Source organism: Portibacter marinus, assembly GCF_021533195.1.
In the GTDB taxonomy this organism is placed as follows: Bacteria; Bacteroidota; Bacteroidia; order Chitinophagales; family Saprospiraceae; genus Portibacter; species Portibacter marinus.
On the sequence record NZ_JAJNKB010000004.1, the window covers coordinates 173015 to 288357 of the forward strand.

79 protein-coding genes, 1 tRNA gene and 1 pseudogene (2 of these 81 running past the window's edge) are annotated in these 115343 nt (G+C 39.2%); 44 read left to right on the forward strand and 37 right to left on the reverse strand.

Annotation, left to right across the window (positions count from 1 at the left end; all coding sequences use genetic code 11):
- Positions 1-1196, reverse strand: partial view of an RNA polymerase factor sigma-54 gene (gene rpoN, locus L2567_RS11785; protein WP_235297977.1) — the 5' portion only. 283 nt of this gene lie to the left of the window's left edge; the window shows 1196 of its 1479 coding nt (coding positions 1-1196); it begins with the start codon at positions 1194-1196; its stop codon lies beyond the left edge, outside the window.
- Between the two features lie 220 nt (positions 1197-1416).
- On the opposite strand from rpoN, the gene L2567_RS11790 reads away from it, so the two are divergent.
- Both L2567_RS11790 and L2567_RS11795 read left to right on the forward strand, forming a co-directional pair.
- Positions 1417-3186, forward strand: a complete 1770-nt coding sequence (locus tag L2567_RS11790; RefSeq protein ID WP_235297978.1) for an aminopeptidase P family protein — start codon at positions 1417-1419, stop codon at positions 3184-3186.
- Positions 3187-3244: 58 nt separating this feature from the next.
- Positions 3245-3394: a hypothetical protein gene (locus L2567_RS11795; RefSeq protein WP_235297979.1), complete on the forward strand. Its 150-nt coding sequence runs from the start codon at positions 3245-3247 to the stop codon at positions 3392-3394.
- Between the two features lie 189 nt (positions 3395-3583).
- On the opposite strand, the gene L2567_RS11800 is transcribed toward L2567_RS11795, so the two are convergent.
- The 5 genes from L2567_RS11800 to L2567_RS11820 form a co-directional block, all read right to left on the reverse strand.
- Positions 3584-4711 carry an outer membrane beta-barrel protein gene (locus tag L2567_RS11800; protein ID WP_235297980.1) on the reverse strand — a complete coding sequence of 376 codons (1128 nt, stop codon included), beginning with the start codon at positions 4709-4711 and terminating at the stop codon, positions 3584-3586.
- 186 nt (positions 4712-4897) lie between these two features.
- Entirely contained in the window at positions 4898-6241 is a 1344-nt protein-coding gene (locus L2567_RS11805) for an MBL fold metallo-hydrolase (protein ID WP_235297981.1), read from the reverse strand.
- 251 nt (positions 6242-6492) lie between these two features.
- On the reverse strand, positions 6493-6960 hold the full coding sequence (locus L2567_RS11810; RefSeq protein WP_235297982.1) for a DinB family protein: 468 nt from the start codon (positions 6958-6960) through the stop codon (positions 6493-6495).
- Between the two features lie 109 nt (positions 6961-7069).
- The gene (locus L2567_RS11815) at positions 7070-7930 is read right to left on the reverse strand and encodes a DUF5694 domain-containing protein (RefSeq protein WP_235297983.1); all 861 of its coding nucleotides are present in this window, start codon (positions 7928-7930) and stop codon (positions 7070-7072) included.
- A complete protein-coding gene (locus L2567_RS11820; RefSeq protein ID WP_235297984.1) occupies positions 7917-8813 on the reverse strand; it encodes an alpha/beta hydrolase in 897 nt (298 codons plus the stop codon). Before L2567_RS11820 ends, L2567_RS11815 begins: the two co-directional genes overlap by 14 nt.
- 94 nt (positions 8814-8907) lie before the next feature.
- Between L2567_RS11820 and L2567_RS11825 the strand changes: the two genes are divergently transcribed.
- Positions 8908-9858, forward strand: a complete 951-nt coding sequence (locus L2567_RS11825) for a phytanoyl-CoA dioxygenase family protein (protein ID WP_235297985.1) — start codon at positions 8908-8910, stop codon at positions 9856-9858.
- Positions 9859-9869: 11 nt separating this feature from the next.
- On the opposite strand, the gene L2567_RS11830 is transcribed toward L2567_RS11825, so the two are convergent.
- The 10 genes from L2567_RS11830 to L2567_RS11875 form a co-directional block, all read right to left on the reverse strand.
- On the reverse strand, positions 9870-10784 hold the full coding sequence (locus L2567_RS11830) for a PfkB family carbohydrate kinase (RefSeq protein ID WP_235297986.1): 915 nt from the start codon (positions 10782-10784) through the stop codon (positions 9870-9872).
- Between the two features lie 415 nt (positions 10785-11199).
- Complete coding sequence (locus L2567_RS11835; RefSeq protein WP_235297987.1) at positions 11200-11943, reverse strand: GLPGLI family protein; 744 nt, start codon at positions 11941-11943, stop codon at positions 11200-11202.
- Between the two features lie 110 nt (positions 11944-12053).
- On the reverse strand, positions 12054-14882 hold the full coding sequence (locus L2567_RS11840; RefSeq protein ID WP_235297988.1) for an outer membrane beta-barrel protein: 2829 nt from the start codon (positions 14880-14882) through the stop codon (positions 12054-12056).
- Positions 14883-15096: 214 nt separating this feature from the next.
- On the reverse strand, positions 15097-15507 hold the full coding sequence (locus tag L2567_RS11845; protein ID WP_235297989.1) for a hypothetical protein: 411 nt from the start codon (positions 15505-15507) through the stop codon (positions 15097-15099).
- Positions 15504-18479: a VPS10 domain-containing protein gene (locus L2567_RS11850; RefSeq protein ID WP_235297990.1), complete on the reverse strand. Its 2976-nt coding sequence runs from the start codon at positions 18477-18479 to the stop codon at positions 15504-15506. Before L2567_RS11850 ends, L2567_RS11845 begins: the two co-directional genes overlap by 4 nt.
- A 42-nt stretch (positions 18480-18521) precedes the next feature.
- A complete protein-coding gene (gene tamL / locus L2567_RS11855; RefSeq protein ID WP_235297991.1) occupies positions 18522-20774 on the reverse strand; it encodes a translocation and assembly module lipoprotein TamL in 2253 nt (750 codons plus the stop codon).
- Positions 20771-25672: a translocation/assembly module TamB domain-containing protein gene (locus L2567_RS11860; protein WP_235297992.1), complete on the reverse strand. Its 4902-nt coding sequence runs from the start codon at positions 25670-25672 to the stop codon at positions 20771-20773. Before L2567_RS11860 ends, tamL begins: the two co-directional genes overlap by 4 nt.
- Positions 25673-25937: 265 nt before the next feature.
- Entirely contained in the window at positions 25938-26420 is a 483-nt protein-coding gene (locus tag L2567_RS11865; protein WP_235297993.1) for a hypothetical protein, read from the reverse strand.
- A 60-nt stretch (positions 26421-26480) separates the two neighbouring features.
- Positions 26481-27728 carry an RNA polymerase sigma factor gene (locus L2567_RS11870; RefSeq protein ID WP_235297994.1) on the reverse strand — a complete coding sequence of 416 codons (1248 nt, stop codon included), beginning with the start codon at positions 27726-27728 and terminating at the stop codon, positions 26481-26483.
- Positions 27725-28081, reverse strand: a complete 357-nt coding sequence (locus L2567_RS11875; RefSeq protein WP_235297995.1) for a YciI family protein — start codon at positions 28079-28081, stop codon at positions 27725-27727. The genes L2567_RS11870 and L2567_RS11875 overlap by 4 nt, the downstream gene beginning before the upstream one ends.
- Before the next feature lie 192 nt (positions 28082-28273).
- Between L2567_RS11875 and L2567_RS11880 the strand changes: the two genes are divergently transcribed.
- The 7 genes from L2567_RS11880 to L2567_RS21325 all read left to right on the forward strand — a co-directional run bounded on the left by L2567_RS11880 (position 28274) and on the right by L2567_RS21325 (position 43301).
- On the forward strand, positions 28274-30037 hold the full coding sequence (locus L2567_RS11880) for a TonB-dependent receptor (RefSeq protein WP_235297996.1): 1764 nt from the start codon (positions 28274-28276) through the stop codon (positions 30035-30037).
- Positions 30034-33348 (forward strand): hypothetical protein, encoded by a 3315-nt coding sequence (locus tag L2567_RS11885; RefSeq protein WP_235297997.1) that lies wholly within the window; start codon positions 30034-30036, stop codon positions 33346-33348. Before L2567_RS11880 ends, L2567_RS11885 begins: the two co-directional genes overlap by 4 nt.
- Position 33349: 1 nt before the next feature.
- Positions 33350-35353 carry a fibronectin type III domain-containing protein gene (locus tag L2567_RS11890; protein WP_235297998.1) on the forward strand — a complete coding sequence of 668 codons (2004 nt, stop codon included), beginning with the start codon at positions 33350-33352 and terminating at the stop codon, positions 35351-35353.
- Complete coding sequence (locus tag L2567_RS11895; protein ID WP_235297999.1) at positions 35346-41051, forward strand: hypothetical protein; 5706 nt, start codon at positions 35346-35348, stop codon at positions 41049-41051. The genes L2567_RS11890 and L2567_RS11895 overlap by 8 nt, the downstream gene beginning before the upstream one ends.
- Position 41052: 1 nt before the next feature.
- A complete protein-coding gene (locus L2567_RS11900) occupies positions 41053-41769 on the forward strand; it encodes a hypothetical protein (protein WP_235298000.1) in 717 nt (238 codons plus the stop codon).
- 400 nt (positions 41770-42169) lie between these two features.
- The gene (locus tag L2567_RS11905) at positions 42170-42730 is read left to right on the forward strand and encodes a type 1 periplasmic binding fold superfamily protein (RefSeq protein WP_235298001.1); all 561 of its coding nucleotides are present in this window, start codon (positions 42170-42172) and stop codon (positions 42728-42730) included.
- 139 nt (positions 42731-42869) lie between these two features.
- Positions 42870-43301: a Fur family transcriptional regulator gene (locus tag L2567_RS21325; RefSeq protein WP_406626686.1), complete on the forward strand. Its 432-nt coding sequence runs from the start codon at positions 42870-42872 to the stop codon at positions 43299-43301.
- Positions 43302-43311: 10 nt separating this feature from the next.
- On the opposite strand, the gene L2567_RS11915 is transcribed toward L2567_RS21325, so the two are convergent.
- Positions 43312-43821 carry a hypothetical protein gene (locus tag L2567_RS11915; protein ID WP_235298003.1) on the reverse strand — a complete coding sequence of 170 codons (510 nt, stop codon included), beginning with the start codon at positions 43819-43821 and terminating at the stop codon, positions 43312-43314.
- Between the two features lie 206 nt (positions 43822-44027).
- Here L2567_RS11915 and L2567_RS11920 point away from each other — a divergent pair, with 206 nt between their 5' ends.
- Positions 44028-45077 carry a VWA domain-containing protein gene (locus L2567_RS11920; RefSeq protein WP_235298004.1) on the forward strand — a complete coding sequence of 350 codons (1050 nt, stop codon included), beginning with the start codon at positions 44028-44030 and terminating at the stop codon, positions 45075-45077.
- 103 nt (positions 45078-45180) lie between these two features.
- Here L2567_RS11920 and L2567_RS11925 read toward each other — a convergent pair whose 3' ends face one another.
- A complete protein-coding gene (locus L2567_RS11925) occupies positions 45181-49596 on the reverse strand; it encodes a pre-peptidase C-terminal domain-containing protein (protein WP_235298005.1) in 4416 nt (1471 codons plus the stop codon).
- Between the two features lie 227 nt (positions 49597-49823).
- Between L2567_RS11925 and L2567_RS11930 the strand changes: the two genes are divergently transcribed.
- A complete protein-coding gene (locus L2567_RS11930; RefSeq protein ID WP_235298006.1) occupies positions 49824-51881 on the forward strand; it encodes a gluzincin family metallopeptidase in 2058 nt (685 codons plus the stop codon).
- Between the two features lie 12 nt (positions 51882-51893).
- Positions 51894-53414 (forward strand): ComEC/Rec2 family competence protein, encoded by a 1521-nt coding sequence (locus L2567_RS11935; protein WP_235298007.1) that lies wholly within the window; start codon positions 51894-51896, stop codon positions 53412-53414.
- A gap of 34 nt (positions 53415-53448) precedes the next feature.
- Here L2567_RS11935 and L2567_RS11940 read toward each other — a convergent pair whose 3' ends face one another.
- Positions 53449-54162, reverse strand: a complete 714-nt coding sequence (locus L2567_RS11940) for a head GIN domain-containing protein (protein WP_235298008.1) — start codon at positions 54160-54162, stop codon at positions 53449-53451.
- Positions 54163-54460: 298 nt separating this feature from the next.
- Here L2567_RS11940 and L2567_RS11945 point away from each other — a divergent pair, with 298 nt between their 5' ends.
- Positions 54461-55306 (forward strand): M57 family metalloprotease, encoded by an 846-nt coding sequence (locus tag L2567_RS11945; protein WP_235298009.1) that lies wholly within the window; start codon positions 54461-54463, stop codon positions 55304-55306.
- A 43-nt stretch (positions 55307-55349) separates the two neighbouring features.
- On the opposite strand, the gene L2567_RS11950 is transcribed toward L2567_RS11945, so the two are convergent.
- Together L2567_RS11950 and L2567_RS11955 are read right to left on the reverse strand one after the other, a co-directional pair.
- Positions 55350-56369, reverse strand: a complete 1020-nt coding sequence (locus L2567_RS11950) for a bestrophin family protein (protein ID WP_235298010.1) — start codon at positions 56367-56369, stop codon at positions 55350-55352.
- Positions 56370-56494: 125 nt separating this feature from the next.
- Positions 56495-59125, reverse strand: a complete 2631-nt coding sequence (locus tag L2567_RS11955) for an SdrD B-like domain-containing protein (protein ID WP_235298011.1) — start codon at positions 59123-59125, stop codon at positions 56495-56497.
- Positions 59126-59525: 400 nt separating this feature from the next.
- Between L2567_RS11955 and L2567_RS11960 the strand changes: the two genes are divergently transcribed.
- Positions 59526-59684, forward strand: a complete 159-nt coding sequence (locus L2567_RS11960; RefSeq protein WP_235298012.1) for a hypothetical protein — start codon at positions 59526-59528, stop codon at positions 59682-59684.
- A gap of 14 nt (positions 59685-59698) precedes the next feature.
- Positions 59699-61006: a DEAD/DEAH box helicase gene (locus L2567_RS11965; protein WP_235298013.1), complete on the forward strand. Its 1308-nt coding sequence runs from the start codon at positions 59699-59701 to the stop codon at positions 61004-61006.
- A gap of 24 nt (positions 61007-61030) precedes the next feature.
- Here the strand turns inward: L2567_RS11965 and L2567_RS11970 are convergent, their stop codons facing one another.
- Positions 61031-63202, reverse strand: a complete 2172-nt coding sequence (locus L2567_RS11970; protein ID WP_235298014.1) for a helix-turn-helix domain-containing protein — start codon at positions 63200-63202, stop codon at positions 61031-61033.
- A gap of 184 nt (positions 63203-63386) precedes the next feature.
- Here L2567_RS11970 and egtB point away from each other — a divergent pair, with 184 nt between their 5' ends.
- A complete protein-coding gene (egtB, locus tag L2567_RS11975; protein ID WP_235298015.1) occupies positions 63387-64535 on the forward strand; it encodes an ergothioneine biosynthesis protein EgtB in 1149 nt (382 codons plus the stop codon).
- A 3-nt stretch (positions 64536-64538) separates the two neighbouring features.
- On the forward strand, positions 64539-65510 hold the full coding sequence (gene egtD, locus L2567_RS11980) for an L-histidine N(alpha)-methyltransferase (protein WP_235298016.1): 972 nt from the start codon (positions 64539-64541) through the stop codon (positions 65508-65510).
- Here egtD and L2567_RS11985 read toward each other — a convergent pair.
- Positions 65507-66334, reverse strand: a complete 828-nt coding sequence (locus tag L2567_RS11985) for a mevalonate kinase family protein (protein ID WP_235298017.1) — start codon at positions 66332-66334, stop codon at positions 65507-65509. The two genes, egtD and L2567_RS11985, sit on opposite strands and share 4 nt — an antisense overlap.
- On the reverse strand, positions 66318-66953 hold the full coding sequence (locus tag L2567_RS11990; protein ID WP_235298018.1) for a Uma2 family endonuclease: 636 nt from the start codon (positions 66951-66953) through the stop codon (positions 66318-66320). Before L2567_RS11990 ends, L2567_RS11985 begins: the two co-directional genes overlap by 17 nt.
- Positions 66954-67017: 64 nt before the next feature.
- Between L2567_RS11990 and mfd the strand changes: the two genes are divergently transcribed.
- Positions 67018-70380, forward strand: a complete 3363-nt coding sequence (mfd, locus tag L2567_RS11995; RefSeq protein ID WP_235298019.1) for a transcription-repair coupling factor — start codon at positions 67018-67020, stop codon at positions 70378-70380.
- Positions 70381-70464: 84 nt separating this feature from the next.
- Here the strand turns inward: mfd and L2567_RS12000 are convergent, their stop codons facing one another.
- From L2567_RS12000 to L2567_RS12010, 3 genes are read right to left on the reverse strand one after another with little or no spacing between them, the layout of a single operon-like run.
- A complete protein-coding gene (locus L2567_RS12000) occupies positions 70465-70839 on the reverse strand; it encodes a response regulator (protein ID WP_235298020.1) in 375 nt (124 codons plus the stop codon).
- Positions 70840-70848: 9 nt separating this feature from the next.
- Positions 70849-72807, reverse strand: coding sequence for a sensor histidine kinase (locus tag L2567_RS12005; protein WP_235298021.1), 1959 nt, complete (start codon positions 72805-72807; stop codon positions 70849-70851).
- The gene (locus L2567_RS12010) at positions 72804-76385 is read right to left on the reverse strand and encodes an ATP-binding protein (protein WP_235298022.1); all 3582 of its coding nucleotides are present in this window, start codon (positions 76383-76385) and stop codon (positions 72804-72806) included. The genes L2567_RS12005 and L2567_RS12010 overlap by 4 nt, the downstream gene beginning before the upstream one ends.
- Positions 76386-76961: 576 nt before the next feature.
- On the opposite strand from L2567_RS12010, the gene L2567_RS12015 reads away from it, so the two are divergent.
- From L2567_RS12015 to L2567_RS12050, 8 genes are all read left to right on the forward strand, one after another.
- Entirely contained in the window at positions 76962-77396 is a 435-nt protein-coding gene (locus L2567_RS12015; protein WP_235298023.1) for an OmpA family protein, read from the forward strand.
- Between the two features lie 57 nt (positions 77397-77453).
- Entirely contained in the window at positions 77454-79262 is a 1809-nt protein-coding gene (locus L2567_RS12020) for an FAD-dependent oxidoreductase (protein ID WP_235298024.1), read from the forward strand.
- Entirely contained in the window at positions 79259-81100 is a 1842-nt protein-coding gene (locus tag L2567_RS12025) for a sodium:solute symporter family protein (protein WP_235298025.1), read from the forward strand. The genes L2567_RS12020 and L2567_RS12025 overlap by 4 nt, the downstream gene beginning before the upstream one ends.
- A 6-nt stretch (positions 81101-81106) precedes the next feature.
- Positions 81107-82036 (forward strand): DUF4434 domain-containing protein, encoded by a 930-nt coding sequence (locus L2567_RS12030; protein WP_235298026.1) that lies wholly within the window; start codon positions 81107-81109, stop codon positions 82034-82036.
- Positions 82014-83219: an AGE family epimerase/isomerase gene (locus tag L2567_RS12035; protein ID WP_235298027.1), complete on the forward strand. Its 1206-nt coding sequence runs from the start codon at positions 82014-82016 to the stop codon at positions 83217-83219. Before L2567_RS12030 ends, L2567_RS12035 begins: the two co-directional genes overlap by 23 nt.
- Position 83220: 1 nt before the next feature.
- Positions 83221-84336 carry a glycoside hydrolase family 10 protein gene (locus L2567_RS12040; RefSeq protein WP_235298028.1) on the forward strand — a complete coding sequence of 372 codons (1116 nt, stop codon included), beginning with the start codon at positions 83221-83223 and terminating at the stop codon, positions 84334-84336.
- A gap of 108 nt (positions 84337-84444) precedes the next feature.
- Positions 84445-86004 (forward strand): YifB family Mg chelatase-like AAA ATPase, encoded by a 1560-nt coding sequence (locus L2567_RS12045; protein WP_235298029.1) that lies wholly within the window; start codon positions 84445-84447, stop codon positions 86002-86004.
- Between the two features lie 163 nt (positions 86005-86167).
- Positions 86168-90223, forward strand: coding sequence for an ATP-binding protein (locus L2567_RS12050; RefSeq protein WP_235298030.1), 4056 nt, complete (start codon positions 86168-86170; stop codon positions 90221-90223).
- Between the two features lie 19 nt (positions 90224-90242).
- Here the strand turns inward: L2567_RS12050 and L2567_RS12055 are convergent, their stop codons facing one another.
- Positions 90243-91481, reverse strand: coding sequence for a hypothetical protein (locus L2567_RS12055; RefSeq protein WP_235298031.1), 1239 nt, complete (start codon positions 91479-91481; stop codon positions 90243-90245).
- A gap of 359 nt (positions 91482-91840) precedes the next feature.
- Here L2567_RS12055 and L2567_RS12060 point away from each other — a divergent pair.
- Positions 91841-92005: pseudogene (locus L2567_RS12060) on the forward strand (magnesium chelatase subunit ChlI family protein); the annotation flags it as partial.
- A gap of 18 nt (positions 92006-92023) precedes the next feature.
- Here L2567_RS12060 and L2567_RS12065 read toward each other — a convergent pair.
- Positions 92024-93160, reverse strand: coding sequence for a DUF2855 family protein (locus L2567_RS12065; protein WP_235298033.1), 1137 nt, complete (start codon positions 93158-93160; stop codon positions 92024-92026).
- A gap of 149 nt (positions 93161-93309) precedes the next feature.
- Here L2567_RS12065 and L2567_RS12070 point away from each other — a divergent pair, with 149 nt between their 5' ends.
- Entirely contained in the window at positions 93310-94566 is a 1257-nt protein-coding gene (locus tag L2567_RS12070) for an N-acetylmuramoyl-L-alanine amidase (protein ID WP_235298034.1), read from the forward strand.
- 233 nt (positions 94567-94799) lie between these two features.
- Here the strand turns inward: L2567_RS12070 and L2567_RS12075 are convergent, their stop codons facing one another.
- Positions 94800-96011, reverse strand: a complete 1212-nt coding sequence (locus tag L2567_RS12075) for an ADP-ribosylglycohydrolase family protein (RefSeq protein WP_235298035.1) — start codon at positions 96009-96011, stop codon at positions 94800-94802.
- A 132-nt stretch (positions 96012-96143) separates the two neighbouring features.
- On the opposite strand from L2567_RS12075, the gene rpsF reads away from it, so the two are divergent.
- The 7 genes from rpsF (at position 96144) to rny (ending at position 102482) form a co-directional block, all read left to right on the forward strand.
- Positions 96144-96641 (forward strand): 30S ribosomal protein S6, encoded by a 498-nt coding sequence (gene rpsF / locus L2567_RS12080; RefSeq protein WP_235298036.1) that lies wholly within the window; start codon positions 96144-96146, stop codon positions 96639-96641.
- A 29-nt stretch (positions 96642-96670) separates the two neighbouring features.
- Positions 96671-96937: a 30S ribosomal protein S18 gene (rpsR, locus tag L2567_RS12085; RefSeq protein ID WP_235298037.1), complete on the forward strand. Its 267-nt coding sequence runs from the start codon at positions 96671-96673 to the stop codon at positions 96935-96937.
- 27 nt (positions 96938-96964) lie between these two features.
- Positions 96965-97414, forward strand: a complete 450-nt coding sequence (rplI, locus tag L2567_RS12090) for a 50S ribosomal protein L9 (RefSeq protein WP_235298038.1) — start codon at positions 96965-96967, stop codon at positions 97412-97414.
- A 264-nt stretch (positions 97415-97678) separates the two neighbouring features.
- Complete coding sequence (gene pheT, locus L2567_RS12095; protein WP_235298039.1) at positions 97679-100117, forward strand: phenylalanine--tRNA ligase subunit beta; 2439 nt, start codon at positions 97679-97681, stop codon at positions 100115-100117.
- A 52-nt stretch (positions 100118-100169) separates the two neighbouring features.
- Positions 100170-100463: a hypothetical protein gene (locus L2567_RS12100; protein ID WP_235298040.1), complete on the forward strand. Its 294-nt coding sequence runs from the start codon at positions 100170-100172 to the stop codon at positions 100461-100463.
- Positions 100464-100465: 2 nt separating this feature from the next.
- Positions 100466-100744, forward strand: coding sequence for a cell division protein ZapA (locus L2567_RS12105; RefSeq protein WP_235298041.1), 279 nt, complete (start codon positions 100466-100468; stop codon positions 100742-100744).
- 79 nt (positions 100745-100823) lie between these two features.
- A complete protein-coding gene (rny, locus tag L2567_RS12110) occupies positions 100824-102482 on the forward strand; it encodes a ribonuclease Y (RefSeq protein ID WP_235298042.1) in 1659 nt (552 codons plus the stop codon).
- A gap of 170 nt (positions 102483-102652) precedes the next feature.
- Here rny and L2567_RS12115 read toward each other — a convergent pair whose 3' ends face one another.
- The gene (locus L2567_RS12115) at positions 102653-103087 is read right to left on the reverse strand and encodes an OsmC family protein (protein WP_235298043.1); all 435 of its coding nucleotides are present in this window, start codon (positions 103085-103087) and stop codon (positions 102653-102655) included.
- 273 nt (positions 103088-103360) lie between these two features.
- Between L2567_RS12115 and L2567_RS12120 the strand changes: the two genes are divergently transcribed.
- Positions 103361-103561 (forward strand): hypothetical protein, encoded by a 201-nt coding sequence (locus tag L2567_RS12120; RefSeq protein WP_235298044.1) that lies wholly within the window; start codon positions 103361-103363, stop codon positions 103559-103561.
- 33 nt (positions 103562-103594) lie between these two features.
- Here the strand turns inward: L2567_RS12120 and L2567_RS12125 are convergent, their stop codons facing one another.
- Positions 103595-104008, reverse strand: coding sequence for a YciI family protein (locus L2567_RS12125; RefSeq protein WP_235298045.1), 414 nt, complete (start codon positions 104006-104008; stop codon positions 103595-103597).
- 219 nt (positions 104009-104227) lie between these two features.
- Between L2567_RS12125 and L2567_RS12130 the strand changes: the two genes are divergently transcribed.
- Positions 104228-104301 (forward strand) — tRNA-Ile (locus tag L2567_RS12130).
- Positions 104302-105434: 1133 nt separating this feature from the next.
- On the opposite strand, the gene L2567_RS12135 is transcribed toward L2567_RS12130, so the two are convergent.
- On the reverse strand, positions 105435-106301 hold the full coding sequence (locus tag L2567_RS12135; protein ID WP_235298046.1) for a TolB family protein: 867 nt from the start codon (positions 106299-106301) through the stop codon (positions 105435-105437).
- A gap of 65 nt (positions 106302-106366) precedes the next feature.
- Here L2567_RS12135 and L2567_RS12140 point away from each other — a divergent pair, with 65 nt between their 5' ends.
- On the forward strand, positions 106367-106714 hold the full coding sequence (locus L2567_RS12140; protein WP_235298047.1) for a glyoxalase superfamily protein: 348 nt from the start codon (positions 106367-106369) through the stop codon (positions 106712-106714).
- Positions 106715-106716: 2 nt separating this feature from the next.
- On the opposite strand, the gene L2567_RS12145 is transcribed toward L2567_RS12140, so the two are convergent.
- Genes L2567_RS12145 through L2567_RS12160 form a run of 4 tightly spaced genes read right to left on the reverse strand, consistent with a single transcriptional unit; the run spans position 106717 to position 109216 of the window.
- Positions 106717-107649, reverse strand: a complete 933-nt coding sequence (locus L2567_RS12145) for a lytic transglycosylase domain-containing protein (protein WP_235298048.1) — start codon at positions 107647-107649, stop codon at positions 106717-106719.
- Between the two features lie 53 nt (positions 107650-107702).
- Positions 107703-108233, reverse strand: coding sequence for a DUF2480 family protein (locus L2567_RS12150; RefSeq protein WP_235298049.1), 531 nt, complete (start codon positions 108231-108233; stop codon positions 107703-107705).
- Positions 108230-108811: an SMC-Scp complex subunit ScpB gene (scpB, locus tag L2567_RS12155; protein WP_235298050.1), complete on the reverse strand. Its 582-nt coding sequence runs from the start codon at positions 108809-108811 to the stop codon at positions 108230-108232. The genes L2567_RS12150 and scpB overlap by 4 nt, the downstream gene beginning before the upstream one ends.
- 39 nt (positions 108812-108850) lie before the next feature.
- Positions 108851-109216, reverse strand: coding sequence for a hypothetical protein (locus L2567_RS12160; protein WP_235298051.1), 366 nt, complete (start codon positions 109214-109216; stop codon positions 108851-108853).
- Positions 109217-109316: 100 nt separating this feature from the next.
- Here L2567_RS12160 and L2567_RS12165 point away from each other — a divergent pair, with 100 nt between their 5' ends.
- The 5 genes from L2567_RS12165 to L2567_RS12185 all read left to right on the forward strand — a co-directional run.
- Positions 109317-109655, forward strand: a complete 339-nt coding sequence (locus L2567_RS12165; RefSeq protein ID WP_235298052.1) for a TraR/DksA family transcriptional regulator — start codon at positions 109317-109319, stop codon at positions 109653-109655.
- Positions 109656-110335: 680 nt separating this feature from the next.
- Positions 110336-111703: a DNA repair protein RadA gene (radA, locus tag L2567_RS12170; protein WP_235298053.1), complete on the forward strand. Its 1368-nt coding sequence runs from the start codon at positions 110336-110338 to the stop codon at positions 111701-111703.
- Positions 111687-112100 carry a thiol-disulfide oxidoreductase DCC family protein gene (locus L2567_RS12175; protein ID WP_235298054.1) on the forward strand — a complete coding sequence of 138 codons (414 nt, stop codon included), beginning with the start codon at positions 111687-111689 and terminating at the stop codon, positions 112098-112100. Before radA ends, L2567_RS12175 begins: the two co-directional genes overlap by 17 nt.
- 160 nt (positions 112101-112260) lie before the next feature.
- On the forward strand, positions 112261-114468 hold the full coding sequence (locus L2567_RS12180; RefSeq protein ID WP_235298055.1) for a VIT domain-containing protein: 2208 nt from the start codon (positions 112261-112263) through the stop codon (positions 114466-114468).
- A gap of 3 nt (positions 114469-114471) precedes the next feature.
- A protein-coding gene (locus L2567_RS12185) for a hypothetical protein (RefSeq protein WP_235298056.1) crosses the window boundary here: on the forward strand, positions 114472-115343 show its 5' portion. It continues 136 nt past the right edge of the window; only the first 872 of its 1008 coding nucleotides appear in the window; its start codon is at positions 114472-114474; its stop codon lies beyond the right edge, outside the window.

Sequence of the window (115343 nt, forward strand, 5' to 3'; positions counted from 1 at the left end):
CTTGAAATAGTGGAAATATCCAAATTGGTGATGTCCGCTATATCTTTAAGGATCATCGGTTTAATGCGACGTTCGTCTCCGGTCAGAAAATACTCTTTTTGATATTGCATGATGGAATACATGGTCTTAAATAAGGTATCCTGTCGCTGAAGAATGGCATCGATAAACCATTTGGCAGAATCTATCTTCTGTTTAATGAACATGATGGCTTCTTTCTCTTTCTTAGAACTTCTGCGTCCATCTGTGGCATGCTTATAAGACTTTAGCATTTCCAGATACTGATCATTGATTCTCAGGTCCGGAGCATTTTTATTGTTCAAGGTCAATTCTAACTCTCCATCTCTGTTGTGAATGATAAAGTCAGGAACGATGTAGTGCGTTGAATTTCTTCTGGCTGAGTCAATGGTCGCTGCAGGCTTCGGATTCAGTTTCAGAATCTCGTCAATCGCATCCTTCAGTTGACTTTCAGAAATAAATAAAGATCTTTGGAGCTTTTGGTAGTGCTTTTTCGTGAATTCTTCAAAATAGTCTTCAAGGATTTTGAGCGCAAGGTTTTTGGCCTCAATGTTATTTTCTTCACCCTTGTCTATTTTATCTTCCAATTGGATGAGCAGACACTCCTGAAGGTCTTTTGCTGCTACTCCCGGAGGATCAAATCTTTGAATTCTCTTGATCATCTTTTCTACTTCCTCGACCTCTGCGTCTATGTTCTGAGAAAACAGTAAGTCATCAATAATTGCAATCGGCTCTCTTCTCAGGTAACCATCGTCATCGATGCTACCAATGATTTGTTGTGCAATTTTCTGCATGCGTTCGTCCTGAAAATTGAGCAAACCCAACTGCCGCTCTAGCTCTTCATGAAAAGAACGTTCCACTGCATAAGGAATGTTGCGGTCCTCTTCGATCGATACACTGTTGTCTTTTAATTTGTAAGAAACAGGATCATCTTCTATGTATTCATTGATGTAATCGTCTAATTCAAAGTCGTCAGAATCCTGTTCGCCAGAATCCTCTTTCTCAAGATCAAAAACTTCCTGAAATTCTTCTTCTCCTTCTTCTAAAGCAGGGTTCGACTCTAATTCTTCTTTAATTCTCTGATCCAGAGAAGCGGTAGGTATTTGTAATAGTTTCATGACCTGAATCTGCTGTGGGGACAGCTTCTGGATCATTTTCTGACTTAATCTTTGCTTTAGCATCGGTATTGGATTTAGATTTACTAAAATTCCGCTTATATTAACATTTCCTTAAAAGGTAAAGTTCTACAAGCTACGTGTTTAAATTAACACTTTCAGTTGTGCAGGAAGGTATAACTAATAATGCAGAAGCAAATATAAAGCCAAATTTATCATATTAAAATATTTTGTAATATATTTTTAACTTATTATTAAATTAATACACTTATCAATTTTTTTACATATGTCAATTAGTAAGCGTGTCAGCAGTCTTAGAAATTTACTAAAAGAGCACCACATACAAGCATATATTATTCCTAGTAGTGATCCACATCAAGGAGAGTATGTCGCCAGTCACTGGGAGGCTCGCGCCTGGGTTTCAGGATTCACAGGATCTGCTGGAACAGCTGTAGTGACAGAGCACCTCGCAGGAGTCTGGACCGACTCCCGATATTTTATTCAGGGTGAACGCCAACTAAAGAATGGACCATTTGAACTACACAAAGTTTACAACCAGGGAAGTCCGCAATACATCGATTGGTTGCTGGAGCATTTAGAGGAAGGTGATTTAGTGGCTTGTGACGGTAGATTATTCTCTAAAAAACTGATCACTTCCTATCAGAAAAAATTAGCGGTTAAAAATATTGAATTGAAAACCAGCTTTGATTTGATCAGTGATATTTGGGAAGGAAGACCTCCACTTCCCGGTGATCCCATTTTTGAACATAAAATAGAATTTGCAGGAGAATCTAGAACATCAAAGATCAAACGCATTAGGGGAGAAATGAAGAAGGCCGGGGCTACTCACCATCTCATCAGTACCTTGGATGACATTGCATGGACATTCAATATTCGAGGGAGGGATGTGCAATTTAATCCTGTGGCCTACGCTTATGCGCTGATAACCCTGCATAAGGCCACATTATACGTTAAAAAAGGTAAGGTCGATCCTCTGTTAGAAGATTTGTTCATTCAAGAAAATATTGACATCCAACCCTACCATCAAATATGGAAAGATCTTAATTTAATGCAAAGCGAATCGGTCATTCTAATCGACGAAAATACCATCTCCTATTCACTTTATCAGTCAATCAATACACAATACAAAATAAATAATACACTACCCACTATAAAATTTAAGGCGATCAAAAACGAAGTTGAAATTCAACATTTCAGAAATGTTATGGTCAAGGACGGAGTAGCCTTGGTAAAATTTTATGGTTGGCTGGAAGAGCACGCAGGAAAGGGCATTACAGAATATGATCTTGTTCAAAAACTTGCTGAATATCGAGGTCAGCAAAAGGGTTACTTTTCGGAGAGCTTTAATGCAATTGTAGGTTTTAAAGGTAACGGGGCAATCGTGCACTACCGTCCTTCTGAAAAAGAGGCTTTAGAGATAAGGGGTGAAGGCATGCTTCTCGTGGATAGTGGGGGGCAGTATTTGGATGGCACCACTGATATCACGAGAACCACGTATTTTGGCGTCCCCACCGATCAGGAACGAGATGCATATACAAGGGTTTTAAAAGGAAATATTGAATTGGATAGAGCTGTTTTTCCGGAGGGCACCTTAGGAGTCCAACTGGACACTCTGGCAAGGCTACACCTTTGGCGAAACAAGATGGACTTTCTGCACGGTACAGGACATGGAATAGGTTCATTTTTAAATGTACATGAAGGGCCACAAGGGTTTTATCCCGGGATTGCCTCACGAAGCCGTGTTGCCATCGACGAATTTATGGTCACCACCAATGAACCAGGATATTATGAAGAAGATCAATTCGGAATAAGAATTGAAAACTGTCTGCTCACTGTGAAGGCTGGAAAAGGCTTTCTCAAATTTGAGACTTTGACACTTTTTCCGATAGAAACAGATTTAATTTTGATGCCTATGCTTTCTAGAGAGGAGGTTCAATGGTTAAATGAATATCATAGTCGGGTATATGAGCGACTTTCTCCGCATCTAAACCTAAAAGAAAAGGAGTGGCTTAAGTCTAAATGTGCTCATATATAAGGACGAATATTTTGCGAATCACCAATCTTTGTTTTTCTTTGCAATAAATTATCTAATAATGAGCGATTCAGGACACAATTACGGCAAGAAGGGAGTATGGTTTGGTAGAATTGCCATTCTATTTGCTCTATTCATTATCTTATTGATCTGGGTCTACCAGAAGAATTTCAAACTGACTTTCGATTTCATTCAGCCTTATTTAGGGTAAGACTTTTAGCATCTGTGCTACTGGTTTTGGGACTCAACAATTCATTGGTAAGGTCGAAGTGTTAAAAATTCATTGTCCTCATAGCTGGCCAATGGAATTTGCAAATCCCATGGCAATTCAAGGTAATCCAGGATTTTAGGTTCGATGATCGCTGGCAAATAGAATTTGCCAGTCCCATGGCAAGTGATCTTACTCTAATTTCCACACTTTTTCGAGCGCTATTCCTAAAGTGACTAAAAACTCTGTTCGTGTATTGCTATTTCGATCGTTCCTCATAAAAATTTCATGATCCGAAGCTGCAACTGTTTGCCTCAATTCAGCTCTCAAATAAGATTCTTCTGTGGGGCGATACTCTGTTCCAAAAGTAAATCCTTGCAACAAATACCCGGACACTCCACCATTTACTGCTCTAAATCCACCTATAAATCCATCCGGGTCATTGAAAATTTCATAACGCGCCGTCAAACTGCTTTTGGGTTCAAATTGATATCGAAAAGTGGCTACTCCGGCAAACATGATTGCAGTTTTTTCAGATTCTAAAAGCACACTGTGGGTCTGCGTCGCAAAGTCAAATCCAAGATCCATGAAAAATTTATCAGTTAAGGTCTGATTAAGATATATATTCTGATAAAACCTAAATTGTGCAGGTTCCCTATTATCTCTACTCTCACGACCATAAATGTTGGTATAAGTCAATGAAGTATTTTCACTGAAATTGTAGTTATACAGCAGACCAATTGACTTGCCGCTGTTTATATCAACATAAGTATTATAACCGTTTAAAACCCACAATTGAAATTCCCAGTTGTCAGCCTCTCTTGTCAACCTAGCTCCCGCCTGATAAAATGGTTCATTATACGTTTTAAAGGCAGTCGAACTTAGCCTGTTATTCTTAGGAAGAAAGCTTTCTGTGCCAATGTGGGTATGAAAAAATCCGGCATCAAACCAAACATTTGGAGCCAACCTGACGCCCGCATTGGCCTCCTGAACATTATTAAAATCTTCATCCCAGGTAGCCTTTGCTATATCACCATAATGCAGTGTAAGATTACCTCTAACGACTCCCTTCTTAAAATGCAGACCCAACTGTGCTACGTTAAGGCCAATCGTATTGTTTCGGGCTCCTACTGTTATTAATGGTTGCAATGTTCCTATCCTTTCGGAATTGCTATAAGCTGCATAATAACTGTCCACATAACCAGAAACAGCAATCATTGACTGATCACTTGAGTCAATTTGACATTGTAATGTTGTCATTTGCATAAAGAGGGGAAAAAATAATATGCCCTTTATCAGTAGCGATCTGAGATTTTTCATTGCATTGCATTTAAGATAAAGCTACAAACAATTTAAATATTTCACTAATATTTAAACCATTGTTTAACAATAAAATACCAAAAATGAAGCGTCTGTGTAGCTTTACAAACCACCACCACATATTCCTTTTTTACACTCTCTATAAGGAGAATATCCGTAATAACAAGTGCATAGAATTTTCATGTATTATTGAAATTGCTTAATATGATCACTTAAGTCCATAACTTCTACAATCTCTCCCAATGCTGCAAATACGATACTAGCTCCTGCTGCGGAACGGTACCCACTTGCGCAATGCACTATTATTGGACGATCTGAAGGCAATTCCTGCGCGCGCTCACGAAGCTCATGTAAAGGAATATTTACCGAATGGTCAAAAAATTTACCATTTTCAAATTCACTTTTATTCCTGATGTCTACAATGGTAAAATTTTTCGGCTTTTTTACCAGTTCATTTAAATTCAACTCGGGCATTTGTTTTAAATCATCCCTACCTTCAAATTCAAGTGCTCCAATAATATGCGACTCATACCCGATCTTTGCAGACTTGCCAAGAACCTCACTTAGCTCCTGCTTGCTTTTCGCAATGAGATAAAATCTTTCTTTGGGATCGACTATTGAACCCAACCAGGTCTCGAATTTTGCTCCGTTCATAATATTGACGGCACCTGGATAATGACCAGATCTGAAATCAGATGCGCTGCGTACGTCTATGATTAGTCCGTTGGTTAAAAGTAAACTTTGAGGACTCTGAAGATATTCTACTTTCTGAATACTTTCATTTAGGTTCGCAGCTCCCAACTTATTGACTTCTACGTCATATTTAAAATACTTTGGTATGAAGGGCTGACCTTCCAGTATATAATCCACAAACTCATCTTCTGTCATGGTTTGCAGGGCAGGATTCTCCCGAAGCTGTTGATCTAACGTACTGCTTAATTCATCGCTCATTCCTTTACCACAAAGACTACCAGGACCATGGGCAGGATAGACCATGATATCTGGATTTAATTTCATTAATACATCCCTGGTGGAATGGTACATTTGCTTGGCAAATCTTTTTCTCTTATTCCTTAAGTGGGCTGCATTTTCCCTCAGATCCGGCCTGCCTACGTCACCTATAAAGAGAGTATCTCCACTAAAAACCGCCTGCTGATTTCCATTTTCATCAAATACCAGGACGCTGATGCTATCCGGAGAATGTCCAGGTGTGTCTAATGCCTTCAATTTTATTTTTCCCAATTCTATTATGGCTCCATTACTAAATGGCTCATGGGGATATGCAGCCAATGTATTCTTGCTGGCGTAGATGACGGCATTCGTTGCTTCGTGTATTTCAAGGTGGCTGCTCACAAAGTCTGCATGTGGATGTGTCTCTATCACGCCCACAATATCCACATTCTGCTCTTTCGCTAGGTCAAAGTAAGGTTTAGGGTCTCTTGCAGGATCCACAACCATCATTTTATCTTGGGAAATTATAGCATATGAAGCATGAGCCAGACCTTCGTCGTATATTCTCTTGATTTGCATTTCTATATTTTTTTGTTGCAAATCTTACAACTTAGCTTATTCCTTTGTTTTGTAGGTTTTAAAAATCTCTGTAATGACCCTGCAAAAATCATTGTTGCTGATAAAAAAGAAATTTTCATCTGTTGCACAAAAGGAAATAATTCATGACCTGAAGCATTGAAAAGGAATTCCATATTTTTGAGCGGGTATCCAATCCTCTTTATGATCTTTAAAACTAATGTACAAATCACCTTGCCCCAGGTCGTCACGCCTTATTGAGTAACTCGCAAGTCCTCCAGTCTGGTTTTCGCCTGAAGCAAATGTCTCTGTTCATGCGCTACAATGATCTCAAACGCCTTTTCGAGCTTGTATACAATTTTATAATTGGCAGGAGAACAAATGACCTGATCTTTCTCCAGCAAATTCTCGGCTCCTTCAATCATTACTTTCAACTCCTCCTGATGTTTCGCGAATTTTTCCAGGATGTTTCCAGGCAAATTACTTGTAGATGGTTCCCAGATGGGAAAGGTGGTGATCTTCTTCTGCGTGTCAGGAAGTACCGATTTCAAAACGACATTTCCCATCAAATTGGTAATAAATCCTATTCTACCGAACCAAGGCACTTTGTAATTACCTTCTTTGACCTTGGCGAGGATCGGAAAGAAACTCTCATTGATGGTCATAATATGATCCAGAATCTGAGCAATACTCCAGGCTTTGGAATCGGGTTTCCAATTCAATTCTTACTCGTCCAAATCCTAAAATGCTCTATCAAAACTCTGTGCAATTTCATCAATGCGCTTAGTCCAACTTCTAACTTTGTTCATTCTTTTTATGTCAGTGCCTGGTTTAAATATCACTCAATTCTACTATTTTCCAGCTTGGATTATATTGAATAAAGTTTGCCAAGACTGCTGCATGTCCAGCACCCAGCAGTATCATTATTTTATCATCTGAAGCTTCTACATATTTTTGGATATAGGAATACATATGAAGATTCCTACGAATCCATTCAGAAGCTAAGATAGAGCCAATGGTATTTTCTAACTTACCAGTTTTATTAGCTTCATTCAAATACCATCCAAAATTGTTGCGCCTACTTTCAGCACTGTTCAAATAATCAAAAATTTCATCCAAAGTGGCTCCTTGTTCAACCAGTTGATTATATTTTCTTTCCAAATTTTTAATTTCCTTACTGAATTGTTCAATTTTATTTTGTTGTCCAGCATCCCTCATCGCTACCAGCATAGTGTCATATGGAAAGGCTGTATCATGATTATCAATACCATAAACCATCTGATGATCCAATCGATCAGCTACTCTGAAACCCAACTGAAAAATTTCATTGCGCTTGTCATTGCCCCAGTTTGTATTGCGATACAAATGATACAGCGAATCTAGCTTTGGTTGATACTCGATTGTCCGTTCAACAAATATTTTGTCTGGATTAAAGTCAGCGATTCTTGCAACGATATCTTCCAATTGTCTTTGATATTTCTCCGATAGGATATCTATCTGTTTAGCTTGGACAATGTCACTTCCTCTGTGATTGTAGTTATTCCAATGAGATGATCCTATGAGCAATACCTCACACTCTTTCATATTTGCATCAACTATTACTTTACTTTCCTGGGCTACACCACCAACTACAAAAGTAAAGGTTAAGAAAAAGACAAAACCGCGAATCATAATAGAATTAATTTTCTTCAATAAATCGAATAATAAGGTCACGATAAATACTTTGTTCTGAAAACGATAATTCTCGCCATAATGCTCCATGGGAAAGATGATAAGCATAATGAACTTGAACTTCTCTAAATTCAGTCGTTCTCAATGCATCCTCAAAAAGCTTGGAATAATCATACATATCATTGTCACTAATTAACAGAATAGGTGCTAATAGATTATCCAGATAATTGACTGGAGATGCATCCGAGAAATTGGTTTCGGGATCACCAAAGACGGCTTCAACATGTAGTTCAGCAAGTTCTGGTCTACCACCATTTTTAAGTACTTTGTGATAGTGATGAATATCGTAAGTTCCTGAAATGGGAATCAACCCTTTAAATAGATCAGTATTAAGTGCATGCTTATCTAAATATGTTTTATCCAAACCTATCAAAGCGGCAAGGTGCCCACCTGAAGAATAGCCGCCAATATACATCCTATTGCGATTCATTGAATACTTCAATGCATTGTCGAATAACCATTTGACGGCTGCAGCAACATCTTCTGCGTGATTCGGATGCTGAATTCCCGAAGTTAAGGAGGGATCTCTCCATATGGCGGGACTCATTCGATGACCGATATTTGCAACCGCTATTCCGTGAGAAGCCACTTTATTAGCAAAATCCATCTCCAGGTTTTTATTGCCATAAGACCATGCACCACCACCTATCCAAATTAACACGGGAGCATTATCCTTATTCATAGGCAACGCCAAGTGAAGGGTTTGAAAAGTGTCCCTAGTTACCGAGTCGTCAATATAATATATATCCTTAATCTCTTTAACTTCATACTGTTCAGTCAATTGACTCCAAAGTGGCATACTTAGTAACAATAAAATACCAAAATGCAATAACCTATCCTTCATATTTTCTGTATAAAAAATTTAAAAATCAGCGTTTCATTTTTCATGGGTTTTGACTAAATTACAATAATTAGTTGGCTCACATTTAATCAATATTATGGAATTAGAAAATCAGCACAAAGATATTCCTGGAAATCCATCAACCGCGAAAACGAGTCAACAGAGACTTCGCAGATTTGCTGATGCAGAAAGCCTTCGAGTTCTTTCTTTAGAGGATTGGGAGTTTTGGTTAAAGCAAGGTTATGTAGTTATTAAAAATGCGATTTCGCGGGAGCAGGCTCTTAATACGGCAGCCTTTCTTTGGGAATTTGAAGAAAAAAATCCCGACGATCAAGGAACATGGTATACTTCTCCGCGCAGTGAGATGAGGATGAAAGAATTGGCCGGAACAGGCATGGTCGAAGTTTACAATCACCAGGAATTATGGAATAATCGACAGACTCAGCGAGTATATGATGCATTCGTTGACATCTGGGGAACTGAGAAATTGTGGGTTACTATAGACCGGGCGAACTTAAATTTTCCAATCAGGCCGGGCTACGAGTACAAGGGTTTTATTCATTGGGATTATGATCCTGCAACTAAGCCACAAAATGTTCAGGGTGTACTCGCGCTCAATGATCAAACGGATGAAAGTATGGGTGGTTTTCAGTGTATACCCTGGCTATATCGAAATTTTGAGACCTGGAATCTCACTCAACCTGATGATCGAGATCGATTTAAACCGGATGTCTCAGATTTACAAGACAAAATCGTCAAAGTTCCTCTCAAAGCCGGCGACCTTCTGATTTTTAATAGTTTGGAGCCGCATGGCATCCGCCCAAACCTTACAGAGAATAAAGTCAGAATAGCGCAATATATTTCTATGATGCCAGCTCAGGAAGAAAATGAAAGTCTTCGCCAATGGAGGATTGAATCATGGAGAAACCGGGTTGCACCTGAAGGTTTTGCGTTTCCCGGTGACCCCAGAAATTGGGAACAAACCAAATATGAAACGGCAGTGTTGAGCACTTTAGGAGAGAAATTACTTGGAATGCGAAAATGGTAAGCGCAGACAATTTACAAACTCACTCTACTAATCTCTATAAACTTCTCTGCCCTATTATGAATTTCTTGCTCGGTTAGATTTTTTAACTTTTCAATGCTAAACTCTTCTACGCAAAATGAGGCCATGGTTGATCCATAAATGATGGCTCTTTTTAAATTATCAAAAGATAGATCATCCTGCCCAGCCAGGAAGCCAATGAATCCACCGGCAAAAGTATCTCCTGCACCTGTAGGGTCGAATACTCTTGCCAAGGGTAATGCAGGCGCAGAGAATATCCGTCCCTCATTAAATAGTAAGGCTCCGTGCTCACCCTTCTTTATGATGACAATCTTGGGTCCCATTTGATGGATTTTCTCAGCCGCAGTTACCAATGCATGCTCACCGGATAATTGTCTGGCTTCTTCGTCATTGATCGTAATGACGTCCACTCTGGAAATGACTTTATGTAATGCGTCGAGTGCAATGTCCATCCAAAAGTTCATGGTGTCCATCACCACTAACTTTGGCCTGGTTTTCATTTGGTTAAGTACCTGTAATTGAATCTCAGGAGTCAGATTCCCTAGCATTAAAAATTCACTTTCTTTGTAGCTATTGGGAAGCTGCGGATCGAAATCAGCCAGGACATTTAAATCTGTAGTGATGGTGTCTCTCTGATTCATATTATCATGATACTTCCCAGCCCAGAAGAAGGACTTCTTTCCTTCGACTATTTCTAAACCATCTGTATTGACGCCTCGTTGATGCAATGCCTTAATTTCTTCCTGTGGAAAATCATCACCCACGATAGAAACTAAATTAATCTTATCCGTAAAATAAGATGCTGCCCAGGAAATATAAGTGCATGCTCCACCGACCACTCGCTCTGCCTTACCATAAGGCGTTTCGATGGTGTCAAATGCAACCGTTCCAACCGTTAGAAGACTCATAGTATTGTTGTTTTGCGGCTGCAAATGTACAAATTTATTACAACCTTCAGTTTTCAAGCTATTGCTTTATTGTTGACCTAGAAAAGAACTGTTTTAGAAAGAAAATGATTACAATTAGGTTACCACATTGCATCTCAGCCTTTTTCAAGTGTCGGTTTTTAGTCTGGAACTAAAGACGTGTTATAACTTTCGCGGAAAGTGGAGATTGCAATTTGGCATACACAGATCATCTGCATTCTAATTATTCGGACCTTCGATTATGAAGTGTGACTTGAGTTGTGGAATTGTTAGGTCAATCACATTTAATCGATAGATCAATTTCCAAATCCCTCATGATACATTGAAGCTTTGTCATTGTATGCGAGTTTCAATCATCTGTCAGATTTGGATGAACTGCAGTTGTGAAAAGGTTTTATTAATACCGCATTTGCCAATAGGGGTTTTTTCGTCCTTCTATGGACTCAGCAATATACTCCTTTGCACGCTCGTTTTTTTCAGCTACTGTCAATTTGCGACCCTTCATCCTTTTAGGAATAGGCAATTCGACACGCTCTTCCGAAAATTCAATTTTCTTAGCCTCTACCACCACATCACCATCATTATAATCTAGACCAAGAATCATTCCTGGCAGGCCATAAAAACCTTCTGGGCCACCATATACCGGAATATCACTCGTAAACCAGGCATGTATTTTTATATCTTTCACTGTGTCAATCGTCTCTGCCTTCATGCAAAGGTATCCTGCCACTTCTTTAATTTCATTCAGAATCTTCCATTTAATGCGGGGTGCATCCTGCTTCATAATATAAGTACGTCCGAGGAAGTCTACTTTGTCATACATGGTTTGATCCTCGTAATCTCGTATCAATACAAAATCATCTTTCTTCCAGGAGTATCCATACTCACTGATTTCTTCTTTGTAAGTGTATAAGCTTTCATCTTCATTAAAATATAATATGTAGGGCTGTCCCCAACTCGATCTTTTACCCCAGGTTAAACGTTGGCGATCCTTTTCTTCCTGACTCATGAAGGGCATATGTGACATAATTTTCACCCAATCCTGAGTTCTTTCGTATTCAATCGTGCCAGATGTTTTTTGGCCAATTAGACCATTTGAAAACATGACTGCGATTATTCCAAGAAATATCAGTTTTTTCATTTCAGTATTAAAATTTTAAAATTCTATATATTTTTTTCAACATCCGGCGGGTTTGCCGCCGGTTCGCAACCTATTTTAACTCCGTTAAAATTCCTTCGGATCGGTTGCTCCTACCACCAGCCATCTTTTCTAACATCAGATTTCATTCCTCTGATATTATAGGTAACACTTAACATCAAATATCTACCTATCGCAAATGTTTCAGATGTTGTTACCTGATTTCCGGACGCAAACTGTCTCACATTTAAATTTCTATCCAATGCATCATAAACCGATAATCTTGCCTCCAATTTATCGCCCTCCAAAAATCTTCTATAAATTGATGCATTCAAGATCGGTACACCTTGATCCACTCCGAATCGCTCATTGCTAAACTGAGCGTAATTAAAATTTGAATTGAGGAAGATACCCGCGACGGTCTTGGCATTAAATTCAACGCTGTAGGTATTGTTAAGCGTACGTTGATCCTGAGATGTATTGATACTATATTCCGTATTTACAACATTAAAACTTGCATTAGCATACAAAGACAAATTCTCTGAAGCTGTGAAATTTAATCTAATACTAGGTCTGTAACTATTAGAAATAGTTTCATTAAGAATCTCATTCACAATCGCAAAGCTTTTCCCATAATTATAGGAAAAATTCATTCTTGCCGTGAGCTTATTCTTCCAAATTGGTATACTTAAATTGGTCCAATTCCCGATTCTCTGACCACCTGTATAATTGATAGGTGTTGTATACGTGACCAAATTTTCATCCACTGTCTCCTTGTTAATGATTTCATCCACATTGTAGGTGTAATAAATATTTACACTGAATCTCAGAGAAGTAGCAGGTTTATTAATACTAAGGTACATATTCACATTATGATCGATTGATGGCACCAATGCAGGATTACCCTCTCTGATAAATAGTGGATTTCTATTATTGACGATCGGTTGCAAGTTTTGGATAGATGGTTCTTGTGCTCTAACATCATATCCGGTTCTGAAATAGCTATTTTTTATAGGTTGAAAATTAATAGAAACATTGGGTATCCATTTTACATATTGCTTGTCCACCTCACCTTCAATTTGCTGTGCGCCTTTTCCATCGTAGTCTCCTTTTAAATCGAAATGCTGATAAGCCCCCCCTAATGAAATATTGACACCCTGATACGTGTACCGCACTTCAGAACCTAACCTGTTCAGCATGATCTGGTTTCTATAAATTCTACTTAAAAATCCATTGACGACCTGATTTTCATTGGTGATATCAAAAACGTCCCGATCACCACTTTCTATTCGTGTACTATGATTAAAAAAAGTCTGAAAGAAAAACTTCTTACTTAACGGTTCAACGTATAACGCATTGGCCTTAAATTGACCCTTTTTGCTCAGCGAATTATTGACCTGATCGATTAAATTCACATCGTCCACAACTTCATTTTCCCCGTAAAATAAATTTTCAGATTCTAATGTCCCTTCATCTTCCAGTGATGTATTCAAGTAGGAGGCATTCACACCCATTCGACGCCCTCTTTTTGCAAACTTTTTACGAAGGAGAACCTGACCATTGATGAGATATCCATTGGTATTCAATAGATCGACAAAGTCACTCGTTGTGCTTAGCTGGTTATTTCTTGAAAGTTCGGTATATCCAAACTCTCTATTGACGGTGTTAATGGAAGCTAAATTTAATCCCATTTTAATGGTATGGAAAGTATCGATTTCCTGCTCAAAACCAATTTCTGCTCTATGACCAGAGGATACATCGTCGTTGATGACATTGGATATATTATTTGATGTGAAATCTTCGAAGAATCGTTCTGTCCTCGAATTGGTTTCCCTTTCTAACCCCGCCTGGTTGAAATAATACACCGTATTGAGTTTGGTATCATTGTGGTCATAATTGACATTGACTCCACCATTGTAATTCTGTGGAAAACCTCCATTGCTTCTGTTGTTAAAAAATACATTTTGAATACTTGATTCAAGTCCATTACCTCCTCCGCCGAAAGAGTAAAATCGGCCTCCTCCACCACCAAATCCATAATCTCCTCCATCATTAAAATTGAAGGAATTAGAACCCATAAAATCCTGGTAGTCATCCCAGCCCAGTCCATTCCGTCCAGTGTTGTTACCTACTCCCAAGATCGAAAATTGAAACTTTTCGTTGAACTTATTGTAATTTCCCTTTAATTCTGCCCTGGACTTAGTACCCAGACCTCCCACTACTTTTCCAAAACCTCCTGCTTTGAAATCTTCCTTCAGCTCCAGATTCATAGTCTTGGTTTCTGCTTCACCCGTTGATCCAGTAATCTCTTCTTCCTCAGTCTTGGTATCAAAAACCTGAACTTTACTGATTCCTTCAGCTGGCAAATTCTTAGTAGCTGCCTTAGGATCTGAACCAAAAAATTGCTTCCCATCCACTGTCACACGATCCACATTTTTTCCCTCTGAAGTTACAGAACCATCCGAATCTACTTCCATTCCAGGCAAACGCCTGAGCAATTCTTCCACTGTCGATCCTGGTGGAACCTTAAAGGTAGAAGCATCATATTCGATGGTATCTCCTCGAATTTTCATCGGTGCTTTGGCAGCCTTGATCACTACTTCCATCAGTTCCTCTGCTATTTCTACCAATTCCAGTCTACCCAAGTCCACGTCGCTTCCATCTGTAGAACTCGCATCTATGGCTAATGGAATATATCCTATGTATGTGATCTTAACAATGTGTTGACCGTTAGGCACTTTCTTAAACACGAAAGATCCATCCAGATCAGTTCTGGTAAAATCTATCATGGTGGAATCTGACTTCTCCAGTAGTAAGACTGTGGCAGCCACCAATGGGTCGTTCAAAGTGTCGAAAGCCATACCGTCAATTCGATAATTCTTTTGGCCATTGGCATAAAAACAAAAAATGAGTAGGGAAAGAGAGAATAGAAGTTTTTTCATTAGTTTGGATTTGATTAAGTTAAGTCATTCAAAGCTTAACGTAATTATACGTTGATAATTTTACGTTTACATGTAATAAACTGTTAACAAAGGCTTTTTATAGACTAACGATGCTAAAACATGGCTAAATGGTGTGCCTATAATACTTTGTGCTTGCCCAAAAGTTAAGAAAACTTTACCATTTTCAGTAATTCTGGAAAATCTATCGATATTCCTATAAAATCATCACTCCAACTGTCCAAATGAAAATGACGGTCCAAATGAAAGCTCTGACCCTATTTACTATTAATAATTGGGCAAGTTCAGAGGCCAATTCATCTTGATGATCGATCGCATGATGCAGTGGAATGGCCCAAACAAATGTTATGATCCAAGTGGCGATGACTAGAGCAAGATTACCGATGATAAATAAGGATTGATGAATCGTTGCCAGATAAATGGCCACTCCGAGCTGGGCTAACATTAATGGAGCTACAACCCAGGAAATGCCTAAAGTGTACTTTGGATGCCATTTCTTAAGATCTTCAACAGCATAAAACTGAAAAGAGGGATAGATCGCGAATTGTACGACCCACACGAGCACCACCAAACCAAAATCGATGATTAGTTTAGTATATTCGATCATTCAAGTCCTTCAATTTCTGCCCACTCTTTCTGCAATTGCTCAAACCTTACTTTCATGTCTTGATTAATATGCTGGTAAGTGCCACTAGTCATTCCATAGAGGTATCTCAACTGTGATACGTAGCGCTGTTCAGGATAGGCGATTTCATCCTCATTTTTCAATCTTTCGAGTTTGCTTTCAAGAATTCTAAGCTGTGCATCTTCCTTCTTGGTCCGATCCTTATTATCTTTTAAAGCCTTTACCTTCTTTTCGGTCTTCTTAACAAAATCGTTCACTTCATCGACCAATGCTCCAACCTTCATTGCAAATGCTTCCTGCTCGCGGTAATCTTTCAGCGTAAAACCATCTTTCTTCAGCCTTGGATCCGCCATTAATTCAAAACTTCCCTTCAAATTAAAATTGTCATTAAAAAGTTTTACCTGATAAATTCCCGGACTGACCAAAGCTCGATTATCATGTCTTAAATTCCATCTGAGTTGATGGGCTCCCTTGCTGGTCTTCAATGATTTATTTTCTACGTATTCAATGATACTTAGATTCATGTCTTCTTCTGTGCCACTTGTGTCTTTGCTTTCACTTTCTGATTTGTATCTCCTGATTACATCTCCCCTTTCATTGGTGATTTCCATGAAAAGTATATCCTCAATAGAATCATTCAGGTAATAGCCTATTTCGACACCCGGTGAAGGGTAATCAATATGTGTAGAGATTTGATCTGCTCCCCGACCACTGCTATATCGATACATATAGGTAGGCGATGGGGGATATAATCCAATTTCCTTTGAAGTAGACAAAGATGAATCAGCCTTTCTCAAGGCCCCCAGGTCATCAAAAATCCAAAAGCCTCTTCCCATGGTACTCATCACAAGGTCATTTCTATGCAATTTCAAATCGGTGATCGGCACTATGGGAAGATTTTTTTGAAAGGCTTCCCATTGATTGCCACCGTCTACACTCACAAAAAGTCCATATTCCGTACCTGCATATAGAATTTGCTCATTTATAGGATCCTCTCTTACGACTCTGACCGGGTAATCCTCGGGAATGCCATTATTTATTAATTTCCATGTTGCACCGTAATCATCCGTCATATAAATGTAGGGCATTGGATCTCCAAGTTGGTATCTCAATACAGCAACATAGGCTCTTCCTTTGACATGCTGAGAGGGCTCTACGGCATCCACTCTTCCTCCCGGTGGCAAATCACTTGGGGTGACTTCTTCCCATGTTTTTCCATCATTTTGTGTCACATGGATCGGACCATCGTTGGCTCCTGTCCAAATGACCCCTTTTTCAAGCTTAGATTCCTGGATGGCATATATCGTACTGTAAAATTCTTCCCCAGTAATATCTCTTGTAAACGGTTCGCCTGAAACTCCTTGTGTTTCCGGGGTGAAAGCGGTCAGGTCAGGTGAAATGGTTTGCCATGTCTTGCCTTCATCTTCAGTTTTGTGAACAAATTGGGAACAGTGGTAGATCACTTCAGGATTATGAGGAGAAATATGAATAGGTGAGACTCGTTGAAATCTGAAAGGAAGATCCTTTGGATCATGTCCATACATGAAATAGGCTCCCACATTATAAGACTGTTCGATTCCCGTACTTTTATTGAATCGACTAAATCTCCCTTTGCAGTTCGAATAGACAATATCTGGATTATTCGGATGCGGCACTGCCGGACCGGTTTCACATCCTCCGGTATTGGTAATATAGGCCGTATGTCCTGCCTGCATCCCATATGGTGGAAGTACAGGTACGGCAACTGTAGAGTAGTTATCTTGCTGTCCTCCGTATACCCAGTAAGGATGATTGTTGTCCACTTCTATCTGGTATATTTCTGAAGTAGGCTGATTAAATTGAGTTGACCAAGTTTTTCCGCCATTTAGGGAAATATTAGCACCACCATCATTGGATTCTATGATCAATTTAGGATTGTTGGCATTGATCCATATATCATGATGATCTCCATGCCTAGCATCAAATCTTTCCCACGTTTTACCTCCATCATGGCTTTCAAACCCTCTGGTTGCCAATGAGTATAGATGAGATGCATTGGTAGGGTCGGCATATAAGTTACAGTAGTAAAAAGGTCTGTTTAAAAGTCCTTCTTTATCAGAGATCTGAGTGAAATTTTCACCACCATTATCGGTCCTGTATAATCCACTTTTCTTACCTTCTGCTTCTACCAGGGCATAAAGTCTTTCAGGGTCGGCAGGAGAAACAGCCAGGTCGATTTTACCTTTCAATTGCGGTAGGCCATTATCCATTTTTTTCCAGGTGTCCCCTCCATCAGTGGATTTGTAAATTCCATTTTCTTCTCCACCACTAATAATGGTCCATGGCTTACGTTCAGCTTTCCAGGCCGCAGCATAAATGATATTAGGGTTTGACGGGTGAAACTCTAAGTCAGAAAATCCGGTTTGGTCAGAAACATACAATACTTTACTCCAAGACTTACCACCATCCTTGCTTCGATAAACGCCTCGTTCTTCATTGGACCTAAAAGCATTTCCAATCGCAGCAACAAAAACAACATCAGGGTCATCTGGGTGTGTTTCTACACTGCCGATCTGTCCTGTTTCCTTCAGTCCCATGTGTGTCCAGGTCGCCCCCGCATCGATGGATTTATAAATGCCTCTGCCTTCTATCAAATTACTTCTCATTCCATCTGTACCCGTACCCACAAAAATGATGGACGGATTTTTCTGGTACACTTCAATGGAGCCTATGGAGGGCGTCTCAAAAAAGCCATCGGAAATATTTTTCCAGGTCTCACCATAATCTTCAGTTTTCCACACTCCACTACCTGTATATCCGGCATAGAAAACATTTTCTTCATTTTGAACCCCTTCAACTGTGGTAGATCTTCCACCTCGTTCAGGGCCCAATTCACGAAATTGGCCGGGAATAAAATTCTGAAATTCCTGACCAAATAAAAGAGCGGGGAAAAGTAAAATAAAGGCAAATCTCATTTTCAAATTTTAAATGTGAGCGCCTAAGATAATGAAGTGAACTTAAAATGGATAACCTATTCCTGCACTTAGAACCACATTTTTTCTTAACCAGGGAAACACCCCTTGTTCCGGAGACTGGTGTATCCACCGCTCTCCCTCTGGTTCATAAGGGGTATACAGAGGTATTCCAAAATCCAATCTCACCGCGAAAAAGTCTACATCCATTCTCAGGCCAAACCCCGTATTCCAGGCTAGTTCCCGGTAGAATTCGCCCCATCTGAACAGACTTTCAGGCTTGCCTTCTTCAGGCCGCAACAACCATACGTTACCAGCATCGAAAAAGGTAGCCCCACGGAAAATACTATATAAAGGGAATCGATATTCAACATTGAGCAATAGTCTTAAATCTCCAAACTGATCGATAGGATTTAAATTCTGACCAATGTTCTCGGGCTTAGAGCGTCCTGGCCCTACAGATCGAAAAGCAAATCCTCTAAGTGAAGTTGGGCCACCCATGTAAAATTGCTTGGTAAAAGGAGAGGTTTGTGAATTACCATAGGGCTCAATCAAACCAAGATTGACCCTAAAAACAAAATTTTCAATGGCGGTAAACTTTCGTATAAATCTGTATTCGATATCCGTTCGGAAATATTGAGATATAGGAACGCCGGTGATTTGATCCGTAAACAGCGTAGCGGTATTACCAGAGGTTTCTACGGTCCACCTTAAAACATATGAATTTCTTTGACCTTCTGTCAGCTTATTGGTGTGCCCAAGCGTAAAAAGCGATCCCATGATCAATTGGTCACTGTATGACAAAGCTAACACTGGCCTTTGCATGGCCAAACTATCAAACTCTGCTGTAGTCCTGAATACGTTGATATAATCTACGAAAATGGGTTGAAAAGTAAAGCTAAATTGATTGTCTGTTTTCCATTCATAACCAAAATTAGACTTAATGGTATTGACATTAAAGTATTGAACCCAAAGTTGGTAGTCATCTTCTAATTTTAAAAATGTTTTTGGAGGAACTGAGGATTGAAATTCTCTGGTCTTAAATGGGACCAAAAGTCTGGGTACTTCATAAGTGGCTGACGCATTAAGGCTCAATATTGAAAAACCTAATCTGGTGTCAAAATATTGCAATTCTGTTCCTCCGCTCAATGCTAAACGCAATTTTTCTGCTCGCCGAAAGGAATTATTATTACTGAAACTGATCGAAAGATTTGATCCCAAAAAACTTCGGTCAGAAGTCGAGACCTCACCTTCGTAGAGAAAGCTTTTATATTCTGTGGGAGTCATTAAAATGTCAACCTCTAAGCTGTCTGTAGCAGTTTTCTCATACTCAATATTGACATACTTAAATATATTGAGGTTTACCAGCCTGGAAAGTGTTAGGTTATAATCCTTGACAGAAAAAAGGTCACCTTTGTCGATCAGAATATTGCTGGCCAAAGTCCTTTTATCTATAAACCGAAAATCCTCATAAACATTTAGATCTTTAAAATTGTAGGCAAAGTTTTCACTGCTTCGATAACCACTTCCCAAAGCTCCTGCAGTGGTGTAGGCATTCACTTCACCAATAAAGTATTTTCGGTGAATCGAATCATTTTCAGGCTCCTTTATCCGCATGGTGATATCCACCGAATCTATAGATGCAGTATCTATCAGGTAAAAGATATCATCGGCATTGAAGTCAAAGTACCCTTTCGATCGTAAATATTCCGATACATCCAGACGTTCGATTTGAAATGCTTCCAGCCGATAGCGGTCCCCCTCTTTCACACTCATTCTTCGATAATTCCGGATCAGACTATCAACTTCTGTATCGTCTTGCGGTCGCTTGACATTTCTCATGATGGTCGGACGTGTAGGCTTTATCTCATAATGGATGATGGCACTTTTATTTTTTTCAATAATTTCACTGTTTACAGGGCTGTAAAAATGTCCCTCGTCCTGCATTTCCTTTTTAATCAAATTTTCCATCAAAGAAAGGTTGACCTCATCGACATATACGGGTTCTTTGGCGAATCTATTGTAAATGAATTTTGAATACCATTTGTCCTTACTTTCATCGAAAGCAAAATACACCCAAAGATTGAAGTAAACCAATCCTAATAGCTTACTGTTGGGCGCTGGATATAAAGAGCTTTCTATCGCTTCTCTTACCCGATCTTCTTCAGCTAATTGCACATCTCCGGTAAACTCAATTTCAGTTCCTTTATAAAGTTTTTTATCTTCTGGCACATACTTGCTAATGGAGCATGATGTACATAAGATTAATATGACCCAAACCGCACTTATCTTGCTCATTTCTTCGTTTTTATTTGACCAAACTCCGTCTTATAGGAAAGACCCACTCCCGTTTTCCATATATTGCTGTTATTCAATGCATTAAAGTCAGATTTCTGAAACACTTTAACCCGAAACTGCCCTTCCTCAGTCAATAAGTATTGGATGACAAAATCGCCGGCGAAACTTGAAAAGTTGTTTGAAGCCGCCTGACCTGTTTCCAGGTTCGCATTACCACCGGCAGATATTATTAGCCGATCATTGAACAATCGTTGCTGAAGTCCAATTCCAAATTCAGTAATGTTCTGGCCATTGTTGACCGCATCCTGGTATTGATCGATGTTAAAATCAATCTCGAAACCATCTGCTCTGGAGGCCAGTTTATTGAGTTGGGTGTTGATCAGATTTCCCACGCTGTTCACTGCCGTTGAAGTTCCGACATTGGATATATTTCCTCCACTGCTGCCACCTGTGAAACTGTTAAACAAAATGATGCTACCCACCTGCTCCAGGAGCTGGGTCTCATTGAGGCGCAATTGAGCAAGAGCATTTGTGATGGCGTTTCCAACGGGACTACTGGTCACCTCTGGAGCAACAATATTAAAAGATAAATCAGGAGAAGATAGCACTCCACCCACATTCAGAACTACATTGACCCTGGTTCTGGCCGAACCGCTTCCTTCATCTATTCCTGCGCCTGTTTTCTGCAAGAGCGGTGTTAAGCTAACATCAGCACCGTAGATGGCACGTAAATCTAATCCAGCATTATAAGGATCTCCTTGAAAGACAATTCTGCTTCCGGCATCAATTTCGAAAGTTCTTCGGATGGTATTTTCGTAAGAAACCCTATATCGCCCTTCTGATACCACATATTCTCCCACAATATTCAGACTGCCATCCGCCGAAATATCGACGGCTAAGTCAGTATTTCCTCTAACGTCCAAACGATCTCCGGTTACGGGATCTACAACAACATGAAAAAGTGCATCATCACTGGCACTCAGAGCCAGATCCAATTCTATGGAACTGTTGGGTTGATACGCTTTCATCGAAATACTATCGATGGCATCTTCACCACTAATTTCAGATCCGTCATAAAAAACCATATAAGATTCCTGTGTTAGTACAGCTGCAGAACTAAGCAATTGAACAGTCAGATCTGTACCTTCCAGCGCAGTGATATCTGCTGTTATTACGGGAAGCTCCGTACTTCCTGTAATTTTAGCATCCACTTTTCCAACAAAAACACCATAAAAGTATTCGCTCTTGTTTTCTTTGGAGTTTAGGAACTTGAAAGCCTCTGCATTAAAATCTAAATCAAATCTAATGTTGGTGAAAAAGTCATGCCTGATATCACCCTTCAAATAGGACAACCTGTTCTCCTGATCTTGTAGTGTTGCGTCCGGCTTTATGAGACCATCTGCTACATTAATTTTTCCTTCTTTAATGCGATATATGGTTCCAAGGTCTACAATAAATGCTTCTACCTCCTGAAAGTACAAAGCTCCAGATATATCAGGGTCTGCAATCCTCCCATCAATCGCGATATAACCCTGCATGGATCCTTCTAGATCGCGAGCGTAAGTATTTACAAACGGTGCGAATGGCTCCAGATTTAATCGATCTACCAATACTCTTCCAAACAAGTAAGAGCTGGACAGATCATATTCAATATTTCCATCCATCTTCACTTCCTCACCTGTTAACGTCATAACCGCTTCTACGTCCTGACCATCCTTGGTCGCGTCCAGAACAAGGTCTCCTATATTAAATTCATTAAAGTTAATCTCATAAATGGTCAAATCACCACTGATAGGGGTCTCATCATCTAAACCTACTTCCAGATCCCCATTGATCTGGCCGGTAACATCTAACGAATCGACACCTACAATCTCCACCAGGTTATTCAAATTGAAGTCGGTAAACTGTAAATCTATTTTTTGGTTGGAACCTGAAATGTTAAAAGCTTCAGAGCCATTATTGATATTGATCGGAGGAATAGTAAACTGACCTCCATCCAAGGTAATGCCGGAATCTTGCGTTAGATTCCAATTCTGATTATTTAATATGAAATCCTCCATAAAGTTTAGGACAAATTCCGTACTGTCACTTGAAGTTATTCTGGTTGTAAAGCCCAAACTTTCTTCATTTTTTTGATTCCTGATCAGCGTACTGAGCGTCGCAGATTGTTCTCGGAGTATTAAATCCATATTGATCCCTCCAAGGTGTATAGATTCGGTTATTGAGACAGAATCAATATTGAAATTGGACTCGATTTGCTCATCGTCATTACTAGCTTTGGCGGTGATTTCTTCTATGTAATATCCATCATAAGTAACGCTGGGAAGGTGGAAGTCAAATTCTGTCAAATTATTGGGAACATCTAATGCAAATTCCAGACTTGCGGTGTCCATTTTCTGGATGGGCACATCAAAAAAGTTGGCAATTTCCACCACGTCATACATCTTAATAGTAGCGTCTATCACATCATTACTGACCACACGTTTTTCTTCGGGGTCTAAGATAGCATCTTCACCGGCCGTCCTTCCTAAGAAAGTCTTCAATGGAAAATATTGATCCAGAAAGTCTAGAAAAACATCACTTAGAACACTGAGTTTATAATCACCTTCTACGCTTGCTGTCATGAATGGGGCATTCAAGTATAAACCTTTATTGCCATTTTCTCTGGTGGCTATAAGATCAATTGAATCTGCAGTCCATACCCTATCTCTTTTTGTTAGTTTAATGTTCTTTATGGTCAACTCCCCGTCTGCATCATCCAGATTCAAGCCGGCGATGTCCGCATCAATGTCTAATTGGACCTGAAAGAGACTGTCAGATAAATTGAGTTGCTCTAAGTTTAAGGTATCTAACGCCAGATTGAAATTCATCACAGGAATAGAGTCATTTAAATCCACCGTGCCTTGAAAGTCCAGCTTGACATTTTCATCATCAATATTCATCTTTCCACTGAACTCCATTCCATCTACCAGTCCGTCTACTTCAATATTCTGGTAGGTATAGCCATTGTATTCTAATTTAGAAATCACTCCGTCCAACTCAGTGCGTATTGATTCTGTGTCCAGTCCGCTTCCATCAATGTTTGCGGTCATAGATATTCTACCGATGCTATCATCTTCCAGCAGTTCCCCTAATTGAAAATCTTCCAATTGGAGTCTTCCCTGGTAAGCAGCGTCATCGTAATCCTCATTGAATAAGATACTCAAATCTGTTTCCATATCACCTAAAGAAGTGTTGAAAGATCCATCAAGTGTAATATCATAAAGGTCACCTTTTGCTGTTCCGGCATAGGTGATGGTATCAAACTTTTTGATCATGTCTGGTAAGGAATCTACAAAAATTGTAGCATCTTGATAGCCAGTGGTGATGTGGTGAATCTTAACATCATACTTCAGTGCATCAGTATCGGTCAGGTTTTCAAGTTTCCCACTAAATTTAGCTTCCGCAAGTGATTCAGTGTAAATTTCTAAGTTTTCTACCATCATGGATTGCAGGTTACCGGTACCTCTTAAATTAAAACTTATATCACCGATCTCTTCCATTTGACGTTTGATGGTGTCATTAGGTAAGAAAAGCGCATATTCTTCGTAATCTGCCTTTCCGGAAATTTTGAAATTCTGAATTCCTATATTTTCTGTGTTGGAGAGATTCTTTATTCTACCATTGGCATCCAGCACCGTATTGCCCGCTGCCAGGTGTAATTTATCGAGCTTTAAGTTGGCAAAGGTGCCGGAAGCAGAACCATTGGCCTCCAAAACCTTATCCTGAAAAGGACCTAAAGCATCTAAAGAAACAAAATATTGCAAATCTTTAAAGGAAAGATTGATACCAGGGATATCTAGTTTCACTTGCGTTTTTGAATCCAATTCTGATAATGATTGCAAGTTCTGATAATTAGTTTCCAGACTAGCATTAACCTTACTGTTAGGTAGGTCAATGTTTAAATTCTGAATACTCAAGGTTTGGTCTGTAAAGACAATCTTAGAATTCAGATCATTGAGTTGAAATTTATTGTTGAGATTAAAGTGAAGTTCGTCTATGCTTCCTTCCAGTTCTTGATCATTCAAGTGCAAATCGCTCAAGCTCAATTGTAAATTATTTATATCTATGTATCTGCTATCAAAAGTATCTGCCGGCTCAAAACCTTTTTCTTTTAAGGCAATCTGTGCACCATTAACGTTGATTTTATCAAAGGTAAGGTCGTATGGAACGGAGCCTAGAGGAAATTCTAATGTAGAGGTGCTCGTGTCGACAACCACCTTATTATTATTGGCGGGCTCTGTCAAACTCTCAACAAATAGACCATTTAGATCGATACGGTCTATGTCGATCACCTCACCTACCATGTCGAACTTACTGATCTTAATAGCCAATTCATCAAAATACAGCCTGTTATCACTATCCAGTAAATCAGCATAAGCCCTGAAATCATTGAAATTAACCCTGTCCAGATCAATCAACATTGGATTCTCAGAAGGTGTAGTGGTAGCTGTATCTGCAGAGGCGAAGGCATCGATGGCAAACTGAAAATTAAAAATGCTGTCCTGGTTTTGGGAAACTTTGATCACTCCAGTGTTGAGTGTGGCCTGATCAATTTCTAACACATTGCGAAGCAATTTCAGAAAGGCAATATCTACATAAATCTCGTGAGCATATAGTAAGGTATCACCACTTTGATCCTCTATATAAATATTTCTAACGCAAGCATTGTCTACAAAATTCATAGCCACCTTGTCAATGGAAACGGTCGTATTCAGTTGTTTGGATAGCTTTTTAGTGGCAAATTGGGCAATTTTAGTTTGCACAGCAGGAATTCTTAATATCATCAACAATAGAAAGATGAATAGTATAATCCCACCTAATATTTTAAGAAAAAGTTTACCTATTTTTTTACCCATAGTTAGTAATAGTCTATATCGAAGCTGAAAATAAGGCATTCAGTTCGGAATCATCAAACTTTTAAACATTCATTAACCATGGAAGTAAGCTATAGGTTTTGTGTTTGCTCAAACGAATGGGTCATCCATTAAATGAATTTTTACACATTCTAGCATGATGAAAAGGCAATGAGTCTTAAAGCAGGCTTTGTGGTTCTAGAGATAACGTTGTTGGCGAATCTCTACTTGACCTGACCACAGCCTCCAAACGAGGATTACAAACGTACTATTGAATTAATTCAAGAATCTCTTCTTTCTTATAATGAATGTCCTTTGAAATGAAAGTGAATTTTCTACCACTGTCCAAGGTGATGGTCATGCCACTATTTCCACCAAAATTGAAAATCCTTTCTCTATTTCCAAAGTGAATGAGTGCCCCACTCGACTTGGTGACCTCATCAAATTTAAAGAAATCGACCTTTCTGATTCGCTCTTTTCTAAACTTAATTTTACTGAACCCAAAAGGGATAATATTGATGGATACTTTCTTTTTACCAATTTTAACCTTAAGCTTGATTTGTGATATGAAGTAAACAATACCTGCCAAAAAAACAATGGTGAGTAAAAGTGCCATACCTTCTAAGGTCAAGGTGGTTCCACTCCTAATCATGGCACCTAATTTAAGCAAGCTGAGCACTAGAAAACCTACAATTATTGAAATAGAATAGACATCATGATAACCATTATCCAATACGACATTCTTCCTCATGGCATTCACTTTTAGTTTACACAAAGTTAACAATTAATTTACATTAAACGCCGGGCAATACTATTTTGTTACTATGCCACTCTTAATGTTTTCATAATTTTCAGTCAATAATTTTCGTTCAGATTGGTTTTGGACGAGTGCTAAAGCGTGTTCTATTTCTGCCTGAGCTGCCTCATAATTTTGAAGTGCCATTTGAATTTCTGCAAGGACGGCATGATAAAGGTGTTCTTTTCCTTTAAGTTGGAAAGGTTGTATTTTTGAGATGGTTTTAAGGGCCTTATCAGACTCCATACTTTGGTGTTGAATAACAGCCAGATTAAGAATGTTCAGAGGTGTTGAATGAATTCGAATCAAATGAGTGTAATAGTTCTCCAGTTTGCGCCAATTAATTTGATCAAAATTTTCAGCCATGACGTACTCTCCCGCAATGGCTGCTTCATAGTGAAATCTGGTAAAGATCTTAGTTTCCACAGCATGCTCCATATGCAGATGGCCTTTCCATACCAATTGGTAATTCCATCTTTTTCGATCCTGGTATTTGAGCTTAATTAAGTTTCCTTCATCGTCAATCTTCGCATTTAATCTCGCCGCATGAAAACACATTAATGCCATGAGCGCACTGGTTTCATGCTCCTTAAACTTATCCAATAACAACCCACCTAACCTTAATGCCTCTGCAACCAAATCTTTTCTGATCAAAGAATCCTTGCCGGAAGAATGAAAACCCTCATTGAACAATAAGTAAATGGCCAAGTGTACAACGTCGATTCGTTCGTTAAATGCAGCTCCAGTGGGCACTTGAAATGCAATGGGGTCCCTTTGAAGTTTTTTTCTTGCCCTTTGAAGTGTTTTCTTGACATTTTCCTTGTCCAGAAGCAAGGCTCCGGCAATTTCAGTTATAGAAAATCCACTGAAGGACTTTAGAGCAAATATGATTTGATCCTTCGTTTTCAAGCCTGGATGGCAAATGGTAAAAAGTAATCTGAGTTGATTATCTTCAATTTCATGATCCGAAAACACTTCTGACATAGACATAAATCCCGGTCCGGAAGCCTGGTCATATTTTTTATGGGTAGCTGCTTTACGAAAAAGGTCTATTGCACGATTTTTGACCGCTGTTCGCAGCCAGGCTTGCAGGTTATCCGGTAATGAATGGTTTCGAAAATAAAGCACGGCTTTTTTAAAGGTGTCCTGTACTGCATCTTCGATCAACTCCAGATTTTGAATGCCATATATTCGGGTCAGTGAAGAGACCATCTTCCCATACTCGTGTCTGAAAAGATGGTCTATGATTTTATCTGAAGTCACATTCCTTCGAATTTCATGACTTCTCTGACCTCAACGGTACTTCCTAAGTCATAATCCGGGAAGTCTTCAGCAACTTTCATCGCTTCTTCCATTGATTCTGCAGTGATGACGTAATACCCACCAATGAGCTCTTTGCTTGCTGCAGAAGGCCCATCTGTAACGATTCTGTCAGGACCTGAAATTCGCTTACCGTGAGCGTGCAGTGCTTCGCCTCCTTTGACGATACCTTGCTTTTCCATTTTTTCATGCCATGCAAACCATTTACCCATCCTTTGCTGAATCTGTTCAGCACTTAGACCCATACCATCTTCGCCATAATCGGGTCCTAGAAAAACCATCATGTATTCCTTCATTGTTAAAAGTTTTAGAAGTTCAAAATAAAAAATGTTTCGCTAAGTAGACGTAGCGCAGTTTTCATAAGGGGACAATCTTTTTATTTTTTTTGACCTTATTTGCTTGAATAGTGAAATTCATATATCTTAATCTCAATAACACCGCTCACTGCCTTTTCATAACCAACTTTCTGCTATGCAGATGAAAAACAAATGCTTTTAATAATCGCCCGCATAAAAATTATTGGGGTGGTGTTTCTCCTTTCTCCTGTCTGGCTCTGTGGGCAAGATGTAGAACAGCAGTACCAATCCTTACGTAAACGGATTCAAAATGATCCGTTAAAAGTTACAGGAAATATCAATGCCACTGCTCAGTATTATCAGGCTTTCGGAATAACAGGCCGTGCGATTCCTTTTAATGGAAGAATACTCGCAGCCTTAAACTTTGATCTACTGGGTGTTAAAATGCCTTTTTCACTGGCATATTCCAATGGTGGCGTAGTGTTTAACCGCCGTCTACCTTCTTATAGTTTTGTTGGATTGAGTCCTTCGTACAAGTGGGCAAAACTATTAGTTGGAACGCGAACCATGAACTTTGGAAAATACTCTTTTAACAACCATTCTTTTAACGGGGGCGGAATAGAGCTTACACCCGGAAATTGGTTCTTCTCGGGATTTTACGGCAGATTGAGACGAGCTCGCCTGGAAGACTTTCAAACCATTAACAACGTTGATCCGTATTTCAAAAGAATGGGTTTTGGGGGTAAAATCGGGTACAAGAACGGCAAAGACAAGGTGTTGATTTCAATTTTTAAGGCCTGGGACGATGGTTCGTCCGTTCCTTCTGTTGCCTTGGATTCCAGTTTAAATTTCTCTCCCTCCGAGAATGTCATCCTAAGCGGCGAGATCGGAAAATCCATCGGACCACGAATGGATCTAGAGATCAATTATTCGAGTTCGGGATTTACAGATGACCGAAATTTAAACGCTGAACAAAAAAGAGTAAGGGTGTCAAATTACGGCGGATTACTACGGAAAAATATCAGTTCCAGGATCAACAATGCCTTCGAAGCGAAATGGATTTATCGCTTTAATTTATTCTCTGTCAATGTAGGTTATGAAAGAATTGATCCGGGATACCGGACAATGGGAGCCTTATTTTTCAACAATGACCTTGAAAACATCAGTGGAGGCTTAAACCTAAAACTCTTTAAAAGCAGACTGATCCTGATAGGAAGATCAGGTATTCAAAGAAATAATTTGGGGGAAGACCAGGCTAATCAGTACAGAAGGATTGTCGGAAGTGCCAATGCAACCATCAGGGCTACTAAGTCACTTACTTTTACAGGCAGTTATTCTAATTTTAATCATGTCAATAGAAGGATTTCCATTCGAAATATTGATTCTTTAAATGTAATTACAGATCTGGTGTTATCAAACGAGAATGGCAGCGCAGGCTTTAGTTGGATTCTTACCAATGACAATAGCCGTAGCTCTGGAATACAGGGACAGATGACTTTCAATCGGGGAGCTACCATAGAAAATGATTTGGCCAGACTGGATCAATCCAGTAGAACATTAACCAGCACTGTCAACTACTTTTTACAATTGAAACCTGCAGCGTGGAGCTTTAATGGTCATCTGGCCCACCAAAGAAATAAAATTGGACTGCTTGAAACCACATTTAATAGCGTAGGTATTTCGTCAGAAAAGTCACTTCTCGATAACAGTCTCAATATTTCGTTGGCTTTGAATTATGCGCTTTCTTCTCAGAAAGTAGATGATCTATTACAAGCTTCAGGACGTGTGATCAATTTACAATTTTCCACTGGATACCAATTAACGAAAACCAGCGCCATTGTATTTACTTCGGGACTGATCAATAACCATGTAGAAAATACAAACTCCGGCTTACAAAAATTTAGTGAATTTAGAAATACATTGAATTATACTTATCTCTTTAATCCACAAAAATGAAGAGGATTAGCATCATAATCATTTTCATTATCCCGGTCGTGGGATCTCTATTTGGCAATCACAATCCAATTCATAATGGACACGATTTCCTCAACATTTCTAAGCTCACCTACTATCTGGACAGTATTGAAGCTGCTAGCAATAAATTGAAAACTAGGACAAGTACTTTTCAACAAGTAAAAGGTTATCAATTTAAAAATGTCGACCAGTGGATCAAGAGTGCTGCATCCCATAAAGGCGAAGTAGACGGCATGGAAGACATTGATGCCATGGAGGTGGCTTATGCCGGCAATCCGAAGGTCCGCGCTGCCCAAAAGGCGATAGACGGTTTGAGCCGATCCAATTTAATAGGTGCACTTACAGGTGCGGAAATTCTTCAGTTTCCCATTGGCATCAAAGACAGCATCAATGGTTATACCTATTCTCTTGTATTTCATGAGGCCAGGATACTTCCTGAATATACCATCATGAAAGTGTATGGAGCCATTCAGAAGAAGGGTGGTGTTCAACTGATGTTTGGAAGTGATGACATCAAGTTTACTTCTGAGGGCGGATTTATAGGTGATGCTACATTGGCCTTATTCGCAGATTTCCCGTACCGACCAAATACCAGCAACATGGCCTTCGTTTTCAAAGCTTTCGATCGGAATGAGGACGGTAATCATGGAGGATGCTACATTACATTTGATTGCAACGGATTCAAATCGGCTAGAATAGAAGGAGATGTTTTAGTAAGCAGAGAATGGATCCTGCCTACAGACGAAACTGGTCAGCTACTGCCGGGAAATCAGAGAGTGAAAGCCAACATTGGCCTTACCGTTTCTGATTTCAATCACATCGTGGTCAATGTTTCATTGCCTCACTTTACGTTGACACAAGACACCAGCATCGCATTTATAGTCGATGAGGTGGTGGTAGACCTCTCTGAAACTAAAAATGCACCAGGATTCGAACCTCCACCCATCTTTGATCCCGAGCAGCAACTGATTGTCAGTCCATCACCAGATCCAACCCGTGACGCTTTATGGAAAGGCGTTTTCATCCAAAAGATTGAAGTTATTCTACCCTCTGTTTTCCAACAAGATGATGATCGTTTGGCATTTGGTGCTGAACGGCTCTATCTGGACCACAAAGGAATTACAGGCAAGTTCTACGTGGATCAGGTCTTGTCCTTAGATCGTGGAAGTATGGGCGCCACTGGATGGGCTTACAGCATGGACAGATTAGAAATGAGTACCCTTTACAGTGAAGTGTATGAATTTGGTTTTGATGGCAGAGTGGTCATCCCGATAGGTGATAAAAATCAAAGTCTGAGATATCGCGCCCTGGCCAACCTAAAATCAGAAAACTACGTGTTTGACATAGGTGTGGACTCTCTGATGACCATACCAATGTGGAAGGTCGGGAGTGCAGTCTTGAATGAAAACACTTACTTGAATGTGGGCGTGGTGAACAATGCATTTAAAGTGCAAGCGGTGTTGTCAGGAACGATGAATATTGAAGTTTCACCGTCAGAAATAACAAAAAATACAGACCTGACCATTGCGGATGTTTCGTTTGGCCACTTGATTATTCAAGATACCCTGCCTTATGTGAGTCTCGGAACACATGGCGGTCACATTACTTTTACTGCGGGACCGATCTTAAACAATTCGATACTAAATGTTGATCACGCATCCATTATCAATATGGATAATGACCGAGTGATGTTTAGCATAGGCATGGAAGCGGGACCCATGTCTGAAGAGGATGGAGGTGCAAAGGTGGGTGGTGCTTTTGGGATGGTTGCCAGACCTCAAATGGTTTCGAACCGCCAGAGCTGGGAGTTTGAAGAAATGAAATTAATGGCTCTAGAAATCCATCTTGATTTCGCTGATGCGGGCTACATCAAAGGGGGTATTGTTTTTTTCGCAGATGACCCGGTTTATGGCAATGGTTTTGCCGGTAATCTAGAGGGTGGTTTCGTCAAAGATGGAAATCGCTATAAATTCAGTGCTGCCGCAAGTGCTCGTTTTGGAACCATGAATGAAGGCTCGGAAGAAGAATATAAATACTGGAGTTTTGATGTTTACATATCTTCCAGCTTAATGGCAGTTCCCATATATCCTCCTATCGCTGCCAATGGTTTTGGGGGAGGAATGTATCATCACATGAGCATGGCTGGCTATGAACTGGGATTGATGGCTGAAAATGGACTGAACAATCCTTATTCAGGCATCATTTACGAACCTGATCGCAATACCAGATTGGGGCTCAAAGCCACCATTGGACTAACCACCACTTCGGGAAAAGCTTTTCAGGGTGTGGTGACCCTGGAACTTTCATTCAATCAGAACCTGGGACTGCGGGAGATCAAGCTGTATGGCACAGGTGAAATAGCCGGGAGTGATTCGGAAGGATGGGCCAGCGCACAGAAGGACAATATCTCGTCGAATGTCATGGAAAGAAGTGAGGCTGCAGCATTTAATGAAACCAATGCCAAAGGTAAAGCCAATACCATCAGTTGCGCAGTCATGATGCGGGTTAGTCTCGTCGATGGATTTCTGATGCACGGCAATTTCAATACTTATATAGATGCCGGACAGGGAAAAATTAGAGGGCAGGGCAAGCTGGATCTTTTAGTCAATGTTCCACAGGATCCCGGATTAGAAGACCAATGGCATCTTTATATAGGTGGTTATGCTGATGGATCTATCTCTAATATTGAGGGAGAGGTCATTCCACCTGTTTCAGTGGGAATATACTTTAAGACTTTCAGTATTACTGCCAGCCTGTATCTTTTGATGGGCAACGATCTTCCTGGACCACCAACATTATCCCCTCAATTGGCCGCTATTTTCGGCCAATCTGCCAATGAAATCAATAGATCGAAACTCAACGAAGGAGGAAGAAGCTCTTCCAATGCAACGGGTGCAGCATTTGGCAGCAGCATGAATGTTGGTTTTACCTACAGGCACACCAAGAAAAATGGAGAACCCGCTAAATGGAGGTATGTCAATGTACGCGGAGGCGCTGGATTTGATCTGGCTTTATTGAGTTTCTCTGATCAGTCCACATGTTCACTGGTCGACACCTTTCCACATGGCCAAAAAGGTTGGAGAGCATATGGTCGCGTTTACTTATACGCTGAAGTTGAAGGTTATTGGCTTAAGGCCTTTAAAATACACAAGCAATTTTTAGCCTTTAAAGCAGAAGGAGATCTTCCTAACCCGGATTATTTCAACATTGACCTGAAAATTAAAATCCTAAATAAGGTGGATATTAATAAGAATGTGGAACTGGGAGAAAAATGTGGAACCGTAAAGAGTTGATATGAGAATAATGATCCTCTGCATATTGACATGGAGTGCAATTATGGCACAAGCACAGCAACCACTACTTTATCATCACTTTGATGGCACCAACCTTAGTTTGCGCTGGAAAATGGTTAATGCGAGGACTTGGACAAAGGCATTAAATGATGGATTTCAGGTGACCAGAACCAATGTTGCCACGGGAGAAGTACAGCAGTTTGAGGTCAGGAATCAGACGCTAAGATTTCTCAATTCAGCAGCTGATGACTCACCGAAATACGTTGTGGCGAAACTACTTGATAGTGAGACAAATCACAGTGCCTATATCGAGGATATTTTTGAAGGTGCTGAAGTTGATTTTAGTGATGTGGATGAATTGAGAATGGAGCTGGTCGATTATGTTTTAAACACCAATCATCAATTGATATTTAACTCAGGTTTCGGATTTAAGGACGAGGAAATTATATCTTCAGAAACATTGAATTATACCATTACCGGTCCCGACAATCTCAAATTGGAATTTGTTTTGGAGCCCGAAACTTATGAGGAAACGAAGGTATCCGAAGTCAAGCCAACCTGGGAAAATAAAAAAGTAACACTAGAATGGAACACTCGAGCTAATAATGAAGTATTCTTTGGTTACGAAGTGCACCAATCCATTGCGGAGGCGCCTTTTGAAATCCTGGATACACTGCTCATTAACCCCACTGATACCTCCTCTGATCAGGCATTGCATTTTATATACCGACAGATTTCTCTCAATAATAATGATGATCCATATACCTTCCGAATTTATGGACGAGATTATCTGGGACTACGCAGCCAGAATTTCAAGGAAGTAACGGGGCAGGGCAGTATTGGAATCGGAGCAAGCCCATCAATCGATCGATCTGATCTTCTGAATACCAACGAAGTTCATCTGGCCTGGTCTCTTTATCCTGAATTTGAGCCCAATGTCAAGGAATGGCGCATTTATGTGGGTGAACATTGGGATGGCCCTTACGAATCAGACAGTTTGAATATCGATCCTTCAACTAATCATCTGATCAGATCACTTCCCTATGAAAATAATTTTTTCCGAGTAGCCGCCGTAGACTTAAATGGCAAGGAACACAGTTCTTTTCCTGTACTGGTCACTCATCTGGATACTATACCCCCGGCCACTCCTACCAATTTGACTGCGGTTATCGACAGTAATGGCATAGTTGACCTCACTTGGGATCAAAATGTAGAAAAGGATTTTTATGGTTATAAAGTATTCTTTGGATTCGACAGTACACGGGAAATGACATTGGCTCATTTTAAGGCTATTCCCATCTCGATCTTTAAAGACACCATTGGCCTAAAATCCCTAAACCGCGATCTCTTCTATAAGGTGACAGCAGTGGATAACCGAAACAACAGGTCTCCATTTTCGAAAATTGTAAAGCTTTTAAAACCGGACATAATTGCACCACTGAGTCCCAACTTTTATGATTACAAGAGTCTACCCGGAGGTACACAGCTTGCATGGCACACTAGTTCAAGCGGCGATGTAGTTAATCAACAGTTGTTCCGAAGAAATATCGAAGAAGAAGTGGATTGGACGCTGGTGCAGGAATGGCAAGCGCCAAATATGGACTCCACCTTCACCGAAAGTAATCTTTTACCGAGCAGCACTTATGCCTACTTCATGATGGCTATGGATTCCTCTGGAAACTTTTCCGAGCCTTCTAAACCTGTTGTGATTAAGACTTTACCCAAACATGATGTTGATCTAAGTCGCTGGGATATTAACCTTGAAGAAAATGACAGCGTACTGTTCAATCATGATTTTGTAGACCCCGAAATTTACAATATTCAGTTGATCAAAGCGTCGAAAGATCAACCCGCACATATTGTAGCTTTGTTGGACATCGACACAAAGTCTTTCACAGATCGATTACCGAAGAAAAATCAGACTTATTCCTACTTTATAAAAATCATCTACAAAGATGGTTATGAAACTGAATTTTCTGAACCCAAAAACATTCGCTATGAATAAGGGATGGGTTCAACGTGTTCGAGATCTTTTGAAGGGTAGAATGAGGCTTAATTTCGTACTGATTCCGGTCATCACTTTATTCTTAGTGGTCAATAGCCAAAACTCAAATGCACAGAATTACCCAGTAGATGTAAACTTGCAGATTTTACCCCCACATAGTCCTGCCTTCCATACCTTTAGTCAATCTCAAGGTTTGCAGGCCAACAAAATCTTATTAAGTGCCTCACTCAAAGATCTTGCAGTATCCCGCCTGGAAATAGGACTTCGAATTGAATTCAGGGGGCCCAATGGGGTTTTCTTTTCAGATCCAGCATTGATTAATCTTCCGATTTCCATTCAGCAAGGTATTCCTACCGTTTTAAGTAATAATGACTTGATTCCCTATTTGTCGTCTTCTGGTCTGGCTAACCAAATTACTGATATCGATGGATTTATGGCAGAAGGTGACTGGGAAATCTGTGTGACAGCATATGAATTGTTGAACCAGGAGCAAGTTTCCAGCACCTCCTGCTTCTACCTGTTTCTGGAGCAATTTGATCCTCCAGAAATCATCTTACCGCTGGACAGTCTACATCCCAGCTTTCCACAAAACGTGCAATTGGCATGGCAACCGCTCCACATGGGTGCTTTCCCGGTTCAATATACCATAGAATTGTGGGAGGTTCTTGATGGTTTTACGGAACAACAATTGGTTGACTTGACCGCGCCTTATTATGTCAATACCGTCAATCAGATCACTTCTGACTTTATTACCGCGCTTGATCTACCGCTTGGGATCGGAATGGAATACATCATGAGGGTCCGGGTAGAGGATAAGGTCAATGGTGGTTTAGGATTACCGGTCTATGCTTTTAAAAATTTAGGTTACTCGGACTTACATCGATTCAAGTATGGAATGATTTTGCCGGGTCAGATTTGTGAAAGTCCCGAGGCTCCAAATTATCTGGTAGATGATCAAAAAGATATGATTATTTATTGGGGTACAGGTCCACCTGTACAAGAGCAAGTCGCTACAGAATCACCAAATAGTACAACGACCAGAAGTCCTGAGGATGCCAATAATCTTTCTGGTAATACGCGAAGTATTTCTAATGAATTGGGGCAAACTGGTTTTTCCAATTATTATAATCTTCATTACCGTGATATTACTGATGGGAATGCACAAGAGTGGCGCATCATCGAAACTGCTGAAGAATGGATGATATTTGAAGACTATCTCAGGGGGCATAAGTATGAGATATACGTTACCAGAATTTGTGCTGCACAGGAGCGAAAAAGTGAATCACTGATATTGAAAATTCCGGTTTTGCCTCCGGAAAGAGATTTTTCATGTGGCATGCCCGCTCTGGAAGTAGACTTATCTAATGAAGCTCCTCTTCAAAGCCTGGTCACTGGAGATACCATAATTGCAGGAGATATGCGTGTCGTGATTTTGGATGCTCAGGGTGCCAATGGTTATTATTCAGGTTCCGGTTATATGAAACCCCCAGTATTCGGTGCAAAAGTTGGACTGACTTTCAATCAAATTTTTATCAACGAAGAATACAGGTTGGTACATGGAGAGATGAGGACCATGTACGATCCAACAGGTGGCAATATGGTCGACGTTGGAAGTTGGAGGGATCTGTTTCCTGCAAACAATGACCCTTTTCCGGTAATAGAACTGCCCCAGGTTTCAGAGGTAACTTTTCTGGATGGCAAAGTGATCATTTATCCTGAAGGTGGAGAATATGAGGCCCCTCTAAGGGTAAGTACGCCGGATGGCGATGTCTTGTTGACAGGGGGCATGATCATCAGGGAGGTGGAAATTGATCTCCCGGGTAATATTTCAGGTGAATTTGAAGTGACTTTTAGTGTCGCTGATAATCATCGATATGGCTTTGACAAAGTGGATTCTAAGCTCTTATCCGATTACGAACAGTGGGCAGGCACACCTCTCGATCACAAGTCTGTTGCCAGAGGAGGTAGCGATTTTATTCGATTTACATTAAGCAAAGTGCCCAATTACTGGACTGATACCAGCATGGATTCAATCCAGGTGATCACTGAAAACAAGTTTGAGTTACCCTACACGGCCATTGACGATCAGTCTATTGAGATTAAGGTACCCGGTTTAGAAGGCCCAGAGGTGGTTTTTGTACTAAAGGGTAATCAATGCCTGGGTGCATTTCATCTGGTGCCGTATGTCAAAACGATTTATACGGTTAATCTTATTCCGGTCAATGGCTTTGGCGAAGATATCGATGTGATTTCTCTCGAAAAAATGACGAATCAGATTCTGAATCAGGGTGTGATTGAGACACAATTAAAATTGCGCATTGATCAGGGGATTTCAGATTATTCAGGTATTCTTGCGGCAGAAACAGAGGTACTAAGCGCCTATTCGGACCAAATGAAAACCATTCTTCGGCGCCACCTGGAAACGTTCGGACAGGACGAAAACCAGATGTACCTTTTCATAGTAGATCAAATCGAAGATCCTGTCAATGGAGCTATGCCGGAAGGATTAAATGCCGGATTCATTGAAATGACGACCAATGAAAAGGAGCTTGCCCGCACCATCGCACATGAATTGGGACATGGAGCGTTCACCCTTAATCATTTTTGGATCAAAACGGACTATGACCAGGGACAGAGTGATAATCTAATGGACTACAGCTCCGGAGAAGAATTGGTATACCATCAATGGAACAGAATGCACAACCAACGATTTCCGTTGCCCTGGTTTAAAAATAGCGAGGATCAACAAAGTGTTGGAGAAGGTAAAATTGCTTGTGTACCTGATACTTCAATACTCGAATTGGGGCTTTCTAATGTATTTATAGATCCTGATTTTAAAGGAATCACAATCCCTGAAAACGCATTACCCCTCAGCTTTTACAGACTTGACGACAAAAAATTGAAAGGTGTTCTCCATTCATTTCTTTACTTAGATGAAGAGTATAAAGTGGGCTTCAAGAAAGAGGAGAATAAGAATGTATTTCTCGGATATTATAAATCTAAGCAAGATGAAAATGGTGCTATCAATACGATAGCATATGATTACATCCAATTAGAGGAGGGAGGAAACAAAATCATTCCCAGCGTCATCCATGAGGAAATTCAAGTCATCTACGCAGATGACAGACCATCCGAAATCATTGGTACCCATGTGAATTATTGTGATGTTGAAAAAGCTGAAGAAGAGTCGGTAGTTGAACTGGATATTGACTTTTGTGAAGTAGCGGTTCCCAGTGCAACAATTAATTCTAATTTGGTAGATAGAGTGGCCAGGAAGCTGGACGAAATGATTGCTGCCAGGAACAGCCAAGCCAGTAAGATTAGGCCCAAGGATCAATATTGGCATCTGGCTTCAGTTGATTTTGAAAAGGCACCGCTTGCAAAGAAGGAAGCTGACTTACTTGATGAAAAACTCTATCTGCTCAAACACCACACAGGTGACCATATTTACCTGATTTATGCCAGAACTACGGACAGGTATACCATTTCACAATCCCGTGAAATTGCCCAATTAGCGTATGAAAGAAGTCAAAACAAGGATGATCAGACCTTTTTGATTGTGCTGCCATACAATAGTTTATTGAACAATTTTAGCAGTGCTTGCGGTTTTCCGGGCTACTACCCCTCCACGCCTCATCCTATAGAAAATACAGCACAGGTTCAAAGTGTTTCCGATTACGTCATTAGAATTTTCCAAACTTTCTCAAAACCACTCCATCTCCAAGCTTATCTGTATTTATCTGATGGATCCATTCTGGAACTAGGCGGCCGAACAGAAAGTAATATAATCGGCCAACCGGCCATCAATGCAGTGCGATTATACAAGAGTCGGCATAGAATTGCTTTGATGAATGAACTAGGGCGCAAGCCGCTTTTGACACAGACTTCGGCAGAAGCGATTCAGGAATATATCGCAGGTAGAAGGGCTTGGGAGGACAATGTTAATCGACTTAGACAGACTGTTTTTGTAGAAGAATTAAAGGCTTTGAATGGTGAGGGTATTGAAAATATACTTGTACTTGATGAGAATGTTTCGATGCTTAGAGAATCTTACAGTGCTGATAAGAAAGTGTCGTTGGCCTATGCCAAATTTCATTACGAATACACTGAAAACTATGTAGATGCCACCTTGAATGAAGCTTTTGGAGACTACGAGATAGATGATAAGGAGCATTTGCATAATGAGATAACTCCGCATGACATTGCTTATAAGGTGATAGATTTAATGGCATTGACGTTGGCACCAGTCGGGGCGGATTTCATCGCAGATATTACCGGAATGTTGTACACGAGCATTTTCAACACACACGCATTCGGCAAGTATGCAGAATATGGAAGTGGGTTGGCCATTGTATTTGCATTAGACAAAGTGGTCAAGGGAGGTGTCAAGGGATACAAAGCGGTACGAAAGCTTGAGGACGGAAAGGTCGTTTACCAGATTTTTGAGCCTGAATATGTATTGAAAGCTGACGAAGAGTGGATCACTTCGATTTTCGCCAGGAGTAAATTAGAGGCCCAACGACTATTGGATGTAAATATGGCGGACATGTCTTTTGAGCTGTTCTACAGAAAGGCAGCGGAAGTTTTCAATGGTCACAATTTGACAACCATCCAGGTCAAAGAAATAACCGATGATATTGCACGGTTACTCCCCAATATGCTGGACAACCCCGGATTGCTGAGTGGAGAGCTCGCAGAGATATTGATAGCACAGGGAGTAAAGAGAACAGATTTCATGGCTCAGTTGAGAAATCTGGAAGATGACGTATTAGAGGTTTTTGTCAATGACTTAAAAGGGCGCCCCGAATTGGTGAAGTTTTTCGGGGAGTTTGGGGAAGGAAAGGTAGGAGCGTGGGGGGAGTTTATCAAAGCAAGTAATAACTTCTCAGCAAAAAACCCCACGGTGCTTGAAAAGTACATGAAGTTAAGTACTAAGAATAAACAGACTATCCTTAAGTTTTCTGATAAACCGGGTGAAAGTACGATTGCAAAATTCTTCGGTGAAGCTGATGATGCAACTCTTGATGCATTGAATAAAAATGAAGATATAGTTGAAGCAATTCTAGGTCATAAATCTGATTACACCAGAGCTGACTATGAAAATGTTGCCGAAGTCCTAGATGATATAGAAGATGTCTCTCCAGGCGCGAAGGAATTTATGGAAAAGTGGTTGGAGAGGTCGGCAGGTTTAAGTAATTTTAAAGGGGCAGCAAGGCTAGGTAATGAATTAAATGAAAATATTGTTGAATCAATTATTAGTGGATCTATTATAAAAAAACTTTTACAGACTAAGCTGGACATAGATCTAGATGGATATACTTTATTAAGAGAAGTTCCCTTTATAGTACCGATAACATCAAGTACTCCTGGAGGATTTATGAAGGCAGATATAATTTTGATTAAATATGATGATTTAACTAATGAAATTGATGATATAATTATAATAGAAAACAAGCTTCGGGGTACAACTGACTTCACGCCTGCTCAGACCTTAATATTTAATAAGGTAAAATCAGATTCTGGTCTAGCTACAATAGATTTCGTAGTAAAATTTAATCGACCCCAATATAATTTGATAGCAAATCAGATTCTTCAAGTAGCAAGAGATAAAATTGTAAGAATTTCAGACAGTGGAACTAGTGAGATCAAAAATATAAATTTAGTAGACATTCAATTAGTTAAAGATTTAGATTTTTAGAATGGTAAGTATCTCAGAACAAAAACAAATTATTATTCCTAAAGTTAAGTCATTCCTGATGGAAAAAGGATTTACCATGTTAGCTAATGATGAAGTGACATTCATTAAAGATGAGGAAAAACGAATAATTAAAACATATTTTTATTTTTCAGACAGTGGCTTCAGTGGCAATACGCTTTTTTCTATAACATTTAAAATTGTGGAAGAAATAATTGTCAAAATTGGTCTTCCAAATTTGGCGTTGATTCACCAAGATCTAAAATATTCAAGCCTTTCTACAATCTACGATAATGAATCAACTTATAACTATACTGATCGAAAACAAAAAATTGGATCTACTCCAATTACACCAAGATCTAGAATTATTAAAACTGAGGACCTAATTCATTGGTTTAATGCTTTTAAAACTTATATCAATAATGAAGGACAGATCTTCTTAAATAAATACCCTGATGTAATAGCACTCAACAAGAAATTAACTGAACTTCGAAATGCTGGCGAAAGAAGTTATTCTAAACTATTACTTGGTGGTATTGATCACCTTTTTCGGGCACTTATTATTACAGCTATTTCAAGAGATAATCATTTTTATGAAATGGTAAAAACTTTCGATTCTCTAATACTACAAGATAAGTATGCAGCATGGCACCCATACTATGAAAAGCTAAAGTTAATTCTCACAAATACTGAACCATTGGTGAATACCAAAATGATTTAACCTTATTACATTTTCCGAGTCAAAAGTGTATGCTCTACTAAATTCTACGGTTAAAAACATCCACACAAATTACCTTTGCATAATGATCTCAAAGAAAAAGAGCATAAACATTAAAATAGAGTCAATTAGCAAATTAGCATCCTATCGATATTATCAAGAAATACTCAAATAATCCATCGTATCTGCATAACGTCTCGCATGGCTTATTTTGATATTAATAAAACATTATGATTACTGATTACCTGGAAATCTTGAAATCTTGAAATCCGAATTCTTTTTAAGCTATATTAACTTAGTCAACCATTTTCTTCCTTGAGACAATAAAATTTGCTCCCCAAATGCAACAATGTTGCATTTAAATGTTACCTTTACTCCCACACACAAAAAAATACGACCCATTATGATTCAGAAAATTGCACTTTACACCATCCTATTAACTCCCTTTCTACTCTCCGTATCATGTGAGAAAGAAGAACCTGTAATTCCCAACGAAGAAGAATTGATCACAACTGTGAACCTTACGCTCACTCCAGCCGGGAATGGCATTCCCGTGCAATTTACCTTCGTAGATATTGATGGAGATGGTGGTGAGGAACCTACCATCACAGGTGGCACTCTGATGGCCAACCAAACCTACTTCGGCGAACTCGAGCTGCTGAATGAAGCAGAAACTCCAGCTGAAGACATCACCCAGGAAATTCAGGAGGAAGCAGAAGAGCACCAATTCTTCTTCCAATCAGAAATCGAAGATCTGGAATTCGTTTACATCGATCAGGATGAAAATGGATTTCCCATTGGGCTGAACACAAGAATATCTACAGGTAATCCCGATACCGGACAAATCATTATCACACTCAAGCACGAACCCAATAAAGCAGGAGATGGAGTCTCAGACGGAAACTTGCTCAATGCCGGCGGTGAAACAGATATTGAGATTAGATTTCCTGTGACCATCCAGTAAGTCTTTCATGGTGCGCTTGAATTGAACGAATTGTTATAGGACTGTAGAACAAAGCATAATCACTGGAGCCCACAACACTCAAACTTGGATACATCATAAGCCATAACCCCGTACGATCAGACTTTAATTTTTGACAAATATGAACACCCTTAATGCAAAAGACATTCTCCATGAAAGAGGCTTGAAGGCCACTTCAACCAGGGTGGCATTGCTTCAAAAATTACAACAACACCGATCTGCCATGCCCTACTCTACCATTCAGGAACAAATGCACGACTGTGATAGAGTTACTTTGTATCGAACCCTTGAAAGCCTCAAAAAACAAGGCATCATCCATACTGCGTTTCAGGAAAACAACGAAACTTATTACGCCATCTGCGGTCAAAAGTGTGATGAGCACCACCATCACCACGATCATATACACTTCAAGTGCATAAAATGCGAAAATGTAACTTGTGAAAAACCTGAAAAACTCATTCAGATTAGCTTGGCCAACGTTGATATACACAAAGTTTCTATCCATGTGGAAGGGGTCTGCCAAAACTGCTTAAAACCCAAAAAAATCCATTGACCTAAAAAACCTAAGAAGAAATCAAACGTCGTCGAGTGGTCCTCCACATGGCCACACCACAAACAACCAAAGACAGTCCCTGCATTAAAGCAAAGAAATGTTCTCCTTTCTCAAAAGTGACCAATAACATCATGCCGTGAGAGATACCCAGGCAAAGCCAACCATTGAAATATTTCTTTTTCGCCAGCAACAGAAAGGCACACATAAACAAAATAGAGGTCGCAAACTCCATCCACCCACTCTCGCGGATATTGAAAAGAAGGTATAACATGACCAATCCCACCACAGCATATATTCCTATCGATACCTTAATGGACATCTTCTCCGCAAATAGTCCCAGAAACATGATGACGAAACAGGCTAATTCCAGTGAAAAAAATAGATAGAACGATAGATTGAAAAAATAAATCATGGCTAAAGCCGAGGCCAGCAAACCAAACATCCAGCCCGATCGCTTTTCAAATAGCAAAAGCAATTTATTGGTAAAATAGAGACAGGAAACAATGATTTCTAGTAACACTTCAGATCAATTTCGGCCTTTAAAATAAGCTATAAATCTCTATCTATTTCAAACTTTAAGTTTTGTCCTTTACGAGTCCATTTGGATAGAAAAATACCATCGGCGCGATTTTTGCGTTATATGACAACATAACGTAATATTTAGCTACTAAGCCTAGGATTCATATTATAACCGATTTATTTCCTAATTACTAAAAACTATCCTTAATGAAATCTTACGCATATTTATTAATAGCGCTTTTTATAGTCGCTACTTCATGTCAGAAGGACTTTTCAAACGTTGAAATTCCACCCCTCGGATGTACAGAAGATCTTTCCGAAAATTCTTTTGAAATTACCATACAAGACAAATTTGTAGAGCTTCCCGGAAAAGTTTCAGTCTTCTTTAAAGTTGACAGAAAGGATGGTAAACCGGTCGCAAAATTGAGAAACAATGATTTTTCCGTTTACGAAAAAGGTAAGAATGATGATTGTTTCAAGACCATATCTGCTTTCGAGTCCAATGCCAGAATATCTCCGAATCAACAGATTTTCAAATACAGTACCATGTTGGTCCTGGATTTGAGTGGATCTGTTTTGCAAGGCAGTTTTTACGAGCTGAAGAATGCAACCAAACAATTTATTCAAAGTATTATCTATCGAAATGATGATGCGACGGAAATAGGAATTTGGTGGTTTGATGGGGAAGACAAGCTTCATGAATTGCAGGATTTTACTGAAAATACCAGCTTATTGCTTTCGAAAGTCGACAAGCTTGATCCGAATATGAGCAATGATCCTTCAACTGATCTTTATGGTGCAGTTTTGAAATCAACGGTCATTGCAGACGATCATTTGGCAGGATATCTCAATAAAGGTACAATTGCTGCTTCCTCTGTCGTGGTCTTTACAGATGGTACTGACCAGGCTGCCAGACATAGTAAAGACGAAGCCATCAGAGCGGTCAAAAGTTCTGACGCCAGTATCAACTATTTTACCATTGGGTTAGGTAACGAAATTGATACTAAAGTGCTAAGCGCTCTAGGTCCTGCAGGTACCATCATCGCCGATAGCAATCAGGATCTTGAAGAAAAATTTAAAGAAACGGCTGATCTTGTATTTGATGAGGCCAACAGTTATTACTTATTTGAATATTGTAGTCCAAAAAGAGATGGTAGTGGGGTCAATGAATTGGTACTTCAAGTAAGTAGTGATGGACTCAAAGGATATGCTAAGACTGAATTCGACGCTACGAGCTTTGAATCCGGCTGTAATTAAGGATTATTTGAGAGCTCAAATTAAATGAAGTCTTCCAGAAACGAAGACTGTAACAATACAAAAAAATGGATCATCCTCTTCTTGAAGATGATCCATTCTTAATTTATCGGATCAATAAAATCGGTACAGAGTGATCACCCAGTTTTAGGTAATATAATCCCGGTGAATGTCCACCCAATTTGATATCAAAAGTTTTGACATCCTTGGTTAAAGTTCCTTCATTTACCTTTTCACCCAACACATTAAATATCGTCCAGCTCTTTATATTGCTGTCCAAACCTTCCTCAATGGTTACATTAATTTTATCCACCGTCGGATTTGGGAAAACATTAAAGCCAATGACATCTATGACAGGAATGGATACTGACATGATATCTACCTCTATTGAACCTCGTACTTCGCATCCGTTTTGGTCAGTCACAGTCACGTCATAGGTTCCATTTTCCACATTGATTAACGAATCTGTCGTTGCTCCCGTGCTCCACAAATAAGCATATGGTGGTATACCTCCGGAAACTGATGTCTCTACTGTCGCCAGGGAATCCGGATCAGATGTGACGTCTTTTAATTCAATGGTCAACTGATTCGGGCTGATGAGGCTTATTGAATCTTCAACCGTCAAGCCTGAAAAGATATCCGTAACGGTAAAGGCGTAAGTCCCTTCACCCAATCCACCGATCGAATCCGTCGTGGCGTCATTACTCCACAAATAGCTGTAATTATTGGTTGCTCCACTGACATCAAGTGCAATGAATCCATCGTCTCCAAACTTGCAACTCACATCCTTCACATTGGCTTGCACATTTAATGGAGCCAAAATGGCCACCTGTCCATCATTCTCCACAACTGTAACAGCCTCAAGGTCGTTATCAGCAGCACTCACATCTAACGGACTATCCGCGAAGGTGACAGCCGCTTCAGTTTCCACGTCTCCGATGACATCAAAAGTCAAGGTAAAAATGATGGTGCTATCCGGTACAGTTTGGCCTTCGTTTCGAGGCTCTGTCCAGTAGAATGTCAATTTGTCCTTACTACCACTCGGACGCCCGAAATTATCATCAGTAAAGTTCTCTACCCCATAATTTCCGACACTGACAAATTCAAGTCCCAGAGAATCCCACTGAATGGTTCCTTCCAGAATGCTTAATTGTTCCCAACCATTGGCCCTAACATTAATCATAACTTGATCTGAACTGGACGCGAAAACTCTATCAATAGTCAACTCCAAAGTATCTCCAGGTGCTGAACGCAAAGGATCGCTGGATTGATTAAGGTCACCGATTTTAATTCCGTAAAAATTCTCATTCATGTAATCACCATCAATACCATTGTAGGTAATTTCAGTCGGATAATTCTCCGTAAGCGGATGGTCGGTCGTAAACTGATAACTTTGTGGTATAAACCTCCATGAAGTATTGTTGGGATAAGCATCAATCACACGTAAGTGCATTCTTTGCATCAAGACGACATCGATGGCATTGATAACCTGATCATTATTAACATCCGCAGCTATCAAACTGTAAGGTGAATCTAATGTGCTGATTTGAAGTATGTGCCTTTGTAGCGTGACAATATCTAAAGCATTCAGACCATTATTCGGATCAGAATTCTTAGTGGGTCTCAATACATAATTTTCTCCGAAATTCAATTCTTCAATCATGAAAGTTCCATCTGTCCCTGTAATCATCTCATCCGTTTCTCCACTTATGGCCTCTACTTTCACTTTGGCCACAGGTCTCTGGCTGTCTGGAGTCACAATTTTTCCACCAATATTAACCAGTCCGGCAGCTTCCCTTGCACAAACAGATCCATCCTCGGTCTTTAAATCTACCTCTTCTAAGTCACCATTGAACGCTTCAGTCGCTACCGGTTCATCCACGAACTTAAGACTGATCGGATTAGCGGTCGCATTGACCAGCAAAATTCTAATCCTAAACATTAAGGCGTCATCCTCCAGATTCTGGCCTTCCGTGTGTGACCAGAAGAAACGAACCTGATCTGATCTGACTACACGGTTGCTTCCACTTTCGAAAAGTGGATTCAGAGATTCGATACCCTTTATTTTAATGTCAGTGGAATCAGAGGCCTGAATCGTAAAGTTGAAGGTAAGTATGTCTTCAAAATTTCTAGTTGTTACATCTATGATCACTTCAGTTCCTGCAGTTCTACAGGCAATTGAATCAATCTTGAATAACAATGCATTGCTTTCTTCTTCCTCTTCTTCAATGGTAAACTGATTACATGACTGATCAGAACCGCAATCATTGAAAACGGTTAGGCAAACCTCATAAGTCCCAGGAGCGTATGTGAATCCTCCTTCTGAGTTTGCAACACCACCGTCATAATCCCAGGAGACGCTGTCAAAATCAGTAGAAGTATTGGTGAAATCTACGGATGATCCATCGATGTCCGTTGTAAAAGAACTGGTCGGTTGATTATCGTCGCAATCCATTGGCGGACAAATATTAAATTTCTTACAACATACTCGCCAACAACCAGAAATTGAATCATACCAGAAAACAGATACGGTGAAAATCTGGCATTTCCAACCCGTTGGAATTTTAAATTTGCCACCTGGCAGATGGACATTTCCTTCATCGAATCTCCAGTAAAAATTGGAAGCTCCCTCTAAATCCAGTGAGAAGGTGAATGTTCTTGTGGATTCATCATAGTCTGACTGAATGGCTTCTCCACAATTGTCAGGCGGACAAATAGAAAATCTCTTCGTACACACTCTCCATGTCTGATAATCAGGATCGTAGTAAGCCACTTTGACAGTTCTGTCCTTACAAGTCCAGTCATCAGGCAATTCAAAAACACCATCAGGCAGTTCAGTTCCATCTTCGACGAAACTCCATTCCGCATCTGTTGCTCCTTGCACATTCAAGGTAAACTTAAATTTATTTCCGTCGGCGATGTAATCATAATCAATAGTGCCATCACAGCTTTGAGGTGGACACAAATTGAATTTCTTGCAACAAGCCTTCCAGGTTTTTAGGTAGGTATCATAGTAATATACTGTTGCTGTTCTGTTTTTACAAGTCCAATTTTGAGGAAGCGTAAATTCACCATCTGGCAACACTTCGCCTGTTTCATCGAATTTCCACCTTAAATGGGTCGCACTTGGATGAACAAAATCGAATTTATAGGTATTGCTACTCGCATCGTAACTTGAAGTAATGGCATCCTGGCATGAGCTTGGTGGACAGAAGGTAATCGTTCTACAACAAACGACCCAACATTGAGATGCTGTGCTGTAATATCTGACAGAAATGGTCAGCGTTCTGCAACTGGCCGGCATATTGTTAGGGTCAATCCCTACACCATCCGTGTCGTTTCTCCAGCTTACATTGGTCACATCGGCCATATTTGTATTCATGGTCAACTTGTAAATGCCATTGACATATTGGTACGAAATGATATCCTCACAAGTTGTCGGAACACTTATGCAAGCCTTTTTGCAGCAGGTAAAAGTTTGACCTGTCGACTTGTTCTTATAGACAGCGCATACATTATAAGTACCTGCACTGGGAAAGATAAATTGTACATGGGGTGCTGTGGCCAATGTATTCCCATTAACCTTCCAGGCCACAAATTCTAGGTTAGATTGCGCATTGAACTTGTAGTTGAATTTGAGATTGGACCCATTTCCACTGTAATAACTGGTAACCAAATCATCACAGTCGACGGTTTCATAGCCATCACAATTAACACTCAGTGTAAAGGGTGACTGAACACCTTGATATCCATCCAGCACAATGTAGTAATCGCCGGCCGGAAGTGTTTTCCTGATCACTTCTGAATTGGTACTACCTTTTCCACTGACGGCCACACAAGTCTTTCGGTCACAGGCATTCAATAAAAACATGTCCAAATCAGCAGAAAGTCCACTGGCAATAATGGTTACTTCTTTAGTTGAGGTCAGGTTGAGTTCGTAAACTTTTTCTTTCCCATTATAGCTGCCATGAGCATTGCAATAAAGACCATCTGTATTGTTGCTTCCAGTAGAAGTGTTATCAGAAATGGACTGACCACAACTGATGGTTTGAGCATCTACACATTCCAATTCGCCGGAATTATCCACACAGTCGAGCTTCAGATAAAAGTTAGAGGTTGCTCCAGCCCAGCCATCGATCACGATATAGTAAACACCGGGATCAAGCGTGACACTGATGTATTCATAATTATAGTTACTGGAATGCGTACTTTTAGCGACACAATCGGCTGGTGAGCACGAGCGCAATAAGAACATGTCCAGGTCAGCGGTTAAATTGGCCAACAGTATCTTAATGGTCTTAGCACTTCCTTTTACTTCAAAGGAGTAGATCTTTTCTCGGCCAGTGTATTCGTCATGATCAGTACCGCAATAACCTTCGGATACCGTATTATAGCAGTTCTGATAATTATTGCCTGCTATAGTTTCGCCACACCATAGTTCTGTGGCAGTAGCGCAATTAAATTGGGAGAACAAAGATATGCTCAAACATAGGCATACCAGGAGGGTAAAGAATTTTTTCATTATATGTATTTTATGAGGCTTTTGCACCAATAAATTGATAGGCCTCGGTATATGTTATGGGTCTACAAATTTAAAATTAATAAATTTATATACGATTTATTTTATTCTAATGCGTCGCTTCCAGTTGTTTTCAATCATTAAATAATTGGTTTCGATGCTCATATATGTCGGGCACGACAATTTGAAATGGTAACAAATTTTCGATATTTTGATACTTAATTCAAAAGATGAAAAACATAAATAATCCAAGAAAACCAGCCTTTAGAAAATTGCGGGCATATGCCTTCGACCCTTCTTTATCGCTCAAAATAGATACGGTAGAGGTCAATGAAATGGAATATACCCTTCCCTGGGAAAAATTAGAAAAGGGGCCCATCGGATCATATATAGAAGTAATTGATTATGATCCAACACTGGATCGCTACTATGAACCGGTTGATCTTGACGAGCCTTATATTTTGGTTGAAAATGGTATAAGGCCCAGCGAATCTAATCCAAAGTTTCACCAGCAGATGGTTTATGCTGTAGCCATGACCACCATTAAAAACTTTGAGAAGGCTCTGGGTCGAAAAGTGATATGGTCTACCAGGCTATTGAGTGACCCACAAAAGTATGAGGAATATGTTCATAAACTACGGATCTATCCCCATGCTTTGAGGGCTTCCAATGCCTACTACAGCCCACATAAAAAAGCAATCTTATTTGGATACTTTCAGTCTCGTGCAAATGCAGCGGATATTCACATGCCGGATGCGATCGTTTTTACATGTTTAAGCCATGACATCATAGCTCACGAAGTCACACATGCCATATTAGACGGCATTTTTCGTCACTACAACGAACCCACAAATCCTGATGTACTGGCGTTTCATGAAGCTTTCGCTGATATTGTGGCATTATTCCAACATTTTACTTTTCCCGAAGTTCTTAAGCACCAGATTGCAAAAACCCGTGGCAACCTTGAAAACCAGAACCTATTGGGCCAATTGGCGCAGGAGTTCGGCTCAGCCATTGGCGGTTATGGGAGTTTACGGGATGCCATCGGCAAAGTGAATCCAGTAACAAAACAGTGGGAAGCTACTAAACCTAATCCAGAAGACTATCAAAAAACAATGGAACCACACCATCGCGGGAGCATCCTTGTCGCCGCTATTTTTGAAGCTTTCCTAACTATTTATAAAAAGAGAGTAGCGGACCTTTTACGCATCGCTACTGGTGGAACGGGTATTCTGCCCGAAGGTGAGTTGCATCCAGATCTGGTAAACAGAATGGCAAAGGAAGCCTCCAAAGCTGCTAAGCATGTCATGAATATGTGTATCAGGGCACTGGATTATTGTCCTCCTGTAGATATCACCTTTGGCGATTATCTCAGAGCCATTATTACTGCTGATATGGATTTGATCAAAAACGATGATCATGAATATCGATTGGCCTTCATTGATGCTTTTCGCAAACGTGGAATCTATCCCACTGGAATAAAGACGCTGAGCATTGATTCTCTAAAGCAAAAGGAGCTCGATATAAAATTCAATGACAGGGAAGGCAGCAATGACCTGGTCAAGAGTAACATCGACATCAATGAAAACACCAAAAACTACTTATCTATCCTCAATGGTTATCTGCAAGAATACGGTGAAGAGATTAAATACATCACTGATCGGGAGGAAATCTACCGCACCACCACAAAATTTATTCGGGGAAACTACGACAATCCTACCCAACTCATAGAAGGGCTTCACCAGCGCTGGGCCATCACAATTGAGGAACCAGGAACAGAAGCTTTAAGCGAGATGACCGGACTTGCTTTTCATCCTGGTTTTGAAAATCTGGGCATTAAAACGGATGACAACTTTTATTTTCCACAATTCTCCATACAAAACTTGAGACTGATATCGCGAGTGGGGCCCGATGGCAACTTATTAAATCAAGTGGTTTTTTCTATTTTCCAAAAGTCAGGCGTTTATATTCAGGAAAATGGTCAGGTAGGTCATTTCGTCCCGGATATAGATGTACAGCCTAACAACGGTTTTATCATTTATGGAGGTTGTACCCTACTTTTTGACCTGGATGAGAACAGCCTCAAATATATCATATCAAAGCCCATCCTTGATGTCGAGAAATACACTTTGGAGGGACACTATATAATAGATGAAGAGCGTGTAAGAGCCCAGTATCGCTACCAATTTGATGAAGGAATGGAACAGCGAAGTCTGTACAACAAATACTTTGGCATTGGTCTAAACAATAATTTCAGCGAACCTTTCGCCATGCTTCATAACCACTAAAAAAACCGAATCATGAGTAAAATTAACAGATGTAAAGTAAGAATGTACAGAGCGGGAACAGGTGATTGTTTTTTGTTAAAATTTTATGCCGGCAGAGCGCGAAAGTTTACAATGATGATCGACGGCGGTGTTTGGCAGGGATCAGAGGAGTACCTAAGACCGTTTGCTGAAAATATAATGGAAGCCTGCGATGGCAAACTAGATTTATTGGTTATCACTCACGAGCATCGAGATCATGTTTTAATGTTCGACAGGTGCAAATCTACCTTTAAAGATTTAGAAATCAATCAACTGTGGTTCGGATGGACAGAAGAAGACGGCGATAAAGATGTCGAAGAGTGGAAAGAAAAATTTGGCGATAAGAAAAAGGCACTACACTTGGCAGCAATGGCGGTTAGTGATCGCCTCGCTGATGGAAGTATGCAAATGAGCCTAGCTGGAAATTATATGGAAAATGCCATGTATGATGCAAGGTTCCAATTTTCGGAGGTGCTCAATGGCTTTTCTGATTTGCATGTTTCAGGCGGAGTGTACAAAGGTGCATTGAAAGGGATGGAAGTCATTAAAAACCAACTTAATGTTAAAAGCATCCGATATTGCAAGCAGGGAGAGATCATCCGAAACTTAAACAATCTGGAGGGCATCCACTTTTACGTCCTGGGACCTCCAAACGTATATGAACAGGTAAAAAAAGAGCATGGTAAGGCGGGCGAAAGCTACGATCACAATAAAGACATTGAGGACAATGAGCTGTTTTCCTTAGCTATTTTGAGAAATAAGAATGGACCTTTGGAAGACCATCTACTGCCTTTCGACAGAGAATTCTTGGTAGAAAATGATAAACTACAAAAGGAAACTCTAGAAGTTCCCAACACGGAGAATGTTTACAATGCTGTAGGCCAGGAATGGCGAAAGATTGACTACAATTGGCTATTTAGTGCCGGCAATCTTGCTTTGCGCATGAATAGTTTGACGAATAATTTAAGCCTGGCACTGGCCATCGAATTCGAAGAAAGTGGAAAAGTGATGCTTTTTCCCGGGGATGCGGAATTTGGTAGTTGGGAAAGTTGGCATAAAATTAAATGGCCCGTCCCAGATTTAACCACAGAAAAGCTGCTAAATCGTACTGTATTTTATAAAGTTGCCCATCACTTATCACACAATGGTACAGCGGCTTCACTTGGCCTTGAAATGATGACGCATGAAGATCTGGTGGCCATGGCTACCTTAGATTTTTCAAACATTAGCAATGGCTGGAAAAGCACCATGCCGAATCGGCAAATCATTAAGGAACTGTTGAAACGAACCAAAGGAAGACTCATCCTTGTCAGTGAGGATGAAATCTTTTACGACTTTAATCAACAGGAAACACTGGAGTCGCAGATCAAAAAGGCTCAACAAAGAATGAATGACAAAGAAAAATTAGAATTCGAGAAAGATCTGGATAAGCCTAAACCTACCAAGTTAACTAGAGGTGGGCAGACATTTGAAAAGGAGCTCTACTTTGAGTACAGTGTGGATGGAAGAAAATAGGTCCCAAAATGAAATTCTGGGACCAATTATGTCCTTAATAAGCTTTAATTCTACCTGAACCCATTACATTCTGATTTATTTTAGGATTTCCCTTATATTGAACACCACCGCTTCCTACAATGGTTGCTGACAATTCATCGGAGACATCTATAGACACCGATCCGGAACCAGCTGTATTCACCTTAGCTTTTTGAACTTTTAGGTCAATGGCCTTCACAGAACCTGATCCGCCGATATTGGCATCCATGCTTTCCGCTGTACCGGCTAATTTTATACTACCAGAACCTCCAATATTGCAAGTCACATCCGCTCCATCTAACTCTAATCCAATACTTCCAGAACCACCTATATTGAGTTTGAGATCATTTAAATTTTTAAATTTATTTTGTCCAAGTATTGACCCTGAGCCTCCGATATTTAAACCCTCCAGCTCCTGAATTGTAATATAAATTTCTAATTTATCATAGTTGGAAACCTTGGCCTTATCAGGAAAGCTAATTTCCCACGAGTCTCCATCCACATCCTTTTCGATCAGGTCGATGATGTTTTGCTGTCCTTTTATTTTGACTAATTGCCTGTTGCCCTGAGTCAGATAAACATTAGCGGACAGACCCAGTCCAATGTTCGAGAATTCATCCAGCTCAATAGTCTTTTCAACAACTGGTCCTTCTCCCCTTACCCTCTGAGCGGTTGAAAAATGAAATGAGGCCGCCATTAGTATAGCGATGATAAAGTTGATTTTATTCATAACAAAAGTTTTTTCTTTATAGACGTAATCGATCTGACCAGGGTTGCATAGCCAGCATAAGAACGGATCATTATTCTGCAGATTAAAAGAATTACAAAGAAAAATTACTTAAAACCTGTGTTGTACATAACAATTTACAACAAAAAGTTTTACTTTCTTTTCGTGTGATTTCATTTTAATTATTACATTACGCATGTCTAGACACATGATCACCCACTTACTACCTAAAAGTTTAATCCAATACCGCACCCAGGTATTGACATGAGATCCTATTTTTTAAACTTTTAAATTACAATTTATGCAATTTTCAAATTTTTTAACGTCAGCTATGGCGATGGCATTTTTCATGGTTTTAATTTCATCCTGTTCCAAAGATCAATTTGAGCAATCGGACTCACTTCAGGTAACGGAGGAAGTGAAAGACAAAGTAGAGGGCCTCTTCTTTAATATTGATGATATGGTGGTGGATGAAATTACTTATCCTGATGGGACAACTGATGAGGTTTTTAAGGTAGAAAATGACATCGTCTTTACTCCTGAACAATTGGAAGAAATGATTAAAAACTTTGTTCCGTTTGACCAGGAATTAAATGAAAGGCAATACCGTACGAATAACCTCGTTTCGAACAATCAGACCATTACAGTGTGTGGATACACTGGTGGTGGAGGATATGGCCTTTCTAACAAAATGAGAACCGCATTGTCCTGGGCAGTCAATAATTATAATGCACTGAATACAGGACTTAATTTCTCACTTACTTATACGACCAATTATCAACCTTATGAAATGGTGGTATATAGAATCCCGAACGGTCAAGCAGGTGGAGTGGCAGGTTTTCCATCAGGTGGTAATCCATATAAATGGATACAGATATTTTCAGGAATGGATAATTATGATACTAATACAGTAGAACATGTGATTACGCATGAAATGGGTCACGCGGTAGGTTTAAGGCACACGGACTGGTTCAGCAGACAATCTTGTGGACAATCCGGCGAAAGTGCAGGTCCTGATGGAGCAGTACATATTCCAGGCACACCAACGGGTTATGATAGTAATTCTGTCATGTTGGCATGCTTTTCATCCAATGAAGATGGAGAGTTTGGTTTTTACGATAGGGTAGCGCTAGAATTTTTATATTAAAAATAACTTAGTCAAAAGAAGCTTGCAGCGGTGCGGGCTTCTTTTACATCAATACTCCATCTTCCGCTTCTATTTTTGGAGGCAAATCTGTTTCGCCCAACATTTCCCTCATGTCTATTTCTATCGTTCTGCACAAGGCTGTCATTGGGACATCGTTGATGAAATTCTCAAAAGGATCTTCACTGCTATCCCCTACCGTTTCCATTGTGAAAAATATCCAGGAAATTAAAACCGAAATCGGCACTGTAAGCCAAATGTAATGATGACCTACTGCTGAAAATTCTGTAACCAAACCAAAAGGAAGAATTAAAATAAAAATCCAAATAAACACTTTACTGAAAAAGGAGTACTGTCGTGGTAATGGTGTATTGTTGATCCGTTCACATTTTCCTTGAAGATTATAAAATTCCTCCAGACTGTGCATCATATCCATATGCCTGAAATCTTCAATGATTCTCCTGCGCATCAGATTTTTGAGATGCTGGCCCTGCATTCTGATGATCTGTGTCGCCGGATTCTTTTTTTGTTTTAATTCATCAACCTCTTCCATATTTCGAAGGAAAGGTCCTACGTCACGCTTCCAGTCTTCTCCCCCAGGCCTTCCCTTGTAAACGGTGCTGGACATATGACTTCTTTTCGCACTAAAACTTTGAGGCATTCTTAGTTGAAGGCGAAGTGCATTCATCCAGGCGATATGTCTATAAATCAAACATTTGCGTATGTTTTTAATTTCCTCCCTGGTGACTGGTTCTGTAGCATACATGTCTGTAACGTAGCTGGTAACCTGATTGCCCCAGGTTCTGCTATAATTCACGATTCCACCCCATATTTTCCTGGCTTCCCAGAAGCGGTCGTAAGATTGATTATTTTTAAATCCTACATAGAAGGCTACTGCGATACCTATCACACTAATGGGCAAAAAAGGGATGCCTACATTGACTCCCTGATGCTCGAAAAAGTGATAAGCATAAACCACCACAATGCCATAAATGATAAAGAAAACCACTCGCTTCCAGGCAAAAGACCATATAATCTTCCAGCTGATATCCCTTTTTACATACATTGGTCAGAAATTAGTGATAAAATCAATAATACAAAGATTTCTCAATTCCTTGACTGCACTAAATAAAAAAAGTGCTGAAACATCACTTTGCTTCAGCACCAACTAAAAAATTGAAATCACCTGACTTATCTTACTATGATAAAGTTCTCTTTGAATGCCAATGTATTACTTCTAAAATCCAAAATGTATTGACCGGGAACAAACCCATTTAAATCGATAGAAATAAGTTCTGATCCTGAATCCACTTTAATGGCTCTGATCATTTGACCATTGACATTATAAATTTTTATATCACCATTCGTGCTTAGTCTTTCACCCAAAGAAACACTAATCTGGTCTGTAGCGGGATTTGGAGATAAAGTCAATTTAGACAACCTATCCTTTCTTGAAATGGATACCACATGACTGTATTCAAATTGACCATTAAAATCTACTTGTTTTAATCTATAGAATTGTATATCACTTACCGGTGAGCGATCTATGAATTCATAGGGAACTGAGCTTAGAGAACTACCTTGTCCGCTGACTCTGCCGACGCTTTGAAATTCATCTTCACCTTTAGTCGCCTTTTGTATTTCAAAATAATCATTGCTTATTTCATTTGCCGTGATCCAGTTTAATACGTTATAGGATCCTTGCGCTTTTCCTTCAAAGGATATCAGTTCAACAGGTACCGCTGCTTGTACAAACCCAGCATCTGCACTCATATCGGACTCACCAGAATTCAAGGAATAGCTGGACGTCCTTCCGGTTATTACATCCGCATCACTATCTTTCTTATCATTTGTTCCTGAATTAGAACTCGTTAATTCGAATCCATCTGGCGATTCAAAAGCCAGTAAATATGATCCCGGAATCAAGTTGGTGAAAAGGTAGCTTCCATCTGAAGCAGTAAATAAGGGTGTGATTGCATTTCCTAATATATCTTTCTCTGCTGTTGATCCATCTAAATTAAGTAAAGTTACCTTCACATTTTCAAGCCCCATTTCACCATTGTCATAAATTCCATTAGTATTCTCGTCAACCCATGTGGTATCTCCCAGAGAAGCCGGTATGATCGTACATGCATTGATGTCGCCCAGCCCGAAGAAAACACTTGCATTCCTGCTATAGGTAATGGTGACCATTTCCACAGCCTGTTCGAATAAAACATTGAGTGTTCCACTGGGGTGATTACTGCTGTTCACTCCTAACCCCTCAGCAGAAGATAAATCATTAATCTGATAGGTAGGCGCATTATTTTCATAAGTGAGTCCTGTTGGCGTGCCATTATTGCTGGTAATGTCCACATTGTCAGCTAAGTCAATATCAAATATTGAAAATTGCAGGTTGCTCACTTCATATCCAAATGTTAACTTTAAAGTGATCGTGGAAGCTCCTTCGGTTCTTAATACCAAAGCATTTCCGTTACCTGTAAGTCCTCCTGCTTGATTAAATTGATTACTAAGAATGGGATAGTTAGCAGAAAAACTACTTTCAGACAAACTGGCCTCAACATCAAGAATTGTGTTGCCAAAAGTAAATGACTTAGAAGTGGAACCGGTCGTCCAGGTGGCAGCATCCCAATCCAGGTTTCCAGATGAAGATTCCGCACTACATATGGTTGAAAATGGCGCATAGCCAAAATCTTGTTCTAAATTTGATTCCTGGTCTGCTATCGTAACGGTGGATCGATTGAGAGTGGACAATCCGTCTGCATCAACAGTAGCATAATGATCTTCAGGAAAGTCCGGGTCTAAGACATTCACCTCAACGTTGTAAGTACCACCTCGCAAATTTTCAAAAAGATAAAGACCTTGTGCATCTGTACTTGTAGTGGCTGTACTGTTATCCGGATAAGTTAAAATCACTTCTACATCTGAAATAGGTGAATCACCATTCGAGGGATCATATACACCATTTTTATTGGCATCAATAAATAGCTGATCTCCGATTTCACCTGTAACATTATCGCAGAATCTTAAAGAAGATATGGCCCCAGATGCATCTTGATGAAAAACGATTTTGACTACATCTTGAATATTAAGATTAATCAAGGTTGTATCATTATCGTCGTTGGCCGTAAATGTGATCACTTGCTGAGAACCATCTGACCTAGTCACCGTAAAATCACCTGCAGCATCATCTACAAATCCAAGTTGGGTCAAATCAAATGGATTATCAAAGTCTATCTGTAGAATTCCTCCATTGCTTTTATCATCAGGGGAATCATCGAATCCGTCACTGCCCAGCACAGGATTTCCACTGCCAATGGTGCTATTGATGTAGGCATCCCTAAAATGTTCTTCAAAAATTAATAACCTACCTAGTGCATCACAGTTGGTCTGACCTCCGGGGTTGGTACCTCCACCTTCACCTGGATATGCTCCATCACAATCATTGGCATCATCTTCAGCGTTTGTTCTCGCTGTGCAATTATAGGAAGGAGTTCCTAAGTCACAATCACCATTCGAATTATCATTAGGAAGATCAGCTCCAAAATCCGGATCAGAGGAATCAAATAAAACCAAAGGATTATTGGTGTTGATGGTACCATCCGCATTTCTGGAGGAAAATATAATCCCATACTCTGCATACTGGTCGGTCAGGACTTCTCCGACGCTAAAATCACTCCCATCGGGTTTCTTTTCAAAGTCAAGTATGTATTCCTGACCGGTACACGATTGTGCGATAATTGAAGTTGGATTGAAAAATAAAAGACTAATAAATGGCAAATAGAAGCCTATAGCCATTAGACTTTTTAGAATAGATCTCATTATTAAGGATGTTAAAAACTAGTGTTAAAAAATTCAATGATCCCGTTCCAGGTAAGATGGATCACTGATAGGTTGGACTCAAACACTTTTGCTCATGTCCGGAATTAAATAGCTTGGTTTTCACCAATATCATTGCCAAACATCAAATTAAGTCATCTGGCAATAATGACAAGCCTACTTCATAAGGCTTTATCATTTTCTCATTTAGGTACGTTTATTGAGACAACTATTGATTGTGCGACCCCTACTTTTGTCACCTAACTTACACAAATAAAGCTGTTTATGAATACTAAGCAAATGTGCTTGTCTAATGTAGAATGTTATTTGTGAGATATATTTGCGTGTTTTTGCACTTTCATATAACTTAGCTGGTAATTTATCAATTTGGTTTACTTAAAAAATGAAACAAACAAAGAAATTCCGTGATCGACTGGAGTCTGACATCGATGCATTGAAACCTCAGTCCAAAAAAAAGAGCAAGAAAAAGTTTCGCGTCGGACCTAAAAAACAACACTTTTCAAAATATGCGATAGATTCTTATGAAGAGGAAGAGGAATAGTCCTATATTCTGAAATGGACATTTTCTCAAGAGCTCAACAGAAATTCAATATATCGGCCTTTAATGAAATGCAGGAGAAAGCCTTCGAGATCATCCCTCTAGGGCTAGATACTATTTTGCTATCTCTTACCGGTTCAGGAAAAACCCTTGCGTTTCTGCTACCCTTACTTTCCAAAATTGAAAATGACAAAGCAAATCCGCAGCTTCTAATCATTACACCTACACGCGAGTTGGCATTGCAAATTCACAATGTCATCCATACTTTGGCACTTGGTCTGAATACCACCTGCTGTTATGGAGGGCATCCCATTAGATTCGAGAAGACTGCGTTGCAAACCGGACCGTCAGTGGTGGTGGGAACACCGGGAAGAATACTTGATCATATGGAGAGAAAGAACATCAACCCAGAAAATGTTAAACTTTTGGTCCTGGATGAGTTTGATAAAATCCTGGAAATGGGCTTTCATGATCAAATGGAATCTGTCGTAAAATTCTTGAAATATAAGCCTCAGTACATTCTGACTTCTGCTACAGAAGCCATAGATCTTCCTGAATTCCTTCCCCTGTTGAATCCTCAGCGTTTGGATTATATTCAAACGCGAAGAACTCAGGGCATTCAATATTGGAAAGTGATCTCTTCACAGAAAGATAAATTGCCCGCGCTCAAACAGTTGATCGAAGATATCGGGAGAGAATCAACCTTTGTTTTTGTGAATTTTCGTGAAAGTGCTCAGAGAATACATGAGGAATTTACCTTAATAGGTATTCGTAGTGAAGTTTTTCATGGAGGACTTGATCAGGAGCAAAGAGAAACCGTATTGAGTAAATTTAGGAACCACTCCATAAAGATTCTAGTGACCACTGATCTGGCTGGTCGTGGACTGGATATTCCGAAAGTGCAAAACATTGTCCACTATCATATGCCCATTGACGAAGAAGCCTTTATTCATCGGAATGGAAGAACGGCCAGAATGGATGCCCAGGGCGAGGTTTATCTAATCATCCACAAGGAAGAAGTAAATCCCTCTTTTATACCAGATAACATTCCAACCTATGAGGCGAAAAATACTTTTCCAGACTTGAATTCAAGTGACTGGCAGACCCTGAAAATCAATCGGGGCAGAAGAGACAAGATACGGAAGTTTGACATTGTCGGATTTCTCTCCAAGATTGGAAAGCTTGGACAAGATGAGTTGGGTTTGGTAGAAGTCAAAGAAAACCATTCCCTGGCAGCCATTAAATCTGAAAAGATAGATCAAGTTTGTCAATTGGTAAATGGTCAAAAGGTGAAAGGGAAAAAAGCAAGAGTCAATAAAATATGATCATTGACTAAACCGTCGTTTCCTTCAATTCTTTTCCCCCATTTTAGACTGTTCATATGCATTTACAAAACGGAGTTCAGCATAACTTACATCAAAATCTAATTTACTTTTCAGAACACTAAGTCTACGCTCATTTTCAGCTTCCATCCCTTTCAGAATTTTCCCAACCTTGATCTTGTTCATGACTTTGTATATATCGATCTGGCCCGTCTTTATCCATTTAGCAATATGGCCTTCTATGGTGGAAGTTGCCATTGACCTTTGCGCTGCAATTTCTTCTATGGAAGCTCCTGCTCTATGCATTTCCAGTGTGATTTCAAAAGTATTTCCTTCTATCATGGCAGCACTGGTCATATCATCATCGTAAGCTGGCAAGTCCTCTTTTGTCAATTCTTTACCTTCCCAGATTTTCTGGCCCTCGAATTTCAACTTATATAAGCGTTCTAGGCTGGCCCAAAAGCTTTTTAACATATTTCGACAAACTTTAATATAGGCCTTGGTCCCTTTTTTCCTGGCATATAGAGAAATGTGTTCGAAAGCGGGTACAATGAGTTGATGAAATATTTCCTCTGAAAAAAAAGCAATGGCTTTTCTACTTCGCTGTACGATGGGCGATGAATCTTCAGTCTCCTTGTAAGTCTTAAAAAGGTGATCTAATTGTGCTTGAAAAGTATGTGCTATACTGGCCATTTTTTGATGGCTCTGAGAAATATTCATTAAGGTTTTGACTGCTTTATTTTTTTCAGGAATGGTTTTAGTCTGCATCACTTTCTGCCATTCATCCAGATCATCCTTAAGGTAAGCAAGGGTGAATGCTCTTCGAATCTTTTGTAAGGCATATAAATTCTTAGCTTTCTGCAAATGAGTTTTCAATACATTTAATTCGGGGGCAGTCTGATAATACTGCTGAATTTGGGGATTGACTTTGACGCTACGCGGGTTTAATTTGGAAGTTAATACCATCCCTTCTAAATTTGTACATCTGCTTAGCGCCACATAGGACTGGCCCATTGCAAACGCATTACCGATATCAATGACGGCCCTGTCGAAAGTTAATCCTTGGCTTTTATGGATGGTGATGGCCCAGGCAAGTCTAACAGGATATTGGGTAAAAGAACCCACCACTTCCTGACTTATTTCATTGGTTTCTTGATCCAGTGAATAAACTTTGTTCTCCCACTTTACTTTTTTAATGTAATAACTGCGATCCTCATCCAGAAATTTGACTTTAATATCTTCATGCCCAATGCTTTCTATTCTTGCCAATTTACCATTGTAGTAAGCTCCTTCTTCCATATCGTTCCTGATAAACATGATTTGAGCACCCTTCTTCAAAGTCAAAACTTCATCAATAGGGAACGAAGATTCTGAAAAATTGCCATCTATCTCCGCTTTGTATTTTCTGGCTTTCGCATCCAATGCATTTAAAGCCTTGAGGTTAATATCATCCGCCGTCGCATTATGAGTGGTTAGGACGATGGTTTCACTCTTTTCTGTGGTAAAGTCGGGTTCGTACCTTTGGTTTAAGGTATGCATGACCTGTTTGTCGACATGACCATTCCTGATTTTATTAAGAACGTCGATAAAATCCTGTTGCTCCTGACGATAAACTTTTTTTAGTTCAATAAGAAAAGGATTGCATTCCTGCCATATTTTCGAGTGAAAAAAATATGGGCTTTGATAATGGTTTCTGAGGATGGCCCAATCTTGTTCTCTGGCAATGGGTGACAACTGGAATAAATCTCCTATCACGATTACCTGTACGCCACCAAATGGCCATTGATTTTTCCTGGTGTATTTCAATGCATAGTCAATAGCGTCCAGCAAATCAGCTCTAACCATGCTAATTTCATCGATGATTAAGAGGTCCAGTTCCTGGATGACTTTTCGTTTATCTTCACGGTAGCGCAGGTGGTTTTTCAATAAGGCCCTGTTGGTAGCCCGATTCATATCCACTTTCTCAAAACTGGGTACGAAAATCTTGAGCGGAAAACCAAACATGGAATGAATCGTAGAGCCCCCAGCATTAATCGCAGCCACACCAGTAGGAGCCACCACCACTGTGTTCTTATCACTTTTATCCAATATCCGCTTTAATAAAGTGGTCTTACCTGTCCCGGCTTTGCCTGTCAGAAAAAAGTTTTGATTGGTATGGAGCGCGTATGCTTCTGCTAATTCCGCTTCTTGATTTTGCATGATCAAAATTAATTTTAATAAGCTTTATCTTCAATTCGTGCTGGTAAAATTTAATCATTAGTACCAGGCTTCGCTTGATAATCCCTTCTATTAGTAGGAAAAAATCATTTACTGTTACCGCAATGCTGATTTTTTTAAACTTTTTCCACCGAACCCTGGTGAGGATATGTTGTTATATTAATTCATGACCGATATTCAACGACAATACCAGGACGTACGACAATACACTGAACATTTGTGCGAACCGCTGCAACTGGAAGATTATGTTCCGCAACCTGTCATATTTGCCAGTCCTCCCAAGTGGCACTTAGCTCATACTACATGGTTTTTTGAAGCCTTCGTTCTGGAACCAAATCTTAGTAACTATAAACCATTCCATAAAGATTTTAGCTTCCTTTTTAATAGCTACTACAATGCAGCAGGAGACCGTATTTTCAGGGCAGATAGAGGTAATATCACACGACCAGGTGTTCAGGAAGTATATGACTATAGAGCATATGTAGACAAGGCGATGGAATCTCTCCTTAAGAACGATGATTATAAAGCTTTGATCACTTTGGGACTTAATCACGAACAACAACATCAAGAACTTTTGATCACAGATCTGAAGCATACCTTAAGTGGAAATCCTATCTTTCCGGTTTACAATGAACAGTTCTCAATAATCAATGCTATCAATGAATCCTCAGGAAAAGTAGAGATCAGTGAAGGGGTCTACGACATTGGCTATCAAGGAGAAGATTTTCATTATGATAATGAAAAAGGCGTGCACAAGACTTACCTGCATCGATGCAAGCTGGATAACTACCTGGTGACCAATGCTGATTATCTTGAATTTATTAAAGATGGTGGGTATCAAACTTCGAACTTATGGCTTGATGAAGGTTGGGCATGGGTCAATGAAAACAACATTAAAGCGCCGCTTTACTGGCATAAAGTGGATGGAGTATGGCAAAACTATACTTTACAGGGTTTAAAAGTAGTGGAACCTAAGCAAATGCTTGCCCATATTTCTCTATATGAGGCCGCAGCTTTTGCAGAATGGCAAGACAGAAGATTACCTACAGAGTTTGAATGGGAAGTATCAGCTGATCAGCTGGATTGGGGAAAACGATGGGAGTGGACCAATAGTGCGTATCTCCCCTATCCCGGCTTTAAAACTGCAGAAGGAGCATTGGGAGAGTATAATGGAAAATTTATGATCAATCAAATGGTCTTAAGGGGAGCTTCTCAGGCGACATCACCTGGGCACAGCAGAAAAACCTATCGCAATTTTTTTCACGCCTCTTCGAGATGGCAGGTATTCGGAATCAGATTAGCGGATAAACACTAGTATATGACATCAACCATTGAAGTAAAATCAAAGCACCTGGAAAAAATGACAGCAAAAAGTGAATTTGAAAAAGATGTAGAAAGAGGATTGACTTCTCAACCAAAAAGGCTATCGTCAAAATACTTCTATGATGATGAAGGATCACGGATTTTCCAGGAGATCATGAATATGCCGGAATACTATTTAACCAATGCCGAATGGGAAATATTGACCAAACAATCTGATGCCATTGTTGAAAGGTTGGACTTTGGAGAAGAATTTTCAGTAATAGAACTCGGTGCCGGAGATGGGAAAAAAACTTTTGAACTATTGGCTTACTTAAAAGGTCAAGACCTGGATGTGCATTATAGACCAATAGATATTTCCGGAGAAGCCATAAAGCATCTAGAAAAGAACTTGCGCCTAAAGCTCCCCAACTTAAAGATACAGCCACTGGTGGGTGATTATTTTAAGGTACTAAGCGAACTGCCTTCCCGAAAAAAACCCGCCCTGTTTCTGTTTTTGGGATCCAACATTGGTAATTATGAAAAAGATGGTGCGATGAAGCTGATGCAGACATTTGGAAAATATTTACAATCAGGTGACAAAATGCTGGTAGGTTTTGATATTGTCAAGAACCCTCGTACGATTCTATCTGCATACGATGACTCACAGGGAATCACCAGGCGTTTTAATCTAAATCTTCTAAAGAGGATGAACCGTGAACTTGGTATGGATTTCGATCTTGATAAATTTGATTTTTATCCGTTTTACAATCCGAATAACGGAGAGGTGAGGAGCTGTATAGTGAGTCTTGAAAAACAATGTGTCAATGGATTTGAATTTGAAGAAAATGAATTGATCCACACCGAATTGTCAAAGAAATACACCTTGGAAGAAATAGCGGATTTAGCAAAGCAATCAGGCTTTCGCTTTATCGAAAACTTTTTGGATAGTCAGAAATTATTTGCTGACAGTTTGTGGGAAAAGGTTTAGGTCAATGTTTTAATTTTTATGAGATCCAGCTTTTTTTCGCGGGCCCATTCTTCAATGTATTCCCTGGTATTTGAAAACATAAGTAGAAATCCTCCTCCACCTGCTCCACACAATTTAATATTTAACAGCGAATCACCCATGACCTCTTTCCAGATCAAACGAAACGCATCGGGAATCATTTCCTGAAAATGCTCGTATTGAAACAGTGATATCTGCTCTATTGATTCCTTCAATAAAGCAAAATCATAGTTGGATATGGCATGTATAGCATTCTGATTGTACTCTTCTAAATCATCTGTATTCAAATTCTTCTGTCTAAATATTTCCACCAGTGGAGCGGTTTTCCTTGATATTCCTGTATCCAACAAGTAGAAATGTTCCATTGCCAACGGATGAATTTCTCCGGTGGCTTTTCCAGTATACGAAATCAACGGATCCAGTCCTGAGCTTGATCCATGAAAAAAATCTTCCATCGATGCCAGTGCTTCTTGTAAAGTTCCTTCAAAGGTTTCAACGAAGGCATCAAATATTGCCGCCGTCAAAGCACCTGAACTTCCAGCTCCGTATCCTATCGGGATATCAGAATCGAAGACCAATCTGTCAAATTCCATTTGCTCCAGCAGATCTTGCTTTAAAAAAATATTTGGCAAAGCTCCGAGATACTGGATGAAGGGTGATAAATTATCTTCCTGAAAAGCATTTCTGAACTTCAAACTTCCTCCAAAATTTCCTAAAGGAGCTGCAAGCGCGTCTCCTCCATTGATGACCACATACTCGCCAAATAGCAATACTTTCCCCGGAAATTTCTTAAAGTCTTTCTCCATATTCAAAATCATCCTCCTCTACTTCGAAAACCTCAGCAAGATCTATTTCAAGTTCTGGAAATATCTCAGGTCTAATTAAATCTTTGTGTTCATATACCATTGGCCTGCCATAGGCCCCTTCCTGCAATAAATATACACTGACATGCTCATCTTTAGGGTAGACTACCCAATATTCTTTGACCAGAGACTCTTCATAAATTTCATATTTAAGTTGAATATCCTTCTTGGTAGTATGCGGAGATATGACTTCAATTATAAAGTCGGGTGCTCCAAAGCAACCGTTTTCCTGTATTTTCTCAGGATCGCAAATCACACAAACGTCAGGGTGTACCACTGTATCGGAAGATTTTCCTGGTCTTCGATTAGGGATTGGAAGAATCACATCAAATGGCGCTATGAATACCTCACATTTTTTCTTCTTAAAAAATTTCCACATCATGCCATGAAGATTGCCCGCTACATTTTGATGTTTGGTCTTTGGCGCAGGACTCATTCGAAAGATTTTCCCCCTGATCAGTTCTACCATCTCATCAAACTCAAATTTCAGGTAATCACCATAAGTATAAGAACCGTCATAGGATACTGGAGGCTCTTCTACTTTATTTTTTTTCTCTTCCATGTGTGGTTCATTTTATTCAATCTACTAAAATACTTAAAAATTATATCTTTGCGCCGTGGAAAACATGAATACCCTGCTCGGTCGCTACCGAGAGGATGAGCGGACGAAACATATTTCAGAATTGGTAGATTCTGATACTCCGAAAAGGATATTGATCAATGGATTTATCGGAGCAGTGGATAGCTTTGTCCTGGCAGGAACGTATGAAATTGCTAAAGGAAATCATATTTATATTGCTAATACAAAGGAAGAAGCCGCCTATTTGCAAAACGACCTTTCTAATTTATTCGAAAACAAAACCATTCACTTTTTTCCCGATTCTTTTAGCAGGCCCTTGAGGTTTGAAGAGTTGAATAAAAGTAATGTGCTTCAAAGAACCGAAGCCATCAATAAGATACTTCTTTCTAAAGCTGAAGGACATTTTATCATCACTTACCCGGAAGCGGTCTTTGAGAAAGTCGTCTCACCACAGCTTTTGGCAGAGCAGAAGATAGAAATTAAGGTAGGTGAAAAACTTGATCCAGACACCATTATTGAAATTCTGGTAGAATACGGATTTACGCACGAAGAATTTGTTTATGAGCCAGGACAATTCTCGGTTAGGGGAGGAATTGTCGATATATTCTCATACGGAAATGAATGGCCCTATAGAATAGAGTTATTTGACGACGATATCGAAAGTATCAGGAATTTCAATCCGACAACTCAATTGTCGATCAGAAATATCAAAGAAATATCGATTATACCAAATGTCAATTCCGAATTTACCAAAGATGATAAAGTCAGTTTATTCGAAGTCTTTGATCAAAACACGAGTGTTTGGATTCAAGACATGGAGGTCTTTTTAGATAAAATACAAACCAGTTTTGAAAAGTGTATTGACTTTGCAAATTCTTTAAAAGGTATTGATGATACCAATGAATTAGAACAGCTTTTTAAAGAACGCGCATTCATTCTGCCGGATCAAACCCTGGATGAAATAGAAAAATTTCATACCATTCTTTTGAAAAAACCGCACATTGACCTAGCATTAGACGCTGAAATCAACTATAATATCAGTCCTCAACCCGCCTTCAATAAAAACTTTAAAATATTAATTGAAAATCTGGAGGGTAACGAACGGAAAGGATTGACCAACTTTGTTTTTGCCGAAAATAAAAAACAAATCGAGCGATTCTACAGCATTTTTGACGATCTCGATGCCAAAATGGCTTGGTTTCCCATTAATATTTCATTGCATGAAGGTTTCATCGATAATGATCTTAAAATAGCGGTCTACACCGATCATCAGATTTTCGATCGTTTTCATAAATATAAGCTGAGAAAAGGCTTCACGAAGGAGCAAGCCATGAATCTCAAAATGCTTCGTGAATTGAAGCCAGGCGACTATGTGACTCACATTGACCATGGTGTTGGTAAGTATTCGGGGCTTGAAAAAATAGACATCAATGGTCATGTCCAGGAATCGGTTCGCCTCAAGTATCTGAACAACGACATCCTTTATGTCAGTATCAATTCACTTCATAAAATTTCCAAATTCGTCGGTAAAGACGGAACTCCACCTCGGCTTAGCAAAATCGGAGGTGATGCGTGGAAAAAGATGAAGGCGAAGACTAAGAAAAAGGTCAAGGATATTGCCAGAGAACTCATCAAACTTTATGCACAACGAAAAGCAGCAAAAGGATATGCTTTCCCACCAGATGGATATCTCCAAAATGAATTAGAAGCATCATTTATCTATGAAGATACACCTGATCAGGAAAAAGCAACTGCGGATGTGAAGGAAGACATGATGATGGAAAATCCAATGGACCGGCTAATCTGTGGAGATGTAGGGTTTGGTAAAACCGAAATTGCCCTGAGAGCAGCTTTTAAAGCTGTGGTCGGAGGCAAGCAGGTTGCGGTACTTGTTCCAACAACGATACTTGCTTTACAACACTATAAGACGTTCGATGACCGACTCAAGGAATTTGGAGTTTCAGTAGATTACGTGAACCGTTTCAGAAGTACCAAGGAAAAGAATGAAATCTTCGAAAAGCTGAAGAGTGGTGAACTGGACCTGGTGATTGGAACCCATGGGTTGTTGAATAAGAAGGTAGGATTTAAGGATTTGGGGCTGCTTATCATTGATGAAGAGCAAAAGTTTGGAGTAGCAGCTAAGGAAAAGCTTAGAAATATGAAGGTCAATGTCGACACACTAACATTGACAGCTACGCCCATTCCGCGAACATTGCAATTTTCATTGATGTCAGCTCGTGACCTTTCCATTATTAAAACACCACCTCCTAACCGACAGCCTATTCACACCGAGCGTCGAATTTTCAATGATGAAACCATCAAAGATTCCATTTATTACGAGTACAACAGAGGCGGGCAGGTTTTCTTCGTTCACAATCGGGTAAAATCACTTCCTGATATCACGGCGATGGTCCGTCGACTGGTGCCGGAAGCCGATGTTGCTATGGCTCATGGTCAGATGGAATCAAAGCAGTTGGAAAAAACCCTGCTGGATTTTATTGATCGAAAATATGACGTGCTGGTTTGCACCAATATTATTGAAACCGGGCTGGATATCGAAAATGCAAACACCATCATCATCAACAATGCGCATCAATTTGGACTGAGCGACCTCCATCAACTCAGAGGCCGGGTCGGTCGATCAAATAAGAAAGCTTTCTGCTACCTTTTTGCACCACCTTTATCTGTGTTAACTCCGGAAGCCCGCAAGCGGTTGAAAACGCTCGAAGAATTTTCGGATCTGGGGTCGGGATTTGAAATTGCTATGAAGGATCTGGACATCAGGGGAGCAGGAAACTTACTCGGTGGCGAGCAAAGCGGCTTTATATCCGATATCGGTTACGAGACGTATCAAAAAATATTGGAAGAAGCTGTTTTGGAATTAAAAGAGACCGAATATAAAGACGTTTTCAAAGAAACATTGGATAAAGAAAGGACCTATGTTCGTGACGTTGAAATCGAAACGGATATCGAGATGCTCATCCCGGACGAATACATTAATAACATCCAGGAAAGATTGCGAATCTATACACAATTAGATTTACTCGAAAATGAAGAACAACTTAAGAAGTTTCAGGATAAGATTGCTGACCGTTTCGGCCCTATACCCAAAGAACTGCTCGAATTAATGGATGGCTTAAGGGTGCGATGGTTATGTAAGAAGCTGGGTTTTGAACGCCTATCTTTGAAGGGAAATAAGTTGAGAGCTTACTTCTTAAGTAATGCGCAGTCCAGCTATTTTGAATCCAGGCAATTCAAGCATATTATGGATTATGTCAGCAAAAATTCTGAGCGAAGGAAAATCACGATGAAGCAATCACCACGCTTTTTAATTTTGATTAAACAAAAAGTCGGAAATCTGCAGCAAGCCCGTGAGTTTCTTGAGCTGCTACTTCAGGAAACCGCTTAGGAAAACTGATCTACGTATGGCTGCTCATTTTCAAAAATGTCACTTTTGCAACTTCGTATTTTCTGATCAGTATTCATGAAATGATCAATTGGCTCTCAGTTTCTCCTTCAGTAGATTAAAATCTAAAGGCTTCGTTAAAAAATCATCCGCTCCTAATTTTTGGGCAGTTTTGAAATTTTCGTCATCTCCATATGCAGTAACCATCATAACCACTGGTGGAGGCGCAACATACTTTGTTTTTATCCGCTCCAGCAATTCGAAACCACTCATTCCCGGCATATTAATATCGCTTAATATCAAAATTGCTCCATGGTCCATATTTTTAAGCCTTTCTAGCGCTTCTTCGCCGGAAAAGGCAAACATGAAATCTAAGTCGCCTTTGCGAATTTCCTTTCTGAACCGCTGTAGAAATAAATCTTTAACGTCTGTCTCATCGTCAACTACCAATATCTTTTTCATCTGGTTTTTTTAATAGGGTAAATAAATTTTAAATATAGTATAATCATTTTCTTCCGTACTGACTTCTATTTTTCCATCGTGTGCTTTTACGATATCATAACTCATGCTCAAACCGAGTCCTGTTCCCTCGCCAGTAGGCTTGGTCGTAAAAAAAGGTTGAAAAATCTTTTCCACTACTTCCTCAGGTATGCCATTTCCATTGTCTTTGACACTAATGATTATATGATCATCGACTTTCTCAGTGCTTACTGAAACGATTGGTGAGTATTCATTCCCTGCCTCTTCAGATTGTGTCTGCTTTTCTTTGACAGCGTAAAAAGCATTCGTAATTAAATTAAGTAGTACTCGACCCATGTCTTGTGCCATGACTTGGATGAGACCAATGTTGTCATCAAAATCAGTATCTAATTGTGCATTGAAGGACTTGTCTTTTGCGCGGAGCCCATGGTAGGCCAGTCTTAGATATTCATCTGCGAGCTTATTGATATCCGTAGGTTCTTTATCTGCAGTACTTTTTCTGCTGTGTTGTAACATGCCCTTAACAATGGCATCAGCTCGCTTTCCATGATGATTAATCTTATTGAGATTTTGACTAATGTCAGCAGCAATTAACTTTGCCTCTTCAATGTCACCTTTTTCCATCTCCTCATTCATCTCATCAATCAGTTCATTGCTCAATTCACTAAAATTATTGACAAAGTTTAATGGATTTTGAATCTCGTGTGCAATCCCTGCAGTAAGCTCGCCGAGGGAAGCCATCTTTTCGGATTGGATGAGTTGGGCTTGTGTCTGTTTAAGTTTTGTTAATGTTTTTTGAATTTCTTCTTTTTGCGATGCCAAAAGAATATTAGCTTTTTGTTTCTGTCTATAACTGCGATATAAAATGAAACCTAAAACACTCAAGCCACCTAGAATTGATAAAAAAGAATAAGTCCGAAATCGGCTCTCACGTTCAATTCTTTCTTTTTCTTCCCGGCTTGCGTTCTTTTCCCTTCTAAGCAGCTCTTGTTGAAACGCCGCCATCTGCCCCAACTTTTTTTCGTTGAGTTCGGTTCTTTTATCATAGGCTAATTGCAAGTAAAATAACGCACTATCTTGGGGACCGACCTGGAGGAAGTAATCCGAAAAGTGCTCATAAACATGTGAAATATCTATTCCAAATACCTGAATTTCCTGCAGATCGTTCATGATTTCCAACGCTTGAAGCGCATAGAAATAGCTGGAATCGAGCTCTTGTATTTCTGAAAAGGTTTTTGACAAGGCAAAATTATTAAAGGCTTGCCCAATAATATTCTCTCTTTTTGTGGCATCTCGCACTCCCATTGTAAAAGCCCTCCTGGCAGCCTCATAGTTTTTCCACTCATATTTAGCCATGCCATCAAGGTATAAAAGAGTAGAATAATTAAATCCTACCTGCTCAGCTGGATAAGTTAATGCCTGTTCCATGAGTAGTCGGGCGGAATCCACCTCATTTCTTTCTAAATGAATTAAAGTAAGACCACTTAAGCAATAAACTATATTCACTACATCATCTCTCTTTTTGGCTAATTCGTAAGCTTTCTCATAGTTGATTTTTCGTTCCAGATTATTTCCTGTCGCACCCATCAAGTGCCCAAAATTGAAATACAGATTAGCAAGACGTAAATAATATGACTTTTCAATAGCAGGATTCTCAGGAAACTTTTTGAATAAACTAGAAATTTCTTCGCTTTCCCAGAATTCAAAAGCTTCCCTATAAATTTTATATGACTTTGCAAATTGACCTGAATTGGTTGCATTAAAGCCGAGATAACTGAAATTGTCATCCATTCCCTCAGCGATTACAATCTTGACTGAGTCGTTTTTGGTGTTATTAAAAACGCCTAACATACTGTCTAACTCAACATTATCAAAAGAAAAATCCTGTCCACTTCCTTGACGAATACCAAAAATGAGCAGCAGAGTTAATATGAATGCGTTCCTATTCATTGATGTGGCATCTTAATGCTAAAGGTAGTCCCCACTCCCTCCTCAGTTTGCACTTTTAACTCACCGCCATGCCCCTTTGTCACAATATCATAACTCATGCTTAAACCAAGACCGGTCCCCTCTCCAGTAGGTTTTGTAGTAAAAAAAGGTTGAAATATTTTATCCATCACTTCACTGGGAATACCGCCACCGTTGTCCTCAACATCAATCACAACAATGCCTTTTTCTTTTTTGGTGCTTACTGATACAATAGGTGAATATTCTATTCCCTCCTGGTCTGATTTGCTCTTTTTCTCTTTCACTGCATAAAATGCATTGGTAATCAGATTGAGGATAACTCGGCCTATATCTTGCGGAATGATGTGGATTAAACCAATACTTTCATCAAAATCAGTATCCAATTTTGCATTGAAAGATTTGTCCTTGGCACGTAATCCATGGTAAGCCAGTCGTAAGTATTCATCTGCCAGCTTATTAATATCTGTTGGTTCATTTTCTGCTGAGCTCTTCCTGCTGTGCTGCAACATGCCCTTAACAATGGCATCTGCCCTCTTTCCATGATGGGTTATCTTACTGAGATTTTGTTGAATACTGACTGCGATCAACTTGGCTTCATCGATGTCACCGCTTTCCAATTCTTCGTTCATTTCATCCATTAACTCATTGCTCAACTCACTAAAATTATTGACAAAATTTAACGGATTCTGAATCTCATGTGCAATCCCAGCTGTCAGTTCTCCAAGCGAAGCCATTTTTTCAGATTGGATGAGTTGGGATTGTGTAGATTTTAGATTTGCTAATGAAGTTTTGAGCTCCTTTGTTCTGACATTGACCTTTTGCTCTAACAGCTTATTTTCTCTTTTTAATTTTCGAGCACGCCATACAATGTAAGCTCTAAGTAGGCTTGCCGCAATGACAGCAAATATTAAGTATGCCCACCAGGTCTGCCACCAGGGAGGTTTGATTCGGAATTGCAGATCTACAGGTGATGACCATAGCTGATTTACTCCCCGAGAAGCGACCTTGAAAGTGTATGGGCCAGGTTTAAGATTGTAGTAATTTTTTGAGCTTGTTTGAGTATTTACAAATGTCCAGTCTTCATCGTTACCTTCCAGGATATATCGATAGTTAATCTTATCTGTGTTATAGATATCACTACTTCCAAAATTAAACCTGAGACTATTCCGATCATAAGGCAAAACAACTGAATCCATCTCCACTTCTTCATCCATTACATACATGCTCGCCAGATGTATCGACGTAATGCTACTATCAGGTTTTGGAGCTTCGTCCATGATCAGAAGCTTGAAATCAACTTCCGGGGTGGCGACTCCCGACCAAAACTGGCCATTCTTTAAAAATGTGGGGGAATTTTGTAAGTAGTCATTGGCTAAAAAACCATATCCGGCATTATAATTTATATAACCAGGTTGCTGAGTTCCGGAATATTTATTAACGGGTATTAAGCCATTAACTGATGCAACGTAGACTATGGAGTCTTTTTCTACTAAATCATAGGTTTCATGGGGAATAAGGCCATTTTCAGCCTTCAAATTTGTAAGCGTTTTGTCCTCAAAATTCAGTATGGAGACACCTTCCAATGTACTTACCCACAGCTCACCCTCTTGAATTAATCTAACTACGTTTGCATTGTTATCACATAGCCCTTCCGTCTCTGATAAGTATCTCAAGGTTTTATCTTTCACATTAACATTTGCAATGCCTTTGTCATTACTGTTGCCAAACCAAAGGTTATCTGCACCATCATAAGTAAAGTTAACTTGTACTTCATTTTTCAAAACGTTCTGGTCCGTACTGGACACCAATTTTTTAAGTCTTCTAGCCTCGATATCATAAAAGTACAGGCCATCTGTAGCATACAGATAAAAGGTGTGTTCATTGATCATCTCGATATCCCATATCTCTCTCGTGACCTTAGAATTACTGAGATATTGTGTCATTTCATTTTTCTGACGATCATAGATGGAAAAGCCGTTTGCAGCTGCTCGAAACAAATATTTATCGGGAGTAATCTCCTTAATAAAGCCAATACTGACATTTCTATTGTTATGTAACTGATCTTGCGATAATGATCTTATGGTGCCCTTCTTGGGATCAATGATGTTAATTCCGGCAAGCGTACCTAGCCATATTTCCCCTCGAGAATCCTCCATTATGTTCCATACCTCGTCATGCATTAAGCCAGTCGACGAATCGAAATAACTCGTCTTAGGAGTAAAACGATTGGCAATTAAAATCCCTTTTCCCACAGTTCCTAGCCAAAGGGTTCCATCCTTCCTCTTTATACTTTCTAAGCGCTGGTTCACAGTAGTTAGATCTTTGCTTGTGCGTATCTTTTTAAATGAACTGACATCTTTGTCTAGAATAAAAATATCATTAAGGCCTGTTACCCAGAAGTTCCCTTCATTATCTTCCAATATGGAATGGCCTGAATTATCATAGCCTTGTTCAGATGTAAGGGTGGATATTTTTGTCTTATCACTTGAGATTCGAACTAACTTGGCTTCATCTGTATTTATCGCTTTGAAATAGGAGTAAAGGGATATCCATATGGAGCCGCCCGAATCTTCAATTATATCAGAAACGCCAGAATGTCTATTTTGAATTCCGTCAATTGCTATATCCTTAATAGACTGCCTTTTCTGATCAATGAGCATTAGACTGTCCCTTGACCCGAGCCACACATTGTGCTGACTGTCTTCGAAAAGTTTAGCAGCGAAATTATCAGTGTTCTTTATCTTTCGAAAATTTTCGAGCTCAGGATCGATGGTGTAGAAGCCATCGCCCCATGTAGCTATATAAATCATTCCTTCATGATCACACATGACATCTCCACCAAACAAATTTTCGTCTTTGCGGGCAATCTTATATTCAACGTTGCTTTCAAAATCCAACATATATATTCCACTATTTCCTGCTGCTAACCATAACCTTCCCTTCTTATCAGAAGCCATTCCGAATATTGCATTATAGTTATAGATGGAAGCATTTTCACCCTCGTATAGATATAAGCCTGACGGAGTTGCAGTATTTCCTGCGCCTACCCATAATGATCCATCTTCATTCTCCAGAAAGCTTAAATACCTGTTGGTGCTCAATCCTATATCTGTAGTCAGTTGTAGTAAATTCGCGTTAGCCTCCTCCAAGATAGAAGGAGTTGGCATCTTTATAATTTCGGGCTTTTTGATGGGTGATTGAGTGATTGTATAGGGTACAGAATCAAATTCTAAAGGCGCTTCACTGAAACCATCCCAGTTCAGATCCTCGATAAGCATTGGTTTTTTCAAGGGTCTGAATTGGTTTAAATCAAAAGGTTGACTTGGTAAGGCATCTACATTCAAAGGATAGGTCACTGGGGTCAGCAGAGTATCATCCGCTATGGTTTCCCACTCGAAAGGCTCAGGATCTGTAAACTTAAGCGGAATGGTTTCGGGAATCTTGTAGTTACCGACCTTGGTTTCTGTTGCAGATACGCTGGTTTTCTGACAGGAAAAAAACAACAAACAACTTGCTAAAATTGCTATCTGTATAAAACCAAACTGATTTTTGATTGTCATTTTGCTTAGGTTTTGGGGCTTGATATCGGTACATTGGATTGATAATTGATTTTTCTGAACTTTTAATCTTCTGCTCTTGCTCGCTTGTATGGCTAATTCGACTTTCGCATAAAGTAGCAAATTTTTAGATTGATCATCGGCAAGCAGACGTTTGAATAAACTTCGAAAGAATAGCATCATTAGGTTTGAGGTTATCAACATCCAATATAATTCAATAACATCTTATTTTTGAAATAAAGCATTCATTTGTTTTATCTCGATCTTAAGGCCAATGTGGACGTGGTGATGAATCCATTTTTACTTATTCTTGAAAGTCAAGCAGTTAAATCTTATTTGGCTGGGAAGATACATGGTCATTATTTCATTTATATCAGATATACCCATAGTGTATGTGCTCGAGATGCTCAATTCTGCAAATGTAAGAGTCGCACATTAAAGATAGTCAAGCTTAAGGATAACACTTAGTGTCATTTGTACACCAACTATTCCCTCTAGCATTTCGTAGAAAAAATCATCTTCACGACAACAAAGAAGGATTAGTTAAGTTATATTTATAGTACAGCTAACCCATTGACAATGAAAAGAATCTACCTTCTTGTGTTTTCTTTTTTGATTTTAGGCCAATGTTACCTTCATGGCCAGGACAAGCACCTGGGTGATTCTGAAAAACCTTACTTAATCAAATCTATTTTTTTCGGAGGGGGTTCCTATTATATAGACGAAGAACAAAGAGATGGCGTCTTCGAATTCTTAAATAGTGTGCTTCTAGAGAACTACGAAATTCATATTCACTCTCATACTGATAACATTGGTAGTAGAAAATTCAATGAATGGCTCTCACAAATGAGATCCGGGGCGTCTTATGAAATGTTGGAAGAAGGTGGTTACTTAATGGACAACATTTTTATTAAAGATCATGGTTTTGACAATCCGGAGTTTGACAACACCACCTGGGAGGGTCGCGCTAAAAATCGCAGGGTAGATATCGTTTTATGGCCATTGCCCTTGTAACTTAAGTTTTATTTCCATCCAAGCAGATTATTTCTATTTTAGTGAAAAATCTGGCTCGTGCGAGGATTCATTTACTTTCTCATTATTGTCTTTTTCAATTGTACTAACGCGGATGACCAACTGTCTGATGACTTTGATTTAATAATTATTGGTGGAGGTGCCAGCGGCATTTCAGCTGGACTTCATGCTTCCAGAAACGGCGTTCGCACCTTGATATTAGAAGAGACCGAATGGCTAGGTGGTATGCTCACTGCAGCTGGTGTTTCAGCAATAGACGGTAATCACAATTTGCCATCTGGAATATGGGGAGAGTTCCGGGACAGTTTAATTGCAAGATATGGGAGTCAGTCAGCATTGTCAACTGGGTGGGTCAGTCACACTTTATTTGAACCATCGATAGCCCAGGAAATATTCAGTAACATGGTTTCTAAATCTACAGATCTGGAGGTTAATAGAAACACTGCAGTACAATCAGTCAAGTTCGAAAATGGTCGATGGCACATCAAAACCGCAGATAGAGCTTTTAGTAGCAGAATTTTAATCGATGCAACGGAATTGGGTGACATCGCTGCTATGGTTGGTATCCCTTATGATATCGGAATGACGGACGGATCAGATGAACCACAAGGACCATCCGAGTCTAATGACATCATTCAGGATCTGACGTGGGTTGCAACACTCGAAGATTATGGGCCGGATGCCGATATGACCATTGAAAAACCTGCGAATTATTCTGCGGAGGAGTTTGCCTGTGCCTGCAATACTGGAAATCTTGAAATTGAGGCTGTTGATTGTGAAAAAATGCTGGAGTACGGAAAGCTGCCTAACGGTAAGTACATGATCAATTGGCCAAATTGTGGGAATGACACATATTTGAATGTGATCGAAATGACAGCTCAAGAACGGGTAGCTCAATTGGAAGAGGCCAAAGCAATGACTCGTCGATTTGTTTATTACATCCAAAATGAATTGGGTTTTCGCCATCTGGGATTGTCCAAAGAGGAATACCCCACGGAAGATAATCTGGCCATCATCCCTTATCATCGTGAATCCAGGCGAATAAGAGGAGAGGTAAGATTATTAAGTACTCACCTGGCGAATCCATATCACTATAAGTTATATCGCACTGGTGTAGCGGTGGGAGATTATCCGATTGACCATCATCACGATAAAAACGAGGCAGCACCTGAAATCGATTTTATCGGTATAAAGATACCGGCATATTCCGTACCAATGGGCGTTCTGATTCCTGATGAGGTCGATAATTTCATCGTTGCTGAAAAGAGTATATCTGTTTCAAATATCGTGAATGGAGCAACCAGGTTGCAGCCAGTGGTATTGGGGATAGGACAAGCGGCTGGGGCCATCGCCACTATCGCTGTTCAACAAGATAAATCGACCAAAGAAGTGGCTATTCGAGATGTTCAGCAAAGTCTGCTTGATGCCAGAGCATACTTGATGCCATTTATGGATGTAGACAGAAATGATGAAGATTTCGAAGTGCTCCAGAAAGCAGGTGCTACGGGTTTGTTGCAGGGTACTGGAAAACCGTATAAATGGGCTAATCAGATGTGGATTTATCCGGATTCTCTCATGAAAAGTTCAGATCTTCAAAAAGTGGGAGAGGATTTTGATCTCCAAATCGGTAATGCAGAAAAAGAATATGTTACTGTTCCATACCTCTTAACATTTATATCTGGCTTCAATAAATCTTCTACCGGACTTCAGGAAATCAGGAGTGAGATCAATAATCTGACAAGTGAGGAGGGATATATTTCAAGACGAAATGTTGCCAAAACCGTTATCGAACATACTGATTTATTCAATCAGCCCGTGAATTATAACGGTGAATTCGTCAAGAAATGAATATTCATCCGATTGATATCACCATCATTGTCATTTACCTTGTGGGTATTGTACTTCTGGGACTATACCTTTCTAAGCAAGCCAATAAAAATCTCCAAACTTATTTTCTAGGAGGCAATAAGATCAAGTGGTATTACCTCGGGCTTAGTAATGCGTCTGGAATGTTCGACATCTCTGGTACCATGTGGACCGTTGCCATTTTATTCATTTACGGGCTAAAAAGTGTGTGGTTGCCGTGGTTATGGCCTGTCTGGAACCAAGTCTTCATTTTTGTTTACCTGGCCATTTGGTTGAGAAGATCGGATGCACTTACTGGCGCAGAATGGATTACATTTCGGTTTGGTGACGGCAAAGGAGCTAAACTTTCACATATTATCATCGTAATTTTTGCGGTCATCAGTGTCCTTGGATTCATTGCTTATTTTTTCGAAGGCATTGGTAAATACTGTACTGCCATTCTTCCTTACGATCTAAGTTTTTCCATTGCTAATTGGGAAATAAGTTCTGAGCGTGCTTATGCATTATTGATCTGCGGTTTGACTACGCTTTATACCGTTAAAGGAGGAATGTATAGTGTAGTGGCGACTGAAGTACTGCAGTTTGTCATCATGACCATTTCCTGCCTCATTATTGGCTTTATCGCTTATCACTCCATTTCTGTTGAGCAAATTAATGCGGCCATTCCTCCCGGTTGGGAAAATCTGGGGTTCAATTGGAAATTAGATCTGGATTGGACTTCTACTGCTCTTCCCATTGTGAACGACAAAATTGCTGAAGATGGCTTTACATTATTCGGCGCTTTATTCATGATGATGTTGTTCAAAGGTATTTTTGCTTCCATTGCCGGGCCGGTCCCCAGTTACGATATGCAGCGAGTATTATCTGCCAGGAAACCCTCTGAAGCTGCCAAGATGAGCTTTACAACCATTTGGGTTATGAACATACCTAGATACTTGATGATCGCGGGATTCACTTGCCTGGCCTTGGTTTTTCTGATGCCGGAATTGAATGCCGACGGTGCTGCTGTAGATTTTGAAAAAATACTTCCCTTGTCGATCAATAGATTTGTTCCTGTAGGTGTGAAAGGACTTTTGCTTGCAGGTTTTCTTGCAGCCTTTATGGGCACTTTCTCCGCTTTTATCAATGCGGCTCCAGCTTATTTGGTCAACGATCTATATAAAAAATACATCAATCCCTCTGCAAGTAATAAACGTCTGGTCAGAATGAGTATGTGGAGCTCAATACTACTGGTTGTGATCGGGTTAATATTCGGGTTCAATGCATCATCATTAAATAAATTAACGCTATGGATCACCTCAGCCCTATACGGCGGCTATGTCGCTGCCAATGTTTTAAAATGGATTTGGTGGCGATTTAACGGTTACGGCTATTTTGCGGGCATGCTCTTCGGATTGATTGCCTCTACCATCAAGCTATTTGTATTTCCGGATATTGTAGACATCTACGTCTTCCCTATCATACTGGCTTTTGCGGTCACAGGTTGCCTCCTTGGAACCTACCTTTTTCCTCTGGACAATCTCGATGAGATCAAGAAGTTCTACAAAAAAACAAAACCTTGGGGATTCTGGGGTCCAATCAAAAGAGAAGTCATTAAAGAAGATCCGGAATGGACTCCAAACCAGGATTTGCCCCGCGATGCTTTTAACATCATCGTCGGGATCATTTGGCAATTAGCCCAAACCCTTATTCCGATATACCTGATGATAAGAAAAAACTATCATCTTCTAATTTGGGTCATGATTTTGATAATGACCACATACCTACTCAAACGATATTGGTGGGATAGGTTGGATGAAGTAGATGAAGGATATAACTAACTAAAGATGAAGATTACAGGCACGTTTATAGATGAAATTTCACATGACATTCCGCACCAAAATTGGGGCAAAAGAGAATGGGATCAGGATTTCAGACACATGAAAGCCATCGGCATAGATACCGTAATTCTAATCAGGTCGGGTTATAAGAAAATGATCACTTACCCTTCTCCTTATTTAATCAATCAGGGCTGCTATCGACCGCCTATTGATCTGGTAGATTTGTTTCTATCGCTTTCCGAAATTTACGGAATGTCTTTTTATTTCGGTCTTTACGACAGTGGAGAATATTGGTCTACCGGAGATATGACTCATGAAATCAAACACAACCAGTTCGTCATAGAAGAAGTATGGGAGGCGTACGGTCACTACCCATCCTTCAAAGGCTGGTATCTGAGTATGGAAATGAGCAGAAAAACAAAGGGTGCGGTTAACGCCATTCGTGAACTTGGAGTTCGATGTAAGAATGTGAGCAAAAACTTACCGACACTTATTTCACCCTGGATCGATGGTAAAAAAGCAGTAATGGCTTCCCAATCGCATTTGACCAAAAGTGAAAGTGTAAGCTTAAAGCAACACGAACAGGAATGGACAGAAATTTTTGATGGGATTAAAGAGGGTGTAGACATTGTTGCTTTTCAGGACGGACACCTTGAATATGAAGAACTCTATGATTTTCTAATCATCAATAAAAAACTGGCAGACAATCATGGCATAAAAAGCTGGACGAATTGCGAGTCGTTTGACAGAGATATGCCCATTAAATTTTTACCCATCAAATTTGAAAAGCTGAAATTAAAGTTAGAAGCCGCTCAAAAAGCCGGATATGATAAAGCCATCACCTTCGAATTTTCGCACTTTATGAGTCCACAATCCTCCTATACTTCAGCTCATCATTTATACAATAGATACAATGAATACATCTCCAAAACCTGATTCACTGAACTTTAAAAGTCTGGCTGCTGAATACAAGCACGAATTACTGGATCAAGTGATTCCCTTTTGGGAAAAGCACAGCATTGATCATGAGTATGGCGGTTACTTTACTTGCCTGGATCGATATGGTCAAGTTTTTGACACCGACAAATTTATTTGGCTGCAAGCAAGACAGGTGTATACTTTTGCCAAATTGTATCTGGAGGTAGAAGAAAAAAGCGAATGGTTGAAATGGGCCCAACATGGCGCAACTTTTTTAATGAATCATGGTCGCAATGAAGCTGGTGAGTGGTACTTTGCTTTAGATCAAAAAGGTCAACCACAGGTACATGCTTATAACATATTTAGCGATTGCTTTGCAGCACTTGCATTCGGAACCCTTTACAAAGCAGATTCAAAAGACATTTACAAGGAGATCGCAGTTCATACTTTTAACCAAATCCTTCAAAGACAAAAGAATCCGAAGAAACACTACAATAAGCATCATCCTTTAGGCAGATCGATGCAAAACTTCGCCTTGCCCATGATTATTTCGAATTTATCGAAAGAACTTTCACACATCATCGACGTCAAAACTGCCCGGTCTCTGGAAGAGGAAATCATCGAAACAGTAATGGAAAAGTTTTATAATCCTGAATTGGATTTGATCCTAGAAAATGTCGGCTCAGACGGATCATTTGTAGACTCATTTGAAGGCAGATTGATCAATCCCGGACACGCCATTGAAGCCATGTGGTTTATGATGGATCTTGGTAAAGCCCGTAACGATCTTCATTTGGTTCAAAGGGCATTTGACCGTGCCATAAGAATGATGGAGTACGGTTGGGATCATAAATACGGAGGTATTTTCTATTTTATGGACTGCCAGGGACACCCCACACAACAGTTGGAATGGGATCAAAAACTATGGTGGCCCCATCTTGAGGCACTGGTTTGCTTAGCAAAAGGAATGGAATATTTAAATGACCAAAGGGCCAAAGAATGGTTCACTAAAATTCATCATTACACGTGGACTAGATTTAGAGATGAAGAGTATATGGAATGGTATGGATACTTAAACAGACGAGGAGAATTGCTTTTAAATTTGAAAGGTGGAAAGTGGAAAGGCTGCTTTCATGTTCCCAGATCTCTCTTAATTATTGCGCAAAGTTTAGAGCAGTATATTACCCAAACAACAGCTTAATATGAGATACATTGTGATTATATTATCTTTCTTTTTTATGGGTTGTTCAAAGAAAACACCTCAGCAAACCAGTGGGCCTACAGACCAGATCATTAAAGGGGTGTGGTTGACCAATGTTGCCAGTACTGCCCTTGATTCAAAAGAAAACATAGTCGAAGCGGTTACTAAATGCCACAAATTGGGATTTAACACCATATATATGGTGGTCTGGAATAAAAACAGGACCATGTTTAGGAGCAGTGTGGTTGAGAAAATCACCGGCGAGTTGATTGACCCCATTTACGGTAATCGCGACCCATTACAGGAGGTGTTAGAAGCAGCCAAGCCATTGGGTATTAAAGTAATTGCCTGGTTTGAATTTGGCTTTGCAAGTGCCCATGGAGATGCGTCGGGTGGTTTATTGATTAGAAAAAATCCGGATTGGGCGTCTCGCGATATCAATGGTAAGATTACAGAGAAAAATAATTTTTATTGGTTGAATGCTTTCCATCCTGAAGTTCAGAAATTTATGATAGAGCTCATATCTGAGGTTGTACAAAACTACGATGTGGATGGCATTCAGGGAGATGATCGACTTCCTGCCCTACCCAGCAATGGAGGCTATGACGCTTATACCGTTTCACTTTATAAAGCGGATCACGACGGCCAACTCCCTCCGGATGATTATTTAGATGAAGATTGGATTCATTGGAGAGCAGACAGATTAACTGATTTTTTAGCGAATTTGTCAAGTCACCTAAAGGCCATTGACCCTGACCTAATCATATCGATGGCGCCCAGTATTTACCCTTGGAGTAAGACCAATTATCTGCAAGATTGGCCCACATGGCTTGAGAGAGGGTTAGTCGATGAAATTATACCCCAGATTTACAGATACAACTTCAAAGCTTATCAACATGAACTGGACAAAATTGTTAATCATCAAATAGATGATCAAAATTTTAAAAGTTTTCGAGCAGGTATTCTGTTGAAGGTCAATAACTATATAGCATCAGAGTCATTGTTGGACTCTATAATCAATTACAATCGATCGAAAAATGTGCAGGGTGATGTCTACTTCTTTTACGAAGGTCTAAAATCTCACGAGGAATATTTTAGTCTCATTTATAGCAATTGATCAACTCTAAAGAGGTGAAGTAATTACAATTATTCTATAAAATTTTCAATTTATCGGTAACGGTAATTGTCTTTCTTACACTAATAGCCTTGAATAAACTTTTTAAGGATGTTGGTAAAAACGTTTGCGGGTGCTGTTCATGGAGTGGAAGCACGAACCATAACCATTGAAGTGAATGCTGGGGGACATGTGAGTGCAGGTAAATCCATGTATTATTTGGTTGGCTTGCCAGATTCTGCAGTAAAGGAAGGATTTCAAAGAGTTGAAGCGGCCATCAAAAACGTAGGGTTACGGATGCCTCGAGTCAAATTAATTGTCAATCTTGCACCAGCTGACATAAAAAAGGAAGGTTCCGCATTTGACTTACCTATTGCACTTGGAATTCTCGCCAGCACCAAACAGATTTCTGCAAATGCTCTAGCAGATTTTATGATCATGGGAGAATTATCTCTTGATGGAAGTTTGCGACCCATAAAAGGAGCTTTGCCAATCGCCATTCAGGCTAGAAATGAAGGTTATAAGGGATTGATTCTACCAAAACAGAATGCAAAGGAGGCTGCTATAGTCAATAAACTTGAGGTTTTTGGTATCCAAAACTTAAGAGAAGCGATTGATTTTGTCAATGGAAAAAGCGGGATAAATCCGATAGCACACAATACGAGACAAAGTTTTAATCCGGGAATAAGTGGATGCAGCCTAGACTTTTCAGATGTAAGAGGCCAAAAAAATATTAAGAGAGCTCTTGAATTAGCAGCCGCCGGTGGGCATAACGCTATACTGATCGGACCTCCGGGTGCTGGCAAAACGATGCTTGCCAGAAGAATGCCTTCGATTCTTCCCCCGCTTAATTTATATGAAGCCCTAGAAACCACTAAAATACATTCTGTTGCAGGAAGATTAGGCGATGAGGAAGCTTTGATGATGACCAGACCATTCAGGTCACCACACCATACCATTAGTGATGTTGCATTAGTGGGGGGAGGATCTCATCCCCACCCAGGCGAAATTTCATTAGCACATAACGGTGTGCTTTTTCTCGATGAGATTCCTGAATTCAAAAGAAGTGTTTTAGAAGTGATGAGACAGCCAATGGAAGAGAGGAAAGTAACCATCTCCAGAGCAAGAATATCCGTAGATTATCCGGCTAACTTTATGCTTATCGCATCAATGAATCCTTGCCCGTGCGGATATTACAATCATCCTGAAAAAGACTGCGTATGCGGACCCGGAGATGTTCAACGGTATCTCAATAAAATTTCAGGGCCACTGCTGGACCGTATTGATCTTCACGTAGAAGTCACACCCGTTGGATATGATGAACTTAGTCTGCGTAACGTACCTTGCAGCGGTACTAGCAAAGAAATAACAGAAAGAGTCATGCGCGCACGAAAGGTACAAAATCGTCGATTTAAGAAATACCCCGGATTATTTTGCAATGCTCAGATGAACAATGGTCTTGTCAGAGATCATTGTAGGTTAGGAGATGCAGAAAGTATTTTGCTAAGAAAGGCCATGGAAAAACTACAATTGTCAGCAAGAGCATACGACCGTATTCTTAAAGTTTCCCGAACCATTGCAGATGTGGAAGGCGAAGATCATATCAATACTTTCCACCTTAGCGAAGCCATACAGTACAGGAGCCTGGACAGGGAGAACTGGGCGGGGTAATTTGCAGTCTTTAGAAATTCTCGAATTTAAATAGGTGAGGCTCCATGCAATTAGTTCAATTATAATTTTTTACACCAAATACTTAATTTAATTCATGAAAGTGCTTCTGTACTTTATATAAGTGATCTTATATTGTAAGCTAATCCTTTAACGCCCACGTATTTTGAGATTTCTTTTCTTATTAAGCCAACTATTTCTTGTCAGCACTATCTCAACTCAGAGTATAGTTTTTGACAGAGAAATTAAGTCGACAGAGCATGGAATGCCAGATCGATTGGTCAATGGAATTGTTAGAGATTCATTAGGATTTATCTGGTTAGGTACAAGAAATGGTTTGGCTCGTTCTACCCCTCATTCCATCAAATCGTTCTCGACTAAATCTCCATTGATTAAAATTTCTGAAAATAAAATAGAACAACTAAGTATAGCTTCCCCAGCCTACTTGTCCCTACATGTGGCGCAAACCAGCGAACTAAATTTAGATGTCATCAATACTTTCACAGGAAAAATCAATCATATCAAAAGTGAAAAGAAAAATGGTGTTAAAGGAAAAGTCATCGCCAGAAATTTTGATTTAAAAGGTAAGAGTATCGTCTTGTCTTTCCAGAATGATTCATTGATTATTAGTAGGTTTAATTTTGAAGACCTGAAGTATCACAAAGTGATTGCTTTTTCTTCTCAAGCCTTCAATGATAATTATTCTAATTCGTTGAACGGGGTGAAATTATTTGAAACCTCTGACTATTACTGGGTCAGTTTATGGCAGAATAAAAATCAAAATGTCTTACTTAATATTAACAAAGATTACAGAACTAAAACGGAATTCATTTTCGGTCCTACAAACAGTGAGCCCTATGCAATATCTGAATTGCATGATGGCAGAATTATCGCTGTTGATCATAGAGATAGAGTTGTTATTTATGATCATAAAAGCAATCTATTTAAAGATTGGAATATAAAAATCCCACCAGGGACCTTCTCAAAATATGAAGATCTATCTGGCAATATTTTATTTTATGAAAAGGACAATTATGGCAAAATTAACCACAATAATATATGGCTCTTGTCCAGTGAGAATGAAATAAAAAAATACGGACAAATTTTTGATGGTATCACGAGTGTTTTTGCTCTGTACAGTGATAATCTTGAGAAACAGTTGCACATTGGAACAGATAGAGGATACGAATTAGTTACTTTGAAAAGCCAGAAAGTTGCCAGTTATGCTGAATTAGCAAACGATAATAATTTTGGAATCTCCGGTAGGGGGATAGGTCGTTTGGATAGCTTAAGAATTCTTTTGTCCACCGAAAATGATGGTTTTCATTTACTTGATACCAAGAGTAATGCGCTCAATCGGCTAGATAAGCATTTTAAAAACCATAAGTTACTTCTTGATAGTAATAGCGGGCGCGACCTTGTTAAAGACTCAAAGGGAAATCTTTGGGGAAAAAGTGATACTTACACTGTAGTTTGCTTCAATGGCGTGTCGAGAAAAATCGATCTGTTTAAAACTAATAACCCTGAAGCCAATTTAGCTATTGATGGAAAAGATCGTCTATATCTCATTGGGGCACATAAAATATCCCGACTAGATCCAAATTCTGGAAAGGAGGAAGTTTTATTTGATCACATGGGCAATAATCCTTTAGATACAGTAAGAGGACACTATGGTACAATATTTAATGATAGCTTGCTTTGGGTATGCACTTCAAATGGTTTGTTAAAAATGAATATTGAGACTGGAAAGTGCATAATCTTTAGGACTCAGGAATCCATTTTTCTCAAATACAGAGATATCTTTTCAACATTGACAATGTCTGATAAAGGCTTACTTTACGTGGGAAGTATGGTCAATGGTCTTTATATTTTCAATCCAAAGACCGAAAAGTTTGTCGATCATTTAGAAGAAAAAGATGGACTATGTAATAACAACGTAGTAGGTATATTAGAAGACTGGGATCAATGTGTATGGATAAGTACATATAATGGGCTCTCTCTCCTGGATCCTCAAGAAAATACCTTTAGTAATTTTTATCCGGACGATGGCTTTAATCAAAGTGAATTTAATCGTTACTCCTTCTTCAGAGATGACCAGGACTCCCTTCTATATTTTGGTGGGATGAATGGTTTCAACGCTTTTAATCCCAGTGAATTGATGGACAATTATGCAAGCACCCCTTCTTTAAGATTTGATGAAATTACATGGTTTGATGGGCATAGCAGGCAGGATAGCAATTTGCTATTCTTTGAAAATCAAAATAATAGTATTGTAGTCTCTCCTCATAATAGATCTGTCAATGTAAGTTTTAGCCTGATAGATATCGGTGATCCAAAATACCATCAATATGCTTATAAAATCAAAGGACTAGATCAAAACTGGATATATCAAGGTAGTGAACCTGTCGTAAGAATAAATTATCTGCCTGCAGGAAAACACAATTTGTTGATTTCTGGTAGAAATAAGCGTGGAACTCAAGCTTATCAAAACCTGGAATTAGAAATTCAAGTCTTACAATTTTGGTATCTGCGATGGTGGGCAATTTTGACTTACCTGGGGGTTGTGGGAACTATGATATATATCTTGTACAAATTCAATTTAAGAAGACGATTAGCACTTAGCAAAGCCAATCAATTACAGGAACTTAACAATTTTAAGGATAATTTTTTCACAAATGTTACACATGAGTTTCGTACTCCATTGACCATTATTATTGGTGCCTCGGACCTAATTCACACTAAGCTTACTCAACTGAAAGACGAAAACGCTGCATATCTATCCAATCTCTCGTCAACCATTCTGTCAAGTGGTCAGACTTTACTTGAGAATATCAATCAGATTCTAAATGTTTCTAAACAAAAAAATACGACCTGGAACATTAAGTATGTTCAGGGAGATGTCATTAAATTTTTGACAGAGATTGCCTTGGGATTTGAAAGTTTGGCCTCTAAAAAGGGAATTCATTTCGAATTAAAAGTGGATACAGAAGATATCATTATGGATTATGATTCTGAAAAACTTCGTATCATTTTGCACAATCTATTGTCGAATGCTTTCAAGTATACGCAGAAAGGAGGAAGAGTGGAAATGAGTATAAAAGAAATTAAGTTAAGCTCTAGGGAAGATTTAAATGGAGAAGAGAGTAATTATCTTTTGATCGAAGTTCATGATACAGGCATAGGCATTTTAGAAGAAGATCAGAGTAGAATCTTCGAGAAATATTATCAGGTTGTAAGTGAATTGCAAACTGGTGGCAGTGGCATTGGATTATCACTGGTTAAAGAGATTATTGAAAAAATAGGAGCAAAATTAGAAGTCACTAGTACTCTGGGAAAAGGTAGTACGTTTTCCGTCATGTTACCTATAGAGAAGGCAGCTTTGAGTATCTCTGAATCCACTGGCTTGGATTCTAACTTTCATCAAGATGATGCACCGAGGTTAAGTGAAGAAAATATCGAACTACTCATTATCGAGGATAATATTCAAATAAGCGATTTCTTGACTCAAAGTCTTAAACATACAGCCAAAATAACTACAGCAAGAAATGGTAAGGAAGGTTTGGAAATTGCGAAGACCAATATTCCGGATATTATTCTTTCGGACATCATGATGCCGATCATGGATGGACTTGAAGTTGTAGAAACACTAAAAAAAACACCGGCTATTGATCATATACCTATCGTATTGTTGACAGCGAAAAGTGATATTGAAGATAGGATCATGGGAATGAATGTAGGAGCAGATGCTTACTTAGCGAAACCTTTTAATGTACGCGAACTAATCGCAACTCTGGAAAATATTCTCAAACAAAGGGAATTATTGAGGGCATATCATAGAAGGATACTTCTAGCGGAGTTGGACCCAGTAAATGAAAAAGACAACGACGAAGCGTCTAATTTTGTGACGCGGGCCAAAAGTTACATTGAAGAAAATATAGAGAATCCTGAAATCCAAGGCGAAGATCTTGCTCAGCTTTTTAACATGAGCTATTGGACTTTCAACCGAAAGATTGCAGCACTGACGGGATTGACACCTAATAAATTTATTCGTTCTGTTCGCTTGGAAAGGTCAAAACACTTGCTGAAAAATTCTTCAAAGAATATCAGTGAAGTGGCTTATGCTGTAGGCTTCAAAGATCCAAAGTACTTTACTCGAGTTTTTACCATGGAGAATGAGTTAAATCCAACAGAGTGGAAGGAACAGGTAGAAATTCAGCAGTAAAGGGATGCGGAAGATACGCTTAATTACTGCTATAAACGGTCATGATTATATATGCCTGCCCACCATTACCTCCTGCGCTCGGTGCTGTGCCATTTCTTGATCCCTCACCACCTTCTCCACCTTGACTGAATGGAGCAGACCTAGGCAATTCTACCGACCCAGCAATAACCTCCGGAGCTTGAACAGCAACTACAACTTCTTGTCCACAAAAACAGCTACTCTCGTTGAAAATCTGCCCCCCTTCAGATGCTACACCTCTTCGCCCTTCCCTTCCTAGTCGGATCAAACCACCATTAGGCACAAAAGGATTACTAACTAAACCTCCAAAACCTCCTGCTGCATTGCAATCGGAAGAAGATCTGCCAAATCCACCACCTCCACCTCCAGGAACACTAATCAGCATACCTAGATCTGGAATATTAACCGGGATATGTTCAATGTGAGTAACTACTCCACGTTGTCCAAATTGACCGACTCCTCCTCCTTGTCCACCCGAACCTATGAAAAATTGGTATTTTTCGCCGGGAACTAAATCAATAACTGCCCTAACATAAGTCCCAGAAGCGCCGGAACCTCCCCCACTACTTCCATCACTAGCGACATTGGTACCACAAGTGTGACTTCCTCCTGACGTTCCACCACCGCCGCCGCCACCTCCAGAACCCCATATCTCTACAATTGCTGAAGTAACTCCTGGAGGGCAATCCCACTCTTGAGTAGATGTAAATTCAACAATACTACTAGGACCTGCAGAGCTCACATAACCTACATTAGCATGATTTCCCCATGAATATGCTTCATTCCATTGTTCTGAATTTCCACCATCGGAGGTAATTGTGCCATTTACATGAAGCAAAGAACTTGGATTATTTATACCTATTCCAACCTTCCCTTGGTGATTGATGATCATTCTTTCATATAAGGTGCCTTGAAATGATGTATAGAATCGTAAATCACCGGAATTTATATTGTCCGTATTAAAGGATGATATACGCCCACCCGTATAATCAAGATTATTATTTGCGGCAGCAAAATTGACAAAATTTATTTGAGCAAATGGCGAGGTGTTTTGATTTCTAGCGCCTCCAATCCATATATTGCGAGTTAAGTCTAATGAATCATTTCCTCTATCCAATATCATATTTCCACCAAAAATATGTAGTTTTTCTGTTGGGGATTCGGTGTCTATACCTACGTTTTGAGCTTGAATAAAAATCGCGCCGGAAAAGTAAAAAAATAGAACGTATAGCTGTTTCATATTTTAGGTTATTATTGTAGTTCATCTGAAGTTCCTGCATTTGGATTAACAGAAATGGGGCTCAATCGCTAATAGGTTACACTAGTAATTGATAAAGGTCAATGAAAATCAATGACCAGCCAATAATTCTAAGAGAAAGAAGTTGGATGAAATTGGCAAAAAGGTGGACAAAATTGACATGGAGTGATAAAGGATTGATTATCACAACTGTAATCTTACAATCTATTGTAGAAAAGGTAATATGCATTCTTTAAACAAACCACATAAATTATAAGTAAAAAGCCATATTGACCTATAAAAATAGTATCGTAATCTGCCTTATAAAGTACGATCATTCAAAAGGCAAAATTGTCAATCAGAAAAAAGCCATGGAAAAGCTTCAATTATCTGCAAGAGCCTATGATCGTATTTTAAAAGTATCCAGAACCATCGCTGATGTAGAAGGAGAAGAAAAGATCAGCACTTATCACCTGAGTGAAGCTATTCAGTATAGAAGTTTAGACAGAGAGAATTGGGCAGGATAAAAATGATCAAGCCAAATCTCAGCTATCCTTATGAGAAAGCTTCACTATATTACCAATTTGGGGGTCAATTCTACCATTCAACATGTCCAAATATAGTTTTTCTAATTCCTGAAAGCCATCGTACTCATTTATAGAAATCATTGAATAAACTTCATCGCTAAATTGCTTCCAGGTTACACCCACCTTTTTCATAAATTCAGATCTTCCCCACAATTCTTGAAACTGTACAGCATAGGTTGGTGCAAAGAAAAAGGTACCCTTTTGGAATTTGGGATCATTGCCATTCAAGTTTTTCCAATCAGCAATTCCTACCAGGCAATTATACACTAAGTTTTCAGTAAGTAGCGACTGCAATTCAACTTGAGTATTATAATTGCCCGCAAAATCAATGACAATGGCTTTTTTATTAATTTTTAACTGATCGATAAAATCATAGCTGATCACCTGATCATACCAGCCTAAATCACTAACAAACTTAGTGTTCTTTGGAGAAGTAAGACCGACAAGATGAAATTGTAGATCATTTCTTTCTTTTCGATGCGCCAGAAGACTTGCCAATGCTTGAGCCGTCTTGCTGGAGGCACTTGTAATAATGATATAGCTTGCACTGTAAAATTTCTCTTTAACAAGGTGTGCTTCGATTAAGAATGAAGTAATAAATAGTGGACGGTATATGGAATTCAGTTCTTCTGTATCAGGAGTGAAAGATGGATCTGTTTGGACATTACTATAAAAGTTGTAAACTGGTGGAAGTTTTTGTCTGTGCTCAGATTGATCCACAAAACCCATTTGGGAAACTTTGTCAACGTTTACAAGTAAGTGGGAACTCATGGGATAATAGCCATAAAAGCGTTCACCCGCTTTTACATTTGGATGCTGTGATTTTAAGACATTAGCAAAACCCCACGCCGGAATGATACCATAGTCGGAATCGGTTGGGAAAAAGTCCCAATAATTCATTTTTGTGCCTACCACACCATAAGTAATATTGTTGGAGGTGATAGAAAAATGATCAATCTCCAGTAGAACCTGATCATCAAGTAGTTGATTTGAATAAGTCTTCTCTACTATTTTTGTACTCTGCAGATCATCTCTTTTTACTCTAAAGTCACGCGCATTGATCATAATACCTTTGATATTATTTGATTTGATCAATGAAAGTACAATTTGATTTTGAACTTCAGAAATGTATAGTTTCAGTACCACATTAGGACATATCTAGAGTAATTATGTCTTGACGAAGTTAGCGGACAAGCTGTTGGCATTAAATCAACAGTGCTCATTGAAATGCTTATCTTTCCCCCATGAAAAAACTTAAATGGTCACTTTTATTGGTTTGGTTTTTTATACAAGTCATTGACGCACAGACCAGTGTCATAGAATTCCAACCGAATTTTTACATGCAGGGCACCCATTTCATCTCTGATCCTCAAGTCTTAAGTGTGGAGAAAACATCCCTTGATTTTATCAGATTATCCTGTTATCATTCTGAAAATAAGGAGGCCAATATCACATACCGGATTAAAAGAGAGCATAAATGGTCATCCTGGCAAGTTATGGAAGAGCAAAGAGAATTTGTAGCTTCTGATCGCCGAGCTTATAGTACTAATGTTTTTCGAACAAACTTTCAGGCGATACAATTCAGAACAGATCGAAAGCTCGGAAGCGCATTGACATTTCGATTATTTATCGCGTCTCCATCAAAACCTCGGTTTGTCAATCAGGCGTTTAGCCGTACAAGTTCATGCGAGTTACCTTTGACTTGTTTGCGAGACTGCTGGTGTCCAACTTGCCCCATTGACCCAACTCCACAATTCACAGAACCTACACATCTTATTGTCCATCACTCTGCGGGAGTCAATGAAAGTAACAATTTTGAATTGATCGTAGAATCGATTTGGGATCTACACGTTAATACCAATGGATGGGATGACATTGGATACAATTGGTTAATCGATCCCAACGGAGTTTTGTATGAGGGACGACCAGATGATTACCAGGGAGCTCACTTTAGTTGTCTTAATGAAAACACAGTAGGCATCTGTGTTCTAGGAACCTACACGGATGTGCCTCCATCTGAAGAGGCTTTAACTACGCTAACTAATTTATTGGCCTACGAGGCTGTAACACACGGCATAGACGTAGAAGAAACTGCTTATCATGAAAAGGGAGATTACTTTCTCCAAACCATCGCCGGGCATCGAGATAGTCAAGGTTCAGATAAAGCCTGTTCTTCTACCATATGTCCCGGAGATCAATTTTACCCACTTTTGGAACCTATTCGACAAATTATTGCCGAATTGCCATGTTATGGAGAAATCACTTCGACGGAAGAACAGCTTTCCAATTTTGAAGTTGAAATTTATCCTAATCCTACTAGAGATATAATGTTTGTGAAAACTAAAATGTTAGGTGATACCGAACTTCAGATAATAGACAATAATGGAAAGATGCTTGAAATGATCAGAGCGAATGTTCAAGTTCACCTCTCACATCTGTCAGCTGGAATGTACTATTTAGAATCAGGAGGAAAGGTCGTCGGTAAATTTGTGAAGTACTGATGTCGCCACCCTCATTTAGTGATCGTTATGTGAGTAATTGCAACAAGTTGAACTCCAATTAATAAATTTTTGGTTCGACTTTTTATTTCATAAATGGACACCCTTTACATGTCAGATCATCAGAAAAATTTTGATGTAGAAAGGTACCATTTTTTTAATAATTATACTTCCTGCTGTGAAATGCCTGGTAAATATGAATTTAGGATTTAAAAATAGATACCTATAAATAATTATCAATTACATGCATCAAACAGCTGATCAGCTATCATCTCTAAATCAAGTCCCATGGTCTCTCGACTTACCTTCATCACTTCCTCTTTAATTTTGCCTGGCAATTGTTCATAGCCCAAATGAGCTCCCAATATCATTCCGGCCACAGCTGCTACTGTATCATTATCTCGACCATAGTTTATTATAAACTGAATTGTCCGCTCAAAATCTCCCTGTCCAAACTCCAATCCTGCAACCAATATTTGCCAAATCTCACCAGCGTGAAAAGCAATCTGTTGTTGTTTAGTGTCTAATTTTTTATAGATCTCGACTTGCCGATACCACTCCGTTCCGTTGCCTGGATATCCATTCGGTGTATTCATTTTTTTCTCATCAGTCAGGATATTTCCTGTGTTCTGGACGATGGACCTGGCTTCTTCTAACATAGAGACCGAAAGTCTGCCTACTAACCTACTATCTGTATAGTGGTGAGGATCTACAAACGATGTTCTAAAGAAAAGTGAATCCATCGAATCCTCATACAATGCATTAAAAGTCATTACTGAAACCAGTGCTGAAATATCGCGCGCATAACCTATGTCAAATAGGCTATGCTCAAAAGCCATCAGATAGGCTTGATCAGCATTTCTGGCTATCAATCCAAACACCGGAGAATAAAGCATTCCGGCACACGACATTTCTCCGCCATAAAAACTATGATGAGCAGCAAAAAAATCTGCAGGAGATTCACCGTATTTCAATGCAACTCTGGCCCACTCCTTGATCCAATTGACCTTTTCCATTCGCTCATCGAGCAAAACTGTAGACTTCTTTGAAGCCTCGTCTGAAACTTCATCCACCAATTGCTGATAATACGTTGCAATGAAAGATGCGAAAGCTTCATCAGACAGTGCACCCTTATTTTGCTGGATATACTGGGCCACCAAATACTTCCACCTGGTATCGTCAGTCGTAGATCCTGGTGACATATTGTGATTCCAGATTCCTTCAGGGCTTTTAGCTCGTTTTATTTCTGTCAACTCAGTTATATAGCCAAACTTGCTTTGGATATCATTGCGATGCCACATTTCAGTGGATGCTCCCATTGCATCACCGATAGCAGACCCCACAATTGCACCTAAAATCCTATCTTTTAACTCGGCATCAGGCAGCGCTTCTCGATCCTTAGGACTAAATTCCTCTGGTGTGGGAATGTTAACTTTATTTGGTTTCATACAAGAAAAAAATAATATGAATGCTAGAAAAGTAAATCGAGCCATGTTATGAAAAATACTATTTGTATATCTACTTAAAAGTACTATCTTTGCGCTCCATTTTAAACATTTTAATCAAATTAAACTTTATTAATGCGAAATTATGAAGTAACTTTCATCGTTGACCCAGTGCTGTCCAGCGATGAAATTAAAGGGACAGCTCAGACTTATGAAGATCTCATCAAAGATGGTGGAGGAAAGATCGTTCATGTGAATGAGATGGGACTACGCCAGTTAGCGTATCCCATAAACAGAAGATCCTCTGGGATCTATTACTGCATTGAATTTGAAATTGAATCGGGTGCGATTATTTCAAATCTAGAATTATCCATGAGAAGAGATGAAAGAATCATTAGATTCTTAACAGTAGCTCTTGACAAGTATGGAGTACAATACAATGAGGATAAGAGGAATGGTAAAATTGGAAAGGTAGAAAGGAAGGACAAAAAAGATAAGAAAAAGATCTCCAGAACGGTTGCTCCGACATCAGCAATTGCTGAGGCGAGATCTAAAGGCCCTTCTTCCGGTCCATCTTCTCCTGAAGTTCCGCCACCTGCGGCTTATAACGAACCAGGCAACGAGGAAGAATAATTTTATCATTCATTTAAAAAAATCGAATCATGGCAAATAGAGACGATATAAAATTTTTAAGCAATCCGAAGATAGGAAAAAAGCGTAGTAAATACTGCAGATTCAGAAAGTTCGGAATCAAACATATAGATTACAAAGATCCTGACTTTTTAGCTCAATTTGTAAATGAGCAGGGAAAAATTCTTCCTAGAAGAATTACAGGAAATTCATTAAAGTATCAGAAGAAGGTAGCTGTAGCGATTAAAAGATGTAGACATCTTGCAATGCTTCCTTATGTAACTGATCTTTTTAAGTAATTACTTCACTTTATTAAATACATAGAAATGGAAATTATACTATTAAAAGATATAGATAATGTAGGAGATAAGCATGAAGTAGTAACTGTCAAGAACGGTTACGGAAGAAATTTTCTTATCCCTAGAGGTCTTGGCTTAATTGCCAATGCTCAAAACAGAAAGAAGCTGAATGACATCATTGCTAAAGAAGAGTCAGAAAGAGCAGCTAGATTAAGCGAATTCCAGGAAATTGCAGAAAAACTGAAAGGTATTAAACTTACCGTTCCTGCTAAATCCGGAACTTCAGGTAAAATCTTTGGAAGCGTAACCAGTCTTCAGATTTCAAATCAATTAAAAGAGGAGCAAGGCATAGAAGTAGAGCGAAGAAGGATTGAGCTTCCAGAAGATGTGAAAACATTAGGTGAATATACCGCTGTGCTCAATTTACACCCTGATGTGGACGCTAAAGTTGATTTTGAAGTAGTAAAAGCTGAGTAATTAGCTTTTTGATATAAAATAAAGAGCCGATCAGTCATTTGATCGGCTTTTTTTATAGGCATAACTCTCAACGGCAAAAATTTCCCATAGAGATCATTGTATGTTTCTCTGTCTTAACCTCAGAGCTTTGATTTCTATATCATCCTGTTTGATGCTTACCCTAACATTCCTATCTTTGCGTTTTTTAAATTTTCAGGTATATGTTGCATACACCGAATACGTAGCAATACAAACCTAAACTTTACATATAAACTGTGTTTTCAAATGAAAATCTCACTCAATTGGCTAAAAGAATATATCGAACTGGACCAGACCCCACAGGAATTATCTGAAATTCTCACAGCCATCGGCCTAGAAGTAGAAGGTATGGAAGAAGTAGAGACAGTCAAAGGTGGTCTTAAAGGTATAAAAGTTGGACAAGTCATTGAATGTCAAAAGCATCCTAATGCTGACAAATTATCGTTAACTAAAGTTGATCTTGGAAATGGAATGCCACTTCAGATTGTGTGCGGAGCACCCAATGTTGCACAGGGTCAGAAAGTTCTTGTTGCAACAGTTGGTTCCACTTTGTACACTCCTGAGGGCGAAGCATGGAAAATCAAGGCTGGAAAAATAAGAGGTGAGGTATCAGAAGGTATGATCTGTGCCGAAGACGAAATTGGGCTGGGAACCAGTCATGATGGCATTATGGTTTTACCAGATGATACTGAGGTTGGTCAATGGGCCAGTGATTTATTTGATATAAACACTGATATCGTATATGAAATAGGACTTACGCCCAATAGATCTGACGCCACATCGCATATTGGTGTTGCCGAAGACCTTGCTGCTTATTTGAAGATTAATGAAGGTCATTCAGGAGCAGTAAGCTATCCCGATTGGTCCGCATTTCAGGAGGGTCACGGAGATGGAGGATTAAAAGTGGAAGTGCTAGATCACAAAGGAGCACCAAGATATTCTGGTGTTAAAATAGACAACATTAACATTAAAGAATCTCCTGCCTGGATTAAAAACCACCTGAAAGCCATTGGCATCAATCCAAAAAACAATGCTGTAGACATCACGAATTACGTTTTACATGAGATGGGCCAACCTTTGCATGCCTTTGATGCAGAAAAGATCAAAAACAATCATATCAAGGTAGAAAAACTGCCGGCAGGTACAAAATTTGTCGATCTGGAAGGAAAAGAAAGAGCCTTGCATAACGAAGATGTCATGATATGTGACGGTAGTGACCGTGGAATGTGTATAGGAGGAGTTTTTGGGGGCCTCGAATCAGGAGTCACAGATCAGACCAAAAGTATTTTCCTGGAATCTGCTTTCTTCGACCCACAATCTATTCGCAAAACAAGCACCAGGCATCTTTTGAGAACTGATGCTGCGACAACTTTTGAAAAAGGAACTGATCCTAACAATACCGTCAATGCTTTAAAAAGAGCAGCTCAATTGATGGTTGAATATGCCGATGCTACAGTTGCTTCGCAAATCTTTGATATGTATCCTGACCCCATTCAGCCCAGGGAAATAAAAATCAGATACAGTCGTATCAACAGACTGATAGGAGATGACATTTCTAAAGATGAGGTAAAGGCCATACTATCTGCACTGAGAATTGAAGTAAGTAAAGAGGAAGAAGATTACTTGCTGGTCCTTATTCCCACTAATAAAAGTGATGTTTTGAGAGAAGCGGATGTCATCGAAGAAATATTGAGGATATATGGATTCAACAAAGTAAGCATTCCTGAGAAGGTGGTCAGTACTATTTCGTATAAACCGAATCCAGATTTACCTGGCCTCAGAAATAAAGCTTCGGATTTACTATGTGGGTTCGGATTCAACGAAATGATGGCTGTTTCATTGAACGAAGAGAAAAATTACGAAGATGCAGCAAAAGAACATTTGGTTTACATCAATAACACTTCGAATATTCACTTGAATGTGATGAGAGCTGACATGGCCCATAGCGCTTTAGAGGCAGTAGCTTACAATCTCAACAGGCAAGAAACTGATCTAAAATTTTTTGAATTTGGGAAAGTCTATTGGCAAGAAAATGAGATTTATAAGGAGGAAGAACGATTGAGCATCACCTTGACTGGATCAGTGTATTCAGAATCCTGGATGGGGACCACTAAGGAGGATCATGCTGGTTTCTATTATGTGAAAGCCGCAGTGGATCAACTTTTGCAGCGTCTTGGAGTGGTGTCATTTCAAGTGTCGGAATTGAGTGATGTTCCCCATTATCTATATGGATTAAAATATCATCGAGGACCTAAAAATATGGTCAAAGTGGGGGCGATTCATCCAAAACTGGCTACTTCTATGGGCGTAAAGCAAGAAGTGTTTTTTGCTGAAATTGACTGGCATGCCACGGTTAATGCAGGAAGCAAAACAAAGGTGGAAGCATCAGAGATCAGCAAGTTTCCTAAAGTTAGGCGCGATCTGGCACTCGTTGTAAATGAAGAGGTTCAGTTCGATAATATTGCAGGAATAGCGCAAAAGGTAGGAAAGAAAACATTGACCAGTATCAACTTATTCGACGTATACAAGAATGACGAGCATTTAGGACAGGGTAAAAAATCTTATGCCGTAAGCTTTGAATTCCAGGATATGGATAAAACACTGAAGGATAAAGACATTGACAAGATGATGAAAGCAATGATGGATAAGTTTGAGCAAAAACTAGGTGCATTTATAAGAAAATAGCCGGTTGTACTAATCATTGGCATAATTATTTAATAATTGATATATTTGAAGGATGCAAGAACTTTTAAGAAAAGCGAATAACATTGAGTTAAAAGCGAAGCAGCTTAGAAGCAAGATGGAAATGCTAGAGAAAGAGAATGCATATTTTAAAGAAGAAAATAAAAATTTAGTTGAAAAGCTTAAACAGCAAAAAGGAATTATACAAGAGCTTGAATTAAAAGCTAACCATAAAGTACCTGGAACACCAGAAAATTTGGATTCTCCTCAAAGAGCGGAGATTATATCAAAGATTGAAGGTCATGTGAAAGAAATCGATCAGGTGATCGAAGTATTACGAAGTAACTAGAAATGTCAGAGAAGGAACTGAAAAGGATTATCATAACAATCGCAGGAAGAACTTATCCTGTTAAAGTAAGTGACAAAGAGGAGGCGGTGATGCGAAAAATAGAAAAAGATATTAATGATAAAATTAATAGTCTTCAGGTTTCGTACGAAGGAAAGGACGTTCGTGATTACATGAGTCTTGCCATTATTTCATATGCCTACGACCTTAATAAGGCTAGGAATCCAGAGGAAAAGAGTGTACTGAGTGAAAAGTTAGATCAGATAGAAGCTCTGCTGGAGTAGTTCTCTTAAAGTTTTGCTGTTCTTATATAAAGCCGTCACAAAGGTGAACGGTATTCATCATTTTATAAATATAGAACACATGGATATTACAGCATTAGTGATAAGCCTAATTGTGGGAGGACTTATTGGATTTCTGGCGGTGTATTTTTCACTTAGAAGAGGAAGTCAGGGTAAGATCGACGAAGCAAACAAAAAGGCAGATCTAACATTGAAGGAAGCGGATATTGCTGCAAAAAGGAAGATTGATGAGGCTGAGACCAAGGCCGAAAAGATAATTTCCAGAGCTGAGTCAAAGAACGAGGATATTAAACAAAAAAAGATCCGGGAGGCGAAGGATAAATTTGCATCTCTTAAAAGCGATCTTGAAGCCAAGAAGAATCAGCAGATTCTGGAAATGAAGGAAAGAAATCTGGAATTAAAGGAAAAAGAGAAAGAGCTGGCTCAAAAACAACAATCCATTTCCGATAAGCTGGAGAATATAGAGAGTAAAGAGCAGGAGGTGGACAATATCAGAACGAATCTTGAAAAACAACTTAAGATCGTTGCCACCAAGAAAGAGCAACTTGATAAGGCTAATGAGCAACATATTAAAGCACTGGAGAATGTTGCCAAACTTTCTGAAACTCAAGCTAAGGAACAATTGCTTGAAGCTGTGAAAGCAAAAGCGGAGACCGATGCTATGGCACTACAAAAAGATGTCATTTCGCAAGCTCAGGCCACTGCAAATAAGGAAGCTAAGAAAATCGTGATTCAATCCATTCAAAGGATGTGTGCAGAATATACGATTGAAAATACCGTTTCAGTATTTAATCTGGATTCTGACGATATTAAAGGTCAAATCATTGGAAGAGAAGGACGAAATATTCGGGCCTTAGAAGCAGCAACCGGGGCTGAAATTGTAGTTGATGATACTCCTGAAGCGATTATCATTTCAAGCTTTGATCCTATTCGCCGAGAAATCTGCCGACTGGCACTTAAGCGCTTGGTCGCTGATGGAAGAATCCACCCCACAAAGATCGAGGAAGTGGTTGCGAAAGTTAAGAAGCAACTGGATGAGCAAATCGTGGAGATTGGGGAGCGAACGGTTATTGACCTGGACATCCACGGGCTGCATCCTTATCTGGTAAAAATGGTAGGCAGGATGAGATTTCGATCTTCATATGGTCAGAACTTGTTGAAACACTCTATAGAAACTGCGCATCTATGTGCTATTATGGCTTCTGAGTTGGGAATGAGTCCTAAGCAAGTAAAAATGGCCAAGAGAGGAGGATTGCTCCACGATATTGGAAAGGTAGCTGAAGAAGAATCAGAATTATCACACGCGATTCTGGGCATGCAATTATGTGAAAAGCATAAAGAACCAGCTGTGGTTTGCAATGCAGTCGGTGCACACCACGACGAAGTAGAGATGAATAATATTATTTCTCCAATTGTTCAGGCGTGCGATGCAATATCTGGCGCTAGACCGGGAGCAAGACGTGAAATATTGGAGAGTTACTTAAAGCGTATTGGAGAGCTGGAAGATTTGGCGATGGAGTATGATGGTGTACAAAAAGCCTACGCATTACAGGCAGGTAGAGAACTACGAGTGATTGTCGAAAGTGATAAGGTATCTGATGATTTTGCAGATGATTTATCATTTATGATTTCACAGAAGATACAAGACGAAATGCAATATCCTGGACAGGTGAAGGTGACTGTGATCAGAGAAAAAAGAGCGGTGGCTTACGCGAGATAGCTGTTGGCTGTTATCTGTTCGCTGTTTGATGCAGGCTGTTCGATGTTCCCTGTTGGTTATTAGCTGTTGGCTGTTGCTTGCTAATTGTTGGCCATTAGCTATTGGCACAAAAAGAAATTCCGGTAACCTAAGTTACCAGAATTTTTTTTAATATTATTTAATACTAAATTTTACCCAAATGTAATGTCTAAAGAAATAGGCACCGCTGAAAGTGCTTTTGATACAGGACACCCTTTCTTTGCATTTTCCGCAAGCTCTTTAAACTTGCTTTCTTTCATGCCCTCTACTTTGCCTTTTAAATCCAGGTCAATTGCTGAAATTTCGAATCCACCTTCGATTTTATCCAATGTAACAGTTGCTGTCACGTCTAATTTATCAGCTGTATGTCCCTCACCAGAAATGGCAAAACTGAGTGCCATCGCATAACATCCTGCATGTGCAGCGGCAATTAGCTCCTCCGGATTTGTTCCGGCCTTTCCATCTTCATTCTCAAATCTTCTTGCTGCACTATATGGAGTATCACTTAGAACGCCACTAGGTCCATTGAGAATTCCTGATCCGTCAGATCCACTTCCTTTCCAAACTGCTGTTGCTTTTCTTTTCATTTTATATTGTTTTATTTTAAATAGAATAAATAAGATCGGTTAATTGTTTGCTCTAAAAAAAATTAAAATCTAATCCTACTCCACGTATCATAATAATTTGTAGGTATCTGTGCTTAAAACTAAAATTTATTGTAGCCTAAGTGCATGTAAGCAAATTTACTATAACCGTTAAAATATTGAAAATGAAGCACTTAATTACATTTCGTATCTTTGAAGTATAAAAGCATCCATTATAAATATAGATGGTGTGATTTTGAAAGTAAAATTGATAGTTTGAATTTAAAAGTGTTGAGCATTAAAAGAGAGCAGAAATCAGAAACCAGATTTCATCCTGCCATGGGTGTTTTGGTTACTAATGTAACCTATATTAAAAAAGTGCTCATGGGTTTTCCTATTAAAACCTTACACAAATACAGAGAGACCTATTTCGGTAAAATTAAAGATTGTTCTGATTGTCAGGTTTCGAGAATGTAATTGTCGAGATACGTAAAATAACAGATCATCCCATTAAGGATTAATCTTCCATACCTTATCTGAGGCCTCCAAATATTCTCCTAACGCTGCTGATCCGTACCATAATGTCATATCTGGATAGAGATATCCGGCGGCTATGGCAGGATCTGTCAACATCAATTCTTCTGCTTCCTCGATTGAGTTTACATTTAATATGAATATTCCTCTGTAATCCTTATCGTTTTTAAGCATTGGTCCGGCTACAAGCAACTTTTCTTCTTTTACCAGATGATTGATGTTCTTCATATGACCTGCGAAGGCTGCACTTCTGGCATCCTGATCTTCAGACTTATTTTCACCTGATTTCAAAAGCACGAAAACATAGGTTTTCATTCCATAGTCATCTGCGCCTAATTTTTCAGCTAATGCTGAATCGTAGTTGGGATTACTTTCTTGGCTTACTACCAAGTTGAAACACACTGAAAAAAAGAAGAGAAATGGTACAAGCAAAAAAATTCTTTGACATCTCATAATGTATGATACTTGTGAATGTAAATATATTAGTTCGTGTTCTTCACTCAATAACCTTTTACAATATCCAAAAAAATACGGTTTAATTGACAAGATTCCCACTCATTATATTAAATTTGCACCGCTTAAAAGTCACCGAATGGTGATTAGTAACCAGGGCCTATAGCTCAGCTGGTTAGAGCACCTGACTCATAATCAGGGGGTCTGGGGTTCAAGTCCCTGTGGGCCCACAAAGGAGGCTTAATGCCTCCTTTTTTAATATATGCAAACTGCCAAAGTATATATCCTTCATAGCGCTTCTTTAGATAAATACTATATCGGTATGACGCAAGATCTAATGAACACTCCCGATAGCTATCGGGAAATAAACATAATCAATCATTCTATGGTAAAAGCAAATTTACTGCGTCAGCAACCGACTGGGAGTTATTCTTCGTGATTAAGTGCACATCCTATTCACAAGCTTTTCAAATTGAACGTCATATCAAACGTAAGAAAAGTAGAACCTACATTGCTAACCTTAGAAAATACCCTACCATAGCTGAGAACTTGCTCAATAAATATACTTAAGCAACTACAACACTCCTATTCAGAATGCTGGGTTCACCCCGATGGCTATCGGGTGTGGGCCCACAAAGGAGGCTTAATGCCTCCTTTTTTAATATATGCAAACTGCCAAAGTATATATCCTTCATAGCGCTTCTTTAGATAAATACTATATCGGTATGACGCAAGATTTAATGAACACTCCCGATAGCTATCGGGAAATAAAGATAATCAACCATTCTATGGCAAAAGCAAATTTACTGCGACAGCATCCGATTGGGAGTTATTCTTCGTGATTAAGTGCACATCTTATTCACAAGCTTTTCAAATTGAACGTCATATCAAACGTATGAAAAGTAGAACCTATATTGCTAACCTTAGAAAATACCCTACCATAGCTGAGAACTTGCTCAATAAATATGCTTAAGCAACTACAACACTCCTATTCAGAATGCTGGGTTCACCCCGATGGCTATCGGGGGTGGGCCCACAAAGGAGGCTTAATGCCTCCTTTTTTAATATATGCAAACTGCCAAAGTATATATCCTTCATAGCGCTTCTTTAGATAAATACTATATCGGTATGACGCAAGATCTAATGAACACTCCCGATAGCTATCGGGAAATAAACATAATCAATCATTCTATGGCAAAAGCAAATTTACTGCGTCAGCATCCGATTGGGAGTTATTCTTCGTGATTAAGTGCACATCTTATTCACAAGCTTTTCAAATTGAACGTCATATCAAACGTATGAAAAGTAGAACCTATATTGCTAACCTTAGAAAATACCATCGAGCAAAACATTTTTTCAAGACCTAATTCCCCTTTGTATCAGACCAGGCCGGCTCTCCATGATACGCATCGACAGTTGTCAATTTAGCCTCATTGCTTCCATCTAAATCCATCACATATATATGATCCTTTCCCATCCGCTTGGCGTGAAATGCAATTTTCTGTCCATCTGGCGAAACAGAAATTTCCTGATAAAACTTACTGTCATTGGTAATTTGGTTGATTTCCTTCGTGTACAAGTCAATCATGAAAATATCGTTCGATTCTTTGTCTCTTTCCTCTGAATAATGATAAGTATAAACCAATTGTTTACTATCGGGCATCCAAGAAGTGTATTTCTCACTTTTTTCACTCGTTGTCAACCTTATTGTGTTTTGTGCTTCCAGATCGTAGAAATACAACTCATTATTCCCTTCTCGATCCGATATAAAACTAAATTTAGTACCATCGGGAGACCAATCAGGCCTGCCGTTATATGATGGGTGTGCAACCAACAATCGATTCCTACCACTTTGGATATCTGTCAAACCAATATATCGATTATTTCCATCCTTTAAGGTGTACAGAAATTTAGTACCATCTGGAGACAAAATAAACTCTTCTTTACCAAATGTATTCAGCGAATCAATATACCCAGCCAAGTCCACTGATCTGATCTCAAAATTTCCACTTGTATCTGTTGAATTGAAAATGAATGCTTGTAATTTTGAATTCCACTTAGGAGACCAATCCCAACCCTCATTTCGAGTTAATTGCAGTTTTTGGGATCCATCAATACTCATCCAGTAAATATCAAAATTACCTGATTCATTACTGAGATAAGCTATTCCTGTTTGCGCATTTGCAGAAATTTTCCATATTAAAAAGAGAAAAATATATATTCTTATCATTTCACCAGTTTTATACAAATAGTAAAACAAATAAATTGTTGTAAGTTTAAGTACAATGAAAATTTATGTTACTATCACATCAAGCTTCTGTTTTTCCTTGTATAGATATGCAATTGACCCTGGACTTTTACCACGATAAATTAGGCTTTATACCAAGCTATTTACATGGTAACCCCATCACATACGCCGTATTAAAAAGAGAAGGAATAACCATCAATCTTAATCTTACTTCAGAATTTCTTGAAAAATCAACGATTTATATCTTCTGCCACAATGTTAAGGAGGTTTACAATGAGTACACAAAAAAGGAAGTCAGCTTTTTTGAAACTTTAAACACGACAGATTACGGTATGCAGGAATTTGTGGTTTTGGATCCGAATCAGAATAAACTGATTTTCGGACAGCATACCTAATTCTATTTATTAGGGATTTTGACTTCGTATTTGTTATTGATCACTGTTAACTTATTGTCTCTCAACCAAGGATTATACACTTTCAATATACGATAACTGATACCATGCTCTTCAGCAAAATCCGACCAACTCGCAACAGACTTGTCAATTTGAACAGTATAGTAATTATCAAATGGTTGATATAAATCTTCCGGATCAAGATAAAACCCGTAGTTGGCTGGATTCGCCATAATTTCTTTGATTGCCATCAATCTAAATACATACCTACTGGTCTCAGAATTCAAGTTTAAGTCGAAATAGTGATCTTGATCCTGTGACTGCAGCAACGACTTATATCTCGTAGGTCCAACATTATAGGCAGCTGCAGCGTCGAACCATGTTCCAAATTTGCCTTTTAGCCATTTAATGTATTTGCATGCCGCTTCAGTCGATTTCTCAAGGTGATACCGCTCGTCTACTTCGTCATTAACCTCTAATCCATATTCTTGGGCAGCAAGTTTTCTAAATTGCCAAAACCCTCTTGCTCCTGCCGGCGAAGTGGCATTCATCAAATTACTTTCAGCTACCGCTAAATATTTAAAGTCGTCTGGAATACCATTCTCAGCCAGAATCTTTTCCATTACTGGAAAAAAACGATTGGATTTCTTAATATTTAATAAGGTATTGGATTGCCAATAAGAATTCACCATTAATTCTCTATCAAAACGCTCTACTGCATCAAAATTATCCAATGGTAATACTTCGCCTGCAAAGGTGTAATTCTTCGTCAGATCTGCAGCTTTGATGACCTGCGGTAATCCATCAGATACACTCTTATTTTTTTCTGAGGCCAATGTAGGTTCCCCCTTTCCTTCCATTGAAGTATAAGAAATGAAGATCATCGCCGTAAAAATGAGTCCGGATACAATAGAGAGCAATCCAAATAATCGATTCATAGTTATGTATATTTTCTTATTAATGTGTATAGAACACTACCCAAATACCGCTTTCACGCTTTTTTTAAAACCCGAGGCCTCTTAAATATAGGCACAGTACTGCAAGGCTCTCCATACATTATGCTTTGTGCATAAGGTTTGAGTTTTGCTGTAATTAAAGCATAAGCCGAAGGCGGCACAGGCTTTTCACTACAACCTTTAATGACGACTCTTGCACCATCATATTTCTTGGCATCAATACTATCGATAAATTTTTGATAATGATGCTTTAAATATTCAGTTTTGTCTCCTTGGAATATTTCATGAGCATAATCTGATGCATAGGCACTAATTAACATATAAGCCCATACAGGTATAATTGCATCGGTGCTGCAAGTAAGTAATAGAATCTTACTTTCAGTTTTTGACCAATCTACTTCTTTTAATGCGGCCCTGAAATCCTTCTCTTTGAGAATCAACTCCATATACAAATAATCCTTCAGATCAAAAATTTCAAATTCATGCTTAGGATAATGTGTTTCCAGATTAAAATTAATTAACCCACTATTAGCTACTCTATTTATTAAAGGTTTGTTATCTGTCATTCTTCTTCAACAATTTCTAATTCTGAAGGTTTTCCAATCGATTCATCCTGGCTTGTTAGTTCTTTTAATGTCGGCAAATCTTTTGGAGATCGCAGACCGAAGTAATCCATAAACTTATTGCTGGTCTTATACAATAAAGGTTTTCCAGGTCCGTCTTCTCTTCCTGCAATCTCAATCAACTCTTTTTCGAGAAGTTTTTGTACTGTATAATCACTATTGACCCCCCTAATGCCTTCAATATAGGTTTTGGTTACTGGCTGTTTGTAAGCTATAATACTTAACGTTTCCATTGCAACCTTTGTCAGTTTGGCATTGCTTTTTTCTTTAAGCAAAGTGCTGACTGTCGGATGAAACAAAGGTTTACTCATGAAGGCATAACCGCTGTCAATTTCCTGAATATTAAAAGAAAAATCATTCTGATCAAACTTTGATCGAACGCGTTCAATGGACTCCAATATTTCCGACATAGGAAAATCATGTATCATCAATCGATCCAGACATGTTTTGATCATGTCCGCACTTATAGGACTATCAGCAGCAAAAATAAGGCTCTCTACGTGTTGGTCTATGCGTTCCAAACTAGCAATGATTAAGACTCCCAAAGGTAGGAAATCTTACTACATAACTGCCAAAAACGTATAGCTAAACACAGATACAAACGCCACCAACATGGAGAAAATCAAAAGTGTCCAAAGCAAATCTCTCTTTCTGTACTTTCGTCGAAGCTGGTTTAATGGTGTATCAGCATCTTCATTGATAGTAAGTCCATAGGAAAAAGTTTCCTTCTCTCTCTTTACATTCAGTTCACAAAGTTCGGGACCTAGAAAAAAAGAATAAGTTTTGGTTCGGAGAACATTGAAGTCAATAATCATAATCTTATTGTTACAATTAACCACAATGTGACCATTTGGTGCGACGTGAACGATGCCCACGTTGTACCTTTCCCCATAGTCATCGACATATGTCCATCCAAGTTGACTCATAGGTTTAGCATTTAAGTAATTAGTATAAGGTTTCTAAATGTACCTCTTTCTATTCATAACGAAAAATTTTTATTTTATTTATGTCAAATACTTAGCAATAATGGATGGCGAAAACAAGAGGGTCATAAAAGAAAAAATTGTCGAACTGATCCACAAGTGTCAAGAAGACATTCTGAATATGGAAAATAATACCCAGCCAGTAAAGCCGGAGAACTCCCTTGGTAGAATAAGTAGAATGGATGCGATTAACAATAAGAGCGTGATGGAAGCTGCATTAAGAAATACGAAAAACAAATTGGCGAAACTAAAGACAGCACTCCACCGCATAGACAATGAAAACTTTGGAATATGTTCATCATGTAAAAGGGAAATACAATCCAAGAGATTAATCTACATGCCTGAAAGTGACCGATGCGTCAGATGTGCATCGAGGACATAAAAAAACAGGGTATCATCGAAAGCTCGATGCACCCTGCATAACCCCAAAAAACCAATTGAAAACAATTCTTCTGCCACATCAATGTGGCTATATCTTTAAAAAATCTTTTTGCTATCTGAAAAGATGTACACATATATCAGCACATCTATACTTTTCAACAACATTTGTTCCAGAAAGTTTAAAAGAACAGGGCGCCAGTGTAAAACATGACACCCTGCATAACCCCAAAAAACCAATTGAAAACAATTCTTCTGCCACATCAATGTGGCTATATCTTTTAGAAATCTTTATTTCTTTGACTCTCTTAACTCCTTTAAGACGTGACTTGTTCTAAAAGTCACATATTTTCTTTAAAGTTTTTTTCTTTTTAAAAAGAACAGGGCGCCAGTGTAAAACATGACACCCTGCATAACCCCAAAAAACCAATTGAAAACAATTCTTTAATCCCAATAACTAGGGATCATTTATCTTTAAAGATCATTATCTCTATACCTTCAAAACCAATTAAAATAATCTTTAGTTTCGATTTTAGCTCAATAAGATGATTAATTGATATAAATCAATTAACAATCTATCTCCAACGGTAAATATATAATCTCCTATCTAATTGCAAAAACTTTTATGTTATACTTTATCAAAATATGACACAATTAACATAATAAACATAATTTCGTCCATATATGGCTAAAATTAAAACCCTCTTCGTTTGCAGTAATTGTGGAGTAAATTCACCAAAATGGATCGGTAAGTGCCCATCATGTGAAGAATGGAATACTTATCAGGAAGAAATCATCGAAAAAAGTTCCGCTCGTACTCCATTCAACACCTTAAAAAGTGAAAAAAATAAATCAATACCTATCCCACTGGTTGATGTTCAAAAAGGAAATTTACTCAGAATGCCTTCCGGTGATGGTGAACTTGATCGTGTGCTTGGAGGAGGCATCGTGAAAGGTGCATTGGTTCTTCTAGGTGGTCAACCTGGAATCGGAAAATCTACCTTATTACTCCAGTTGGCCACCCAATCTAGTTATAAGGTACTCTACGTTTCCGGAGAAGAAAGTGAGGAGCAAATAAAAATGCGCGCAGATCGAATCGGTATAACCAATAAAGATTGCATCATTTATACGGAAACTTCAGTCCCAGTACTGCTTAAGGAAGCTGAAAATCAAGAACCGCAACTGATCATTATTGATTCCATTCAGACCCTCCGACTTCCTGACCTGGATTCCTCTCCTGGTAGCATTACCCAAGTCAGAGCATGTACTAATGAAATCATGAAGTTTGCAAAAACGATGCAAATACCCGTCTTCATTATAGGGCATATCAATAAAGAGGGCGCCATTGCCGGTCCCAAATTATTGGAACACATGGTTGACACTGTCTTACTTTTTGAAGGAGATCAAAATTACGCTTATCGCATTATCCGAACGCAAAAAAACAGATTCGGATCCACTGACGAATTAGCCATCTATGAAATGAAGTCAGATGGCCTTCGTGAAGTACCTAATCCTTCTGAGATTTTACTATCCCAGTCAGAAGAATTGCTTAGCGGAAGCACCGTTGCTGCCACGATGGAAGGGCGCAGGACCATGTTAATTGAGATTCAAGCCCTGGTCTCCACAGCTGTGTATGGTACACCTCAAAGAAGCGTCACCGGGTACGATCTTAGACGATTACACATGCTTCTGGCCGTACTTGAGAAAAGGGTCGGGTTTCCCATCGGTCAATATGATGTCTTCCTCAATATAGCGGGTGGACTAAAAGTAGTGGATCCTGCGACTGATCTTGCCATTGTTTGTTCTCTCATATCTTCTATGCAAGACATCAGTATATCACGTGAAATAGCCTTCGCCGGTGAAGTTGGATTATCTGGAGAAATCAGAGCGGTACGGGGAGTGGATCTCAGAATTACAGAAGCAGCTCGACTTGGCTTTTCCAAAATCTACATTCCTAAAGCAAATGCGAAAGGTATGGATCAAAACCGTTTTGACATTGAGATTGTTGGAATCAGTAAAATAGAAATCTTGTTTAATGACTTATTCGGATAATCATATCGTTTTTTTTGACAGTGAGTGTGTCCTATGTGGAAATCTTCTGAAACTACTTTTGAAAATTGACCGAAAAGAAAGACTTAAATTTGCGAGTTTACAATCTGAGTTTTCTAAGTCAATGTTGCCTTCCGAATTTGTTGAAACTGCTGATTTTAAATCGGTAGCTTTTTTGAAGGACGGAAAGCTTTACTACTTCTCAACTGCTGTGATTAAGATTTTTTCGTTGCTGGGGTTCCCGTGGTCTTTAATTAAAATCGGTTATCTCATACCTCGCCCCTTAAGAGATCGGCTATACATGAAAGTTTCCAATAATCGGTATTCCTGGTTCGGAAAATCAGAGCAATGCATTATCCCTGACGAAAGTTTCAGGTCCAGATTTGTCCACGAAGTCTAAATTCAGTGGATTAAATCCCTTCATATACATAAATCATCTTTCATTTTGCGAATTATACTTCGTTATGAACGAATAATGTCTCAGGCCTGCACTTCAGTAGTACTCCGTGTTTTCAGCATCTTCTCGGCCTATATTGGAAGTCAATCACAATATAGAAATCATGAAGTATCTAAAAGAAAAGCTAATCATCACCACACTAGCACTTGTCACATTCGGAATCAATGCGCAGGTAGAAACGACTAATGAAGCTCCGTATTTTGTAGTCCATAATAACAAACCAGGCAGCATGCCGCTCAAGGGCAATCATGCTGAAATATACATTTCGGGAAATATTGCCGATGTAACATTGACACAGACCTATCAAAACAATAGCGATTCAATCATCGAAGCCGTGTATGTCTTTCCAGGGTCAACCCAGTCTGCTGTTTATGGCATGGAAATGCAAATTGGCTCCAGAGTCATCAAAGCAGAACTCAAAGAGAAAGCTGAAGCCCGAAAAACCTATGAAAATGCTAAAAAGGAGGGAAAAAGGACCAGTTTACTGGAACAACATCGGCCCAATGTATTCCAGATGAACGTTGCTAACATCCTTCCGGGTGAGCAAATTAAGGTCCGGTTACAATACACCGAAAAACTGATTCCAGAATACAGGGATTATCAATTTGTATTGCCGACAGTAGTGGGGCCTAGATTTCACCAACCCACTCCGGACCATGAAGCCTCATTTGTACATATGCCTTATACCCAATCAGATATCAAGCCGAACTACACCTATGAAATCGATATATATCTCATGGCCGGGCAGCCTATAAAAAAGGTTTCTTCATCCAGCCACCAACTAAAAATTAAAAAGTTTTCCAATGAAACCGTTCATATAAAACTCTCTGAAACAGAAATATATAGTGGGAACAAGGATTTCGTCCTCAAATATAGATTGGCCGATCATTCCATCAGCTCAGGTTTCCTGATGTATGAACATGAGGACGAAAACTTTTTCATGGCCAATATACAACCTCCCAATTTCATTTCAGACGCAGAATTACCTGCAAGAGAATACATCTTTATTGTTGACATTTCTGGATCCATGTTTGGTTTTCCTCTGGAAATTTCGAAGAAATTAATGAGGGATTTACTTCATTCACTTAAGCCTTCAGACCGATTCAATGTGCTATTGTTTGCCGGCACATCTTACATGTTTTCAGATACTAGCATGTATGCTACATCAACTAATATTGATACTATTATTTCCAATCTAGAACAGAAGCAAGGTGGTGGAAGCACCATGTTATTACCGGCATTACAGAAGGCACTCCATTTTCCAAGATCCGAAGAAGGATTATCCCGGTCGCTTATCCTGATTACAGATGGTTACATCAGCGTCGAAAAAGAAGCATTCGAGTTAATTAAAAACAATCTTAACCGAGCCAATGTCTTCACTTTTGGAATTGGATCTTCGACAAATAGATATCTGATAGAAGGACTAGCTAACGTTGGTCAGGGCCTACCATTTATTATTGAAAAAGAAGAAATGGCATGCGATATAGCAGAGAAATTCAAAACGTATATCAGCAAACCCAGCCTGACCAATATCTCTCTGAGAACGGAAGAATTTGAAATCTATGACGTCACTCCTGAATCCATACCAGATCTCCTGGGAGAACGACCGATCAACATAGTAGGCAAATGGAAAGGGGCACCGAGAGGCAAACTACACATAGATGGATATTACGCGGGGACAAAATATACACAGACCATCCAGATCAATCATTACGACCCAGATCCCAAAAATAAAGCACTAAGAATGCTATGGGCTCGGGAGAAACTAAAGTTTATGGATGATTACAGAAAGATCATGTATGACGATAGTCATCAATCAGATATGATTGCATTGAGCTTAAAATATCATTTACTTTCTCACTATACCTCATTTGTGGCAGTGGATTATGAAGTAGTTAATAATGGTATTGTCAAAACAGTGAAGCAAGCTCTGCCATTACCTGAAGGGGTAAGTGAAATGGCGATTGGCGCTGAAATGGAGGTCAAGAAATCTACTTCTGCGAGGACCATACCATACTTAAAAATAGGTCCAATCTCAGGTCCCATTTCGAAAAATACCGAGTCGCAATTAAAGTTAAGCTTCCTTAAGCAGTTGAGAAAGCTGAAAAAATTGCTGAGAAATTTCAATACAGGCACTATAGTAATCACGCTCATTTTCGATGAATCTGCTATGCTCGATACTGTGGAAATTGAGGGCATAATTGACCACCAGCTGATAGAGTCATTGAAGAACCTGATCATGAATATGGATTTCTCGCCATTGACCATTATGGCAAATTCTGATATTAACGTACAACTGGAAAAAATTTAAGAAATGAATTGCACACACATTCAATTTGCCAAACACCTGGAAATGGATAGGAAAGATATCCTGATGCTCCTTTTTAGCATTACCTTTCTGACTTTTGTGATTTTCAAATTTGTTCATGCTTTACATGTGGATGAAAATAAAATTACAGAGGGGGTGGTGGAAAGGCAAAGCATCACTTTTATCTTAGGCAATGATGAGAACAGTGAAAATCAATTCTATTCCAATGCTCGAAATTACTTCCTCTTAAATCCAGAGAAAAGAACAGATGTTGTGATTACGAATAGACGCTCGCTAAATGAAGTCATTAGTGTCATCAATGAAAATTATTTGCAAACCCATAAACCATTTGGTCAGATTCACTTGGTGGTGCATGGCAATCCGTGGGCTGGATTAAGCCTTCCTTTGAATCAAGGAGACGCAAGATTGACGAATGAGGTTCTTAAGCAGTCTTTGAAAAATGGTCAAGTAGCGAAGGTTACTGAACAGGCAGTAGATTCTTTAACCAGAATGGAAATCTTTTCATGTGGACTAGGCCATAACAAATCACTCAATGCCACCTTCAAGACCATTTTTAATCAGTGTGCAATTCGATCCACAGAGGGATATGTAAACTTCCAGCAGATAGGAACCCAATTTCACATGAATGAATTGCAAGTATATTATGCTTTCTACCCCACAGCCTACAAGCCGGCTGATCTGCACATTGCAAGACAATTGGAGGAAAAGTATCCAAATGTGTCCGTGAATTGGATTGAGGCCATGAATCAATCTTACCAGTACAATATACCCGTAGAATGGGAGATGGTCTATCCTGAATATGATGTTCCTGCGTTGAACAATAAGATGGATGAAATGGAATGGCTGATGAATCAGGA

Excerpts from the sequence above, each read along its gene's own strand:
- L2567_RS11825 (WP_235297985.1), top strand. The coding sequence starts at position 8,908 with ATGGAATTAGAAAATCAGCACAAAGATATTCCTGGAAATCCATCAACC.
- L2567_RS12040 (WP_235298028.1), top strand. The coding sequence starts at position 83,221 with ATGAGATACATTGTGATTATATTATCTTTCTTTTTTATGGGTTGTTCA.
- L2567_RS12030 (WP_235298026.1), top strand. The coding sequence starts at position 81,107 with ATGAAGATTACAGGCACGTTTATAGATGAAATTTCACATGACATTCCG.
- L2567_RS11805 (WP_235297981.1), bottom strand. The coding sequence starts at position 6,241 with ATGCAAATCAAGAGAATATACGACGAAGGTCTGGCTCATGCTTCATAT.
- radA (WP_235298053.1), top strand. The coding sequence starts at position 110,336 with ATGGCTAAAATTAAAACCCTCTTCGTTTGCAGTAATTGTGGAGTAAAT.
- mfd (WP_235298019.1), top strand. The coding sequence starts at position 67,018 with ATGAATACCCTGCTCGGTCGCTACCGAGAGGATGAGCGGACGAAACAT.
- L2567_RS12145 (WP_235298048.1), bottom strand. The coding sequence starts at position 107,649 with ATGAATCGATTATTTGGATTGCTCTCTATTGTATCCGGACTCATTTTT.
- rny (WP_235298042.1), top strand. The coding sequence starts at position 100,824 with ATGGATATTACAGCATTAGTGATAAGCCTAATTGTGGGAGGACTTATT.
- L2567_RS11935 (WP_235298007.1), top strand. The coding sequence starts at position 51,894 with ATGAGTAAAATTAACAGATGTAAAGTAAGAATGTACAGAGCGGGAACA.
- L2567_RS12115 (WP_235298043.1), bottom strand. The coding sequence starts at position 103,087 with ATGAAAAGAAAAGCAACAGCAGTTTGGAAAGGAAGTGGATCTGACGGA.
- L2567_RS12105 (WP_235298041.1), top strand. The coding sequence starts at position 100,466 with ATGTCAGAGAAGGAACTGAAAAGGATTATCATAACAATCGCAGGAAGA.
- L2567_RS11890 (WP_235297998.1), top strand. The coding sequence starts at position 33,350 with ATGAGAATAATGATCCTCTGCATATTGACATGGAGTGCAATTATGGCA.
- L2567_RS11865 (WP_235297993.1), bottom strand. The coding sequence starts at position 26,420 with ATGAGGAAGAATGTCGTATTGGATAATGGTTATCATGATGTCTATTCT.
- L2567_RS11925 (WP_235298005.1), bottom strand. The coding sequence starts at position 49,596 with ATGAAAAAATTCTTTACCCTCCTGGTATGCCTATGTTTGAGCATATCT.
- egtB (WP_235298015.1), top strand. The coding sequence starts at position 63,387 with ATGACCGATATTCAACGACAATACCAGGACGTACGACAATACACTGAA.
- rpsF (WP_235298036.1), top strand. The coding sequence starts at position 96,144 with ATGCGAAATTATGAAGTAACTTTCATCGTTGACCCAGTGCTGTCCAGC.
- L2567_RS12140 (WP_235298047.1), top strand. The coding sequence starts at position 106,367 with ATGTTACTATCACATCAAGCTTCTGTTTTTCCTTGTATAGATATGCAA.
- L2567_RS11960 (WP_235298012.1), top strand. The coding sequence starts at position 59,526 with ATGAAACAAACAAAGAAATTCCGTGATCGACTGGAGTCTGACATCGAT.
- L2567_RS11905 (WP_235298001.1), top strand. The coding sequence starts at position 42,170 with ATGATTCAGAAAATTGCACTTTACACCATCCTATTAACTCCCTTTCTA.
- L2567_RS11830 (WP_235297986.1), bottom strand. The coding sequence starts at position 10,784 with ATGAGTCTTCTAACGGTTGGAACGGTTGCATTTGACACCATCGAAACG.
- L2567_RS12165 (WP_235298052.1), top strand. The coding sequence starts at position 109,317 with ATGGATGGCGAAAACAAGAGGGTCATAAAAGAAAAAATTGTCGAACTG.
- egtD (WP_235298016.1), top strand. The coding sequence starts at position 64,539 with ATGACATCAACCATTGAAGTAAAATCAAAGCACCTGGAAAAAATGACA.
- L2567_RS12015 (WP_235298023.1), top strand. The coding sequence starts at position 76,962 with ATGAAAAGAATCTACCTTCTTGTGTTTTCTTTTTTGATTTTAGGCCAA.
- L2567_RS11950 (WP_235298010.1), bottom strand. The coding sequence starts at position 56,369 with ATGTATGTAAAAAGGGATATCAGCTGGAAGATTATATGGTCTTTTGCC.
- L2567_RS11795 (WP_235297979.1), top strand. The coding sequence starts at position 3,245 with ATGAGCGATTCAGGACACAATTACGGCAAGAAGGGAGTATGGTTTGGT.
- L2567_RS11945 (WP_235298009.1), top strand. The coding sequence starts at position 54,461 with ATGCAATTTTCAAATTTTTTAACGTCAGCTATGGCGATGGCATTTTTC.
- L2567_RS11895 (WP_235297999.1), top strand. The coding sequence starts at position 35,346 with ATGAATAAGGGATGGGTTCAACGTGTTCGAGATCTTTTGAAGGGTAGA.
- L2567_RS11970 (WP_235298014.1), bottom strand. The coding sequence starts at position 63,202 with ATGCAAAATCAAGAAGCGGAATTAGCAGAAGCATACGCGCTCCATACC.
- L2567_RS12150 (WP_235298049.1), bottom strand. The coding sequence starts at position 108,233 with ATGACAGATAACAAACCTTTAATAAATAGAGTAGCTAATAGTGGGTTA.
- rplI (WP_235298038.1), top strand. The coding sequence starts at position 96,965 with ATGGAAATTATACTATTAAAAGATATAGATAATGTAGGAGATAAGCAT.
- L2567_RS11875 (WP_235297995.1), bottom strand. The coding sequence starts at position 28,081 with ATGAAGGAATACATGATGGTTTTTCTAGGACCCGATTATGGCGAAGAT.
- L2567_RS11850 (WP_235297990.1), bottom strand. The coding sequence starts at position 18,479 with ATGAGATTTGCCTTTATTTTACTTTTCCCCGCTCTTTTATTTGGTCAG.
- rpsR (WP_235298037.1), top strand. The coding sequence starts at position 96,671 with ATGGCAAATAGAGACGATATAAAATTTTTAAGCAATCCGAAGATAGGA.
- L2567_RS11845 (WP_235297989.1), bottom strand. The coding sequence starts at position 15,507 with ATGATCGAATATACTAAACTAATCATCGATTTTGGTTTGGTGGTGCTC.
- L2567_RS12180 (WP_235298055.1), top strand. The coding sequence starts at position 112,261 with ATGAAGTATCTAAAAGAAAAGCTAATCATCACCACACTAGCACTTGTC.
- L2567_RS11820 (WP_235297984.1), bottom strand. The coding sequence starts at position 8,813 with ATGAAGGATAGGTTATTGCATTTTGGTATTTTATTGTTACTAAGTATG.
- L2567_RS12005 (WP_235298021.1), bottom strand. The coding sequence starts at position 72,807 with ATGAATAGGAACGCATTCATATTAACTCTGCTGCTCATTTTTGGTATT.
- L2567_RS11940 (WP_235298008.1), bottom strand. The coding sequence starts at position 54,162 with ATGAATAAAATCAACTTTATCATCGCTATACTAATGGCGGCCTCATTT.
- L2567_RS12135 (WP_235298046.1), bottom strand. The coding sequence starts at position 106,301 with ATGATAAGAATATATATTTTTCTCTTTTTAATATGGAAAATTTCTGCA.
- L2567_RS12010 (WP_235298022.1), bottom strand. The coding sequence starts at position 76,385 with ATGACAATCAAAAATCAGTTTGGTTTTATACAGATAGCAATTTTAGCA.
- tamL (WP_235297991.1), bottom strand. The coding sequence starts at position 20,774 with ATGAGCAAGATAAGTGCGGTTTGGGTCATATTAATCTTATGTACATCA.
- L2567_RS11835 (WP_235297987.1), bottom strand. The coding sequence starts at position 11,943 with ATGAAAAAACTGATATTTCTTGGAATAATCGCAGTCATGTTTTCAAAT.
- L2567_RS12160 (WP_235298051.1), bottom strand. The coding sequence starts at position 109,216 with ATGAGTCAACTTGGATGGACATATGTCGATGACTATGGGGAAAGGTAC.
- L2567_RS12175 (WP_235298054.1), top strand. The coding sequence starts at position 111,687 with ATGACTTATTCGGATAATCATATCGTTTTTTTTGACAGTGAGTGTGTC.
- L2567_RS11990 (WP_235298018.1), bottom strand. The coding sequence starts at position 66,953 with ATGGAAGAGAAAAAAAATAAAGTAGAAGAGCCTCCAGTATCCTATGAC.
- L2567_RS21325 (WP_406626686.1), top strand. The coding sequence starts at position 42,870 with ATGAACACCCTTAATGCAAAAGACATTCTCCATGAAAGAGGCTTGAAG.
- L2567_RS11965 (WP_235298013.1), top strand. The coding sequence starts at position 59,699 with ATGGACATTTTCTCAAGAGCTCAACAGAAATTCAATATATCGGCCTTT.
- L2567_RS12045 (WP_235298029.1), top strand. The coding sequence starts at position 84,445 with ATGTTGGTAAAAACGTTTGCGGGTGCTGTTCATGGAGTGGAAGCACGA.
- L2567_RS11930 (WP_235298006.1), top strand. The coding sequence starts at position 49,824 with ATGAAAAACATAAATAATCCAAGAAAACCAGCCTTTAGAAAATTGCGG.
- L2567_RS11800 (WP_235297980.1), bottom strand. The coding sequence starts at position 4,711 with ATGAAAAATCTCAGATCGCTACTGATAAAGGGCATATTATTTTTTCCC.
- L2567_RS11920 (WP_235298004.1), top strand. The coding sequence starts at position 44,028 with ATGAAATCTTACGCATATTTATTAATAGCGCTTTTTATAGTCGCTACT.
- pheT (WP_235298039.1), top strand. The coding sequence starts at position 97,679 with ATGAAAATCTCACTCAATTGGCTAAAAGAATATATCGAACTGGACCAG.
- L2567_RS11985 (WP_235298017.1), bottom strand. The coding sequence starts at position 66,334 with ATGGAGAAAGACTTTAAGAAATTTCCGGGGAAAGTATTGCTATTTGGC.
- L2567_RS11885 (WP_235297997.1), top strand. The coding sequence starts at position 30,034 with ATGAAGAGGATTAGCATCATAATCATTTTCATTATCCCGGTCGTGGGA.
- L2567_RS11840 (WP_235297988.1), bottom strand. The coding sequence starts at position 14,882 with ATGAAAAAACTTCTATTCTCTCTTTCCCTACTCATTTTTTGTTTTTAT.
- L2567_RS11860 (WP_235297992.1), bottom strand. The coding sequence starts at position 25,672 with ATGGGTAAAAAAATAGGTAAACTTTTTCTTAAAATATTAGGTGGGATT.
- L2567_RS11900 (WP_235298000.1), top strand. The coding sequence starts at position 41,053 with ATGGTAAGTATCTCAGAACAAAAACAAATTATTATTCCTAAAGTTAAG.
- L2567_RS12000 (WP_235298020.1), bottom strand. The coding sequence starts at position 70,839 with ATGAAAAAGATATTGGTAGTTGACGATGAGACAGACGTTAAAGATTTA.
- L2567_RS12035 (WP_235298027.1), top strand. The coding sequence starts at position 82,014 with ATGAATACATCTCCAAAACCTGATTCACTGAACTTTAAAAGTCTGGCT.
- L2567_RS12055 (WP_235298031.1), bottom strand. The coding sequence starts at position 91,481 with ATGAAACAGCTATACGTTCTATTTTTTTACTTTTCCGGCGCGATTTTT.
- L2567_RS11790 (WP_235297978.1), top strand. The coding sequence starts at position 1,417 with ATGTCAATTAGTAAGCGTGTCAGCAGTCTTAGAAATTTACTAAAAGAG.
- L2567_RS12100 (WP_235298040.1), top strand. The coding sequence starts at position 100,170 with ATGCAAGAACTTTTAAGAAAAGCGAATAACATTGAGTTAAAAGCGAAG.
- L2567_RS12025 (WP_235298025.1), top strand. The coding sequence starts at position 79,259 with ATGAATATTCATCCGATTGATATCACCATCATTGTCATTTACCTTGTG.
- L2567_RS12070 (WP_235298034.1), top strand. The coding sequence starts at position 93,310 with ATGAAAAAACTTAAATGGTCACTTTTATTGGTTTGGTTTTTTATACAA.
- L2567_RS12075 (WP_235298035.1), bottom strand. The coding sequence starts at position 96,011 with ATGAAACCAAATAAAGTTAACATTCCCACACCAGAGGAATTTAGTCCT.
- L2567_RS11880 (WP_235297996.1), top strand. The coding sequence starts at position 28,274 with ATGCTTTTAATAATCGCCCGCATAAAAATTATTGGGGTGGTGTTTCTC.
- L2567_RS11955 (WP_235298011.1), bottom strand. The coding sequence starts at position 59,125 with ATGAGATCTATTCTAAAAAGTCTAATGGCTATAGGCTTCTATTTGCCA.